General features: G+C 69.4%; 85 protein-coding genes. 44 read left to right on the top strand and 41 right to left on the bottom strand.

Annotation, left to right across the window (positions count from 1 at the left end):
* Positions 1-144 precede the first annotated feature (144 nt).
* Positions 145-1,476, bottom strand: coding sequence for a glycosyltransferase family 2 protein (locus ACFWNN_RS34175; protein ID WP_382444078.1), 1,332 nt, complete (start codon positions 1,474-1,476; stop codon positions 145-147).
* A gap of 342 nt (positions 1,477-1,818) precedes the next feature.
* On the opposite strand from ACFWNN_RS34175, the gene wecB reads away from it, so the two are divergent.
* Genes wecB through ACFWNN_RS34160 form a run of 3 tightly spaced genes read left to right on the top strand, consistent with a single transcriptional unit; the run spans position 1,819 to position 5,427 of the window.
* A complete protein-coding gene (wecB, locus tag ACFWNN_RS34170) occupies positions 1,819-3,075 on the top strand; it encodes a non-hydrolyzing UDP-N-acetylglucosamine 2-epimerase (protein WP_382444077.1) in 1,257 nt (418 codons plus the stop codon).
* Positions 3,072-4,820, top strand: coding sequence for a DUF2334 domain-containing protein (locus ACFWNN_RS34165; protein ID WP_382444076.1), 1,749 nt, complete (start codon positions 3,072-3,074; stop codon positions 4,818-4,820). The genes wecB and ACFWNN_RS34165 overlap by 4 nt, the downstream gene beginning before the upstream one ends.
* Before the next feature lie 7 nt (positions 4,821-4,827).
* Positions 4,828-5,427 (top strand): hypothetical protein, encoded by a 600-nt coding sequence (locus ACFWNN_RS34160; RefSeq protein WP_382444075.1) that lies wholly within the window; start codon positions 4,828-4,830, stop codon positions 5,425-5,427.
* On the opposite strand, the gene ACFWNN_RS34155 is transcribed toward ACFWNN_RS34160, so the two are convergent.
* Both ACFWNN_RS34155 and ACFWNN_RS34150 read right to left on the bottom strand, forming a co-directional pair.
* Positions 5,412-6,929, bottom strand: coding sequence for an alpha/beta hydrolase (locus ACFWNN_RS34155; protein ID WP_382444074.1), 1,518 nt, complete (start codon positions 6,927-6,929; stop codon positions 5,412-5,414). The genes ACFWNN_RS34160 and ACFWNN_RS34155 overlap by 16 nt on opposite strands.
* Positions 6,930-6,934: 5 nt before the next feature.
* Positions 6,935-8,455, bottom strand: coding sequence for an alpha/beta hydrolase (locus tag ACFWNN_RS34150; RefSeq protein ID WP_382444073.1), 1,521 nt, complete (start codon positions 8,453-8,455; stop codon positions 6,935-6,937).
* 162 nt (positions 8,456-8,617) lie between these two features.
* Here ACFWNN_RS34150 and ACFWNN_RS34145 point away from each other — a divergent pair, with 162 nt between their 5' ends.
* A complete protein-coding gene (locus ACFWNN_RS34145) occupies positions 8,618-9,073 on the top strand; it encodes a hypothetical protein (RefSeq protein WP_382444072.1) in 456 nt (151 codons plus the stop codon).
* Positions 9,074-9,086: 13 nt separating this feature from the next.
* Here ACFWNN_RS34145 and ACFWNN_RS34140 read toward each other — a convergent pair whose 3' ends face one another.
* Genes ACFWNN_RS34140 through ACFWNN_RS34120 form a run of 5 tightly spaced genes read right to left on the bottom strand, consistent with a single transcriptional unit; the run spans position 9,087 to position 13,884 of the window.
* Positions 9,087-10,061 (bottom strand): ABC transporter substrate-binding protein, encoded by a 975-nt coding sequence (locus ACFWNN_RS34140; protein WP_382444071.1) that lies wholly within the window; start codon positions 10,059-10,061, stop codon positions 9,087-9,089.
* A gap of 16 nt (positions 10,062-10,077) precedes the next feature.
* A complete protein-coding gene (locus tag ACFWNN_RS34135) occupies positions 10,078-11,112 on the bottom strand; it encodes an ABC transporter permease (protein WP_382444070.1) in 1,035 nt (344 codons plus the stop codon).
* Positions 11,112-11,876 carry an ATP-binding cassette domain-containing protein gene (locus ACFWNN_RS34130; protein WP_382444069.1) on the bottom strand — a complete coding sequence of 255 codons (765 nt, stop codon included), beginning with the start codon at positions 11,874-11,876 and terminating at the stop codon, positions 11,112-11,114. The genes ACFWNN_RS34135 and ACFWNN_RS34130 overlap by 1 nt, the downstream gene beginning before the upstream one ends.
* Positions 11,873-12,871 (bottom strand): class I mannose-6-phosphate isomerase, encoded by a 999-nt coding sequence (locus ACFWNN_RS34125; protein ID WP_382444068.1) that lies wholly within the window; start codon positions 12,869-12,871, stop codon positions 11,873-11,875. The genes ACFWNN_RS34130 and ACFWNN_RS34125 overlap by 4 nt, the downstream gene beginning before the upstream one ends.
* A gap of 29 nt (positions 12,872-12,900) precedes the next feature.
* Entirely contained in the window at positions 12,901-13,884 is a 984-nt protein-coding gene (locus tag ACFWNN_RS34120) for a LacI family DNA-binding transcriptional regulator (protein ID WP_382444067.1), read from the bottom strand.
* 857 nt (positions 13,885-14,741) lie between these two features.
* Between ACFWNN_RS34120 and ACFWNN_RS34115 the strand changes: the two genes are divergently transcribed.
* The 6 genes from ACFWNN_RS34115 to ACFWNN_RS34090 all read left to right on the top strand — a co-directional run bounded on the left by ACFWNN_RS34115 (position 14,742) and on the right by ACFWNN_RS34090 (position 22,626).
* Positions 14,742-17,045 (top strand): GH92 family glycosyl hydrolase, encoded by a 2,304-nt coding sequence (locus tag ACFWNN_RS34115; RefSeq protein ID WP_382444066.1) that lies wholly within the window; start codon positions 14,742-14,744, stop codon positions 17,043-17,045.
* A 28-nt stretch (positions 17,046-17,073) separates the two neighbouring features.
* Complete coding sequence (locus ACFWNN_RS34110) at positions 17,074-19,320, top strand: LuxR C-terminal-related transcriptional regulator (protein WP_382444065.1); 2,247 nt, start codon at positions 17,074-17,076, stop codon at positions 19,318-19,320.
* 107 nt (positions 19,321-19,427) lie between these two features.
* The gene (locus ACFWNN_RS34105; protein ID WP_382444064.1) at positions 19,428-20,222 is read left to right on the top strand and encodes a hypothetical protein; all 795 of its coding nucleotides are present in this window, start codon (positions 19,428-19,430) and stop codon (positions 20,220-20,222) included.
* 78 nt (positions 20,223-20,300) lie between these two features.
* The gene (locus tag ACFWNN_RS34100; protein ID WP_382444063.1) at positions 20,301-21,212 is read left to right on the top strand and encodes an ABC transporter ATP-binding protein; all 912 of its coding nucleotides are present in this window, start codon (positions 20,301-20,303) and stop codon (positions 21,210-21,212) included.
* Complete coding sequence (locus tag ACFWNN_RS34095; RefSeq protein ID WP_382444062.1) at positions 21,209-22,252, top strand: ABC transporter permease; 1,044 nt, start codon at positions 21,209-21,211, stop codon at positions 22,250-22,252. The genes ACFWNN_RS34100 and ACFWNN_RS34095 overlap by 4 nt, the downstream gene beginning before the upstream one ends.
* 50 nt (positions 22,253-22,302) lie before the next feature.
* Positions 22,303-22,626 carry a DUF3817 domain-containing protein gene (locus ACFWNN_RS34090; RefSeq protein WP_382444061.1) on the top strand — a complete coding sequence of 108 codons (324 nt, stop codon included), beginning with the start codon at positions 22,303-22,305 and terminating at the stop codon, positions 22,624-22,626.
* On the opposite strand, the gene ACFWNN_RS34085 is transcribed toward ACFWNN_RS34090, so the two are convergent.
* From ACFWNN_RS34085 to ACFWNN_RS34070, 4 genes are read right to left on the bottom strand one after another with little or no spacing between them, the layout of a single operon-like run.
* Entirely contained in the window at positions 22,598-23,641 is a 1,044-nt protein-coding gene (locus ACFWNN_RS34085; protein WP_382444060.1) for a phosphotransferase, read from the bottom strand. The two genes, ACFWNN_RS34090 and ACFWNN_RS34085, sit on opposite strands and share 29 nt — an antisense overlap.
* A complete protein-coding gene (locus ACFWNN_RS34080) occupies positions 23,638-24,678 on the bottom strand; it encodes a phosphotransferase (RefSeq protein ID WP_382444059.1) in 1,041 nt (346 codons plus the stop codon). The genes ACFWNN_RS34085 and ACFWNN_RS34080 overlap by 4 nt, the downstream gene beginning before the upstream one ends.
* Positions 24,675-25,733: a phosphotransferase gene (locus ACFWNN_RS34075; RefSeq protein WP_382444058.1), complete on the bottom strand. Its 1,059-nt coding sequence runs from the start codon at positions 25,731-25,733 to the stop codon at positions 24,675-24,677. The genes ACFWNN_RS34080 and ACFWNN_RS34075 overlap by 4 nt, the downstream gene beginning before the upstream one ends.
* Positions 25,734-25,774: 41 nt before the next feature.
* Positions 25,775-26,272 (bottom strand): MarR family winged helix-turn-helix transcriptional regulator, encoded by a 498-nt coding sequence (locus ACFWNN_RS34070; RefSeq protein ID WP_093592887.1) that lies wholly within the window; start codon positions 26,270-26,272, stop codon positions 25,775-25,777.
* Between the two features lie 51 nt (positions 26,273-26,323).
* Here ACFWNN_RS34070 and ACFWNN_RS34065 point away from each other — a divergent pair, with 51 nt between their 5' ends.
* From ACFWNN_RS34065 to ACFWNN_RS34050, 4 genes are all read left to right on the top strand, one after another.
* Positions 26,324-26,629 carry an MTH1187 family thiamine-binding protein gene (locus tag ACFWNN_RS34065; RefSeq protein ID WP_382444079.1) on the top strand — a complete coding sequence of 102 codons (306 nt, stop codon included), beginning with the start codon at positions 26,324-26,326 and terminating at the stop codon, positions 26,627-26,629.
* Positions 26,630-26,788: 159 nt separating this feature from the next.
* Positions 26,789-27,613, top strand: a complete 825-nt coding sequence (locus ACFWNN_RS34060; protein WP_382444057.1) for a hypothetical protein — start codon at positions 26,789-26,791, stop codon at positions 27,611-27,613.
* Positions 27,610-28,581, top strand: a complete 972-nt coding sequence (locus tag ACFWNN_RS34055; protein ID WP_382444056.1) for a tetratricopeptide repeat protein — start codon at positions 27,610-27,612, stop codon at positions 28,579-28,581. Before ACFWNN_RS34060 ends, ACFWNN_RS34055 begins: the two co-directional genes overlap by 4 nt.
* Positions 28,582-28,741: 160 nt before the next feature.
* A complete protein-coding gene (locus ACFWNN_RS34050) occupies positions 28,742-29,320 on the top strand; it encodes a hypothetical protein (RefSeq protein WP_382444055.1) in 579 nt (192 codons plus the stop codon).
* Positions 29,321-29,327: 7 nt separating this feature from the next.
* Here ACFWNN_RS34050 and ACFWNN_RS34045 read toward each other — a convergent pair whose 3' ends face one another.
* A complete protein-coding gene (locus tag ACFWNN_RS34045) occupies positions 29,328-30,122 on the bottom strand; it encodes a helix-turn-helix domain-containing GNAT family N-acetyltransferase (protein ID WP_382444054.1) in 795 nt (264 codons plus the stop codon).
* A gap of 32 nt (positions 30,123-30,154) precedes the next feature.
* Positions 30,155-31,597 carry a neutral zinc metallopeptidase gene (locus ACFWNN_RS34040; RefSeq protein ID WP_382444053.1) on the bottom strand — a complete coding sequence of 481 codons (1,443 nt, stop codon included), beginning with the start codon at positions 31,595-31,597 and terminating at the stop codon, positions 30,155-30,157.
* A gap of 181 nt (positions 31,598-31,778) precedes the next feature.
* Here ACFWNN_RS34040 and ACFWNN_RS34035 point away from each other — a divergent pair, with 181 nt between their 5' ends.
* Genes ACFWNN_RS34035 through ACFWNN_RS34025 form a run of 3 tightly spaced genes read left to right on the top strand, consistent with a single transcriptional unit; the run spans position 31,779 to position 33,516 of the window.
* Positions 31,779-32,369 (top strand): DUF6230 family protein, encoded by a 591-nt coding sequence (locus ACFWNN_RS34035; protein ID WP_382444052.1) that lies wholly within the window; start codon positions 31,779-31,781, stop codon positions 32,367-32,369.
* Entirely contained in the window at positions 32,360-32,812 is a 453-nt protein-coding gene (locus ACFWNN_RS34030) for a DUF6114 domain-containing protein (protein WP_382444051.1), read from the top strand. The genes ACFWNN_RS34035 and ACFWNN_RS34030 overlap by 10 nt, the downstream gene beginning before the upstream one ends.
* Positions 32,809-33,516, top strand: a complete 708-nt coding sequence (locus ACFWNN_RS34025) for a hypothetical protein (RefSeq protein ID WP_382444050.1) — start codon at positions 32,809-32,811, stop codon at positions 33,514-33,516. Before ACFWNN_RS34030 ends, ACFWNN_RS34025 begins: the two co-directional genes overlap by 4 nt.
* Before the next feature lie 64 nt (positions 33,517-33,580).
* Here ACFWNN_RS34025 and ACFWNN_RS34020 read toward each other — a convergent pair whose 3' ends face one another.
* The 5 genes from ACFWNN_RS34020 to ACFWNN_RS34000 all read right to left on the bottom strand — a co-directional run bounded on the left by ACFWNN_RS34020 (position 33,581) and on the right by ACFWNN_RS34000 (position 42,422).
* Positions 33,581-34,951: a neutral zinc metallopeptidase gene (locus tag ACFWNN_RS34020; protein ID WP_382444049.1), complete on the bottom strand. Its 1,371-nt coding sequence runs from the start codon at positions 34,949-34,951 to the stop codon at positions 33,581-33,583.
* Positions 34,952-35,090: 139 nt separating this feature from the next.
* Complete coding sequence (gene glgB, locus ACFWNN_RS34015) at positions 35,091-37,268, bottom strand: 1,4-alpha-glucan branching protein GlgB (protein ID WP_382444048.1); 2,178 nt, start codon at positions 37,266-37,268, stop codon at positions 35,091-35,093.
* Positions 37,269-37,271: 3 nt separating this feature from the next.
* Positions 37,272-38,582: an aminoglycoside phosphotransferase gene (locus ACFWNN_RS34010; protein ID WP_382444047.1), complete on the bottom strand. Its 1,311-nt coding sequence runs from the start codon at positions 38,580-38,582 to the stop codon at positions 37,272-37,274.
* A 4-nt stretch (positions 38,583-38,586) separates the two neighbouring features.
* Positions 38,587-40,395 (bottom strand): maltose alpha-D-glucosyltransferase, encoded by a 1,809-nt coding sequence (treS, locus tag ACFWNN_RS34005; protein ID WP_382444046.1) that lies wholly within the window; start codon positions 40,393-40,395, stop codon positions 38,587-38,589.
* A gap of 50 nt (positions 40,396-40,445) precedes the next feature.
* Complete coding sequence (locus ACFWNN_RS34000; protein ID WP_382444045.1) at positions 40,446-42,422, bottom strand: maltotransferase domain-containing protein; 1,977 nt, start codon at positions 42,420-42,422, stop codon at positions 40,446-40,448.
* 242 nt (positions 42,423-42,664) lie between these two features.
* On the opposite strand from ACFWNN_RS34000, the gene ACFWNN_RS33995 reads away from it, so the two are divergent.
* From ACFWNN_RS33995 to ACFWNN_RS33980, 4 genes are all read left to right on the top strand, one after another.
* Entirely contained in the window at positions 42,665-44,227 is a 1,563-nt protein-coding gene (locus tag ACFWNN_RS33995; RefSeq protein WP_382444044.1) for a protein kinase, read from the top strand.
* A 949-nt stretch (positions 44,228-45,176) separates the two neighbouring features.
* Positions 45,177-47,768, top strand: a complete 2,592-nt coding sequence (gene glgP / locus ACFWNN_RS33990; RefSeq protein ID WP_382444043.1) for an alpha-glucan family phosphorylase — start codon at positions 45,177-45,179, stop codon at positions 47,766-47,768.
* A gap of 301 nt (positions 47,769-48,069) precedes the next feature.
* Positions 48,070-48,615 (top strand): hypothetical protein, encoded by a 546-nt coding sequence (locus tag ACFWNN_RS33985; RefSeq protein WP_382444042.1) that lies wholly within the window; start codon positions 48,070-48,072, stop codon positions 48,613-48,615.
* 241 nt (positions 48,616-48,856) lie between these two features.
* Complete coding sequence (locus ACFWNN_RS33980; protein ID WP_285646903.1) at positions 48,857-49,180, top strand: hypothetical protein; 324 nt, start codon at positions 48,857-48,859, stop codon at positions 49,178-49,180.
* Positions 49,181-49,247: 67 nt separating this feature from the next.
* On the opposite strand, the gene ACFWNN_RS33975 is transcribed toward ACFWNN_RS33980, so the two are convergent.
* From ACFWNN_RS33975 to glgX, 4 genes are all read right to left on the bottom strand, one after another.
* Positions 49,248-50,369: a hypothetical protein gene (locus ACFWNN_RS33975; protein ID WP_382444041.1), complete on the bottom strand. Its 1,122-nt coding sequence runs from the start codon at positions 50,367-50,369 to the stop codon at positions 49,248-49,250.
* Positions 50,370-50,407: 38 nt separating this feature from the next.
* Complete coding sequence (locus tag ACFWNN_RS33970; RefSeq protein ID WP_382444040.1) at positions 50,408-50,797, bottom strand: rhodanese-like domain-containing protein; 390 nt, start codon at positions 50,795-50,797, stop codon at positions 50,408-50,410.
* Positions 50,794-51,393 (bottom strand): cysteine dioxygenase, encoded by a 600-nt coding sequence (locus tag ACFWNN_RS33965; RefSeq protein WP_382444039.1) that lies wholly within the window; start codon positions 51,391-51,393, stop codon positions 50,794-50,796. The genes ACFWNN_RS33970 and ACFWNN_RS33965 overlap by 4 nt, the downstream gene beginning before the upstream one ends.
* Positions 51,394-51,638: 245 nt before the next feature.
* A complete protein-coding gene (gene glgX, locus ACFWNN_RS33960; protein WP_382444038.1) occupies positions 51,639-53,753 on the bottom strand; it encodes a glycogen debranching protein GlgX in 2,115 nt (704 codons plus the stop codon).
* A 78-nt stretch (positions 53,754-53,831) separates the two neighbouring features.
* On the opposite strand from glgX, the gene ACFWNN_RS33955 reads away from it, so the two are divergent.
* The 4 genes from ACFWNN_RS33955 to ACFWNN_RS33940 are packed head-to-tail and all read left to right on the top strand — an operon-like array spanning position 53,832 to position 57,617.
* The gene (locus ACFWNN_RS33955; protein WP_382444037.1) at positions 53,832-54,674 is read left to right on the top strand and encodes an ABC transporter ATP-binding protein; all 843 of its coding nucleotides are present in this window, start codon (positions 53,832-53,834) and stop codon (positions 54,672-54,674) included.
* Between the two features lie 55 nt (positions 54,675-54,729).
* Positions 54,730-55,509 carry an enoyl-CoA hydratase/isomerase family protein gene (locus tag ACFWNN_RS33950; RefSeq protein ID WP_285646908.1) on the top strand — a complete coding sequence of 260 codons (780 nt, stop codon included), beginning with the start codon at positions 54,730-54,732 and terminating at the stop codon, positions 55,507-55,509.
* A complete protein-coding gene (locus ACFWNN_RS33945; RefSeq protein ID WP_382444036.1) occupies positions 55,499-56,455 on the top strand; it encodes a class I SAM-dependent methyltransferase in 957 nt (318 codons plus the stop codon). The genes ACFWNN_RS33950 and ACFWNN_RS33945 overlap by 11 nt, the downstream gene beginning before the upstream one ends.
* Position 56,456: 1 nt before the next feature.
* Entirely contained in the window at positions 56,457-57,617 is a 1,161-nt protein-coding gene (locus ACFWNN_RS33940; RefSeq protein ID WP_382444035.1) for a class I SAM-dependent methyltransferase, read from the top strand.
* Here ACFWNN_RS33940 and ACFWNN_RS33935 read toward each other — a convergent pair.
* Positions 57,576-58,163, bottom strand: a complete 588-nt coding sequence (locus tag ACFWNN_RS33935; RefSeq protein WP_382444034.1) for a TetR/AcrR family transcriptional regulator — start codon at positions 58,161-58,163, stop codon at positions 57,576-57,578. The two genes, ACFWNN_RS33940 and ACFWNN_RS33935, sit on opposite strands and share 42 nt — an antisense overlap.
* 92 nt (positions 58,164-58,255) lie before the next feature.
* On the opposite strand from ACFWNN_RS33935, the gene ACFWNN_RS33930 reads away from it, so the two are divergent.
* Positions 58,256-58,645: a DUF4267 domain-containing protein gene (locus ACFWNN_RS33930; protein WP_382444033.1), complete on the top strand. Its 390-nt coding sequence runs from the start codon at positions 58,256-58,258 to the stop codon at positions 58,643-58,645.
* On the opposite strand, the gene ACFWNN_RS33925 is transcribed toward ACFWNN_RS33930, so the two are convergent.
* The 4 genes from ACFWNN_RS33925 to ACFWNN_RS33910 form a co-directional block, all read right to left on the bottom strand.
* Positions 58,581-59,306: a nucleotidyltransferase domain-containing protein gene (locus ACFWNN_RS33925; protein ID WP_382444032.1), complete on the bottom strand. Its 726-nt coding sequence runs from the start codon at positions 59,304-59,306 to the stop codon at positions 58,581-58,583. The genes ACFWNN_RS33930 and ACFWNN_RS33925 overlap by 65 nt on opposite strands.
* Positions 59,307-59,330: 24 nt before the next feature.
* On the bottom strand, positions 59,331-61,076 hold the full coding sequence (locus ACFWNN_RS33920; protein ID WP_382444031.1) for a hypothetical protein: 1,746 nt from the start codon (positions 61,074-61,076) through the stop codon (positions 59,331-59,333).
* Positions 61,077-61,137: 61 nt separating this feature from the next.
* Positions 61,138-64,395 (bottom strand): GH92 family glycosyl hydrolase, encoded by a 3,258-nt coding sequence (locus ACFWNN_RS33915; protein ID WP_382444030.1) that lies wholly within the window; start codon positions 64,393-64,395, stop codon positions 61,138-61,140.
* 58 nt (positions 64,396-64,453) lie between these two features.
* Positions 64,454-65,308: a nucleoside hydrolase gene (locus ACFWNN_RS33910; RefSeq protein WP_382444029.1), complete on the bottom strand. Its 855-nt coding sequence runs from the start codon at positions 65,306-65,308 to the stop codon at positions 64,454-64,456.
* A gap of 51 nt (positions 65,309-65,359) precedes the next feature.
* Between ACFWNN_RS33910 and ACFWNN_RS33905 the strand changes: the two genes are divergently transcribed.
* Positions 65,360-66,112, top strand: a complete 753-nt coding sequence (locus ACFWNN_RS33905; protein ID WP_382444028.1) for an acyltransferase — start codon at positions 65,360-65,362, stop codon at positions 66,110-66,112.
* On the opposite strand, the gene ACFWNN_RS33900 is transcribed toward ACFWNN_RS33905, so the two are convergent.
* Genes ACFWNN_RS33900 through ACFWNN_RS33880 form a run of 5 tightly spaced genes read right to left on the bottom strand, consistent with a single transcriptional unit; the run spans position 66,109 to position 70,747 of the window.
* On the bottom strand, positions 66,109-66,882 hold the full coding sequence (locus ACFWNN_RS33900) for an SGNH/GDSL hydrolase family protein (RefSeq protein WP_382444027.1): 774 nt from the start codon (positions 66,880-66,882) through the stop codon (positions 66,109-66,111). The two genes, ACFWNN_RS33905 and ACFWNN_RS33900, sit on opposite strands and share 4 nt — an antisense overlap.
* A 48-nt stretch (positions 66,883-66,930) precedes the next feature.
* Positions 66,931-68,172: a glycosyltransferase family 4 protein gene (locus tag ACFWNN_RS33895; protein ID WP_382444026.1), complete on the bottom strand. Its 1,242-nt coding sequence runs from the start codon at positions 68,170-68,172 to the stop codon at positions 66,931-66,933.
* Positions 68,173-68,176: 4 nt separating this feature from the next.
* Positions 68,177-69,640: a 1,4-alpha-glucan branching protein domain-containing protein gene (locus ACFWNN_RS33890; protein ID WP_382444025.1), complete on the bottom strand. Its 1,464-nt coding sequence runs from the start codon at positions 69,638-69,640 to the stop codon at positions 68,177-68,179.
* Positions 69,637-70,365, bottom strand: a complete 729-nt coding sequence (locus ACFWNN_RS33885; protein WP_382444024.1) for a class I SAM-dependent methyltransferase — start codon at positions 70,363-70,365, stop codon at positions 69,637-69,639. The genes ACFWNN_RS33890 and ACFWNN_RS33885 overlap by 4 nt, the downstream gene beginning before the upstream one ends.
* Before the next feature lie 10 nt (positions 70,366-70,375).
* A complete protein-coding gene (locus tag ACFWNN_RS33880) occupies positions 70,376-70,747 on the bottom strand; it encodes a hypothetical protein (RefSeq protein ID WP_382444023.1) in 372 nt (123 codons plus the stop codon).
* Positions 70,748-71,023: 276 nt separating this feature from the next.
* On the opposite strand from ACFWNN_RS33880, the gene ACFWNN_RS33875 reads away from it, so the two are divergent.
* Complete coding sequence (locus ACFWNN_RS33875) at positions 71,024-71,614, top strand: TetR/AcrR family transcriptional regulator (protein ID WP_382444022.1); 591 nt, start codon at positions 71,024-71,026, stop codon at positions 71,612-71,614.
* 84 nt (positions 71,615-71,698) lie between these two features.
* Here ACFWNN_RS33875 and ACFWNN_RS33870 read toward each other — a convergent pair whose 3' ends face one another.
* On the bottom strand, positions 71,699-72,541 hold the full coding sequence (locus ACFWNN_RS33870; RefSeq protein WP_382444021.1) for a DegV family protein: 843 nt from the start codon (positions 72,539-72,541) through the stop codon (positions 71,699-71,701).
* 495 nt (positions 72,542-73,036) lie between these two features.
* Here ACFWNN_RS33870 and ACFWNN_RS33865 point away from each other — a divergent pair, with 495 nt between their 5' ends.
* From ACFWNN_RS33865 to ACFWNN_RS33850, 4 genes are all read left to right on the top strand, one after another.
* Complete coding sequence (locus tag ACFWNN_RS33865; RefSeq protein ID WP_382444020.1) at positions 73,037-73,840, top strand: hypothetical protein; 804 nt, start codon at positions 73,037-73,039, stop codon at positions 73,838-73,840.
* Entirely contained in the window at positions 73,837-74,400 is a 564-nt protein-coding gene (locus ACFWNN_RS33860) for a hypothetical protein (RefSeq protein ID WP_382444019.1), read from the top strand. Before ACFWNN_RS33865 ends, ACFWNN_RS33860 begins: the two co-directional genes overlap by 4 nt.
* A gap of 11 nt (positions 74,401-74,411) precedes the next feature.
* Positions 74,412-75,008, top strand: a complete 597-nt coding sequence (locus tag ACFWNN_RS33855) for a hypothetical protein (RefSeq protein WP_382444018.1) — start codon at positions 74,412-74,414, stop codon at positions 75,006-75,008.
* Positions 75,009-75,621: 613 nt separating this feature from the next.
* Entirely contained in the window at positions 75,622-76,428 is an 807-nt protein-coding gene (locus ACFWNN_RS33850) for an isocitrate lyase/phosphoenolpyruvate mutase family protein (protein WP_382444017.1), read from the top strand.
* Here ACFWNN_RS33850 and ACFWNN_RS33845 read toward each other — a convergent pair.
* Both ACFWNN_RS33845 and ACFWNN_RS33840 read right to left on the bottom strand, forming a co-directional pair.
* Positions 76,425-76,574: a hypothetical protein gene (locus ACFWNN_RS33845; protein ID WP_170176162.1), complete on the bottom strand. Its 150-nt coding sequence runs from the start codon at positions 76,572-76,574 to the stop codon at positions 76,425-76,427. The two genes, ACFWNN_RS33850 and ACFWNN_RS33845, sit on opposite strands and share 4 nt — an antisense overlap.
* Positions 76,575-76,638: 64 nt before the next feature.
* A complete protein-coding gene (locus ACFWNN_RS33840; RefSeq protein ID WP_382444016.1) occupies positions 76,639-77,481 on the bottom strand; it encodes a DegV family protein in 843 nt (280 codons plus the stop codon).
* 212 nt (positions 77,482-77,693) lie between these two features.
* Here ACFWNN_RS33840 and ACFWNN_RS33835 point away from each other — a divergent pair, with 212 nt between their 5' ends.
* From ACFWNN_RS33835 to mnmA, 7 genes are all read left to right on the top strand, one after another.
* A complete protein-coding gene (locus tag ACFWNN_RS33835; protein WP_382444015.1) occupies positions 77,694-78,476 on the top strand; it encodes an electron transfer flavoprotein subunit beta/FixA family protein in 783 nt (260 codons plus the stop codon).
* A 13-nt stretch (positions 78,477-78,489) separates the two neighbouring features.
* The gene (locus ACFWNN_RS33830) at positions 78,490-79,443 is read left to right on the top strand and encodes an electron transfer flavoprotein subunit alpha/FixB family protein (protein ID WP_382444014.1); all 954 of its coding nucleotides are present in this window, start codon (positions 78,490-78,492) and stop codon (positions 79,441-79,443) included.
* Positions 79,444-79,923: 480 nt separating this feature from the next.
* The gene (locus ACFWNN_RS33825) at positions 79,924-80,697 is read left to right on the top strand and encodes a GNAT family N-acetyltransferase (RefSeq protein ID WP_382444013.1); all 774 of its coding nucleotides are present in this window, start codon (positions 79,924-79,926) and stop codon (positions 80,695-80,697) included.
* On the top strand, positions 80,694-81,566 hold the full coding sequence (locus tag ACFWNN_RS33820; protein WP_382444012.1) for a lysophospholipid acyltransferase family protein: 873 nt from the start codon (positions 80,694-80,696) through the stop codon (positions 81,564-81,566). Before ACFWNN_RS33825 ends, ACFWNN_RS33820 begins: the two co-directional genes overlap by 4 nt.
* A complete protein-coding gene (locus tag ACFWNN_RS33815) occupies positions 81,523-82,866 on the top strand; it encodes an MFS transporter (RefSeq protein ID WP_382444011.1) in 1,344 nt (447 codons plus the stop codon). Before ACFWNN_RS33820 ends, ACFWNN_RS33815 begins: the two co-directional genes overlap by 44 nt.
* Complete coding sequence (locus tag ACFWNN_RS33810) at positions 82,866-84,035, top strand: cysteine desulfurase family protein (RefSeq protein ID WP_382444010.1); 1,170 nt, start codon at positions 82,866-82,868, stop codon at positions 84,033-84,035. The genes ACFWNN_RS33815 and ACFWNN_RS33810 overlap by 1 nt, the downstream gene beginning before the upstream one ends.
* Positions 84,032-85,114: a tRNA 2-thiouridine(34) synthase MnmA gene (mnmA, locus tag ACFWNN_RS33805; RefSeq protein ID WP_382444009.1), complete on the top strand. Its 1,083-nt coding sequence runs from the start codon at positions 84,032-84,034 to the stop codon at positions 85,112-85,114. Before ACFWNN_RS33810 ends, mnmA begins: the two co-directional genes overlap by 4 nt.
* Positions 85,115-85,327: 213 nt before the next feature.
* Here mnmA and ACFWNN_RS33800 read toward each other — a convergent pair whose 3' ends face one another.
* The gene (locus ACFWNN_RS33800; protein WP_382444008.1) at positions 85,328-86,179 is read right to left on the bottom strand and encodes a serine/threonine dehydratase; all 852 of its coding nucleotides are present in this window, start codon (positions 86,177-86,179) and stop codon (positions 85,328-85,330) included.
* Positions 86,176-86,679 (bottom strand): DUF6584 family protein, encoded by a 504-nt coding sequence (locus tag ACFWNN_RS33795; RefSeq protein WP_382444007.1) that lies wholly within the window; start codon positions 86,677-86,679, stop codon positions 86,176-86,178. The genes ACFWNN_RS33800 and ACFWNN_RS33795 overlap by 4 nt, the downstream gene beginning before the upstream one ends.
* A 36-nt stretch (positions 86,680-86,715) precedes the next feature.
* Here ACFWNN_RS33795 and ACFWNN_RS33790 point away from each other — a divergent pair, with 36 nt between their 5' ends.
* Together ACFWNN_RS33790 and ACFWNN_RS33785 are read left to right on the top strand one after the other, a co-directional pair.
* Positions 86,716-87,858, top strand: coding sequence for a hypothetical protein (locus tag ACFWNN_RS33790; protein ID WP_382444006.1), 1,143 nt, complete (start codon positions 86,716-86,718; stop codon positions 87,856-87,858).
* A 38-nt stretch (positions 87,859-87,896) separates the two neighbouring features.
* Positions 87,897-88,310: a hypothetical protein gene (locus ACFWNN_RS33785; RefSeq protein WP_382444005.1), complete on the top strand. Its 414-nt coding sequence runs from the start codon at positions 87,897-87,899 to the stop codon at positions 88,308-88,310.
* On the opposite strand, the gene paaI is transcribed toward ACFWNN_RS33785, so the two are convergent.
* From paaI to ACFWNN_RS33770, 3 genes are all read right to left on the bottom strand, one after another.
* Entirely contained in the window at positions 88,234-88,635 is a 402-nt protein-coding gene (paaI, locus tag ACFWNN_RS33780; RefSeq protein WP_382444004.1) for a hydroxyphenylacetyl-CoA thioesterase PaaI, read from the bottom strand. The genes ACFWNN_RS33785 and paaI overlap by 77 nt on opposite strands.
* Before the next feature lie 225 nt (positions 88,636-88,860).
* Positions 88,861-89,346 (bottom strand): SRPBCC family protein, encoded by a 486-nt coding sequence (locus tag ACFWNN_RS33775; protein ID WP_382444003.1) that lies wholly within the window; start codon positions 89,344-89,346, stop codon positions 88,861-88,863.
* Positions 89,347-89,377: 31 nt separating this feature from the next.
* A complete protein-coding gene (locus tag ACFWNN_RS33770; RefSeq protein ID WP_382444002.1) occupies positions 89,378-90,718 on the bottom strand; it encodes a cellulose binding domain-containing protein in 1,341 nt (446 codons plus the stop codon).
* 140 nt (positions 90,719-90,858) lie between these two features.
* Here ACFWNN_RS33770 and ACFWNN_RS33765 point away from each other — a divergent pair, with 140 nt between their 5' ends.
* The 3 genes from ACFWNN_RS33765 to ACFWNN_RS33755 form a co-directional block, all read left to right on the top strand.
* Positions 90,859-91,908, top strand: coding sequence for a methionine synthase (locus ACFWNN_RS33765; RefSeq protein ID WP_382444001.1), 1,050 nt, complete (start codon positions 90,859-90,861; stop codon positions 91,906-91,908).
* Between the two features lie 93 nt (positions 91,909-92,001).
* A complete protein-coding gene (locus ACFWNN_RS33760) occupies positions 92,002-93,858 on the top strand; it encodes a glycoside hydrolase family 9 protein (protein WP_382444000.1) in 1,857 nt (618 codons plus the stop codon).
* A 38-nt stretch (positions 93,859-93,896) separates the two neighbouring features.
* Positions 93,897-94,080, top strand: a 184-nt coding sequence (locus ACFWNN_RS33755; RefSeq protein ID WP_382443999.1) for a hypothetical protein, incomplete at its 3' end; no start/stop codon positions are given.

The raw sequence follows: 94,080 nt of genomic DNA, 5'->3' as shown, positions 1-94,080 counted from the left end.
TCGCAAGGGCCCCGAAGTCAAGCCCCAATCGCACACCCCAGGTCTTTCGTCGAGACCCGCGCAACCAACTCTCGCAACCGCAGCCCAACCAACAAAACGCAACCCACCCCGCTGGAACGCGACAGCCCACCCACGGAACCGGAACTAAGCGATCTTCGGCACCGGAGCAGCCGGCGCAGCCGCCACGCCAGGAACGTCCTTCTCCGCCAACCGTTCCGTCTTCGCCCAAGTGTTCCGCCCGGCGACATGCCGGTACAACGCCCGCAACGTGGACACGGACCCCAAAACCAAGAACCCCGGATAGACGAGCCCGACCAGCAGACACCGCCACAACGGTTCGTCGCCGTGCCGCACCCGGTGCACCACTCCCCAGATCAACCCGGGCAGCACCAGCGCGAGAAACCAGATCCCCAACGCCGGCAAGGCGTTCGAGCCACCGGCCGCGAACCCGCCGACCGAGTGCCCGCTGACCTGAGCGTAGAAGTTGACCCCCACCAACCCGGTCACCAGCAACGTCATCGGCGCGACCAACCAGGGCGTCAGCAGGTACTGCAGGAACTCCAGCAACGCCACCGATCCGACGTGCCGAGCCCGGACCAGCTTCGGCACGTACCCCAGGCACTGCAGGTTGCCCTGCCCCCACCGGGTTCGCTGCCGCAGCAACCGAGAAACGTCGACCAACCCTTGCTGCGTGATCGTCGCGCGCGTGGCGTACCGGATGCGCTGACCGGCCAGGTGCACGCGCAGCCCGAGCTCAAGGTCCTCGACCAGACAACTGGACCAAGGCGCCGATCCCAGGTCCATCAACGTCTTCAGGCGCACGAACTGCCCGTTGCCGCCCAGCCCGACGGTGCCGACGACGTCGCGCAACGACTGCGAGGCGTCGACGACGCAGCTGAACTCCAGGTCCTGCAGGAACGCCAGCAGGTTGGTGCGGTTGTGGATGCGCACCCGGCACTGCACGGCGCCGACGGACCGCTGGCCGAAGTACGCGCCGATCTCGGTCAGCATGCCCGGTTCGCCGCGGCCGTCGCCGTCGATGACGCCGACGATCGTGCGGTGCACGGTGCCGGCCTCCTCGGCGAGGTCGCGGATGTAGCGGAAGGCGTGGTTCAGCGCCTCGCCCTTGCCCTGGCGGGCGTCGGGGAGGGTGCGTCTCAACACGTGCAGGCGGTGGTCGTCGATCTGGGCCAGCACGTGCGGGGTGCGGTCGTCGGAACCGTCGTCGACCACGACGACCTGAACAGGGGTGCGGGCGCCGTCCAGGGCGAGTGCGGCGCGCACGGTGTTGGCTACGACACGTTCTTCGTTCAACGCCGGAATGACGATCCAGTACTCCAGCGGATGCCGGGACAGAACGTCCGATCCGCCCGGTTTCGGGCGCCACCAGACGAACGCCGCGAGCACCAGGTTGTAGCCGGGCCAAAACACCAGCAAAACCAGCATGAACGTCGCGAAATGTGTGGTGTCTGTCATAAGACAAACCTGTCTACAAAAGCTCCCGCGAGGGCAACGGCAGGGAGTACGAGGTGAGGTTGACGCATTTCATACCTGTGAAAAGCTACGGAGAGTGGGTTCGATATCCCAGACGGCAGGGCCGTGAGCTGGTCTTCGAGGCGAGACTAGAGCCAGCCGGGCGGGGCGTCAACCGGCCATATCGGGGACGAATAGACCTTAGTTGCACATTGCCCGCATTGTGATCACCGTTATGGCGGTACCTCTTCGAGGCGAGTACCAATTGATTGTCAGCGGAGATCGATCGCGACGGTGTCGGCGCATGTTCGCCGCGCGTGCCTGAAGAGTGCAAGAGGTAAAAAGATGGGACCAAGTGCCCTGGTGCCCGGCCCTCGGCAGTTCTGCTCGGAGGAGGTTCCGGAGGTTTTCCTGGTCGCGGGAACGCGTCCGGAAGCGGTGAAGATGGCCCCGGTGGCCGCCGCGATGTTCGCGGGCGGCCGCATTCGGCCGGTGCTGGTGAACTCGGGTCAGCACCCCGAGATGGTCGACCAGGCGCTGGAGTCGTTCGGCTTCGCGGCCGACGTCAGGCTCAAGCTCAACCGCGTCTCCGGCGGGCAGGCCGAGCTGACCAGCCAGCTGCTCGAGGAGTTCGACCGGCTGCTCACCGAACGCGCGCCCGGCGCGGTGCTCGTCCAGGGCGACACGACGACGACGCTCGCGGGCGCGCTCGCCGCGTTCTGGCAGCAGATCCCGGTCGTGCACCTGGAGGCGGGGCTGCGCTCGCACGACCTCACCTCGCCGTTCCCCGAGGAGGGCAACCGCAAGGTGGTCGGTCAGCTCGCGTCGCTGCACCTCGCCCCGACCGCGGACTCGGCCGCGCACCTCGCCGCGGAGTCGTTGCGGGGCAACAACGTCCTGACGATCGGCAACACCGTGGTGGACGCCGTGCTCGACGTCGCCGCCCGCCGCGCGCCCTACGGCGACGCGAAGCTCCAGGAGATCGAGAACCAGGTCCATCGTGGACAGTCGCGGCTGGTGCTCGTCACCACGCACCGGCGCGAGTCGTGGGGTGAGCCGCTCGACCGCGTGCTGCACGCCGTCGCGGACATCGTCGCCGCCCGTCCGGACGTCGAGGTGGTGCTGCCCGCGCACCCGAATCCCGCCGTGCGCCGCCAGGTTCTCGACGTGCTCGGGGGCGTCCCGCGCGTCACGATCACCGACCCGCTGCCGTACGCGCAGCTCGCCCGGCTGCTCGCGCAGTGCACGCTGGTGCTCTCCGACTCGGGAGGCATCCAGGAGGAGGCGCCGTCGTTCGGCGTCCCGGCGCTGGTGCTGCGGGACGTGACCGAACGCATGGAGGCCGTGAACTCGGGCTGTGCCGTCCTCGTCGGCACCGATCGCGAGCGCATCACGTCGCTCACCCTCCAGCTCCTCGACAGCCCCGCCGCGCGCGACGCCATGACCGCCGACGGCAACCCGTTCGGCGACGGCCTCGCCTCCGTGCGCACCGAACAGGCGCTGGCCTGGCTGCTGGGCCTGCAACAGCAGCGACCCGCCGAGTTCGCCCCCTACGCGGGCAGCGCCACCGTGCGCGCGCCCGGAGAAATGGACGTCGCATGAGCAGTCGACTCCGCACGGCCGCGGTGGGCGTGGCGCTCGCCGCCGCGCTGATCCCGGCGCCCGCCCTCGCGGCGCCGGCCCCGGGCCCGGCCGGCGAGCTCGTCGAGAACGCGTTACCCGCGCCGCCGAAGCCGCCGGCCAAGCCGGCGACGACCAGCCCGCGCATCGCCAAGCGCACGACGCAGCCCACCGCGGTGTCGTCGGCGGTCGGCACGCAGGCGGCCGGGACGAACGGCGGTGCCGCACCCGGTGCGAAGGCGACGCAGAAGACGTTGGTGCTCTACGACAACACCGGCTCGTGGGCCTGGCTCGGCGAGGCGTACGCGGTGCAGACGGGCAACCTCGTCTCGCACGGCAGCGCGTACGTCATGCACCCAGTCGGGTCCTACACCGCCGGTGAGATGTCGGCCTACACCGGCGTGATCTACCTCGGGTCGACCTACGACGAACCGCTGCCGGTCGCGTTCCTCGACGACGTGCTCACGAACACCAAACCGGTGCTGTGGATGGGGCACAACATCTGGCAGCTCACCGCCCGCGCGCCCAGCTTCGCCACCACCTACGGCTGGAACTGGGTCCAGTACGACTTCGGCGCCGCGACCACGGTCCGGTACGAGAACACCGACCTCGGCCGCAGCCCGCTCGCCACGCCGTCGGGGCTGATGGTCACCTCGATCACCGACCCGGCGATCGCGTCGGCACCCGCCGTCGCCACGGGCTCGCCCGCCGGCCCGATCAACTGGGCCACCAAGGCGAAGAACCTGACCTACGTCGGCGAGATCCCGTTCAGCTACGTCGACCACGGCGACCGCTACCTGGCCGCGGCGGACCTGATCAGCAAGATCTCGAACCCGGCGATGGCAGACCGCAAGCGCGCGCTCGTGCGCATCGAGGACGTCGGCCCCGACGCCGACCCGGCCGAGCTGCGGGCCGTCGCGGACTACCTGTACGCGCAGAAGGTGCCGTTCACCATCGCGGTCTACCCGCGTTACGAGAACCCGCTGGGCGCCGACAACAACGGCGTGCCGGAGGCGGCGAACCTCGCGCAACGCCCGGAGGTCGTGAGTGCGTTGCGGTACATGACCCAGCGCGGCGGCACGATCCTGATGCACGGCTACACGCACCAGTTCGGCGCGGTCGCCAACCCGTACGACGGCCGCAGCGGCAACGACTTCGAGTTCTACAAGGCCCACGTCGACGCGAACGACAGCGTGATCTACGACGGCCCGGTCGACGGCGACTCGGCGGCGTGGACGCAGGGCCGGATCAACTCGGCGACGACCCAGTTCGCACTGGCGGGCTTCCCGAAGCCGGCCATCTTCGAACCGCCGCACTACGCCGCGTCCGCCGCCGACTACCAGGTCATCCAGCAGAACTTCGGCAAGCGCTACGACCGCGGCCTGTACTTCGGCGGGTACTGCCCCGGCGGCGCGTGCGGCACCGGCGTCCCGCAGTACGACCGGGTCTACGGCCAGTACTTCCCGTACCTGGTCCGCGACGTCTACGGCTCCGTCGTGGCGCCGGAGGCGGTGGGCAACGTCGAGCCCGAGCCGTTCAACAACCACCCGGCCCGGCTGCCGGAAGACCTGGTGGAGACGGCGAACCAGCTCAAGGTGGTCGACGACGGTGTCGCGAGCTTCTTCTACCACCCGTACCTCGGCACGACCTACCTCCAGCAGACCGTCTCCGGGCTGAAGAACGCCGGCTTCACGTTCGTGTCCGTCGGCACCGTGATGGCGGGCTGACACCGGGATGAGGCGCTGGGCGTTCGCCGTGCTGGTCGTCGTGCTCGCCGGGTGTTCGGCGCCGGAGACCGACGAGGGCTGGGAGGTCACCGTCTACTACACGGCCGTCGAGTCGTTCCACAGTGGACCCTCGGCGCCGGTGCGCGGGTGCCCGGTCATCGAGTGCGAGAACGGCGACGACGTGCTCGGCACCTTCCCGGAGTCGTTCGCGAAGGCGGTGAAGGACGAAGGTACCGGCCGCACGGCGGACGGCCGGTACCTCAACTGGTCCCACGACAAGGGCTACTGGCTCGACACCGAGCCCCGCGACGCGTTCGGCAAGCCGCTCAGGCCGTTCGTCTCCGCGGCGGCGGACGGGATGCCGGCCGGGTCGCGGATCAGGCTCGTCTCGTGTGGACGGACGCCCGAGGGCGGGACCGTGGACGGCGCCGTGTGCCAGAAGCTCGCGGCCTCGTCCTGGGAGATCGCGGACGAGTTCACGCCGGGGCTCGGCGGGGAGAGGCACGTCGACCTCTACCTCGGTGAGGAGACCGGGCCGAAGTTCACCGAGAGCCCCTGGTACACGACGTTCTCACAGGCGGTGCTGGAGGTTCACCAGCCGAGCTGAACCGCCAGCTCGTGCGCCTTGGTGAGCGGGTTGCCCGTGCTCTGCCCCGGTTCCGGCAACGGGATGCCGGGGCAGCTCAGGTCCTTGCGCGGCACCACGCCGTCGACGAGGTACCGCTCGACGACGTCGTTCACGCAGGCGTTGGCGAGTCCGTAGATGCCGTGGTCACCCTCGTCCCGCACGGTCAGCAGGCGGGAGTTCGCGAACTTCGCGTGCGCTCGTTGCGCACCGGCGAGCGGCGTCGCCGGGTCGCGCACCGACTGCACCATCAACGCCGAGTCGACGCCCTTGCCGGTGGGGCGCTTGAGGTTCACGTCCGGCCGGTCCCACCACGCGCACGGCCCGGTGATCTGGTAGCCGCCGACGAGCGAGTTCTTCCTGACGCTCGCGTTGCCCTCGCGCTCCAACGACCTCCGGTCGCCGTGGTACGGGGTATCGTTGCAGATGATCGCCATCTGCGTGCCCATCACGCGGTCCGGGTACTGCTTCGGCGCCGCCAACGCCTGCACGCCGGGGTTCGCGATCATGCCGAACAGCTGGGCCGTCGGCTCGAACGCGTCCTTGCTGTAGAGGCCCGTGAAGATCAGGGCGTCCAGGACGACGGACGTGACGACGGTGCCGTCCGGCAGCGTGAAGGGCTGCTCGGCGAGCCTGGCGCGCGTGGACTCGTAGGTCTGGCGCACCTCCTCCGCGGTCTTGCCGAGGTGGAACACGCCGTCGTACTTCGCCACCCACGGCAGGAAGTCCGCGCGGAACCGGAGCTCGGCGCCGGGCGGGAGGTTGTCGAAGACCTTCTGCCACGACTCGGTGAACTCGGTGTTGGAGTCGAGCACGACCTTGTCGAGGGTCTTCGGGAAGTACGTGGCGTAGTAGGCGCCCATCCAGCTGCCGCCGGAGTAGCCGAGCCAGCTCACCTTCTTGCGGCCGATGACCTGCCGCAGCAGATCCAGGTCGCGCACGGTCTGCTCGGTCGTGATGTACCGGCCGAGCTCGCCCGACTTGGTCTGGCAGAACTTCGCCTGCAGCTCCATGCCGCCGTAGATCAGGTCGAGGTTCGCCCTGCTGCGGTCGCGCCAGTCCGCGGAGAGCCGGTGCTGATACTCGCCGCAGGTGACGTTGTCGCTCGCGCCCGTTCCGCGCACGTCGATGCCGTAGACCTCGGCGTTCTCGCTCAGCTTCGGCCGGTCCAGGAACACCATCGGCATCGTGCGGCCCTCACCGCCCGGCCCGCCGGGGTTGGTGAAGACGGCGCTCTTCGCCTTGCCGGACAACGGGACCGTGCGGCTGACCGCGATCGTGATGGTCTTGCCGTTGCGCGGGTTCTGCCAGTCCATCGGCGCGGTGAAGCTGCCGCACTGCAGTCGTTCGAAACCCGGCTCGTCGGTGCACTGCTGCCAGGTGATCCGCTGGTCGGCGAACGGCGTGCTCGCCGAAGCCTGCGGGACCACGATCAACGACGTGGCCACGGTCGCGGCGGCCACTGCCGCCAGGTGCTTCCTCATCGCGTTCACCACCCCAACTGAGTCGCGAGCTTGCGGGCCTGCTCCAGCGGACCGGCCGCCTGCTGACCCGGTTCGGGCAGCGGGACGCCGGGGCAGGACAGGTCACCGGACGGCGTCACGCGGTCGACGAGGTAGCGCTCGACGACGTCGTTGACGCAGGAGTTGCCGAAGCCGTAGATGCCGTGGTCGCCCTCGTCCTTCACGGTCAGCATCCGCGAGCCGGCGAACCCGGCGTGCGCCTTGCGGGCACCCTCGATCGGCGTCGGCGCGTCACGCTCGGACTGCACCATCAACGTCGGTGCGACCCCGATTCCGTTGGGGTGCTTGAGGTTCACGTTCGGCCGGTCCCAGAACGCGCACGGCCCCATGATCTGGTAGTAGCCGAGCAGCGGCCACTTGGCGCCGTCCGCGGCCGCGTCCCGTTCCAGGAACTTGCGGTCACCCCGGAACTTCGTGTCGTTGCAGACGATGCTGTTCAGGGTGGCGTTCTGCGCGTCCGGGTAGTTCGCCTGCGCGGTCAGCGGCGCCGGCAGCGTGCCGGCCAGTTCGGCGAGCTTGCGCGCGGTGCTGTCGAACGAGTACTTGCTGTACTGGCCCTGGACGAGCACCAGGTCCAGCGTGACCGGGTAGTACGTGCCCTCGGGCAGGGTGACGGGCTGCTCCGCGAGCTTCGCGCGCGTCCGTTCGTAGGCCTGCCGCACCTCTTCGCCGGTCTTGCCGAGGTGGTAGACGTCGTCGTACTTGGCGACCCACGGTGCGAAGTCGACGCGAAACCGGCGCTCGAAGCCCATGCCGAAGTCGCCGAACACCGTCTGCCACGGCGCGGTGAACTCGGCGTTGGAGTCGAGCACGATCTTGTCGAGCGTCTTGGGGAAGTAGGTCGCGTAGTAGGCGCCCATCCAGCTGCCGCCGGAGTACCCGACCCAGTCGACCTTCTTGCGGCCGATGACCTGGCGCAGCAGGTCGAGGTCCTTGACGGTCTGGTCGGTCGTGACGTACCTGCCGAACTCGCCGGACTTGGTCTGGCAGAACTTCGCCTGCAGCTCCATGCCGCCGTAGATCAGGTCGAGGTTGGCCTTGCTGCGGTCACGCGGATCGGTCGAGCCGAGCGTGTCGTAGCCGCCGCAGGTGACGTTGCTGCTGGCCCCCGTGCCGCGCACGTCGATGCCGTAGATCTCGGCGTTCTCGCTGAGCTTCGGGCGGCTCAGGTAGACCAGCGGCAACGTGCGCCCCTCGCCGCCGGGACCGCCGGGGTTGGTGAAGACGGCGGTCTTCGCGGTGCCGGACTTCGGTCTGGTCCGGCTGACCGCGATGGTGATCGTCTTGCCGTTGCGCGGGTTGTTCCAGTCCATCGGCGCGGTGAAGCTGCCGCACTCCAGCCGTTCGCCACCCGGCGGAAGTCCCGGCGTCCCCGGTTCGAAGCACTGCTGCCACTGGATCTGCTGTGTTGCCGACGCCTGTGGTGCGATGAGCAGAGATGCCGCTGTCGCGACGGCGAGTGCCGCCGCGATCGTCCTTCGTTGCATTCGAGCCCCCTCCAATGTGCTTCTAGCTCATCGGTTTCGGGGAACCTGAACATCGGCTGAAGGATGACGGGTTCGTACAACTTGGGTCTTAGCCCAACGCGGCCAAACGGCCATGACATGCGTAACGGACCCGTAGGTGGAACCCGGTGGCATCATCGGGGTATGGGGAGATCGGAAGTCGTCAACGTGACCGGCGTGGCCGGGGAAGAACGCATCGAGTTCGTGCTGGAGGTGGCCATCCACCCGTTCTTCATCAAGGTGGTGGAACCGGAGCACCTGGCGGCGACGATCGACGGTCAAAACGTGAAGGGACCGTTCGACGAGTTGCGGAAGCAGTTGCAGGACCGCGGGATCCTGTTGTGCTGCATGGGCGCGCGGCCCGACGTGTGGGCATCCGGGATGCTGGCTTCGTTCTCCGACGGCAGGGAGGCGTACCTGCACAGGGAAGGACGGCAGGCCACCAATGACGACGTGGTGGACATCTTCGCGCCCACCGACGCCTCGGCCGTGGTGACGCTGGAGGTGCAACGGGAGGCCTGGCTCGACGCGCACCCGCAGATCAAGGCCCGCCTGATCGCGAAAGGGGCCGTCCCCGCGCCGGGAACGGCCCCCTCCTAGTCAGTCCGGGACGTCAGCAGGACTGCTTGTAGAAGTACTTCGAGTTGGCGTCCGCGTCGTCCTTCGTGATGGCGACGAGGTCGGTCTCGATGTTGCGCTTGTTCTCCTTGCCGTCGATCGCCGCCACGGCCTGCTCGACGCCCTGCTTGCCGATCGTGGCCGGGTCCTGCGCGATCAGGGCCTGCACGGTGCCCGCCTTCAGGTCCTCGACCTGCTTCGGCGACGCGTCGAAGCCGACCAGGTTCACCGTGCCGGTCTTGCCTGCGTTCCGCAGGCCCGTCGCGGCACCCTCACCGGTGTTGAGGTTGGTCGCGAACACGCCGATCAGGTCCGGGTTCGCGGCCAGCGTCGCGGTCACCTTCGAGGCCGCGGTGGCGGGCTCGTTGTCGGTGTACTGCTGGCCGATGTACTTGAGGTTCGGGAACGCCTTGATGGCGTCCTCGAAGCCCTTGGCGCGCGCGTCGGTGGTGGACGTGCCGGCCTTGGTGTTGAGCACCAGCACCGAGCCGGACTTGCCGGCCGCGAGCTTGTTCAGCGTCTCGGCGGCGAGCTTGCCGCCCTGCTCGTTGTTCGAGGAGATCGACGAGACGCCGATCGAGGTGTCCTGGAGCTTGGTGTCGACCTCGACGACCTTGATGCCCGCGTCCTTGAGCTGCTTCATCGGGCCGGCCATCGCCTTGTCGTCGGTCGGCGCGATCAGCACCGCCGCCGGCTTCGACGCGAGGATGCCCGTGACGATCGGGGTCTGCTGGGCCGCGTCGAACTTCGCGGGGGCCTGCGTGTCGAACTCGTAGCCCGCGGCCTTCGCCGCCTCCTCGAAACCGCACTGCATCGAGATGTAGAACGGTTCCGCGGTGATGCCGGGGATGAGCACCATCTTCTTGTTGGCAGCGGCGCTGCCCGAGTTCGAGTCACCGATCTGCCCACCTCCACCACAGGCGGCGAGCAGGAAAACGGCTGAAACAGCCACTGCGGAGCGGATCTTCATTGGTCCAGCACCTTTCCTAACGTTGGTTGCGCGCCCGACGCCGTGTCTGGTCCAGCCACACGGCGGCCACCAGCACGATCGCCACGGCGATCGGCTGCCAGAACTCCCTGACCCCGATGATGACGAGGCCCTTCTCCAACACCGCCGGGATGAACACGCCGAAGACCGTGCCCAGCACCGAGCCCATGCCGCCGAAGATGCTGGTCCCGCCCAGCACGACGGCGGCGATCGCGTTCAGGTTGTCCGTCTCGTGGCCGGTGACGACCGCGACGCGGAAGAACGCGTTGCCCATGAAGCCCGCGAGGCCCGCGAGGGTGCCGGCGAGCAGGTACACCTTCGTCAGGTGGCCGCGCACGGAGATGCCGACGCGGCGCGCCGCCTCCTCGTTCGACCCGACCGCGTAGGTGTAGCGGCCGAATCGCGTGGTGGACAACAACAACGCGCCGAGTGCCGTGACGACGGCGGCCACGATCACGATGTTCGGGATGCCGAGGTACGTGCCGGAACCGAACGTGCGGTTCAGCTTGTCCGGGATGCCGGACACGTTGGACCCGTTGTTCAGCAACAGGGCCGCGCCCTGCGCCGCACCGAACGAGCCCAGCGTGACGATCAGCGGCGGGATCTTCGCCCGCGAGATCAGCAGGCCGTTCAGCAGGCCCCACACCGCGCCGCTGACGAGTGCGACGACCAGGCCGAACCCGATCACGCCCCAGCCCGCGTTGGTCGCGTCCCCGCCCGACACGGCGTTCATGGCGAGCGCTGACGACACGCTCGCGAACACGAGCACCGAGCCGACGGACAGGTCGATGCCGGACGTGATGATCACGAACGTCATGCCGACCGACAGCACCAGCAGCACCGCGGTCTCCGCGAGGAGGAACTGCAGCGTGGTCACCTGGAAGATCGCGTCCGGGCGGATCGCGCCGAACGTGGCGACCAGGACCAGCAGCACCAGGCCGATCCAGAGCGTGTTCGCGCCGGTCAGCCGCTTGAGCAACGGCGTGCGCCGCTCGTCCGGCAGAGATGACAACGTTGTCTTCTCATCAGTCATCAGGCTGCGTCCTCCTGGGTCAGCGCGCCGGTCATCGCGCCGACGAGTTCCTCGACGCTGGTGTCGGAGGCCTTGAAGCGGGCCACCCGCCGGCCGAGGCGCAGCACCTCGACGCGGTCGGAGACCGAGAGCACCTCGGGCATGTTGTGCGAGATCAGCACCACGGCGATGCCCTCGTCGCGCACGCGCTTGATCACGTCCAGCACGCGTTCCCGTTGCACCACGCCGAGAGCAGCGGTCGGCTCGTCCATGAACACGAGCTTCGACGCCCATGCCACCGACCGCGCGACCGCGACGGACTGGCGCTGACCACCGGACAGCGCCGCGATCGGCACGTCGATGCTCTGCAGCGTCGCGCCGAACCGGGTGAAGTGCTCGGAGGCCTGGTGCCGCATGGCCTTCTTGTCGAGCACGCCCAGGAAACCGAGGATGCCGGGCTTGAGGATCTCCCTGCCCAGGAACATGTTCGCGGCCGGGTCGAGGTCCGGCGCGACCGCGAGGTCCTGGAACACCGTCTCGATGCCCAGGTCGCGGGCGTCGTTGGGGGAGCTCAGGGTGAGCGGTTCGCCGTCGAACGTCAGCGTGCCGCTGGTCGGCTGCTCCACCCCGGACAGGCACTTCACCAGGGTGGACTTGCCCGCGCCGTTGTCGCCGATCAGCGACACGACCTCACCGGGGTAGGCGGTGAACGAGGCACCGCGGAGAGCCTCCACGGTGCCGTAGTTCTTCGTCAGATCACGAGCCTCCAGCAGCGGCCGGCTCATGGCGTCACATCCTCCACTTCGGACAGAACAGGCGGTCGGCAGCGGATCGCCACCAGGTCACCGGACAGTCCCAGTTCGCCTGCCGCGTGCGGCACGACCACCGTGCTGCCCTTGTGCACGTCCAGCCCGCCGAGCTGGCCCGAACCCTCCAGCACGACCAGCACGGCGAACGACGGCTCCAGCGCGAACGAGCCCTCGACGTGCAGGCGGTCGGCCTGGAAGAACGGGTTGGCGTCGGCGCCGAGCAGGTCGACCGACGGCGCCCACTTCTCGGACGTCTGGCGCACCAGCTCGTCGAGCTTGCCGCTCCACCCCTGGTAGTCGACGCAGTCCAGGGCGAGGTCGTAGCCGAGACCGAGGTGGCCGATGTCGCCGTTGGCGAGGAAGCCCTCCCACTCCAGCGTCACCGAGAAGTCGGTGGGCTGCTGGAGCTCGACGATGAACACGCCCTCGCCGATCGCGTGCGGCACCCCGGCGGGCACGAACACCGTGTCGCCCGGCCGGACACACACCGGGTTCAGCGCGTCGAGCATCGCCTTCGTGTCCTGCTTCGCGACCCACTCGGCCACCGTGGCCGTGGGCACGTCGTCGCGGAATCCGATGTAGACGGTCGGGTCCGGTCCCGTCGTGCCGACGACGATCCACGCCTCCGTCTTGCCGTGGCGGCAGTTCAGGTGCGACGTCGCGAAGGCGTTCGACGGGTGGCAGTGCACCGGCAGGCGCTGCCCGGCGTCGAGCAGCTTCACGAGCAACGCCGTGTCGCCGCCGAACTTGGCCGCGTGCTCCGCGCCGAGCCATCCGGTCGGGTCCGCCTTGACCGCGTCGCGCAGCAGCACGCCGTCTGGCAACGTTGTCAGTCCGGCATCGCTGCGCCCGTAGAGCGTGGTCGTCGACGCCACCCAGTCCTCGGGTCCGAAGTCGCCACTCGTCCCGCCGCGCAGCGCGGCGATCGCCTCGCCGCCGCGGTAGAACTGCTTCGGCTGGTTGGCGGGCAAGCTGACAGGCTGGTGGAGAACACCAGAACTCACGCGTGGACCTCCCCGGATCCTCGTGGCACCAAGCGCACCGGCAGCACGACGCGGCGCGGTGGTGAGTTGTCGCCGTCCAGTCGGGCGAACAACAAATCGGTGGCCGCCTTGCCGAGCGCGCTCGCGTCGTGCGCGATCACGGTCACCGGCGGCGACAGCAGGTCAGCCAGTTCGAAGTCGTCGAAGCCCACCAGCGCGGGCCGTTCCGCGACGCCCGCGAGCGACCGCAGGATGTGCACGGTGATGCGGTTGTTGCCGGCCACGATCGCCGTGGCGGGCTCACGCATGCTTTGCAGTCTTTGCAGCGTGGTCGCGACGCTGCTCTCGTCGTGCGGCCCCATCGCCACGAGCTCCTCGTGGTACCCGATCCCGGCGCGCACACACCCCTCGCGATACCCGCGAAGCCGCTCGTTGGCGGTGAAGATGTCCGGCGCGTCCCCGAGAAACGCGATCCGCCGATGCCCGTGCGCCGCCAGATGAGTGACCGCCTCGACGGTCCCGCCGATGTTGTCCACCAGCACCGTGTCGGCGACGACGTCACCGGCGGGCCGGTCCAGGAACACCACCGGCGTCCCGGCCCGCATCTCGGGCACCAGGTAGCTGTGCTGCAACCCGGCGGGCACGATCAACAACCCGTCGACCCGGCGGCTGCAGAACTCCAGCGCGAGCTCCCGCTCCCGCCCGGGATCCTCGTCAGAGGACCCGGAGATCACCTGTCTGCCCCTCAGTCGGGCGATTTCCTCGACAGCACGCGTCACACCGGAGTAGAACGGGTTGCCGACGTCCTCCAGCACCAGCCCGATCGTGCCGGTGGACGACCCCCGGCGCAGGTTGCGGGCACTCAGGTTCCGCCGGAACCCGAGCTGGTCGATGGCCGCGAGCACGCGCTCGGCGGTGGACGGGTGCACACCCGGCTCGTCGTTGACCACGCGCGAGACGGTCTTGATGCTCACGCCCGCGAGCCGCGCGACGTCGTTCATCGTCGCGCGACGTACCTTGCGCTGACCGGCTACGGGCCCGCTGGGGGACAACGTTGTCATAGTGGCCGTATCTCACCCCGGCTTTACGCCGATGTCAACAGTTCCTCACCGGTAAAGACCCCGGCCATTCCGTTGCGCTATGTCCAGAACAGGACAAGAGCCCCCGCCGGTCTTGACCTTGCCCGTGTGCGCTCCGCAGTCTCTTGGTGACGGACAGCGTTGTCGGAACCGCTGCCCGTCCCGAAGGCCCCCGGGCCGGGGTGCGCATGCGGCGGCGGTTGCACCCCGGCCCGGTCCCTTCCCCTCCACGGCAGGCTGACGCAGGCGTCCCCTCGCGCGCAGGACCCCCCGCGACCCAACGTACTCAGCAGGTCTGACACCCCGGCGGGTTGAGCGCAGTGGTCCGAGCGAGGTTGCCAGCCGCAGTGGCTGCTGCGAGGTTGCCGTGCGCAGTGGGCGGGGCCGAGGTTGCCGTGCGCAGTGGTCGGGGCCTGGTGGCTGGGCTCGTGGTGAGCCAAGACGGGTGGGCCTTACCGGGTACCAATGGCTTTAGGACATGCGAAGCCGAAGGCGAGCCCGTCCGAGCGCGCGAACGCGATGGCGCAGCCGAGCTTCCCTGCCTCAACGCAATGCCGAAGGCGAGGCGTCCTTCCTGGGCGCACCACGGCAACCGGTAATGACGTGACGTACCGGCTCAACGTGCCCACGCTGCAAAGAGATTGGGGCTTGACTTTGGGTGCGAGGTGCTAGCTTCTCGAGCTCGGCCGGGCGCTTTTCAGCCCGGCCTTTTCCGGCCGACCAGCGCCTCGCAAGGGCCCCGAAGTCAAGCCCCAATCTCTATCGACGCGCCAGCGGCGATGACTCGACCACGCTCGTCAAAGTTCTCTAGAACCCGCGCGCAACCACCCAACCGGACCACCCCTCATCCGACAGGCCCAACTAGGGTGAACAACGTGGACGCACTGGATCCCATTGAGTCGGTCAACACCTTCATCGGCACAAAGGACGAGGGCAACACGTTCCCCGGCGCGTCCCTGCCTTTCGGCAAGGCCCACAGCAGCCCCATCGGCTCCCACTACGCCGGCTACCGCTACGACGACCAGCAGATCCGCGGCTTCGGCCACTTCTTCCTCTCCGGCGCGGGCTGCTGGGAACAGGGCGGTCTGGTCTCCATCCTCCCGGTCACGGCCCTCCCGCAGTCCTTCGACCACAAGCGGTATGCCACCACGTACACCCACGACGGTGAGGTCGGCAAACCCGGCTACTACAAGGTGAAACTGGACCGCGACATCACGGTCGAGTGCACCGCCACCACCCGAACGGGTGTGGAGCGCTACACGTTCCCCAGCACGGCAAAGCCGACCCTGCTCATCAACGTGGGCCAGGCCAACGACAAAGAGCCGGTCTCAGCGAGCTCCATCAAAATCATCGACGACCGCACCATCACCGGAACCGTGGAAACACAGGCGTTCTGCGGCGGCCGCCCCTACATCACCTACTTCGCAACGAGGTTCGACCGCCCCTTCACCCAGTTCGGCACCTGGGGCCCGACGGGCCCGAAACCGGACCAACGAGAATCCCAGGGCGGCGCCGGCCTCAGGGGCGCCTGGGCGACGTTCGACCCGGGCCAGGTGACGGCGACCACCGCACTCTCCCAAGTGGACGAACAGGGCGCGCTGAACAACCTCGAACAAGAAACGAGCGCCAAAACCTTCGACGACCTCCGCAACGAGGCGCAGCAACAGTGGCGCGAAGAGCTGAGCTGCATCGAGATCGAGACGGACGACTGGGACGAGCGCGCGGTCTTCTACACCGCGCTCTACCACGTGCTGCTCCAGCCGCTCACCGGCAGCGACGTCGACGGCAGGTACCGGGGTTTCGACAACAAGATCCACCAAGCCGACGGCTGGACCTACTACGAGTACTACTCGCTGTGGGACACCTACCGCGCCCACAACCAGCTCCTCGCGCTGCTCCGCACGCAACGCAGCAAGGACATCGCGCGCAGCGTCCTCGCCATCCACGAGCAGGGCGGGTGGCTGCTGCGCTGGGCCTACGCCAACCAGGAGACCAACTGCATGACCGGCGACCCGGTCACGCCGTTCCTGGTCGACCTCTGGCGGTTCGGGCACCTCAAGGGCTTCGAAGAGCAGGCCTATCAAGCGCTGAAGCAGAACGCGGACGGCATCCCGCCGGAGGCGAGCCGGTTCCAGGGCCGGTCCGGCAACCCGACGTACCTCACCAAGGGCTTCGTCCAGTACGACAAGCGCTTCCCCAAGAAGGGGCAGGACACCGACCCGCACCACGGCGCGTCGGCGACGCTGGAGTACGCGCTCGCGGACGGCACGCTGGCGATCATGGCCAGAGCGCTGGGCCACACCGAAGACGCGGAACGGTACGAAAAACGAGGGCTCAACCACCGCGCCCTCTGGGACAACAGCGTCACCGACCGCGGCTTCACCGGGTTCCCCCGGCCCAAGCTGCAGAACGGCGCCTGGCTCACCCCGTTCACGCCGCAGGGCCCGGAAGGCTTCCACGAGGGCACGGCCTGGCAGTACCAGTGGCTCTGCCAGCACGACGTCGAAGGCCTCATCACGGCCGTCGGTGGCAGGGCCCAGGCCGAGGCGCGGCTGGACGACTTCTTCGCCTATCAAGACCTGCTGGTAGACCCCAAGCGCACCGTCAGGGAAAAGTGGGTCGTCGGGCCGTACGACTACTACAACCAGTTCCGATACAACCCCAACAACGAACCGGACCTGCACGCGCCGTGGATGTACGCGCTCATCGGCAAGCCGGAGAAGACCTCGGTGGTGGTGCGGGCGGCGCAGACGTTGTTCGTCAACGGACCGGCGGGCGTCACGGGCAACGACGACCTCGGCACGATGTCCGCCTGGTACGTGTTCAGCGCGCTCGGGATGTATCCGGCGGTGCCCGGCACCGGTGAGTTCGTGCCGCACGCGCCGCGGTTCACGAAAGCCGTCATCCACCTGGAGAACGGCAAGGACATCGTGATCAAGGCGGAGCAGGCCGACGTCACGAGGACCCAGGTGGTGCAGCGGATCAGCAGCGGCTGGCGCAACAAAGGCAAGGATCGGATCGAGCTGGCGGAGTTGCAGTCGGGCACTACGCTCGAGGTTGATCTCCACACACTTTCCAATTAAGACGCTGGAACGGTCGTACGCTGTACTGATGGGTATTTGCGCGAGCTGTGGCACGGGTTTCGCGCCGCTGCCGTCGCGCGCCCGTTACTGCTCGAACGCATGCCGTCAGCGCGCCTACCGTCAGCGTTCGGCCGGTACGTCCACTGTGGTCGCCGAGCTGCCGTCGTACGGCGACGCGTTCGTCGGCCGGGAACGGGAACTGGGCGAGCTGCTTTCGTTGCTGCGCAAGCACAGGCTGCTCACGCTCGTCGGGTCGGCGGGCGTGGGGAAGACGCGGCTCGCCACCGAGCTGGCCGGACGCGCCAGACGGGCCGAGGTGCGCACGGTCGAACTGGGCCGGTTGAGCAGGCCCGAGCAGGTCGTCGAGGCCTTCGCGGAAGCCGTTGGGGCGTATCAACACGCGGGTGTCTCGCTCAGCACGACGTTGTTCCAGGAGTTGGCGCACCGGCGGGTCCTGCTGCTCGTCGACAACTGCGAGCACCTCGTCGAGGCGTGCTGCGAGGTCGTGGACGAGGTGCTGGCCCGGTGTTCCGGCGTGCAGATCCTCGCGACCAGCAGGGAAGCGCTCAGGGCCGTCGGCGAGGTCGTGTACCCGCTGCACGGCATGGCGGCGGACGCGCCGGCGTTGTTCGCCGAACGCGCCGGCGAACGAGGTGACGAAGACGCGATCGCGGCCGTCTGCGCACGTCTGGACGGCGTCCCGCTGGCCGTCGAACTGGCCGCGCGCCTGTCCAGGGAGGTGCCGATCGGCGAGCTCGCGGACCGCCTCGACCAGCGGCTCGACCTGCTCAGCGACGCGGAGACCACCCAACGGCACCGGAGCCTGCGCGCCGCCATCGCCTGGAGCCACGACCTGCTGACCACTGGTGAGCAGGAGCTGTTCCGAAGACTCGCGCTGCTCCCCGGCGGGTTCGGGCTGGACATCGCCCAGGTCGTGTACGGCGCCCCGGTGATCGGGCTGCTCACGGCGTTGCAGGCGAAGTCGCTGGTGGTCCGCGAGCAGGACGGCCGGTTCCGGATGCTCGAGTCCGTCCGCCTCTACGCCGAGGAACGGCTCAAAGAACACGGCGAGCACCACACCACCGCCGAACGCATCCTCACGTGGCTCTGCGAGAAGGGCGAACCCGGCGTCACGTCGTCGATCCTGCGGCCGGAGCAGGTGAAGGCACAGCACCAGGAATACGACAACGTGGGGTACGCGTTCGCCCATCTGGTCGCACCGGACGACGGCCGGCGCCTGATGCTCGCCACGATGCTGCTCAGGGTGTGCCTGGACCGCGGCTACTTCGCACAGGCCGGCGCGGTGCTCAGGCAGGTGCTGGACTCCACCCCCGCCGACGCGCGGTACCGCATCCTCGCGCTGGAGTACGCGTCCTGGCTCGCGGGGTACGAGGAGCAGCACGAGGAAGCGCTCAGGCTCGCCCGTGAAGCCGTCGCGGCGGCGGTGGCCGGCGGGCAGGACGTCATCATGTGCCGCCTGTACCGGACGTTGGCGAACGCTTACGACGGCGTGGAGGATCTGCCGAACGCGGCAGCCGCGCTGCGCCAGTCGATCGAGCACGGCGTACGCAACGGCAACACGGTCAGCGTCGCCGTCTCCAGCCAGAACCTGGCCTGGCAGCTGCTCATCCAGGGTGACGCCGAGGGAGCCGCGGAGCTGGCCGACCGCGCGTTGCCCGTGATCAGAGCCCATGCCAGGCCGGACGTGGTCGCACGTGTGGTGCACACGGCCGGTGCCATCGCCCTCGAACGCGGCGACCTCGCGACGGCGGGCGCGCGGTTCGCCGAGGGCGCGCGCATGACGGCCGACTCGCCGAGGGCGTTGCTGGACTCGATCGAGGGACGCGGCCTGGTCGCGATGGCGTCGGGACGGCACGAGCTCGGCGTACGACTGCTGGCCGCCTGCCGGCAGATGCGGGCGGCGTGGGTCGTCTCGCCGGAACCCTGGTGGCGGCGGAAGATGGCCGCCGCGATGGACCTCGCACGGGAAACCCTGTCGCCCGCCGCGTTTGGACGAGCGTTCAACTCGGGTGCGGCGATGGACGTGAGGCACGCTCTGGAAACCGCGCTGGACAAGGAGATCGTGCAGGACCCGGTGCTGAGCGACCGGCAGCGCACGGTGGTCGAGCTCGTGGCCCTGGGAATGACGAACGCGCAGGTCGCGGCCAAGCTCGGCATTTCACACCGCACGGTGGAATCCCACGTGCACAACGTGAAAACCGTCTTGAACCTTTCGACTCGCGCGCAGCTCAAAGCATGGGCCCAAACGCACTGAGGCGCACGCCACGTCCAACTGAGACGTAACGCTGCGGTTCATCCGGATGACTTCCGGCCCCCTGCCGTTCATGGTGAGTACAACACCGGACAAGGGGAGGGGGCGACGTGGAACCGTTCCGCCTGCTGCACCCCGACCTCGTGCCCCAGCGGCGCGAGTCGCTGCAGCACGCCGCGTCCATGCTCGTCCAGATGGGCCTGGACGACACGGTGCTCTCGGCCTCGCCCGTGCACCAGCGTCTCGCGCGCGTCGTGCTCGCGAACAGCGGCGTCATCGAGTGGACGCCCGGCTACCGCGTCCAGGAAAGCGACCTCGACCAGCGCTTCGGCGTCGTGCGGGTCGGCGGCGACCGCGGCGGGATCTTCCTCTCCGGCGTCCTGATCGCCTACCTCGACGTGCTCGAGAACGCCGCCCGGATGCGCACCTCGATCACCGAGGACTCCTGGCGCACCCTGCTCTGGGCCCCGACCGCCCTCTTCGACCACGTGCTGCGCAGGCCGCAGGTCGGCATGACCGTCATGCCGCCCGGCTGCGGCACCGAGAGCCTGCCGTTCGAACGCACCCAGGCGGGCCAGCGCCTCTACTTCGCGCTCATGCAGGCCGTCCGGTTCGCCGTCAGCGGTGTCGTGCGCGCCGAGGACGACCGCACGCTCGTCGAGGACTGCGTGACGCTCGCGACCGCGTGCCTGCGGGCCGCCGCGGTGGCGCTCGCGTTCGCCGCGGACGTGCCCGAGGGCTCGCCGCTGCCGGTCGTCGAGAACGACGAGCACCGCTACCTGTGGCAGGTGATCAGCGACGTGCGGGCGGCCGTCCCGCGCGCCCGCTTCGAGCAGTTCTCCGCCGCGCTGCGGAGGTTGAACGACGTCTACACCGCTTGCCCGTTGCTGGTGGCCGGCGGCTGATCTCGTTCGTCGCGACTTCGCAGCGACTTTGGTCGTTCCACCACGCGAAGTGCCAGGTGCTCACCTAGCGTTTCGCCCATGACGGAGGAACGGTCCGCGGTCGTCGTCCGGGACGTCCGCAAGAGCTACGGCGAGCTGCAAGCGGTGGACGGCGTCTCGTTCACCGTGGCCGAGGGGGAGTTCTTCGGCATCCTGGGGCCGAACGGCGCCGGGAAGACCACCACGCTGGAGATCGTCGAGGGACTGCGCAAGCCCGACAGCGGCGAGGTCCGGCTGCTGGGCGAGAGTCCCTGGCCGCGCAACGTGAAGTTGTTGCCGCGCATCGGTGTTCAGCTCCAGGCGTCCTCGTTCTTCGAGAAGCTCACCGCGAAGGAACAGCTCCAGACGTTCGGCGCGCTCTACGGCGTGAGCGCCGGCACGGCCGCGGACATGCTGGAGCTCGTCGGCCTCGCGGACAAGGCGAACGAGCAGGAGAACAAGCTCTCCGGCGGGCAGCGCCAACGGCTTTCCATCGCGTGCGCGCTGGTGCACGACCCGGACATCGTGTTCCTCGACGAACCGACCGCGGCGCTCGACCCGCAGGCCCGCCGCAACCTCTGGGACGTGCTGCGCGCGATCCAGGAACGCGGCAAGACCATCGTCTACACCACGCACTACCTCGACGAGGCCGAGATCCTCTGCGACCGGGTGGCCATCATGGACACCGGCAGGATCCTCGCGCTCGACCCGCCCGCCGTGCTGGTGCGCGGGCTCGACGCGCCGACGCACGTGACGTTGCAGAAGGGCGTGCTGTCCGTTGTGGACGCTGCCGCGCTGGACGGCGTCGAGGACGCCCACGAGGACGAGGTGTCGCTGACGATCTCCACGCGCCGCCCCGCGCCCGTGCTGTCGGCGCTGGCCGAACGCGGCGCGCTCGACGGCCTGCAGGTGCGCACGGCCACCCTCGAAGACGTTTTCCTCAACCTGACCGGTCGGGAGTACCGCGCATGACCGCGTTCAAGACGCTCTCGGTGGCGATGCTCAAGGGCTTCGTCCGGGACAAGGTGACGCTGTTCTTCACGTTCCTGTTCCCGCTGATGTTCCTGGTGATCTTCGGCCTGATCCTGCGCGACGTCGGCGCGGACAAGACCAAGATCGCGCTCGTGGGTGACGGCCCGATCGTGGCCGCGTTGCGCGACAGCGGTGCGCTGGAGCTGGAGTCGTACGACGACGAGGCCGCCGCTGTGCAGAAGGTGAAGGACGGCGACCTGCCCGCCGCGTTGATCATCCGCGGTCAGCAGCTGGACGTGCGGTTCGCGCAGAGCGACCAGGTCAAGTCCGCCACCGTCGTCGGGATCGTCAACGGCTTCGTGGACAAGGCGAACCTCGCCGCGACCGGTCAGCCGCCGACCTTCACGTTCGTCGCGGAGAAGGTCGAGGACGCCTCGCTGAAGCCGATCCAGTACCTGACTCCGGGCATCCTGTCGTGGGGTGTGGCGGTGTCGGCCGTGTTCGGTTCGGCGCTGACCCTGGTGTCGTGGCGCCGCAAGCAGGTCTTGCGCCGCATCCGGCTCGCACCGGTGTCGGCCACCTCCGTGCTGTCGTCCCGGGTTCTGGTCAGCGCGGGCGTCGCGCTCGTGCAGGGCGCGACCTTCATCGGCATCGCGTCGCTGCCGGTGTTCGGGTTGCGGCTGTCCGGGCAGTGGTGGCTCGCGATTCCGTTGCTGCTGCTGGGAACCATCGCGTTCTTCGCGCTCGGCATGCTGGTCGGCGCGTTCGCGAAGACCGAGGAGGCGGCGTCGGCGGCGGCGAACATCGTGGTGCTGCCGATGGCGTTCCTGTCCGGCACGTTCTTTCCCGTCGACCAGGCGCCCGCGTGGCTGCAGACCGTCTCGAAGATCTTCCCGTTGCGGCACATGAACGACGGCATGCTCGACGTGCTGGTGCGCGGCAAGGGGATCGAGGCCCTGGCGTTCCCGGCGGCCGTGCTGATCGGCTTCACGCTGGTGGTCGGCTTCATCGCCTCCCGCGTCTTCAAATGGGAGGAATAGGACAGGCCCGGTCGTCGTGTGCTCCCCGTCACGGTTCATGATGGGGAGCCATGACGTTCTCCAGCGTGGTCGGACGGTTCCGCATCCTCGCCCTGGCCGAGGCCCTCTCCTGGGCCGGGCTGCTGCTCGGGATGTTCTTCAAGTACGTCGTCGTGCAGAACGAGATCGGCGTGAAGGTCTTCGGCCCGATCCACGGCATCATCTTCGTGGGCTACGTGCTGGTGACGCTGATGGCCGTCGCGCCGCTCAAGTGGGACGCGCGCACGACGATCCTCGCGCTGCTCGCGAGCATCCCGCCGTTCGGCACGATCCTCTTCGAGCGCTGGGCGTCGAAGACGGGCCGCCTCACCGAGCCGGCCGCAGAACAGCTCTGAGCTCCCCTTCCGCGTCGCCCGCGTGGTAGATCCGCTCGGACTCCTCGACGTTGTCCAGGAACTGCTGGTACTTCACCGCGTTGTGCAGGTGTGAGGCCCGGCGGGCGACGTCGAGGGCTTCGAGCGGGCGGCTGTGCGGCCGGTGCGCGAGCCACGCCTCGCTCCACACGTGCCGGAGCAGGTCGTGGACTTCCGGACGGCTGAACTCCAGCACCCGGCACGCGTCGAGCGCGGGATGGCCCCAGACGGCGTCGGACCAGTCGATGATCCGGCCCGTCCGGCGCCAGTTGCCGGGGTGGAAGTCGCCGTGCGTGAGCGTGTCCGGCAGGCCGAAGTCCGGCATCGGGACGGCCGTCGAACGGATCCGCGGCGGGCCGGCCAGCGCGTGCTGCGCGGCCACCCAGCGCGGCACGATCGTCCTGATGTCCTCCGGCGTGACGTGCCAGCAGTCGTCGCCCGGTTCGTCGCTCAGCAGGACCCGCTGCGGTGCCCTGGCGATCACCTGCGGGACCAGGCCGGGGTCGTGCGCCGCCACCATCTCGATCACCGCGCCCTCGTCGGCGAAGAACGGCGGGACGGCCTTCAGCCACACCGGTCCGTTCGCGGTCGGCAGCCGGTGCACGGTCGAGAGGTTCCAGGTGCGGACCTGGACGGCCGGGCCGGTGCGTTCCACGTGCTCGTCGGCCCAGGCGACCAGTTCCGACGGGCCGCCGAGCTTCGCGTACGGGAGCCTGCGTTCGGCGTCGTGCTCGGGTTCCTCCGCCGGGTGCAGGTGGGTGCGGTCGGGTTCGCCGAGGGCCTCCACGTGGTACGTCACCAGGCCGCCGCACGGGGTGTCGCCGCCCACCGCGGTGATCAGCCGCAGCACGTGCGTCGGGACGCCCAGCAACGCTTCGAGGGCCTCGTTGACCGGCTCCACGTGGTACCAGTCGAGCGTAGGCGCCGGCAGGACCCCGGTGCGTCCCGCGAACCCCGACGGCGCGCTGACCAGGGCGATGAACGTCCGGTCCGTCATGGCGTGACCAGCGCGAACGCCTTGCGCAGCTCGCGCTGCGGGTCGCCCTCGTGGTAGATCCGCTCCGACTCCTCGATGTTGTCGAGGAACTGCTGGTACTGCACCGCGAGCAGCAGGTGCGCGGCGCGGCGGGCGCTGTCGAGCGCGTCGAGCGGACGGCTGTCCGGCCGGAGCGCGAGCCACGCCTCGCTCCACACGGCCTTGATCAGGTCTCCCAGTTCGGGGCGGCAGAACTCGATCAGCCTGCCCGCGTCCAGGGCGGGGTGGCCCCACACGACGTCGGACCAGTCGATGACGACGCCGCTGTCGAACCAGTTGCCGGGGTGGAAGTCGCCGTGCACCAGCGTGTCCGGCAGGCCGAAGTCCGGCATGGGCACCGGGCACGGCCGCACTCGCGGCCCACCGGCGAGAGCGTGCTGCACGGCGACCCAGCGGGGCACGATCTCCTTGATGTGCTCGGGTTTCGTGTCCCAACAGGCTTCGCCGTCCGCCTGGCCGAGCAGGACGCGCAACGGCGCCGCGGCGAGCACCTCGGGCACCAGGCCGGGGTCGTGGGCGGCGACCATCTCGATCACCTCGCCCTCGTTCGCGAAGAACGGCGGCACGGCCTTGAGCCACGCGTCGCCGTGCGCGGTGGGCAGGCGGTGCACGCTGGACAGGTTCCACGTCTTCACCTGCACGGGCGGGCCGGTCCGTTGGACGTGCGCGTCGGCCCAGCTCAGCAGCTCGGCCGGACCACCGCGGTAGGCCCACGGCAGCCGGTGCACGGCGTCCGCGGCGGGTTCTTCCGCCGGGTGCAGGTGGGTGCGGTCCGGCTCGTCCCGGGTCTCGACGTGATAGGTGACCAGGCCGCCGCCCGGAGCCTCGCCGCCCTCGACGCCGACCAGCCTGAGCACGTCGGTCCGCACGCCGAGCAGGCGTTCCAGCGCGGCGTTGACGGGTGCGGCGTCGGCCCACCAGCGCGTCCCGACCTCGATCGGGTCCGTGCGGCCGGCGAACCCGGACGGCGTGCTGACCAGGGCGATGAACGACCTCACCGCGTCACCAGCCTCAGCGCCTCGCGCAGCTCCACCTGCGGGTCCCCCTCGTGGTAGATCCGTTCGGACTCCTCGATGTTGTCGAGGAACTGCTGGTACCTCACGGCGTTGTGCAGCCGGGACGCGCGGGGCGCGATCTCCAGCGCTTTGCGGGGGTCGCTGTCGGGGCGGTACTTCAACCACGCCTCGCTCCACACGCGACGGATCAGATCGTGCAGTTCGGGCGCGGCGACCTCCATGAGCCGGCACACGTCGAACGACGGATGGCCCCAGACGGCGTCGGACCAGTCGATGACCACGCCGCTGCTGAGCCAGTTGCCGGGGTGGAAGTCGCCGTGCACCAGCGTGTCCGGCAGACCGAAGTCCGGCATCGTCGACGCGGACGGCGTGAGCCGGGGTTCGCCCGCCAGCGCGTGCTGCACCGCCACCCAGCGCGGCAGGACCAGCTCGACCTGCTCCGCCGTCACCTGCCGGCAGTTCTCGCCCTCGACGTGGCTCAGCAGCACCCGGTTCGGCCCGCTCGCCAGCACCTCGGGCACGAGCGTCGGGTCGTGCGCGGCGACCATCCTGATCACCTCACCCTCGTCCGCGAAGAACGACGGCACGGCCTTGAGCCACACCGGCCCGTGCGCGGTTGGCAGCTGGTGCACGCTCGACAGGTTCCAGGTCCGCACCTGCGTCGCAGGCCCGGTGCGGGTGATCACGCCGTCGGCCCACGCCACCAGCTCGCGCGGCCCGCCGGGCCGTGCCCACGGCGCCCGGTGCTCAGCGTCGGGGTCGGGTGCGCCTGCGGGTTCGAGGTGGTCGTGGCCGGGCTCTTCGTGCGCCTCGACGTGATAGGTGACGACCCCGCCGAACGGCACGTTGCCGCCCTCGGCGTGCAGCAGCCGCAACACGCTCGTCTCGACGCCCAGCATGGCTCGGAGGGCGGAGTTGACCGGCTCGACGTGGTTCCAGTTGGGCGTCTCGACCGGGAACGCTCTCGTGCGCCCGGTGAACCCGCTCGGGGTGCTGACGAGCGCTACTGCCGAACGGTCCGGTCGATCGGAGATCATGGGCCCATCAGGCCACAGACCGGCCTGACCGCCCAACCGATTTAATCCTCGAAGTCGCCGCTCGCCCGGCGCACCTTCGCGAGCAGGTCCGTGAGCTGCTCGGTCTGCCGGTCCGTGAGCCCCTTGAGCCCGAGGTTCACGTCCACCACCGCGGCGGTCGCGCTCTCACGCCGCTGCAACCCGGCGTCGGTGATCTCGACCAGCGTCGTCCGCCGGTCCGTCGGGTGCGGCGTCCGGCGCACGAGCCCGTCGCTCTCCAGCCGGTCGACGATGTTGGTCACGCTCGTCGGGTGCAACTGCAGCCGCTCGCCCATCACCCGCATCGGCAGCGCGCCCTTGCGCGAGAAGTACAGCAACACCAACGCCTCGTAGCGCGCGAACGTGAGTCCGTGCGGCTTGAGGGCTGCGTCCACGGCGGACTGGATGATTTGCTGGACCCGCATGACGCTCGTGACGGCGGCCATCGACGTCGACGAACCCACCCGGTCGTCCCACAGTTCGGCCGCGCGGGCGATCGGATCGAACGGCAGCGGTGTCATGGGCACCGAAGCTACCAGTCAGTACCACCCGTGGATCAGCAGGAGGTGCACGTGCTCGTCGCGTTCAGTGTTGCTCCGTCCGGTTCGGACGAATCCGGCAGCGTCGCCAAGGCCGTGTCCGAGGCGATCCGGATCGTGCGCGAGTCCGGCCTGCCCAACGAGACCAACGCGATGTTCACCCTGGTGGAGGGCGAGTGGGACGAGGTGATGGACGTGGTCAAGCGGGCAACGGAGGCCGTGCAGGCCAGTGCGTCGCGCGTGTCGCTCGTGCTCAAGGCGGACATCCGGCCGGGCTACACCGGGCAGCTCAAGGCCAAGGTCGAGCGGATCGAGGAACACCTCTCCGACACCCCCTGACCGCGGGTGATTTCAAGATCACCCCGAGCGTTGCCGAACTGTCCAGGATGTGGGACGACGGCGGGTCGCGGACGTGTCGTCCACGGATGGCGGAACCGCTCTACGCCGCCCCGGTGAGCGGACCCGTGCGGCGCTCTTCGCTGGGTTAGCGTGTCTGGCGTGGACGCGAGACAGCTGTGGTTGAGGTTCGAGCCCTACCACGACGTCACGTACTTCACGCCCGAGTCCCGGGCGGCGACCGACGCGCTGGGGTGCAAGGGCGGGTGGATGGGCTACTTCGGCATGCGGGCCGCCCCGCTCGGCGCCGCGTCGCCGGAACTGGTGGAGGCGGTCTTCTACAACTTCGCGCCGCGCATGGTCCGCCGTGCGCTGCCGGACGCGTGGGAGGTCGCCTCGCCCGCGGAGTTCCTGCGGGTGCGGCTGGAAGGAGTGGACGGGGCGCTGCGGCGGCTGATCGGCGAGGTGGACGCACCGGAGATCGCCGAGGCGGCCGGACTGGCCAGGGAGGCGGCTGTGAACGCTCCTCTGGGCGGTCGCCCGCTGGCCGCCGCCAACCGGGCGCTGGACTGGCCGGAGCAGCCTCACCTGGCACTGTGGCACGCCTGCACGATCTTGCGCGAGGCTCGCGGTGACGGTCACGTGGCCGCACTGGTGGCCGCGGGCATCGGACCGTGCCAAGCGCTTGCGCTCTACGCGCGTGAGCATTCCCTCGACCCGGCATACATGCGCGCCGCGCGTGGTTGGACGGTGGAGGAGTGGGAAGAGGTGGCGGACCTGCCCGGCGACCTCCCCTCGGTGGAAGAAGCGACCGACAGGGCCGCTGCGGCACCGTGGGAAGCGCTGGGTGAGACCGGCACGACGCGGTTCGTCGAACTGATGACACCGCTCGCTCTACGCATCGCCGCGGCCAACGAGGCGATGCGCGTCAACCCGATGGCCCTGGACCCGGTCCGGGAACTAGCCGTGCCAGGATGGAACACGTGACAAGGCCTGATCCTCGCAAGACCGCCGCACTGTCCGCCGCCCTCTCGGGCGCCGTCGACCTGGGCGCCCTGAAGGCACGGGCCGACGCGGCCCGCACCGCCGCCGCGGCCCCCGCCACCGCCTCCGCCGCCCCGGCCGCTGACAACGGGTCCGCGCCGTGGATCGTGGACGTCACCGAGGCCTCCTTCCAGGCCGTGGTCGAGCAGTCCCTGCAGGTGCCCGTCGTGGTGCTGCTGGGGGCCTCCTACAGCCCGGAGTCGCAAGCGCTGGCCGCGTCACTCACCCGCTACGCGCAGGCGTCCGGCGGCGCGTGGATCCTCGCGCGCGTCGACCTGGAGTCCGCGCCGCGCATCGGCCAGGCGTTCGGGGTGCAGTCCGTGCCCACGACCGTCGCCGTCGCCGCAGGTCAGCCCATCGACGCGTTCGCGGGTCCGATCGCGGACGCCGAGCTGTCGCAGTGGATCGCCCGCCTGCTGGACGCCCTGCGCGACCGCCTGCCCGGCATCCGCGCCGGCGAGGCCCGCGCCGGAGGCCCCGTCGAGCCGGAGGAGATCCCGGAGGACCCGCGCATCGTCGCGGCCGAGGAGGCCTTCGAGCAGGGCGACTACGTTGCCGCGCAAGGCTTCTACTCGGAGATCCTGGCCTCCGAGCCGGGCAACGAGCTCGCCAAGGAAGGCCTCGCGCAGGCCAAGTTCGCCGAACGGGCCGAGAGCGTCGACCCGGCCGTGATCGCCAAGGCCGACGGCGCGCCCGAGGACATCGACGCCCAGCTGGCCGCCGCCGACGCCCAGGTCGCCGGGCAGATGGTGGAGGAGGCGTTCAAGCGCCTCGTCGACACCGTCCGCCGCGTGTACGGGGACGACCGCGATCGCGTCCGGCAGCACCTGGTCGGGCTGTTCGAGCTGTTCCCGGCCGACGACCCGCGCGTCGCCGCCGCCCGCCGGAACCTGGCTTCCGCGCTGTACTGAGTCCTGTCGGACCCCCTGAGTACGGTGAGACGCAGGGGTCCCGAGAGCGGGGGGACGCCTGCGTGAGCGTGCGTTCCCCGGCGTCTCGAAGGCCGGCGTGTCCGCCCGCGATCGTTTCAGCGTTGTTCGCTTGTGACAGCCCTGTCGCTATCCTGCGACGGTGCCGGTGACCGCTGACGATCTCGACGCCGCCGTCGCCTGCCTGGCCGACGCGCTCGGCCCCGCGACCACCCAGGACTGGGCGGTCAAGCCCGGCACGGGGGAGTGGAACTGCCGGACCACCGCCGAACACGTCGGTGACTGCCTGCTGTCCTACGCGGCGCAGCTGGTCGCCCAGCCGGAGCACCGGTACGTGCGTTTCCTCGCCGCCGCGGACGAGGACGCGAGCCCTGCCGAGCTGCTCGAGTTCGCCGTGACCGGTGGCGGGATCCTCGCCTCGGTGGTGCGGACGGCGGCGCCGTCCGCACGCGCCTACCACCCCACCGGCCTGGCCGGTCCCGCGCACTTCGCCGGCATGGGTTGCGTCGAAGTGCTGGTGCACGGCGAGGACATCGCCCGCGGCCTCGGTCTGAGGTTCGACCCGCCCCGTGACGTCTGCGCTCGCGTGCTCGCGGCGATGTTCCACCACGACGACCTCGACGTGGATCCCTGGACCGGCCTGCTCTGGGCGACCGACCGCGTCAGCCTGCCCGGCCGTGAGCGGCAGACCGGCTGGCGCTGGCGCGGCGCGCCCGCATGAGCGCGTACTAGCCGTTGCGCCGTTCCAGGAGGACGGTGTCACGCCACTCGCCGTGGTGCTGCGCGATCCGCTCACGCAGACCCACGGTGCGGAAGCCCGCCTTGTGGTGCAACGCGATGCTGGCCCGGTTCTCCGGGAAGATGACGGCCTGCAACGTCCACAACCCGTCCGCGTCCGCCGCCGAGACCTGGTGGTGCAGCAGGGTTTTGCCGACGCCACGGCCCTGCGAGGCGTCCGCCACGTAGATCGACGTCTCCGCCACGCCCGAGTAGCACTCCCGCGGCGACACCGGGGTCGCGGCCGCCCACCCGGCGATCGACCCGTCCACCACGGCGATCCAGCGGTGGTCCGGCAGCCACTTCGACTCCAGCGTCCGCCGCGACGGGACCTCGGTCTCGAACGTCGCGTTGCCCGACGCGATGCCCTCGCCGTAGATGCGGCGGACCTCGGGCCAGTCGGCGGCGGTCATGGGACGGATCGCCACGCCGGGCACCGGCCGCACCGTGCCCGACGCCAGCGCGCCCATCACGGCGTCCGCCGCGTGCGGCAGACCCGTGCAGCAGGCCGGGTTCACCGTCACCAAGGTCGTGGTGCCCTCGCGCTGGACGTGCAGGAAGCCGACCTCGGCCAGCTTGCGGACGTGGTGCGAGCAGGTGGACTGGCTCACGCCCAGCAGGGTGGTCAGTTCGCCGACGGTGACCGGGACCGGCGACGAGGCCACGTGGTGCAGCAGGCGCACCCTCGTCGCGTCGGACAGCGTCGAGAACCACGAGGCGTACGTCGCGGCTTCATCGGTTAGCACCGATCAAGTATCGATCCGGGTCGATGGAAGAATCAAACCGAATACTTCTTGACGCAGAACGACAGGCCGCGGAAGAAGCCGTCGCCGAACGCCTCCACCCGCGCGAAGCCCGACGGCACGGCCTTGCCGTTCACGTCCGCCGCGATGAGGCTGTCGTCGGCCAGCAGCTCCGCCACGGCCTCGTCCAGGTCGCCGGGGGACAGCCGCAGGCCCGCGGCGGCGTCCGGGCGGTTCGTGAGGCCCGCCCACGCCCCGGTCAGGCAGGCCGTGCGCTGGCCCGCCGCGTCGTCGTCGAGCTTGAAGCCCGTGGCGTGCTGGATCGACAGCGAGAAGCGGGAGGCGATGACCGCGAACGCCGCGAAGTCGCCGATGCCGCCCTTCGACCCCTTCTTCGGGGGCGTGCCGATCTTCACCAGCGCCGGCAGGTCGAGCTGGAGCTGGTTCACGGCGGGGCAGTAGGTGGCGGGCGACGTCGTCTGGGCGTCCGGGCAGGGCTTCACGCCCGACCTGTCGATGGCGGGGAAGGCGGCGCCGCTCGACTTGTAGGCGTCCCGCAGCGACTCCTCCAGCGCCCGCTGGTACTTGTCCTCGTCGATCTTGGCGTTGCCGCGGCCCTGGCCCTGGTCCTTGTCGGAGATGTCGAACGGGCGCTCGGTGATGCGCTTGGCGATCTCGGCCTCGTTGATCTCCGCGCACCGGGCGGCGCCGCGGGTGAAGCCGAACTGGAACGCGGACACCCGGTCGAACGCGCTGCCGTGCGCGCCCTGCTTCTCGAACGACGTGCCGGCGCTGTCGCGGATGAAGAACATCGTCTGCATGATCTGGTTCAGGCCCTCGCCGGTGGAGAGCTCGAAGTGCTTCGACTTGTTCTCCGCCACCCAGCGCATGAAGACGCCGGTGTAGCAGTCGGCCTGCTGCTCCTTGACGATCGACGGCGTGTTGGCGCCGATGCCGGACATCGGGCCCAGCTTGTACTGGACCGCGTGGCCCATCTCGTGCGCCAGGACCGTCACCACGGCCATCGGGCCGAACGAGTCCTTCAGCATCGGCAGCAGCTCGCCGCGGTCCCACGTGATGCTGTCGTCGAGCGCGCAGTAGAACGCGTTCGCGATGCCCGTGGTGTCGAGCTTGCAGACCTCGACGCCCTTGCCGTTCGAGTCGTACGACAGCAGGCGCTTCACCGGCTCGAACGTCTTGCCGCCGAACGAGCGCGGCAGCTCGTCCTTCCAGAACTCCTGCACGTCGGCGAGGGTGTTGATGGCCAGCCGGTCCATCTCGCCGCCGTCGCCGTTCTCCACGCTCAGGTCGGCGTCGGGCACGCCCTGCTTCGGGCCGGACGGGCCGTTGGAGATCTCCAGGCCCGCGACCTTCGTGGGGTCGGGGCGTTCGCCCTTCGGTTCGCCCTCGACCACGGTCGCGCACGCGGTGAGGGCTGCGGTCACGGCCAGCGCGACGGCGATTCGTCCGAATCCCATGAGGTCAGACCCTACTCAGCGGCTTCCGGGGTCGTTCGGCAAGTACCTGCGGCCAAACGTGAAACTGTCTCACCCTCAGGGGTGATTTCAAGACTGCACGGGCTCGTTTTCGTTGTCCTGCCGATGTTTCGACGAGCACAGTCCGTTCCGCAAGCCTTCAGTGTGGAAGGAGTTCGGCGGTATGGGTAGAACGCGCTGGGCACGGTTCGTCGGAGTGCTCGGCATCGGCGTCGTCGGCGCCGGTGCCCTCCTCTTCGGCATGTCCCAGGGAGCGCTGGCCGCCTCGTTCGCGGTGTCCGGCACCAACTTCAAGGTGTCCGCCGACAACTTGACGGGCCAGGGATTCGTCCAGTTCGGCGGGGTCGACGCGGGTGCGGGCAAGGTGCACGTCGTCGCGGTCAGCGGTTTCAAGACGGCGAGGCTCGACAAGTTCTGCCAGTCGGTGTTCGTGCCCGGCATGCCGATCGTCGGTGACGTGACGATGCGCATCACCGCGGACAGCGTGGGGGGCATGTCGGCCGACAACCTGGTCGTCAACCTCACGGATCTCAACGGTGACCTGGTCCTCGGCAACCCCGAGATCGGCATCGACGCCAGCAAGGTGACCAAGGGCCCGGAGAACCTCAAGGGCCTTCCGGGGTCGTTCGGCCTGCAGGCCGACACGGCCAACATCACCTCGCTGCAGCAGACCGCCTGGGCCACCACGGCCCAGACCATCAGGTTCAAGGGCATGAGCCTGACCATCCGCCAGGGGAAGCAAGAGTGCTTCTGAGGGCCTGGCGCGGCTTCACCGCGTGGCGACGTGGCCGGCCCTTCTGGGCCGGTCTCTTCGTGGCGGGCGGAGCGCTGATCATCCTGTTCCCGCCGTTCGTGGGCGTGAAGCTCGGCGACATGGTCATCTCGATCCAGACGCTCGGCGGTGTGTCGGCGCTGCTGATCGGCTCGTTGCTGGCGATCTGCGCGGCCACCCTGTGGCTGCAACCCAAGTTCCGCCTCGCGGCGGGCATCGTGACGGTCCTGCTGTCCCTGGTCGCGCTGGTCGTGACCAACCTGGGCGGCTTCCTGGCCGGCACGATCCTGTCCCTGCTGGGCGGCGCACTGGCCGTGGCCTGGACCGACGAGCCCAAGAAGCCGAAGGAGGCGAAGGGGTCGAAGCAGGCACAGGACGAGAACCAGCACGAGCCGGAAACGACCCAAAGGGTTCACCCCACATGATGCGAACACAGCCGCTGGCCGCCGTGGCGATGGTCGCGGTACTGGCGCTGCAACCGCCGTCGAGCACAGAGCCACCACCCAGCTCGGAAACCAGCTCACCGGCCCCGACGACCACCGCACCTCCGTCGTCGTCGGAGCCGCCCCCGGCCTCCAGCAGCACCCCACCGCCGGCGTCGTCGTCCGCGCAGTCCACACCGCCCACCGCGGAGCCGCCCTCGACACCGGCACCCCCGCCACCGGCCCCTGCCCCGGTGGCGGCGGGAGGCAGGGAGTGGACCCTGACGGCGTCCCGCCTGGACCTGGGCGGCCTCAACTTCGTGGGAGTGGTCGACGCCCTGGTGAACGGCCAGGTCCTCAAGGTCCTGAAGTTCACCGCCGGGGACATGAAGATCAAGGACCTGGTCCAGACGGCCGAGATCTCACCGGGCGTCAAACTCGTCACGGCGGCCCGCCCCGGCAGCACCTCGACGGTCTCACCGGGCCGGATCGAGCTCTACACGGTCCAGCTCAAGGGCAACCTGGACCTCCTGGGCATCAAGATCCCGGTGGACTACACGGCGGCCCACCCACCCCCGCTGAACGTGCCGTTCGTGACGTTCACCGAGGTCACCGTGCGCAACACGGACCTGATCGGCGGCACGCTGAAGATCCCGGGCGCGAGGATCTCCGTGGTCTCGGACCAGGCACCGGTGGCAAGACGCTGAAGCCCGCACCAGGCCAGAGCCGGTGCGGGCTTCCGCTCACTTCTCGTCGGTCAGCGCTCGAGCGTCAGAGCCCGCACTTCTTGGGCCCCTCGAACACGCCCTCGCGGAACCGGGCCACCCGAGCGAACCCGGGGTCGACGGGGTCCCGCCCCTTGGAGTCCCGAGCCGCGTAGTCGTACTTCAACAGCACGGTCACGGCCTCGTCGAAGTCACCGGGCGACAACCCGAACCCGTCCTGCCGCTGGAACACCGCCCCGGTGTAGGCACCGGCCAGGCACAACGCGGCAGCCGAAGCCGACTCGCCTTCGGTGGGCTTCCCCTGCACGGCCAGCTCGGCCATCGCGTACCGGGTGGCGATCAACGTGCCGGTCGCGTAGTCGCCCAGATCCTTGTGCAGGCCTGGCAACTCGTCCTTGGTGTCGATCTGGATCGACTTGGCATCCGGGCAGTAGGCGACGGGCCCCTGGTCCCCCGAGCAGGTCGGCTCGGACTGAGCGGCCTCGGCCTTCACCGTCGGCCACTGCTTGCCGGCCGCCGTGGCCAGCCCCTTGAAGTACCCGTCCAGGTCGGGGGTCACGTTCTCCAGCATGTCCGAGAACGGCAGGTTGCCGCCGTTGGCCCGGTCCTTGACGCTGGTGAACGCCCGCTGCGTGAACTGCCGGTTCTGCACCGTCATCGCCCCGCAGAACTTCGTGCCCTGCTCGTACCCGTCCTGGAACGCGGCGACGCGGTCGAAGGCCGACCCGTGCGCCTGCTCGTCCTCGGGCGAGGTGCCCACCGGGTCGCGGAACGTGATCAACGCGCCCAGGGCCTTGTCCAGTGCGTCGGCGTTGATGTCCAGCCGGGGCGACTTGCCGTCGCCCACGTACCGGACGAACGACCCGGCGAAGCAGTCGGCCTGCGCCTCGGTCAGGATCGTCGGGTACTTCTCGGGCTCGCGGCGTTCCGCCTCGGGCGTGATGCCCATGCGGTTCTGCACGGCGTGCCCGATCTCGTGCGCCAGCACCACGACCACGGCCGCGTCGCCGAACCTGTCCTGCAGGACGGGCAGCAGCGAGGCGCGGTCCCAGGCGATCGCGTCGGCGGCCGGGCAGTAGAAGGCGTTGCCCTCCACGTCGGCGGCCTTCTGGGTGCACGGCGGCGGCTTGGCGGTGGCGTCGGCGGTGTCGACGGAGAAGTAGCCGCCGCTCAGGGGCTTCCACGGCTTGTTGAACGTCGACTGGAAGGAGTCCGTCCAGAACTCCTCGATGTCCGTCAGCGCGGTGGCGGCCAGCTTGTCGATGGGACCGTTGTCCGAGCCGCGCACCTGGATGGTGGCGCTCGACGCGTCCTTCTTCACCACCTTGGCGGCACGTGGGCGCCCTGGGATCTCGGCGGTGCAACCCACCGCGAGCAGGGCGGTGGCGACGATCAGCGCGATGCTCCGGTGCCGCATGAACCCATTGTGCCTGCCGTCCGGGCGCGCGGGCGTGCTACTCGTCCAACTCAGGCGCATACAAAGCTCAACGTGTCGCGGCCTGATCGGGTTCACCGGGCTGGAACCACGCGGTCTCCGGCCCGGTGAACCCGGCAGGTCAGTCTTCGGCGCCCAGCACCCCGGGCTCGTCGGGAACGAGCCACAGCACCCCGGACGGCGGCAGCTGCAGGAGCGCCGAGTAGGGCCTCCCGTGCCACGGCCTGGCCTCGGCCTCGACGCCGCCGAGGTTGCCCACACCGGACCCGCCGTAGTGCGCGGCGTCGGTGTTCACGAGCTCCTTCCACCGGCCGGACGAAGGCAGCCCGACCCGGTAGTCGTGGTGTGGCGACCCGGAGAAGTTCGCCACGCACGTCAGCACGGACCCGTCCTCACCGATCCGCAGGAACGACAGCACGTTGCCGCCCGAGTCGTTCGCGTCGATCCACTGGAACCCCTCCGGCGTCACGTCGTGCGAGAACAACGCCGCCGCACCGCGATAAACCGAGTTCAGGTCCCGCATCAACGACTGGATGCCCTGGTGCAGCGGCTCCTGCTCGACCAGGTGCCAGTCGAGCGACCGCGACTCCGACCACTCCTGCCGCTGCCCGAACTCACCACCCATGAACAGCAGCTGCTTGCCCGGATGCGCCCACATGAACGCCAGCAACGACCGCACGCCCGCGGCCTTGTTCCAGTCGTCACCCGGCATCCGCTCCCACAGCGAGCCCTTGCCGTGCACCACCTCGTCGTGCGACAGCGGCAGCACGAAGTTCTCGCTCCACGCGTACACCAGCGAGAACGTCATCTCGTTGTGGTGGAACGACCGGTGCACCGGCTCACGCGACAGGTAGTGCAGCGTGTCGTGCATCCAGCCCATGTTCCACTTGAAGCCGAACCCGAGCCCGCCCAGGTGCGTCGGCCGCGTCACGCCCGGCCACGCCGTCGACTCCTCGGCGATCATCACCACGCCGGGGTGCCGCCGGTACACGGTCGCGTTCAGCTCCTGCAGGAACCGCACCGCGTCGAGGTTCTCGCGCCCGCCGAACTCGTTCGGCAGCCACTGGCCCTCCGGCCGCGAGTAGTCGAGGTAGAGCATCGACGCGACGGCGTCCACGCGCAGCCCGTCGAGGTGGAACTCCTCGATCCAGTACAGCGCGTTGGCCACGAGGAAGTTGCGGACCTCGTTGCGCCCGAAGTCGAAGACGTACGTGCCCCAGTCGAGCTGCTCGCCGCGGCGCGGGTCGGCGTGCTCGTACAACGGCGTGCCGTCGAACTTCGCGAGCGCCCAGGCGTCCTTCGGGAAGTGCGCCGGCACCCAGTCGACCAGCACGCCGATGCCGCGCTGGTGCAGCGTGTCCACGAAGTACCGGAAGTCGTCCGGCGACCCGAACCGCGAGGTCGGCGCGTAGTACGAGGTGACCTGGTAGCCCCACGACCCGCCGAACGGGTGCTCGGCCACCGGCAGCATCTCGATGTGCGTGAAGCCCATGTCCTCGCAGTAGCCCGCGAGCTCGACCGCCAGCTCCCGGTAGCCGAGACCGGGCTTCCACGAGCCGAGGTGCACCTCGTAGGTCGACATCGGCGCGTTCGCCCAGTTCGTGGCCTCGCGCCGGGCCTCCCACTCCGCGTCCTGCCACTGGTACTCGGACCGCGTGACGACCGAGGCCGTCTGCGGCGGCACCTCGGTGGCGAACGCCATCGGGTCGGCCTTCTCGTGCCAGTTCCCGTCCTGGCCGAGGATGCGGAACTTGTACCGCGACCCCACCACGACGTTCGGCAGGAACACTTCCCACACGCCGCTGGAACCCATGGAGCGCAACGGGTTCGCGCGCCCGTCCCAGCCGTCGAAGTCACCCGTCACGCGCACGCCCTGCGCGTTCGGCGCCCACACCGCGAACGAGACACCGGTGACGTCACCGGAAGCCGTTTCGTACGAACGGACGTGGGCGCCGAGCACGTCCCACAGCCGTTCGTGCCGGCCCTCGCCGATCAGGTGCAGGTCCAGCTCGCCCACGGTCGGCAGCCAGCGGTACGGGTCGTCGACCTCCACCGCGGGCCCGCCGTTGTACTTGACCAGCAGCCGGTAGTCGCCGGGCACCTCGGGCAGCTCGCCCTCGAACAGGGCGTCGGCGATGCGCGGCAGCTCGACCTGCTTGTCACCCCACGCCACCGCGACCGACGTGGCACCCGGACGCAGGGCCCGCGCGATCACCTGGTCGCCGACGGAGTGCACACCCAGCACCGAGTGCGGGTCGTGGTGCGCACCTGACAGGAGTCGGTCCAGGTCGGCCTTCACGGCTCAGTTCCCTCCAGAAGTCATCCGGGCGATCGACGACAGCGGAACCGTCAACCACTCCGGCCTGTTGGCGTGCTCGTAAGCGACCTCGTAGACCGCCTTGTCCAGCTCGAACGCGCGCAGCAGCACGGCGTTGTCCCGCGGGTCGGCCGCCACCTCGGCGTAGCCGTCGCAGAACGCCGCTCGGTTGCGCTTCGTCCACTCCATCGCGCGGTAGGCGAGCTGGTCGTCGTCGGGCTGGCCGACGAGCAGCTGCCGGGCCGCGTAGTCGAACGACCTCAGCATCCCCGCCACGTCCCGCAACGGCGACCGCAGCGCCAGCCGGTCCTCGACCTTCGCCGCCGGCTCGCCCTCGAAGTCGATCAGCAGCCACCCGTGCACGGTCCGCAGCACCTGACCGAGGTGCAGGTCGCCGTGGATGTGCTGGATCGGCAACGCGCCGACGTGCGCGCGGGCGTCCTCGAACGCCACCCGCAGCGGTTCCTCGTACCTGCCGAGCTCCGGCACGGCCTCCAGCACGACGCCGAGACGCCGTTGCATGCCCGCGATGGCCCGGGAGATCGCGTCGTCGTCGGCGATCCGCGTGCCCAGCGCCTCCGCCAGGTCCGCGTGCACCTTCGCCACGGCGTGGCCGAGTCGCTGCGCCTCGCCGGCGAAGTCGCCGCCCACCTCGGACGCGTGCAGGTCGGCCTCGGCCATCAGGTCGCGCACCGAGGTCGTGGCCATCGCCCAGCCCTCGACCGCGTCCGGCATGAACTCCTGCAGCATCGCCAGGGTCACCGTCTGACCGTCCACGACCGTCGAGATCGCGCCGAGCGGCTGCGCGATGTGCTCGCAGCCGACCGAGCGCAACGCGCGGTGCATCGTCAGGTCCCGGTTCTCGCCGTGCGCGAGCTTGCGGAAGATCTTGAGGATGTACTGCTGGCCGTAGATCAGCGACGTGTTGGACTGCTCGACGCCGATCGGCCGTCCGCGCAGGCCCGAGCGCAGTTCCGTGCCCGGCTCGTGCGCGAACGTGATGCCGTCGACCTCGTGCCCGGACGCGATCCGGTCGAGCAGGACGCCGTTGTGCTCGGGGTCGAGCAGGACGTCCCACGCGCCGGTGCTCAGGCTCAGTGCGCCCTGGTAGCTCTCGGTGCGCCCCGGTTGCTCCACCTCGAAGATCACGTGCACCAGGTCGCCGTCCACCACGGTCGTCCGAAGTGGACGGACGGCCGTGATGGGCTTGTCCTTGCCGCCGAACCACCTCGCGGCCGGGAGCAGATCGGGCAGTGAGGCGACCAGCTTCTCGACCAACTCGTGTGGGTCAGTCACGCTTTCACCTCATCTCGCTGTCGTCGCCCGCCTCTACCAGCTGGAACCAGTAGAAACCGTGACCCGGGAGGGTCAACAGGTACGGGAGTTCCCCGATCGCGGGGAATTTGACACCTCCGGTGAGTTCCAGCGGCGTGTGGTCGCGGTGCTCGGAGAGGTCCAGCTCGACGGGTTGCGGGAAGCGGGACAGGTTGTTCACGCAGAGCACGATGTCCTCGCGGCCGTCCGGGCGCTTCCACTGCCTCTTGAAGGCGAGCACGCTCGGGTTCGAGCCGCCGAGCTCGGTGAAGTCGCCCTCGGCGAACGCGTGGTGCTGCTTGCGCACCTCGATCATGTGCCGGGTCCAGTTGAGCAGCGACGACGAGTTGTTCAGCTGCGCCTCGACGTTCAGGCCCTGGTAGCCGTAGACCGGGTCCATGATCACCGGCAGGTAGATCCGGCCGGGGTCGCAGCTCGAGAAGCCCGCGTTGCGGTCCGGGGTCCACTGCATCGGCGTGCGCACCGCGTCGCGGTCCTGCAGCCAGATGTTGTCGCCCATGCCGATCTCGTCGCCGTAGTAGAGAACGGGTGAGCCCGGCAGCGACAGCAGCATCGCGGTGAACAGCTCGTGCTGGTTGCGGTCGTTCTCCAGCAGCGGGGCGAGCCGTCGGCGGATGCCGATGTTCGCCTTCATCCGCGGGTCCTTGGCGTACTCCGAGTACATGTAGTCACGTTCTTCGTCCGTGACCATCTCCAGCGTGAGCTCGTCGTGGTTGCGCAGGAAGATGCCCCACTGCGCGTTCTCCGGGATCGCCGGCGTCTGCGCCAGGATCTCCGAGATCGGGAACCGCGACTCCCGCCGCACCGCCATGAAGATGCGCGGCATCAACGGGAAGTGGAACGCCATGTGGCACTCGTCGCCGCCGACCGCCGCGTCACCGAAGTACTCGACCACGTCCGACGGCCACTGGTTCGCCTCGGCGAGCAGCACGCGGCCGGGGAACTCGTCGTCGACGACCTTGCGGCACTTCTTGAGGAACTCGTGCGTGCGCGGCAGGTTCTCGCAGTTCGTGCCCTCCTCTTCGAAGAGGTACGGCACGGCGTCGAGGCGGAACCCGTCGATGCCGAGGTCGAGCCAGAACCGCAGGGTGTCGAGCATCGCCTCCTGCACGTCCGGGTTCTCGAAGTTGAGGTCCGGCTGGTGGCTGAAGAAGCGGTGCCAGTAGAACTGCCCGCGCACCGGGTCGTAGGTCCAGTTCGACGACTCGGTGTCGACGAAGATGATCCGCGCGTCGGAGTACGCCGAATCGTCGTCGCTCCAGACGTAGTAGTCGCCGTACGGGCCCTTCGGGTCCTGCCGCGACTGCTGGAACCACGGGTGCGCGTCGGAGGTGTGGTTGAGCACCAGGTCGGTGATCACCCGGATGCCGCGCCGGTGCGCCTCCTCCAGCAGGTACACGAAGTCCTCGACGGTGCCGAACTCCGGCAGCACCGCGCGGAAGTCGCTGATGTCGTACCCGCCGTCGCGCAGCGGCGAGGCGTAGAACGGCGGCAGCCAGAGGCAGTCGACGCCCAGCCACTCCAGGTAGTCGAGGCGCGAGGCGAGACCGCGGAGGTCGCCCGTGCCGTCGCCGTTCGAGTCGCTGAAGGCGCGGACGAGGACCTCGTAGAAGACGGCGCCCTTGAACCAGCTCGGGTTCTCCGAGGCCGGTTTCGCGGACTTGAAGTCCTCTGCCTGCGGTTCGACGAGGAAGCCGTCGTCGTCGATGGCTTCGCCGGTGTGCGGTGTTCCTTCCAGCCCGAGCACTGCGTCGGGACGGGTGTCGTCGGCCATGGTTCCCACCTCGTCGGGGGTTGAGCGGTTGAGCGGGCGGACGCGGTGCCCTAGGAGAAACGTCGTTGGAGGCTGACGACGTGCGCGGTGGCACGCCAGGGCTCCAGCCGGATGTAGTTGGCCTGACCCCAGTCCCAGGTCTCGCCGGTGACCTCGTCGTGCGCGATCACGCGTTCGTGCCAGTCGAACCCGAGCTCGGGCAGGTCGAGGTACAGCGTCCCCTCCTGGCCGTGGTGCGGGTCGAGGCTGACGACGACCACGACCGTGTCCCCGGTCTCCGGGTCGCGCTTGGAGAACGCGACGATCGCGTCGTTGTCGACGGTCTGGAACTGCAGCGTCCGCATCTGCTGGAGCGCCGGGTGGGCTTTGCGGATGTGGTTCAGCTTGCGCAGCCACGGTTCGAGACTGCGCCCGTCCGCCAGTGCACGGGCGTAGTCGCGCGGCCGCAGCTGGTACTTCTCGGAGTTCAGGTACTCCTCGCTGCCCGGCTTCACCGCCTCGTGCTCGAACAGCTCGTAGCCGCTGTACACGCCCCACGTGGGGGAGAGCGTGGCCGCGAGCGCCGCGCGCAGACCGAACATCGCCGGGCCGCCGTGCTGCAGCGACTCGTGCAGGATGTCCGGCGTGTTCACGAACAGGTTCGGGCGTGCCTCGTCCCAGTGGTCGCGGACGTCCTCGCCGAACTCGATCAGCTCCTGCTTGCCCGTCCGCCACGTGAAGTACGTGTAGGACTGGGTGAACCCGAGCTTCGCGAGGCCGTAGAGGCGCGCGGGCCTGGTGAAGGCCTCCGCCAGGAACAGCGTGTCCGGGTAGGCCTCCTTGACCTTCCAGATCAGCCACTGCCAGAAGTCCGGCGGCTTGGTGTGCGGGTTGTCGACCCGGAAGATCCGCACCCCGTGCTCGGCCCAGAAGAGCACGACCCTGAGCACCTCGTGGTAGAGGCCCTGCGGGTCGAGGTCGAAGTTGATCGGGTAGATGTCCTGGTACTTCTTGGGCGGGTTCTCCGCGTACGCGATCGTGCCGTCCGGCAGCTGCGTGAACCACTCCGGGTGCTTGAGCACCCACGGGTGATCGGGCGCGCACTGGAGCGCGAAGTCGAGCGCGACCTCCAGGCCGAGCTCGTTCGCGCGTTCGACCAGGGCGTCGAAGTCCTCGATCGTGCCGAGCTGCGGGTGCAGCGCGTCGTGCCCGCCCTCGTCCGCGCCGATCGCCCACGGTGATCCCGTGTCCTCGGGCGTGGCGACGAGCGTGTTGTTGGGGCCCTTGCGGTTGACCCGGCCGATGGGGTGGATCGGCGGGAAGTAGACGACGTCGAAGCCCATCGCCGCGACCCGGTCGAGCTCCTTGGTCGCCGTGGCGAACGTGCCGTGCACGGCCTGGCCGGTCTCGTCGATCCCGCCGGTGCTGCGCGGGAAGAACTCGTACCAGGAGCCGAACGCGGCCTTCTTGCGGTCGCACCAGATCTTGTGCGTCTTGCCCTTGGTGATCAGCTCGCGCACGGGGTGCTCGAACATGATCTTCTGGACGTCGGCGGCGAACGACGGCGCGACCCGTTCGGCGAGCGGCCGGTCCTCGTCCCGCAGCGCTTCCGCGGCGGACATGAGAAGTGCTCGCTCTTGTCGCCTATCGGGTCGCTTTCCCACCCGATCGAGTAGCCGGGCACCGATTTCAAGATCGTTTGCGAGATCACCGGGGCCTTGACCGGCCGCGATCTTCACCTCAACGGCGTGGTTCCAGGTGCCCCAGGGGTCACTCCACGCATCGATCCGGAACGTCCAGGCGCCTTCTTGGTCCGGAACGACCGTCGCGCCCCATCTGTCGAGCCCGATTCCGACCTCGTGCATGCGGGTCTGGCGAGCGACTCGGTCGTTCGGCCCGCGCCAGCTGACCGTCGCCGCGAGTTTGTCGTGACCCTCGCGCCAGACCGTGGCGTGAACCGGAATGTGTTCTCCCACAACGGCTTTGGCTGGATACCTACCAGCCGACACCACCGGGGATACGTCATCGATACCGAGCCGTCCGCTCATCGGCAGCGCCCTTCCGCCGTGTCGCTTCGCGTTGATGCTTCAAATCCTGCCTTGCTCGATCAAGCCGTGTGACAGCGGGTTACCCCATCTAGATCCGTACCCCGACACTCTCGATCGCACACCTCGAACGCAGATCGTGTCCAGGGGCCTTCGTCCACCTTCCCGCCATTTGGTGTCCGCATCATTGGACTCTTCGCGCACAACTCACCGTGTTAAGAGGGCGCTACAGGTACCGTGCGCGCGTGAACAAGCTTGGAGGTCGCTACGTCCTGCTCGACCAGCTCGGCGCCGGAGCCATGGGCGTCGTGTGGCGAGCGCGCGACGAGTTCCTGCACCGTGATGTAGCGGTCAAGCAGCTGCTTCTCAACGACGTGGAGTCGAACGAGTTCCACGAGGCCGTGCAGCGCGCCATGCGCGAGGGCCGGATCGCGGCACGGTTGCAGCACCCGAACGCGATCGCCGTCTACGACGTGGTCGAGGACGACGGCAAGCCCTGTCTTGTCATGGAGTATTTGCCGTCCCGCAACCTGTCCTCGATCCTGGAGCGCGGCCCGATGCCTCCCCAGGAGGCCGCGCGCATCGGTTCGCTGGCCGCGGGCGCCCTGGCCGCCGCCCACGCCGCAGGCATCGTGCACCGCGACATCAAGCCGGGCAACGTCCTCATTGGACGCGACGGCACCGTGAAGATCACCGACTTCGGCATCTCGCGCGCTTTGGGCGACGTGGCCGTGACGAAGACCGGCATGCTCGCCGGCACGCCGGCCTACCTGGCGCCGGAGCTGGCCCGCGGCGCCGAGCCCGCGCCGCCGTCCGACGTGTTCTCCCTGGGCGCGACGATCTACGCGATGACCGAGGGCGAACCGCCGTTCGGCAAGAGCACGAACGACCTGGGCCTGCTCTACAAGGTGGCGCGCGGCGAGACCCGCCCCCCGAACCGCTCGGGCCCGCTCACCGGCCTGCTGGTCCGCCTGCTGGCCAACGAGCCGTCCCAGCGCCCGACCGCCGCCCAGGCCGCCGAGGAGCTGAAGGCGATCGCCGCGGGCCAGCCGGTCCCGACGACCCGCGTGATCCCGCCGCGCCCGATGACCCCGCCCACCGGCACCGCCGTGATGGGAGCGGCAGGCCCTGGCACTCAACGGCCGATGCCGCGCCCGCAGCCCACCCGCCCACCGGCCCCGCTGCCCGCGACCTACGACGACTACGACGACCGCTACGAGCCCGAGCCCGAACCGCGCAAGAACCGGGGCCTGGCGATCGCGGCGGCCGTCCTCGGCGTCCTGCTGATCTCCGGCATCGCCTACGCGATCATCAACTCGGGCGGCGACGACAAGACCGCCACCGGCCCCGGCACCACCTCGAACACCGCGTACGAGACCGCCGTGACCACCACCGAGAAGCCGGCCGCCCAGCCCCCGGCCCAGACCACCGAGAAGCAGACCCCGTCCCAGACCAAGCCGAGCCAGCCCTCCTCCACGAAGCCGCCGGTCAAGTTCACCCCGGCCCAGGTCGCCACCTTCGTGAAGCAGCACTACGCCAAGCTCCCGGCCAACGTGGAGGCGGCCCGCAACGACTGGGCCCCCGACCAGGCCCCGGACCTGGGCCGCGAACGCGAGTTCTGGGGCAAGTACAGCAAGCTGGCCCTGGCCGGCGACCCCCTGGTGGAAGCCGACGACGACGGCAACTTCTCGGTCACCACCGCCCTCCAGCTCACCGAGAAGGACGGCGACAAGACGACCACCGTCGAACACCGCCTGGCGATCTCGGGCAAGAACGACAAACTCCGCATCATCGCCGAGGACCGCTGACCCTCGCGTCAACGACCGCGGGTGGACCGTTCACACCGTCGTGAACGGTCCACCCGCAGCACATGAGTTCCGGGTGGGCCGTTCACACCTCGCGACCAGCGCCCCAGCCCCGCGGCCCCGCCCCACCCCTGCATCCGGCCGCTCCGCACAACGGCCGCCACCGCGCCTTGCCTCCGCGCGTTGCCTCGTGCCCAGCACCACTCCTGCGGGGCAGCCCGTTCCGCCGCCCCAGGTCCGCGCCGCCGCTCGGTCCCGCGCCCACTGCCGCGCTTGCCCCGCTCGCCGCAGGTTCGCCTCGCACCCGCTTGCCGGACTGCGCCGCGGCCACGCCGCTCTGCCTCGCCCGACGCGCCGCGGCCACCCTGCTCCGCCTCGCCCGCTCGCAGCGCCCCGTGGCTCTGCAGGTCGCCCCGCCTCCCGCGCCCCGCCCACTCCCGCATGCCAGCCGGCAGCGCGTCCCGCCTCTCTTCCTTGCGCCTCGGCTCTGCCACACCCACCCGGCGCACCCCACTTCTGCGAGCAAGCCCCGCCGCCCCGCCTCGCCCCCGCCGCTCGGTCTCGCCAGCCGCCGCGCCCTGCTCCCGCATGCCAGCCCGTCCCCGCCTCTCCTTACCCACCAGCCGCCGCGCCTCGGCCCTTCCCGCACCCGCCCCACCCCACCCGCTCCGTCCCGCGGGCCCGTCCTTCCATCCCGTCCCGCTTCTCCCCACACCACCCGCACCCACCCCCGAGCCCGGCCCACGTGTCCCGACCGGACCGTCCACACCCGCCCCCACACCCCCGAACCGCCGTCACCGGACCGGGTGCCAACCGGACGCCCGGAAACCCCCGCCCCGCGCGTCTGACCTGCTCACACCCGGTGCCCCGGCTGAACCGGTTCTGCAAGTCGTTGCAGGTGTGACCGGGAACGTTGTCAGGCACTCAGGGGTGGCAGGTAAGTTGCCTCGTCATGCGAGCACTTCGCCGGTTCACCGTCCGAGCCAGCCTGCCGGAGCCCCTGTCCGCACTCAGCACGCTCGCCACCAACCTGCGCTGGACGTGGCACCCGCCCACGCAGGAGTTGTTCTCCTCGATCGACCCCCGCGTGTGGTCCGAGGTCGGTGGCGACCCGTTGCGCCTGCTCTCCGTCGTCGACGCGGGGAAGCTGGAGTCCCTGGCGAGAGACGAGCAGTTCCTGCTCAAGGTCCACGCGCTCGCCACAGACCTGGAGCGGTACGTCGGAGGGCCGCGCTGGTACCAGCGCCGGCAGGACGAGATCGTCCAGCGGCGCGAGCACGGCAGCACCAAGGACACGCCGCTGCCGACCAGCGTCGCGTACTTCAGCATGGAGTTCGGCGTGCACGAGGCGCTGCCGAACTACTCGGGCGGTCTGGGCATCCTCGCCGGTGACCACCTCAAGGCGGCCAGCGACCTCGGCGTGCCCCTCATCGCGGTCGGGCTGCTCTACCGGTCCGGGTACTTCCGGCAGTCGCTGTCGCTCGACGGCTGGCAGATCGAGCACTACCCGGTGCTCGACCCGCGCGGGCTGCCGCTGGAGCTGCTGACCGAGCCGTCCGGCCTGCCGATCCTGGTCCACGTGGCGATGCCCGGTGACCGGATGTTGCGCGCCAAGATCTGGAAGGCACAGGTCGGCCGCATCCCGCTGCTGCTGCTCGACTCCGACGTGGAGCAGAACGACGAGGACCTGCGCGGCGTCACGGACCGGCTCTACGGCGGCGACCAGAACCACCGGATCCGCCAGGAGATCCTCGCCGGCATCGGCGGGGTGCGGGCGGTGCGCACGTTCTGCGAGCTCACCGGGCACGCGCAGCCCGAGGTGTTCCACACCAACGAGGGCCACGCCGGGTTCCTCGGCCTCGAGCGGATCCGCGAGTACATCACCAACGACGGGCTCGACTTCGACCAGGCGCTCACGGCCGCGCGCGCCGGTGCGGTCTTCACGACGCACACGCCTGTGCCCGCCGGCATCGACCGGTTCCCGGTGGACCTCGTGCAGCACTACTTCGGTGCCGAGAACCTCGTGCCCGGCGTGAACACCCAGCGCATCCTCGCGCTCGGCGCCGAGGACAACCCCGGCATGTTCAACATGGCCCACATGGGCCTGCGGCTCGCCCAGCGCGCCAACGGTGTGTCCAAACTGCACGGTGAGGTCAGCCGCGACATGTTCCGCGGGCTCTGGCCGGGCTTCGACGCCACCGAGGTGCCGATCGGGTCGGTCACCAACGGCGTGCACGGGCCGACGTGGGCCGCGACCGAGATGAGCAAGCTGCTCGGAGCGTCCGAAGCGGACAGCCACACCGGCAACGGCCTGGGCATCGGCGCGTTCGAGCCGGTCACCGACGCCGGTCTGTGGGAGATCCGGTCGACCCTGCGCGGCCGCCTGGTCGACGAGGTCCGCAGGCGCTTGAGGGAGTCCTGGTTGCAGCGCGGCGCGTCGGCGCTGGAACTGGGCTGGACCGACGGCGTGTTCGACCCCAACGTGCTGACCGTGGGCTTCGCACGGCGCGTGCCCACGTACAAGCGCCTCACGCTCATGTTGCGTGACCCCGAACGGCTGCGGAACCTCCTCCTGCACCCCGAACGGCCCGTGCAGCTCGTCGTCGCGGGCAAGTCGCACCCGGCCGACGACGGTGGCAAGGCGCTCATCCAGCAGATCGTGCGCTACGCCGACGAGGCCGGCGTGCGGCACCGGATCGTGTTCCTGCCGGACTACGACATGTCCATGGCCCGGTACCTGTACTGGGGTTGCGACGTGTGGCTGAACAACCCGATGCGCCCCCTCGAAGCGTGCGGCACGTCCGGCATGAAGAGCGCCCTGAACGGCGGCCTCAACCTGTCCATCCGCGACGGCTGGTGGGACGAGCTGTACGACGGCTCGAACGGCTGGGCCATCCCGACCGCGGACGGCATCACCGACCCGGTCCGCCGCGACGACCTGGAGGCCAACGCCCTCTACGAGCTGCTCGGTCAGCAGGTCGCGCCGCTGTTCTACGACCGCGGCGAGGACGGCGTGCCGACCCGCTGGATGTCGATGGTCCGGCACACGCTGGCCTCGCTCGGGCCGGTCGTGCAGGCCTCGCGCATGGTCCGCGAGTACGTCGAGACGTACTACGCGCCGGCCGCCGCGTCCGCGCAGACCGTCGTCGGCGAGGGCTACCGGGGCGCCAAGGAGCTCTCCGCCTACCGGCACCGGCTGCGCGCCTCGTGGACGCGGGTGCGGGTGCTCGACAGCGACCTGGTGCTCGGCGGCTCGTCGGTGCCGGTGCTCGGGTCGCCGGTCATCGTGCGGGCACGGGTCGAGCTGGCCGGGCTGGAACCGTCCGAAGTGGACGTCCAGGTCGTGCTCGGCAAGGTGTCGCACGACTCCGACGAGCTGAAGGACATCGTGTCCGCGCCGATGAACTACGCGGGCAACGGCAACTACGAGGCCGAGGTGCCCCTGCCGCACGCCGGAGCGCTCGGCTACACCGTCCGCGTGCTGCCCCGGCACGGCCTCCTGGCCACGTCGGCGGAACTCGGCAGGGTCGTACTGGCTAGTTGACCCTTTTACTAGATCAACACAGGGCATCCGGTTCGCCGAGCAACGGCGGGCTGGATGCCCTGATCTGTTCGTCTTCCTTGTTGCCTGTTCACTGCTCGTAACGAGCTTCCCGCGTGCGCCTCGTGGCCCCCGTAACTCAAACGAATGACCTCTTTTCAAGCGGGTGAATTCGTGATTTCCGCTGGTAGGGGCTGAGAAGCGGGCTTACGCTCGACGGCATGGAATGAACCGCTTCGGAATTCGCTGAAGGCATTTCCAGGGGCGGCTCCAAGTGAATTGCGCATTGAGGAAGAAGGTAGCCGTGAAGAAAACGATTACCGCACTCTCGCTCGTCGCAGCACTGTTCACCGCCTCTACCGTCCCGGCTGCCAGTGCGGCACCAGCCGCGCCAGAACTGCCGGCGGCGTGCGCCGGTCTCGTCACGGACCTCGCCGGAAAGCTCACGAAAACCGTCAGCAGCCTGCTGCCTCTGCCCAACGTGGGCGCCGTCACACCGCTCGTCGGAGACCTGCTCGGTCTGGTGACAGCGATGCAGAGCTCCGGCTGTCTGCCGACACCTCCGGTCAGCGTGCCGGGCGTGCCGATCCCGAAGGCGGCCGTCGAATACGCCGGCCCGGTCGACCAGTGCCTGCCGGTCGTGCTGAACCTGATCGCCAGCATCGCCGGGCTGGGCGGCACGGTGCTGGGCGCCGCCGGTGGCGCACTGCCTGACGTCGGCAAACTCACCGGCTTGCTGACCACGTTGCTCAAGACCGTCACCGACCTGCTGAGCAAGTGCGGCCTCCCGGCGCCTCCCGGCGGCCTGCCCGCGCTGCCCGGCCTGCCACTGCCGATCCAGAACAGCTAGCTCTCCACGCGGGGTGGAAAAGGGCCCGTCACCGGTCTCGGTGACGGGCCCTTTGCCGTGCACGGAGAGTAGTATTCCGTTTGGACCGGAATAACCTGGACGAGCTGCGACGTCACCCATTTGTCGCAGTTCAAGGGTTTTCGGGTAAAGCACACAATGGTGCGACTGATTCGTAATCGGCGCGGAGATGTGGTTAACCTGAATTTGCTCGATCCGCTGCTCGAAGAACGGAAAACTGCAGATGATCAAGAAAGCAATCGTCCTCGGTGCCGCTATCGCAGGCATGGGACTCTTCGCGTCGACCGCGCACGCCGCTCCCACCCAGAGCCGTGACGTGCTGGACACGCAGCTGGTTGGTCCCATCTCCATCACCGCGCTGTCGCACAACCCGTGGACTCCCGGCAACGGCAACGTGACCGGATCGGGCAACATCGGAGGCAACGGAAACAACGTCGGGAACAACAACAACGGCGGTAACGGCAACAGCAACGGCGGCGGTGGCAACAACGTCGGTGCCGGCAACTCGGGTGGGAACGGCAACAATTCGCCCGGTTTCCCCGGCTGATCCGGACCGGAGGATTCGTCTGGCGCTCAGCTGATGTCCGGCCGATGCACCGGCCGGCTTCCCCAGGTCAGCTGATCTCCAGACGGGCGCGGGTCGCCGCCACCCGCGGACTCCAGCCCGCGAGCTCGTGCGCTTCGGCCACGAGCTCGCGGGCTTTCGCGTTGTCGCCGTCCGCCATCCACGCCCGCGCGATCGTGATCAGGTCGTCGGCCCGCCCCACGGCGTTCTCGCTGGCCTCCGCCGAGTACCCGGCGAGCTGCCGGGCCGTGGCCGTGTCGCCCTCGACCAGCGCCATGATCGCGAGCGTCCCGTGAGCACGGTGCTTCGGGTACCCGGCCTGGTAGGCGTTGCCGAACATGCTGCGGGCGGTCTCCAGCCCCACCTCGGCGGGGAACTGCCCGGCCTCGACCGCGAGCACCGCGACCCCGGCCGTCGTGGCCATGACGAACGCCAGGTCACGCGTGCTCAGGTCCTCGCGAGCGGTCAGCCCGATGACCGTCTGCATCGCGTCGAGGTACTTCCCGCGGGCGCACGACGTGACGACCTTGAGCCCCACGACCGTGAGCAGGTCGGGGTGCTCCCGCACCAGCTCGGCGTGGATCCGCTCGGCCTCGTCGACGTCCCCGCGCTGGTAGGCGTCCATGCCGGCGACCACGCGCGGCCGTGCCTCCAGCTCGCCGAGCGGCCGCCCGGTCATCCGGGGCAGCGTGAACACGTACCAGCCGAGACTCGTGTGGCCGGGCTTCTCGAACGGCGCGAGCTGCAGCAGGAAGCAGGCCGTCGCCGCGAGCGCCATGCCCTTGCCGAACGACGACCCGGCGGCGAGCCACGTCAGCCCGGCGACCACCGCGCAGAACGCGATCGCGAACGCTCCGGTGAGGACGGTCCGCCGCCGCACCCCGGGCTTGAGCCCGCTGATCCCCACCGTCGCGAGGACCGGGATCTTGCGCAGCACCACCCGCTGGTGGGTCCACGTCCACGACCTGAGCTCGCCACCCAGCCCGATGATCACGTGCGTGATCCGGAGTCCGAAGAGGACGGCGCCGAGCGCCAGGCCCGCCTGCGCGGCCATCAGCTCGACGAGCAGGCCGGCCAGCGCTCCGGCGAGCCCGAGGTAGAACTCCGAGAGGGTCCAGGCGATCGTTCCGGCCACCACCAGGGCCGTGACGACCCAACGCACAACAGTCACGGTCAGCAGACGCTACCGGCGCGACGGTGGTTCCGAGCTCAGACCACCGGCTGAGAGCCGCCCTCGCGGACCGGCAGCCCCGCCGCCCGCCAGCCGCGGAACCCGCCGACCAGGTCCGTCGCGTTCGGCAGGCCCACGCGCTGCAGGTCCCGGGCCGCGAGCGACGACGAGTAGCCCTCGTTGCAGACCACGACGACGGTGGTGTCCGCGGTGAACCCCGGCAGCCGCCAGTCGCCCTCCGGGTCGAGCCGCCACTCCAGCACGATCCGCTCGACCACGACCGAGTTCTCGATCTCGCCCTCGGCCAGCCGGTTGTGCGCGGGCCGGATGTCCACGACCAGCACGTCCTCCAGCGCCAGCACCTCGTGCGGTTCGAGCCGCTTCAGGTGCGACCGGGCCTCGCCGAGGATGGTGTCGAGCTTGCTCACGGGCCCTCCAGGTCGGCCAGCTGACGCAGTTCGGCCAGCGGCAGGCGTTGCGCGGGCAGTGGCGGGATCGAGTCGGGGATGTCGAGCAACGAGGCGTACTCGCGCGTCGGCACCAGCGGCGGCGAGTAGGCGTGCACGGTCGCGGCCGGCGCGTCGAACGGGTTCAGCACCTGGTGCGCCCGCCCGGACCCGAAGCCCAGCGCGTCCCCGGTGTCGCGCACGGCCGACCGGATCGGCCCGGCGGGGTAGCGGTAGTCCTCCTGCAGCTTGCCCTTGAGCACCGTGAACGAGCCGGCGGACCCACCGTGGTCGTGCGGCTCGGTGCCCTGACCGGGCAGCCACGACAGCAACCACAGCTCGACGCCCTCGGTCAGCCCGAGACGCGCCCACCAGCGGCGTTCGGTCGAGTAGTCGAGGATCTGGAGCAGCCCGGTGGTGAGCTCGCTCGCCACGAACGACGTCAGGTCGCGCAGCTCGCGGGGCGTCCACAGGTCGCGCGACGGGTGGATCACGTCGCGCAGCAGCCTGCTGTCCAGCGCGGGGTGGAGGTCGAACTGTTCTTGTCCGGGAAGGTTTTCGGCATACGTCGAAGTCACGCACTCGCTCCTGAAGGCCGCGTCGTTTGGGGTAGCGACTCAGACGCGACGCAGGGCGCTTTTGTCAGCGCGAGCGTCGCGTCGGCCTACACGCGCACGACGCCACGAGTACGAAGTCGATCGTGCGGTCGGTCCAGCAGTAGACGACCACGTCCGTGATGGTGCCAGACGCACTCTGAGTGTGGCTAGAGCGTCCATTTGGCGGAAGAACGTCGGACACAGAGTCAAGTGACCGCAAGGAGTTCTCAGCGCGGGATGCGGAGCAGCAACAACGAGCGCGCCGGGACGCTCACCGTCGCACGTGGAGCGAGGGAACCGGGATTCGCCGGCGACCCGTCCACCGTCGTCGTGTCGAGGAACGGTTCGTACGACGGCCCGTAGCGCTCGTGCGGAAGCGTCACGCTGATGGCCTCCGCACCGGCGTGCATCAGCATCAGCCACGAGTCGTCGGACACGAGTTCGCCGTCCCGCGTGCGCGACAGGCAGTTCGAGCCGTCGATGAACATGCCGAGCGTGCGGCGGCCCTCGTCGAACCAGTCCGTCTCGGCCATCTCGTGGCCGTCCGGCCGGAACCACACCAGGTCGGGGTTGCCGCTCGGCGTCGTGCGGCCCTCGAAGAACTCGGGCTGCCGCAACGCGGGGGAGGACGCGCGCAGGTCGATCAGCCGCTGGGTGAACCCGAGCAACGCCTCGCCGGCCTCGCTGGTGGTCCAGTCGACCCACGAGACCTCGTTGTCGAGGCAGTACGGGTTGTTGTTGCCGCCCTGGGTGCGCCACATCTCGTCGCCCGCCGTCATCATCGGCGTGCCGGTCGACAGCAGCAGCGTCGAGAGCAGGTTGCGCGCCTGCTTCGCCCGCAGCGCGAGGACCTCCCGGTCGGTCGTCTCGCCCTCGGCGCCGCAGTTCCACGACCTGTTGTCGTTGGTGCCGTCGCGGTTCTGCTCACCGTTCTCGTCGTTGTGCTTGTCGTTGTAGGACACCAGGTCCCGCAACGTGAAGCCGTCGTGCGCGGTGATGAAGTTGATCGACTGCCACGGCCGGCGCAGGTCGTCCGCGTAGAGGTCGGAAGACCCCGACAGCCGGTACGCGAGGTCGCGCACGGACGTGTGGCCGCGCCAGAAGTCCCTGACCGTGTCGCGATAACGGCCGTTCCACTCCGCCCACTGCACGCCGAAGTCGCCGACGCGGTAGCCGTCGCCCGTCGCGTCCCACGGCTCGGCGATCAGCTTCGACCGGCACAGCACCGGGTCCGTCGTGATCGCGGTCAGCAACGCCGAGTCGCGGTCGAAGAACCCGCCGCCCGGCCGGCCCATGGTCGAGGCGAGGTCGAACCGGAACCCGTCGACGCCCATCTCGTCCGCCCAGTACCGCAGCGAGTCCGTCACCAGTCTGACGACCTGCGGCGACCCGGCGTCCAGCGTGTTGCCGCAGCCCGTGATGTCGACCGTGCTGCCGCCGCCCGCGTGCAGGTAGTAGCCCGGCGCGTCGTAGCCGCGGAAGCAGATCGTCGGGCCGTCCGGACCGCCCTCGCAGGTGTGGTTGTAGACGACGTCGATCAGCACCTCGATGTTCGCCGCGTGCATCGCCGCGACCATCGTGCGGAACTCCTGGATCTCGTTGCCCGGCTCGCTCGCGTACGCGGCGTGCGGCGCGCAGTAGCCCAACGGCGAGTAGCCCCAGTAGTTGCTCGCGCCGCGGCTGATGAGCGACGGCTCGTCCTGGAACGCCTGCACCGGCAGCAGTTCGACGGACGTGACGCCCAGCCGCGCGAGGTGCTCGATCGCGGCCGGGTGCGCGAGACCGAGATACGTGCCGCGCAGCTTCTCCGGGATCTCCGGGTGGTTCTTCGTGAACCCCTTGACGTGCATCTCGTAGATCACGGCCTCTTCGAACGGCACCTCGGGCTTCACGCCCGTGTCCGCGCCGCCCGGCGAGCTCACGACCGACAACGGCACGGAGCCGAGCGAGTCGATCGCCGACGGCGGGCCGTGCATCGGGTCGCCGACGTACCCGAGCGAGGCCTCGAGGTTCGTGATCCGCCCCTCGATCTGCCGCGCGTACGGGTCGACCAGCAGCTTGGCCGGGTTGCAGCGCAGCCCGCGGCCCGCGTCGTACGGCCCGTGCACCCGGAACCCGTACCGCTGGCCGGGCGTGACGCCGGGCACCAGCCCGTGCCAGACGCCGAACGTCCGTTCGGTCAGCTCGACCCGTTTCTCGGTGCCGTCGTCGTCGACGAGGCAGACCTCGACCGCGTCGGCGACGTGGGACGTCACCGCGAACCGGACACCGCCTGCCTCGGCGTGTGCCCCCAGGGGGAACGGTCGGCCTGCCAGCACCTCGGACTCGGGTCGCGTAGCCATGCCTCCGATCTTGGCATCCGGAACCGACAAAAAACTTGAGACTTCACACAGGCGGCGCAGTGCCCGAGGGACACCCCGATGAGTGGTCGGTCGGGGGCCGTTCGGAAGAATGGGGGCGTGGCGGACGTCGACGTGACAGATCTGGTCGTGCACATGGCGGGCGTGTCGGTCCGCCGAGGCAAGAACACGCTGGTCGGAAACATCGACTGGAGCGTGGAACTGGACGAGCGCTGGGTGGTGCTGGGCCCGAACGGGGCCGGCAAGACGACCCTGCTAAGGCTCTCCAGCGCCGACCTGCACCCGACCAAGGGCAAGGTCCATCTTCTGGGTGAACGCCTGGGCAAAACGGACGTGCAGGAGCTGAAGCCCCGAATCGGCCTCTGCTCGGCCGCGCTGAACGGCCGCGTCCCGGCCGACGAGACCGTCGTGGACCTCGTCGTGTCCGCGGGCTACGCGGTGCTCGGCCGCTGGCGCGAGCAGTACGGCAAGGAAGACACCGACCGCGCCCGCGAGTTGCTCGGCACGCTCGGCATGGAACACCTCGCCGACCGCCTCTACGGCACGCTCAGCGAGGGCGAGCGCAAGCGCACGCTGATCGCCCGCGCGTTGATGACCGACCCCGAGATGCTGCTGCTGGACGAGCCCGCCGCGGGCCTCGACCTGGGCGGCCGCGAGGACCTGGTCGCGAAGCTCTCCGAGCTCGCCCTGGACCCGGACGCGCCCGCGATGGTGCTGGTCACGCACCACGTCGAGGAGATCCCGCCGGGCTTCACGCACGCGCTGCTGCTGCGCGAGGGCTCGATCGTCGCCCAGGGTCTGCTGGACGACGTGCTGACCGAGGAGAACCTCTCCAAGACGTTCGGGCAGGACCTGGAGCTGCAGAAGGCCGGGGACCGCTTCTTCGCCCGCCGCAAGGTCTGACAAGCTACTGCCGGGTAACGTGACACCGTCGTCGCGACAACTGATGGAGGGCCGCGTGGCTGAGTTCGTGAGGCTGGAAGTCGAGGACGGGATCGGCACGATCCGCCTGGAGCGGCCGCCGATGAACGCCCTGAACCGGCAGGTGCAGACCGAGCTCCAGGCCGCCGCGAAGGAGGCCTCCGAGCGTTCGGACGTCTACGCGGTGATCGTGTACGGCGGCGAGAAGGTCTTCGCGGCCGGCGCGGACGTCAAGGAGTTCGCGCAGATCTCCCACGCCGAGATGACGTTGCGGGCCAAGGGCCTGTCGGACGCGCTCGGCGCGCTGGCCTCGGTGCCGAAGCCGACGGTCGCCGCGATCACGGGCTACGCGCTCGGCGGCGGGTTCGAGGTCGCCCTGGGCTGCGACCGCCGGATCGCCGGTGACAACGCGAAGGTCGGCCAGCCCGAGATCCTGCTGGGCCTGATCCCCGGTGGTGGCGGCACGCAGCGCCTCGCCCGGCTGATCGGCCCGGCCAAGACCAAGGACCTGCTCTACACCGGCCGGTTCGTCGGCGCCCAGGAGGCGCTAGAGCTCGGCATGGTCGACGAGGTCGTCGCGCCGGACGACGTGTACGCGGCGGCCCGGCGCTGGGCGGGGCAGTTCGTGAACGGCCCGGTGCTGGCGCTGGCCGCGACGAAGGCCGCCGTCGACGGCGGCCTCGACACCGACCTGGAGTCGGGTCTCAAGCTCGAGAGCCACCTCTTCGCGGCGCTGTTCGCGACGGAGGACAAGAAGGCGGGCGTGGAGTCGTTCATCGAGAACGGTCCCGGAAAGGCGAAGTTCAGTGGCAACTGACCCGGCACCCAACCCGCACGCGACCGCGGAAGAGGTCGAGGCGGCGTACAAGGACACCAAGCTCGCCCAGGTGCTCTACCACGACTGGGAAGCGGGCACGTACGACGAGAAGTGGTCGATCTCCTACGACGACCGCTGCATCACCTACGCGACGGACCGGTTCCGTGCCGCCGCGGGTGACGTCGGCCCGTACGAGCACGCGCTGGAACTGGGCTGCGGCACGGGTTTCTTCCTGCTGAACCTGATGCAGGGCGATGTGATCAAGAAGGGCTCGGTCACCGACCTGTCGCCCGGCATGGTCGAAGTGGCTCTGCGGAACGCCTCGCACCTCGGGCTCGACGTGGACGGCCGGGTCGCCGACGCCGAGCGCATCCCGTACGACGACAACACGTTCGACCTCGTCGTCGGGCACGCGGTGCTGCACCACATCCCGGACGTCGAGTCGGCGATGCGCGAGGTGCTGCGGGTGTTGAAGCCCGGCGGCAAGTTCGTGTTCGCGGGTGACCCGACGAACATCGGCAACTTCTACGCGCGCAAGCTCGGCGCGGCGACCTGGTGGCTGACGACCAACGTCACCAAGGCCCTGCCGGCGCTGGGGTCGTGGCGGCGTCCGCAGGAGGAGCTCGACGAGTCGTCCCGTGCCGCCGCGCTGGAGGCCGTGGTCGACCTGCACACGTTCGACCCGGACCAGCTGGAGGCGACCGCTCGTCGCGCCGGCGCGGTCGGGGTGCACGCCGTGACGGACGAGCTGTCGGCCGCGTTGTTCGGCTGGCCGGTGCGGACGTTCGAGGCCGCGGTGCCGCGCGAGAAGCTGGGCTTCGGGTGGGCGATGTTCGCCTACCGCACCTGGCAGAACCTCTCGTGGGTGGACCAGAACGTGCTCTCGAAGGTGCTGCCGCGCGAGGTGTTCTACAACGTGTCGATCACCGGTAGGAAGTCTTCGTAAGTTGGGGTATGCGTTCACCGCGGACGACGTGGCGTTTCTGCGCTCTTCCGCAGGAGTCGCCGCGTTGGCCGCGGTGGACGGGTATCCGTTGACCGACGCCTCGCGGTTGCGCGACGTCGAGAGGGCCCGCGCGTTGCTGGGGCCGTCGTTCGCCCCGGTCGTGGAAACCGTGCTGCTGCGGCGTCGTGCGGTGTCCAAACTGGACTCGGCCGGGTCGTGGCTGTTCACCGACGACGCTCTGCAGCAGGCGACGGCTTCGGCCGTGGCACGGCATCGCGCTGAGCGGTTCGCCGGTCGGTCGGTGCACGACGTGACGTGTTCCGTCGGTGCGGATCTCTTCGCTTTGAGCTCGGTGGCTTCGTGGTGTGTCGGGTCGGACCTCGATCCGGTGCGGGTCGCCATGGCGCGCCACAACGTTCCTGGAGTGCCGGTCGTGATCGCGGACGCGTTGCGGCCGGTCTCTCGTGCTTCCGCCGTGACGGCCGATCCGGCTCGTCGTGACTCCTCCGGCCGTCGCAAGTGGAATCCCTCGGACTTCGTGCCGCCGCTGGACGAGCTGGCCGAGGTGTACGCGGGGGTCGACCTCGCGGTGAAGTGTGCGCCGGGCATCGACTTCGCCGTCGCGCCGTGGGCCGACGAGATCGAGGTCGTGTCGCTGGACGGTGCCGTGCGCGAGGCGTGTCTGTGGACGCGAGGCCTTGCCACGCCTGGGGTTTCCCGGCGCGCGTCGGTGTTGCGCGGGTCGTCGTCGTGGACGCTGACCGACGCCGAGCCCGACGACTGCCCGGTGTCTGCGCCGGGCGCGTGGCTGATCGACCCGGACGGCGCGGTCGTGCGGGCCGGGCTCGTGCGGCATTACGCGGCGCGGCACGGGTTGTGGCAGCTCGACGAACGCATCGCGTACCTGAGCGGGGACACGCCTCCGCCGGGCATCCGGGCGTTCCGCGTGCTCGAACACGGGCACTACACGGAGAAGTCGCTCAAGTCGTTGCTGAAGACGCGGGGGATCGGTGCGCTGGAGATCCTGGTGCGCGGGCTGGACGTCGACCCGAACACCCTGCGGAAACGGCTGAAGCTCTCCGGGTCGGCGTCGGCCGCGGTCGTGCTGACGCGGATCGGCTCAAAGCCCGTTTTCGTGTTGTGCGAGGCTGAGCGCACCTAGCAGCAGTTCGAGGCGGGTGTCGTCGTACGCCGGCCGCAGCCTGTCACCCTGCTTGAGGGTCGCGATGCCGTGCAGCGAGGTCCAGAAGACCTCGGTCAACGCCTCCAGGTGCCGTTCGCCCCGGATCGGCTCGACCGCGGCGACGAGCTCGCCGAACGCGTCGAGCAGCTCCTGCGGCACCTCGTCCGTGCCCCACGGGATGTCGGACTGCTGCACGAACATCGCGTCGTAGAGCGCGGGCCGTTCTTTCGCGAACTTCAGGTAAGCCTCCGCCGCCGCCCGCAGCCGTGACTCGCCTCGGGAGGGTCGGGCCTTCCTGAGCTCCCGCGCCAGGTCGCCGCAGCCCTGGATCGCCACCGCGCGCACGATCGCGTCCTTGCCCTTGAAGTGGCTGTACAGCACCGGCTGGCTGTACTCGACCTTCTCGGCGAGCCTGCGCGTCGTGACCGCGTCCCAGCCCTCCGCCTCGGCCAGGTCCCGCGCCGCGTCGATGATCAGCTGGTGCCGCTCGGCCCGCTCGCGCTCCCGCCGGTTCTGAATGCTCACGCTCGAAAATCTAGCACTGCTAGACAAGCGAGCGGTCGACTGTTAGCGTCGCTCGTGTCGCTAGCAGTGCTAGATTTCAATGGAGGATCGAGATGCGCTTCAACACGGTGATGGCTGCCCTGGTGGTCGTGGCGGGCTTCTGGTTCGGCCTGGGCTACCTGCTGAACGGCGACGGCGCGGCGGCGGGCTTCGGCATCGTCGACCCGGCCGGCTACTACGTCGTGAAGGGCGTGCGCGACCTCGCGTACGCGTTGACAGCTCTGATCCTGCTGCTCATGGGCCATCGCCGGGCGTTGGGCTGGGTGATCCTCGCCGACGCGATCATCCCGATCGGGGACTGCCTGGCCGTGATCACCCACGGCGGCACGGTCGGTTACGCGTTGATGGTGCACGGCTCCGCGGCCGTGCTGGTCGTGCTCACGGCCGGCCTGCTCCTGCGTGAGACAGCGCCTGCACGGCTTCCCGCAGCTCAGGCTCACTGATCTCGGCCACCAGCAACCCGGTCAGGACCTGAAAGGCCCGCCGCAGCTCGGCGGGATGCGTGGACAACACCAACGTGCCGTCGAACGCCTGAGTGTCGCGCAGGTCGTCCAGCCCGCGCCCCTGCACCGCGTTCACGCCCTCGCGCAGACACCACAACGCCATCACGTTGTCCCGCATCCCGTTGAGCATGTGCACGACCTGCCACACCCGCCCGCGCGCGAGCGACGACCGCACGTGCAACGCGTACAACCAGGCCATGCCGACAAGCCAGTCCCGATCAGGCTGCCGCGCCCGCGGAATCTCGTTGGCCTCACCGAACAACAGCTTGAACGCCGGCCCGATGGCCCCGAACTCCCCGGACGGCCAGAACGCCACGTCGACCTGCAACGTGGACCGCATCAGGAACACCCGGAACAACACGGTCCCGCGCCGCACGTCGAGGTGACTGACAGCCCCGCACGCGTACATCAGCGCGGTCCAGTCGTCCACCACGGCATCAAGATCACGCTCGACCGACAGCGCGAAGTCGATGTCCGACCACCGGTCCTCTTCCCCCACCGAGGCCGACCCGGTCAACGCGGCCCCGATCACCCGCGGATCAGTGTCGGCGGCGTTGACGAGGTCACGACGCAACTGATCGCGCTCCGAAACGGTGAACACCGCACAACCCTATAAGCCCGAACTTCAGCCCGGCTTGCGAACGAGGTTCGTGTACCCGGCCAGCGCCAGCGTCGCCAGCCCCCACACCGCCAGCTGCACCACCCAGATGGCGGCCGTGAACGCCTGCCCCTTCCGCGAAGCGGTGTCCAGATCGCACCGGGCCCGCATCCCGGTCATCGCCAACGGCAACCCGCGATCCAGCCCGAGCCCCACCAGTTCGACCGTCGAACAAGGAGTCCCGGCCCCGACAGGCGCCGTGGCAACCCGTTCCGCCACAAGATGTCCAGGCCGCGTGGAAACCTGCCCGGCCACCCACCCCAATGCCCCGGCCGCCACCAGCACCAGCATCAACGCCGCCGCCGTCCTGCGCGCCCGGTACCCGTACCCGGCGAGCACACCCCACAACCAGTGGAACCACCTCGTGAGCGGTCCACCCAACGACTCCGGACTGCGCCGCCGCAGATCCGTCTGCTGAGCCATGAGGATCTGCCGGACGGTCCCGTCGTGCCCAGCGGCCCGCTCCACCGCAGCCAGCCGTTGGTAGGCGGAAGCGTGATAGGCGGGCGTGTGACAGCGGATGACGTGCAGCCACTCTTCCCAATGCCACGTCGGCGAGAGAGAGGAGTAGCTGAAGTCGTCGAGCCGCACACGGCCCGTGTGGTCACATGTGCTGCCTCGTCGCTTGTCGGGACACAGGCTGGAGTGCGGCAATCGCACCGCGCCCGCCACCATGTGCCGCAGGTTCAGCGATTCCGACCTCGCCGCCAGTTCGATCGACTCCTCGCAGAGGAACCAGTCACCGGCCCGGACGTTGCTCAGGCTGACGGCGCCGCTGTCACCGCCCGCGGAGAGCCGGGTGCCGCCGGTCAAGGAGATGCCGCCGCCGACGTGCGCGTGGTCCAGGGTCACCGCGGCACCAGCGCCGTTCGAGATCTTCGTGTCGGCGATGAGGAAGGATCCGCCGACCTCGACGTCGGTCGCGTCCAGCCCCGGTCCGCCGGCGCTGGTGATGTCCGTGCCGGCCAGGGTCACGCGCCCCGACACGTGCGTGCCGACGAGCAGGAGTGCTCCCGCCGCACCGCCCGACGTGAGCCGGACGCCATCCTCCAGGCGGATGGGACCGCCGATGTCGGCGGCCCAGATCCCCAGCGCCGGTCCGGTGTCGTTGCTGATCTCGGTGGACGTCACGACCAGGTTCGAGGCGAGCCGGGCGCCGTTGAGCGACACCGCCGGGCGCTCGCCGTGCCCGGCGAAACGGGCTCCCTGCACCAGCATCTGGCCCCGGACCGTGAGTTTGTCCGCGTTCAGGGCGGGACCGGCGGCGTTGGTGATCCGCACGTCGCTGAACTCGGCGTCGCCGCCGACCTGGCCGCCGATGAGCTTGATCGCGCCGCGCTCGTCGTCGCGCTCGACGCGCACCCCGTCGCGCAGGAACAGATCCCCGTCGATCTGGAGGCCGTCCGCGTAGATCCCCGCACAGCGGCCACCGGAGAACAGGAGGTCGGGCAGGGTCGCGTAGCGGGCCTCGATCGGTTCTTCGATCGTGCAGTCGACGAAGGCCAGCCCGACCGCGGCCTTCACCCTGTCCAGGTCGAGGACGCCGCGGATCCGGGCGCTGTCGAGCCGCACGCCGACGGGGTCGAGGTCTCCGTGACGACCCAGCAGCAGGTCTCTGATGAGGTCGGCCGGTACCGGGGCGTCCTTCTTCGCGCACTCCAGCCACTCGCCGGCGCGGGCCGCGTTGACGAGCCGCTGCTCGATGTCGGTCACCCTCGGATCATTCCTGCAAGAGGCGGCTCCGTCAGCGAAACGGAGCCGCCCCAAGCAAGAACTACCCGAGTGCCACAGCGAAGACGTGCATGTTCACGTCATCCGGCAGCACGACGCTCGCCAGCGTCTTGCCCTCCGGAGCCACGTACGTCTTCGTCGCGAAGATGTGCGTGGCGACCTTCTCGTTGCCGCCGCCCAACTGGTTGCGGTACGGCGTGTTGGCGACGATCACGTTGCCGAAGCTCGGTGCCGCCCCGCCGCCGCCCAGCGTCCAGTCGCTGAACCCGACCTCGACCTGCGCGGTGGTGCCGTCCGTGAACGTCACCGTGGCCGCCTTGGCCCGGGCACCGTTGGCCGCCGACCCCACGAACGCCAACCGGGTACCCGACAGGGCAAGGGTTTGCTTCTGCGCCGTCGCGTTGTCGGGACGGCCAGGAGGCGAGGACGGCCAGGTGAACGTGAGGCCGTCGACGGTGGCGGTGCCGCCCGGCGGGAGTCCGGCCGTGGCCAGGGCTTCGCGCGAGTAGCTGTAGCCGCCGCCGTCGAAGTCGCCCTCACCGTCGGCGTCGGCGGAGGCACCGACGTTGTTGACCGCGGCGAGCATGCTGCCCGCCGGCGCCACCTTCACGATCTGCGGCAGCACGACCGGTTTCGCGGCGCCCTCGACGGTCACCGTCACGGTGATGTCGTAGAACCCTTGTGCGGTACCGGCGTCGGCCGCGACCGTGAAGTCCGCGGGCACCGTGCCGCTGGCGGGCGTGAAGGTGAGTCCCGGAGGTCCGGTGATCGTGTAGGTGGCCTTCGGCGAGCCGTCGTACAGCTTGACGGAGTTCACCTTCGCGGGCACCGACTTGCCGGGCTCCACGACGAGCTGACGCGGTTCGACGGTCAGGAAGTACGGCTGGTCGTGCTTGATCGGCTTCTCGCCGTCGCGGAACGACGGCGGGGCGTCCGAGGCGCCCGTACCCCACGACGAAGCCGTCTTGCCCAGCACGAAGTCGAGCTTGCCGCCGCGTTCCACGAACGACTCGGGCAGCCAGGTCTTGGTGGCAGCGCGACCGTTGACCTTCAGCGACTGCACGTACTTCGTCGCGGTGTTGGCCTGCGGGGCCGTGATCGTGATGTCCTTGCCACCGCCGCGGTTGATCTTCACCGAGGTGAACAGCGGCGCGCTCAGCACGAGCTCGGCGCGCGACGGCACCTGCGGGTAGATGCCCATCGCGGTGAACACGAACCACGACGACATGGCGCCGAGGTCGTCGTTGCCGGGGATGCCGCCGGGAGCGTTCTTCCACAGCGTGGTGATGGTCTCGCGCAGCGTCTCCTGCGCCTTGGCCGGTGCGCCCGTGTAGTTGTAGAGCCACGGGACGTTCACGGACGGTTCGTTGTCCAGTTCGGACTTCGCGCCGCCCTTGCCCGTCAACGCCCAGCTGCCGTCGGCGTTGTGGAAGAAGTCGTCGAGTCGCTTGTTGGCGCGTTCCTTGCCGCCGAGCGAGTCCACGAGCCCGGCCACGTTGTGCGTGACCATCCACGTGTACTGCGCGCTGCTGCCCTCGACGAACCCGTTGCCGGTGTCGGGCGTGAAGTCCTTGACCCACGTGCCGTCGGCGTTGCGGTTGCGGATGTAGCCGCCGGTGGAGTCCGCGACCGGGTCGAAGTTGTTCTGCCACCACTGGGCGCGCTCGGCGAACGTCTTCGCGGTCTTCTTGTCGCCGCTGCGTTCGGCGAGCTGGCTGATCGCGAAGTCCGCCGCGGAGATCTCCAGGGTCTCCGCCGCGCCACCCCACGCGTTCGACACGGCCGGCATGTACTTGTTCTGCAGGTACTTGTCGAGCGACGGGCGCTGGCCGACCGACATCACGGCCCAGCCGTCCTTGCTCAGGTCGAGCGCCGTGGGCACGGTCGCGGCCTTCACCAACGACTTCAGGGACGACTTGAGGTCGTACTTGTCGCCACCGAACGCCGAGATGGCGGCCAGTGCGATCGGCGCGGGGTCGCCGTTCATGACGTGCGTGCCGCCGCCGTTGTGGGTCCAGCGGTCCCACACGCCGTTGTTCTGGTCGCTCTGGTTGAGCAGCGACTGCGCGATGTCCGACCCGACCTGCGGTTCGAGCATGGTGAGCAGCTGCAGCTGCGAGCGGTAGATGTCCCAGCCGGAGAACGTGCCGTACTGGGCCTTCTGCCTGCGTTTGTCGATCTTGTGGGTCTTGCCGTCGAACCCGGCGTACTCGCCGTTGACATCGCTGAAGAGGTTGGGGTGCAACAGCGAGTGGTACAGCGCGGTGTAGAACTTCGTCCGCTCGTCATCGGAGCCGCCGCCGACCTCGATGCGCTTGAGCTGCTTCTGCCACGCGATGTACGCGTTGTCCCTCATGTCCTCAATGGACTGACCCTTGTTCTCGGCCTTGAGGTTCTCCCGCGCGTTGTCCAGGCTCACGTAGGAGATGCCGACCTTCATGCCGACCTGCGAGCCGGGCGCGAAGCCGAGGTAGGCGCCGGAACCCTTGCCCAGCACCGGCCAGCCGTTCGTCCCGTACGTCGTGCCGCCCTGCGACGACGTGCCACCGGGCGTGACAACGTTGTCCTGGTACGTGCCGACCTCGGTGAACGCCTGGTCGAACTCCGCCACGAAGTGCAGCGTGTAGTAGCTGCGGCGGCCGACCTGGTTGATGTAGCCGCAGAAGTTGCCGGACGTCACGGAGCCGGTGATCGTCCGCTTGTCCTTGTCGATCACGGTCTGCGCGTCGGAGCTGCCGACCTGCGACTTGGACGTGTTGACCAGCACCGTCGCCGGCTTGTCGGCGGGGAAGCTGAACCGCGCGGCACCGGTGCGTTCGGTGGCGGACAGCTCGGCCTTGGCGCCGGACTTGAGCGTCACGTCGTAGCGGCCGGGCTTGGCCACCTCGTCGGTGTGCGCGAAGTCGCTGGCGTAGACGGCGTCCGTCGCGTCGGTCGTCGGGCTGGTCGTGACGGTCCCGACGTGCGGGAAGATCGGGATGTCACCGCTGCCGCCCGCGCAGCCCGTGCCGGACATGTGCGTGAGGCTGAAGCCGCGGATCTTCGTGGCGTCGTACCGGTAACCGCCGGGAGCCGCGGCGCGCAGGGTGTTGCCGCGACTGGCCTCCGGGCTGAAGGAGAACATGCCGAACGGCACGACCGCGCCGGGAAAGGTGTTCCCGAGGTTGGTCGTGCCGATGAACGGGTTCACGTGTGCTGCCGGATCCGGCACCACCATGATCTGGGGCTGAGCGGAGGCAGGGACCACTCCGAACGTCATGGCCGCCACTACCGCAGCTGTCGTGAGGACTCTTCGCTGCATGGTCGCGGACCCTACTTTCCGTGCCCGCGTAACCCCAGAGAGCGACGTGAAGTTGTCGTCAAACGGACAAGCGCTGCTCCATGAAGGCCCTCAACGCGGGCCAATCGCAGTCTTCCGCGACCTCTACCTGGTGCTTTCCCTCGACGAGCGCACCCTCGTCGTCGATGTCGAGCCCGTGCGTGCGCAGCTGCAGCGTCCCCGGCACGATCGCCTCCGCCACCGCCACGGCGTCGTGGACGAGGATGCCCTCGGGCCGGTCCGAGTGGTTCTGGTCGGGGTTCGCCGCCAGGTACTCGCGGTAGGTCCCCGTGAGGTTGCTGAGCACGGGGTCGACGTTCGCGAGGAACGCGGTGTCCGCGATGCACCGCTGCGTGAGGTTGAGCGGTACCACGATCGGGTTGCCCTTGCGGATCACCGTCCGCGCCGCTTCGGCGTCCGCCCAGAAGTTGAACTCGGCCCTGAGCGTCATGTTCCCGATCCCGAGCCCACCGCCCATGACGACGAGCCGCGGGAACATGATCCCGGCGTCCAGCGCCTTCGCGATGTTCGTGAGCGGCCCGATCGCCGCCACCACCGTGTCGGGCGTGAGGTGGTCCGCGAAGAACTGGACGACGTCCTCGCTTTTCACGCTTTCGGGGTTCTCCGGCAACGTGTGCGCCTGCCCGCCGAGCCCGTCCTCCCCGTGCACGTCGGCGGCCCCTCCCGGCCCTGGGGACCCCTTCACCACGGGCACGTCGGTGCGCTTGAGGTGCGCGAGCAACCGCAGCGCGTTCGCCGTCGTGAGCTCCAGCCCGACGTTGCCGAACACCGTGGTCAACGCCCTGAGGTCGACCTCGGGACTGCGAGCGGCGAGCGCGATAGCGAACGCGTCGTCGACGCCGGGATCGGTGTCGATGATGAGAGGAGTGGCCATGCCACCAGCTTGCCCGAGACGGCCCCGGCACCCGAAGTTAAAGTGCCCGTCATGACTTCGATGTGGGGAGCACCCGTCTGGACGCGCTGGCGCAGGTCGCGCCGGGACCCGATGCAGGCGCGGTTCCTCACGATGGCCTCCCTGCGCTGGGTCCTGCGCCACCGCGCCTACACCCCGTGGTACCTCGTCCGGTACTGGCGGCTGCTCAAGTTCCGCCTGCTCAACCCGCACGTCGTGCTGCGCGGCATGGTGTTCTTCGGCAAGCGCGTCGAGGTCATGGCCCGCCCCGGCTTCGGCCGCCTCGAGATCGGCCGCTGGGTCCACATCGGCGACGGCAACGCCATCCGCTGCCACGAGGGGTCGCTGCGCATCGGCGACAAGGTGGTGTTCGGCAAGGACAACACCGTCAACTGCTACCTCGACATCGAGATCGGCGCGTCGTCGCTCGTCGCCGACTGGGTGTACATCTGCGACTTCGACCACAAGGTCGAGGACATCACCCTGCCGATCAAGGACCAGGGCATCGTGAAGACGCCGGTGCGCATCGGGCCGGACTGCTGGCTCGGCGCCAAGGTGACGGTGCTGCGCGGCACCCGCGTGGGGCGCGGGTGCGTGCTCGGGGCGCACGCGATCGTGCGCGGGGACATCCCGGACTTCAAGATCGCGGTCGGCATGCCGGCCCGGGTGGTGCGGGACCGGCGGGCGGACTACGAGGCGGACGCGCAGCGGCGTGCGGACATCGCGGACATGGCCCGCAAGGCCAAGGACGCCCTGGCCAAGCGGGTGGAGGACGCGTCCGCCTAGTGCGCCGGCTGCCGTGAGGTGAGCGGCGCGAGCTGCGGGCGCTTGGGCACGAAACCGTCGCCCGGCTGGCGGCCGATGAGCTTGTTGCGGGTTCGCGTGTAGGCGACGGGCAGCACCTGGTCGCGCAGCCACCGCCAGTGGTCCAGCACGGAGGCGGACGCGGCCTTGCCCTCCAGCGGCGTCAGCCAGGCCGGGTCGAACGGGATGTCGAGCGCCGACAGCACGTGGCCCGCCAACCGTCTGTGCCCCAACGACGACAGGTGCAGCCGGTCCGGGCCGAAGTAGCGCGAGTCGTGCACGCACTCGTCGGCCTCGACGTCGACCAGGATCGCGCCGTAACGCGAAGCTGCGGTGCGCACGGCCGTGTTCAGGGCATCGATGCGTGGCCGCATGCGCCAGCCGAACGGCATGCGGTGCGAGATGTCGCTCAACGTGAAGACGGCGACGGTCGGCGCGAACGACGTCACGGCGTGCACCATCGCGTCTGCGCGCGCTGCGATCTGTTCCAGGGTCGCGTTGGACATGACGTCGTTGCCACCGCCGAACAGCACCACCAGGTCAGGTTCCAACGCGCGCGCGGACGGGACCTGCTCCACCAGCATCTGGTCGAGGCGACGGCCGCGCACGCCGAGGTTGGCATAACGGAAGCCCGGCGCGTCCAGGGCGGACGCGACCCGGTCCGCCCAGCCCCGGTAGCGGCCGTCGGGAAGCAGGTCGTCCAGGCCCTCGGTGCAGCTGTCCCCGAGCGCCACGAAGCGTTGGTATTTCATTCAGTCCTCGGTCACCTGTTGTTAACGGGACCGGCGACTGTAGCCGACCTAGGTGAACAGATTGCCCGTCGCGATCTTGGGGCGGCCGAGCACGCGTGGTTCGCGCACAACCGCTGCGCCGTAAACGGAAGCCGTGTCGGAGGCGATCGTGGCCCAGTTGAAGTCCGTGGTGAGCCGTGCCTTCGCAGCGCGCGCACGTGCCGCCGCGGACGTGGGATCGGACAGCACGTCACGCACGGCGCGCGTGAGTCCGTCCACGTCACCGGGGGCGAACGAGAGTCCCGTGACGCCGTCCAGCACGACCTCGCCGAGCCCACCGGCCGTGGACGCGACCAGGGGCGTTCCGGCCGCAGCGGCCTCCAGGGCGACGATGCCGAACGGTTCGTAGCGCGACGGCAGCACCACCGCGTCGGCCGCGGTGAGCAACGCCGCCAAGGACCTGTCGGACAGGTGGCCGACGAACTCCACGGCCCGCAGCACGCGGTGCTTGCGCGCCTGGTCCCGCAGCCACTCGGTCTGCGAGCCACCGCCGGCCACGACCACGCGCGTGCCGCGGTGGAAGCGGCGGATGCGGGGGAGCGCGGCGACCAGGTCCTGGATGCCCTTCTCCCACTCGATGCGGCCGAAGAAGAGCAGCAGCGGATCACCGTGCGGCGAGTACGTCCGGCGGGCCGCGCCCACGTCCTTCGCGCGCACCTTCCAGCCGCCCGGCTCGATGCCGTTGTGCAGCACGGAAACGTCGGCGGTGTCCACTTCGAACAGATGCCCGACCTCGCCGCGCATCGCCGACGAGCACGTGATCAGCGCGTCGGCGCGGTTCGCGAGCCACCACTCGACGGAGTGCACCTGCTGGTTCAGCGGGTGCGACAGCCAGCCCGAGTGCCGCCCGGCCTCGGTCGCGTGGATCGTCGCGACCAGCGGCACGCCGAACGCCTCCGCCAGCGCCACGGCGGGGTGCGCGACGAGCCAGTCGTGCGCGTGCACGACGTCCGGCCGCCACGATCCCAGCCCGGCGCGCGTCATCGCGTGCCCCATCGCGAGCGTCCAGGCCAGCAGGTCCTTCTCGAACACGAAGTGCGCCGGGTCCTCGGCGACCCGGATCAGCCGCACGCCCTCGCTCACCAGGTCGGACGTCGGGTGCGTGATCGCGTCGGTGCCGGACGGCTGCCGGCACAGCACGACGACCTCGTGCCCCTGCGCGGCCAGTTGTGTCGCGAGCGCGTGGACGTGCCTGCCCAGCCCGCCGACGACCACCGGCGGGTACTCCCACGACAACATCAGCACGCGCATCCCGTTACCCCATTCCTCGCGCGTCCAGATGCCCGAAGGGGCCGTCCGCCGCGCGGAGCTCCGTTGCTCTGCCCAGTCCGCGACCGCTCCGCGTCAACGCCGCGAGCTCGCTGAAGCGATCGCTGTGAATCTTCGCGCGGTAGCGGGCGTAGTCGGCGGCCGAGTCCTTCGTGACCATGAAGGCCCAGTCGCTCGACAACGCCAGCAACGCCTCGCGCACCGCCTGGTCCAGCACCGGGTTCCTCGTCGGCGACGAGAAGTCCAGTCCCAGCAACTCCTTCTGCACGGACTCGTTCAACGACACGATGTCCGCCACCTGCGCGCCGTCCCACACGCGCCAGTCCTTGCCACTGCCCCACGACGACGCCGGCAGCTCCACCGGCGCGCCCACGTGCCCCGCCTCGACGGCCCCGCGCAACGTCGTCACGCGCACGCCCGCCTCCGGCAACGCCCGCAGCACGGCCTCCAGCCACAACGGACCCTCGTGCCACCAATGCCCGTACAGCTCGGTGTCGTAGGCCGCGACGACGAGTCCGCCGTCGATCGCCCTGAGCCGCCGCACGACCGTGTCGACGAAATCCGCGACGTGCCGGTCGAGAGCTTCCTTCGCCAGCAACGGGTCGTACGGCCGTTTGTCCTCCGGCGCCACGTTCTTGCCCGTCACCCGCGACGGCTTGAGGCCCGTCGGGTGATCGTAAGTGTGAAAATCCCGGTAGGCCGCGTCACCCGGATAGCCGACCTTGGGCGACCACACGCGGTACGAGACTTCGAGATCCCGCCCGAACGCCAGCACGTCCGACGATCCGACGGGGTGCGCTGCCGAGGTGTCGCCGTGCAGCGCGGGCCCGTCGACCATGAACCTCCTGACGCCGGCGGTCGCGTACCCGGCCTCCATGCCGGGGGAGTAGCCGCACTCCGGCGCCCAGATCCCTTCCGGCGCACGACCGAGGCGCAGCGCGGTGTCGTCGAGGCCGGCCTTGAGCGCGAACGCCCTGACCTTCGGGTCGAGCAACGGCTGGAACGGGTGCGTGGCGGGCCCGCCGAGCAGCTCGATCGTGCTGGAGTCCACAAGGGACCGCAGCAGCGGTGAGAACCCGTGCCGCCACTGGGTTTCGAACCTGTCCAGCGCCCACTGCGACGCCCGGTGCTCGTACGCCGACAGCTCCTTCAGCCGTTCGCCGGCGAAGTGCGAGCGCAGGTGCCAGTTGCCGAGCCAGTCGTGCATGCCGCGCAGGCAGTAGGGGTCGTCGAGCTGGGCGGCCAGGACGGGGGTGACGCCGAGCGTCAGGACGTCCTCGCGGCCCTCGTCGGCGAACCTCTTCAGCATGTCGACGACGGGCAGGTACGAGTGCGCCCACGCCTGGTAGAGCCACTCCTCGCCGACCGGCCACGCGCCGTGGTGCGCGAGCCAGGGCAGGTGGCTGTGCAGGACGAGGCAGAACGTGCCCTCGGACGTCCGCTGGGTCACGCGCGCACCGCCACGGCCACGAGGTCCAGGCAGGCGTCCATGTCGTCGGGCGTGATGTCGAAGTCCTCCACCGTCACCGACTCCACAGCCTCCTTGAGCTCCGCCGGCCAGGGCGCGCCGGACAGGGCGACTTCGACCTGTGCGTTGATGATCTGTCCGTTCAGGAGCGTGTCAAGCCTCGGTCCGTGACGCAGGCCCGTCAGTTCGTCAACGCGGAAACCAGCCTCGCGCAGCATCTCGTCCAGTTCGGACGGTGCGAGTTCCCTGGTGTGGAACGGGTTCAGCGGGGTGTCCTGGCCGGGCGAGAACGTGAGCCGGTTCGGCGTCGTGACGATGAGCCGGCCGCCGGGCCTGAGCACCCTGAGGCACTCCGCGAGGAACCCCTCCTGGTCCCACAGGTGCTCGATGACCTGCAGGTTCGCCACGACGTCGACGCTGCCGTCCTGGAGCGGGAGGGTCGCGAGGTTGCCGCGGAGCACGTTCAGCTGCGGGTACCGGCGCGCCACGTGCTGCGACGTCAGCTCGTCGTAGTCGAGCGCGACCACGCGGCGCGCGACCGTTCTGATCAGCTGCGCGCCGTAGCCCTCGCCGCAGCCCGCCTCCAGCACGACGGCGTCCGCGCAGTGGCCGATGAGATGTAGATAGGCCGCCTCGTGGCGCCTGAACCAGTAATTCTCCTCGGCGATACCGGGCACCGTGCGTTCGCCGGTCAGGGGGAGGGTCACGCCCGCCAGGTTACTTGCCAGTAGACCTCATGCGAACTACCTGGTGCGCGATCGCCGTCGCGACGCCCGCCGCCGCGAGAACCGCCGTCGTCGTGGTGTCCATGTACTTGGACAGGCTGGGTGCGTCACTCGGTCCGGTGAGCCACGTCGTCAACGGCACCGCGTACGCCAGCGTCAGCGCTCCCGACCACCACCGCAGGGCCTTCGAACGGCCGCTGCGCAGGCTCGCGACGAGCACGACGGCGATGGGAATGCCGGACAGCAGTCCGAACTTGCCGATCACCATCACGGGTGCCGCCCAGGCCGCGACCAGCGTCGACGTCTTCGGGTAGGCGGCCTTGCGGGCGACGTTCCCAGTCTTGCCAGAGGTGTTCGCGTTCATGACAGGCTCCTGCTTTCGTTAGTAGTTGTCGCTTGAGTTAGAGGGTCTAACTGTTGTGACATGCAGAAGCTAAGCTTTCGCAAGCGTGAGTGTCAATAACGAATGTGAGAGGGTCTAACTATGGCGACAGAGTCTCAGGCCGGCCCGGCGTCCAGCGCTGAGGCCGACGCGGTGTCCGGCGCTGTGTCTGGTCCCGGGTCTGATCCTGGGGTCGACTCCGGGTCCGACCCTGGGTCCGGTTCTAGGCGGAACCCTCGTGCGCGCTACCGGACCCAGGTGCGCGACGAGGTCAAGCGGCACGCGTGGCAGCAGATCGCGACAAACGGCGTGACAGCGTTGTCATTGAACGCGATCGCCAAGGAGATGGGAATGAGCGGGCCCGCGCTGTACCGGTACTTCGCCGGTCGCGACGAGCTGATCACCGAGCTCATCCGCGACGCCTACCGCAGCCTCGCCGACACCGTCCGCGCGGCGCACGCGAAGGGCGTCACGGTCGCGGGGCTCGCCTCGGTCATCCGGCGGTGGGCGCTCGCCGACCCGCAGCGGTACCTGCTGATCTACGGCACGCCCGTGCCCGGCTACCACGCGCCCGACGACATCACCGCGATCTCGAACGAGATCCTGGCGGTGGTGCTGGAGGTGTGCGGTGGCGGGTCGCCGGACCCGAAAACCCCGTTCGAGGCCTTCCTGCGGATGAGGAACGGGTGGGCGGGCGCGCTGCCGGCGCCGTCGCCGACGGTGCACCGCGCGCTGTCGTTCTGGACGCGCACGCAGGGTGTGCTCTCGCTAGAGCTCGCCGGCCACTTCGCCCCGATGGGGATCGACGTCGAGCTGCTGCTCGTAGAAGAGGTGGCGGACCTGGGCTAGGCGCTGTCCTGCAAGTTCATCGGGCGACAGTGGCGGCCGGTCTCTCGCCCGCGCCTCTCACCTGACGAACCGGCCGGACGGCACCTAGAACGGCGAGATCGTCACGGCCAGCGCGCCCGGTCCGACGTTCGCGCCGATCGCCGCGCTGACCTGGGTGAGGACGACGTCGCGGGCGTGCGGGATGCGCTTCTGGAGCATCTGCAGCAGCTCGTGGCCCTCCTTCTCGGCCGCGAAGTGCTCGACGGCGAGGTCGACGTCGCGTCCGTAGGCGAGTGCCACCGCCTTGTCGACGAGCTTCGTCAGCGCCCGGTCGCGGCCGACGACCTTGTCGAACGGCTCCACCTCGCCGTTCACGACGGTGAGCAGCGGCTTGACCGACAGCGCGTCGCCGAAGAGCTTCGCCGCCGCGCTGACCCGGCCCGCCTGGCGCAGGTAGTGCAGCGTGTCGACGTAGATGAGCACGTTGGCGTTGCGTCCGCGCTGCTCGGCGACGCTGCGCGCGTTCTGGACGTTGCCGCCGCTCTGCACGATCCGCGCGGCCGCGAGCGCCGCGAAGCCGAGCGTCATGCCCGACGAGTGCGAGTCCACGATGAACACCGGCACGCGCGACTTGGCCGCGGCCGCCTTCGCCGCGTCCGTCGCCGGAGAGAGCTTCGGCGTCACGTGCACCGACACGATCGTCTCGGCGCCCTTCGCCCACGCGTCCTGGTAGGCCCAGAAGAACGCGTCGGGGGCGGGCGGCTGCGTCGTGATCGGGATCTGTGCCTCCATCGCCTGCAGCAGCCGCTCGGTCGGCACGTACGCCTCGTCGATCAGTTCCGACCCGATCTTGAGTTGCATCGGGACCGTGATGATGTTGAAGCGGTCCGCCAGGCGGGCGGGGAGCGACGCGGTCGAGTCGGTGACGACGGCTACTCGTGAGGACACGAACGAGAAGGTTAACGAAGGGTGATCGAAGTAGCCACGACCGATGGAAGGCAATTCGTGTGATCTCGACCTGGGCGGTTGCTTTCCGTACACGGCGAACGCACGGAGTGAACACCCTGGAAAGGCGTCCTACTTGACACAATCGGGTGACTGGACACTTGGCGGTGTTGATCTAGAGGGGCCTTGTTTGTGCAGGAGAGGACCGCTATTCCACGTGTTACATCATGTCGATTCGTCCACTTTGGACGCTGGTTGTGACCATCGGTCGTGGGTAAGCTCGCACAATCTTCAGCCCGGTTGAGTGAGTAGGTGACCATGGGTGCAAAAGAGCCCGAACTAGTTCCGCTGCACGCCGGTTTTGACGTTGTCTACCGAGGTTTTCACCGACGTCAGGTCATCGAGCACATCGAGAATCTCGAGGAGCAGCTCCGCTTCACGAGTCTCGACAGGGTCGAAGCGCTGGCGCAGGCGGCCGATTTGCGCAAGCTCCTGGAAATGACGCGCCAGGACCTCGACGAGGCGCGCTCCAGGATCGAACGCCTGGAGAGCACCTCTGGCTCGCACGCGAGCGCCACCGAGCGCATGCACCGCATGCTCCGCCTCGCCGAGGACGAGACGGCGGAGATGCGCCTCCAGACCGGACGCGAGTGCGCGGAACTGCGCGACCGCGCCGACGTGGAGATCGCCGAACTCCGCGAGCGCACCGACACCGAGGTGACGGCGTTGCGCGTCAACGCCCAGCGCGAAGCCGCCGCGATGCGCGCCGACGCCGAGTCCGAGCTCTACGCCGTGCGCCAGGACTGCGCCACCCGCGTCACCGCGATGGAGCGTCGCGAGCTCGAGATGGAACGCCGCAACGGCGACCTGGAGGCCCAGCACCGCCAGCGCGCCGACGAGGTGGAACGCGAGTGCGCCGAGGCCGTCGAGCAGGCCCAGACCGACGCGGACCGCCTCCTGCGCGAGACCGCGCTGCAGTGCAACGCCCTCGAAGCCGACTCGGAACGCAAGCGCGAGAAGGCCCAGCAGTTCTTCGAGCTCAGCATGACCCGCCGCCGCAACGAGGTCGCCCAGCACCTCCAGGAACAGGAGGCGCTGGCCCGCGCCAGGTCCGAGTTCGTGGTGAAGATGGCGTCCCGCGAAGCCGCCCGCCGCCTGGCCGAGGTGGCCGACCGCACCGAGGAACTGCACGAGCTCAAGCGAGTCGTCCACTCCCAGCTGACCGCGGCCCGCGCCGCCCTGTCCGCGGCGGCGGACCGCGTCGCGCCCGTGCACATCCCAGAACAGGTGGCGGCGTCATGAAGCGTTGGGTTCCGCTCGTAGTAGGCGCCCTGATGGTGCCGGCCTCCGTGACGGCGTTCGGCTTCTCCGTCTACGGCGACGAACTGGAGACGGCCCTGTCGTCGTCGCCCGCCGTCCCCGCCGTCCCCGCCGCACTCGCCGGCCCGGTGCCGGTGGCGGACTTCGTCGGACCGCTGCGCATGGAACCCGCCGCACCGGTCCTGCTGTCCGCCTCGTTGGCACAGGAGGCGGTGCGCAGCCTGTTCTCCTCACACGCCGTCAAGGGCATCACGTTCGCGCCGGGCACCGCCTCGTTGGTGGGCCGCGGCGAGGACGTGCGGCGAAGCCTGGCCAGCCTGCTGCGCAACTCCTCGGGCACGGTCACGTTGGTGGCGCACGCGTGGAACGGCGAGACGGCCTCGCACCGCTGCGACGTCCTCGCGATGGAACGGGCCGGGCTGCTGCGGCAGTACCTGGCCGAACAAGGTGTGGACAAGTCCTTCACGACACGGGTGATCGTGGACCCGGTGTGGGGGCCTCCCTCGGACTTCGGACCGCAGATCGACGTCCTCGTCAGCTAGGAGCCTTCGCAATGGCAGGGGCAGTCGGGATCGTCTTCGGGCTGTGCGTGCTGTCCTTCACGTTGGGGGCGGCCCTGATGTACGTGCTGGTGCGGCGTCGGGAGGACGCCGCGTCGGTGGCGGCTGAAGTGGTGCCCGAGGTGGTGCCTGAGGTGGCGGCGGACTCGCGGAGCTGGGTGAAGAAGCCCGCCGTCGTGGAGCCGGTGGACGGCGACTACGACTCCCGGCCGATCTACCGCAGCCCCGTGGTGGGGTTGCCTCAGTTGGAGCCGGCGTTGGCCGTGTTCGCTGAGCCGGTGGTCGCCGAGCCTGTGGTCGCCGAGCCTGTGGTCGCCGAGCCGGTGGTCGAGGCTGTGGCCGAGCCTGTGGTTGAGGTGGCCGAGCCTGAGGTTGATGCCTTGGCTGTGGAGCCGGAACCTGAGCCCGAGACCGAGCCTGAGTTGGTTGCGGAGCCTGAGCCTGAGCCGGAAGTTGTTGTGGGGACTGCGCTTCCGCCGCCTGCTCGGCCTCAGGCTGTTGAGCAGACGACCTGGGTTGAGCGGGAAGACTTCCGGCAGCGGTATTTGAGGACGTTCGACGAGGTTCGGCGGAAGGCCGGTAGCAACTGACCTGCGGGTGCCGGTTGCGTGCTTCGCCTTGCGTTCCAGCGGGGTTGGTCGCGTTTTGTTGGTTGGGCTGCGGTTGCGAGGGTTGGTTGCGCGGGTCTAGACGAAAGACCTGGGGTGTGCGATTGGGGCTTGACTTCGGGGCCCTTGCGAGGCGCTGGTCGGCCGGAAAGGCCGGGCTGAAAAGCGCCCGGCCGAGCTCGAGAAGCTAGCACCTCGCACCCAAAGTCAAGCCCCAATCGCCTTGAGCGGTGGAACCGGCTCTGTGGCGGGCATCAGCCCGTTCGGGCTCGCCTTCGGCTTCGCTTGCCAGGCTTCGTAGGTGGTTGGCGTGCGTTGACGGCTGTCCGGTGGGTGCGCGCGCCTGGCCTGCGTGGGTGGTCGTTTTGCGTTGACGACTGCGGTTGAGTGCGCTCTGAAGCCTTGCCGCCGTGCGCCGCCGCTTGTCGGCCGATCCTCGGTGTCAGACCCTCTCGGTACGTTGGGGCGCGGGGGAGTCAACATCGAGGGGGACCCCTGCGTCAGCCTGTCGTCGGGTCGGGCCATGTCGGAAAGTCGTTGGTTCCTGTCCGATTCTCGCCGGACTTCCCGGCCTGCCTGCTGATATCAATCGATCATGACTTCCGCCACGGATCGAACTGAGCTCTTTCACGCCCTCCACCAGCCCGGGCCGTTGGCCCTCGCCAACGCTTGGGACGTCGCCTCCGCGCTGGTGGTCGAGGCGGCCGGGGCCAAGGCCGTTGCCACTACCAGTGCCGGTGTCGCCTGGAGTCTCGGTGCTCCTGACGGTGACGCGTTGCAGCGGGATCGGGCGGTCGATCTCGTGGCCAGGGTTGTTGCCGCGGTGCGGGTTCCGGTCAGCGCCGACATCGAGACCGGGTTCGGCGAGACGGCTGCCGAGGTCGGCGAGACCGTGCGGGCCGTCGGTGCGGCTGGCGCGTCCGGGGTCAACATCGAGGACGGACTTGGTGCTGGGCAACGGGATGTCGCGGAGCAGGCGGAGCGGTACGCGGCCGCTCGGGAGGCTGCGCCTGGGATTTTCATCAACGCGCGCATCGACACGTTCCTGCGGCAGGTCGGGGATCCGGCTGACCGGCTCGAGCGCACGCTGGAGAGGGCTGCGCGGTTCGTCGCGGCTGGGGCCAGCGGGATTTTTGTGCCTGGCGTGAGCGACATCGAGACGATCGCGGAGCTGGCCAAGGGGATCGCTGCGCCGCTCAACGTGTTGGTGGGGCCTGGCTCGCCCGCCGTCGACGAGTTGGCGAAGGCGGGCGTGGCGCGGGTCAGCCTCGGGTCTGCGGTGGCCGAGGCGGCCTATGCCGTTGCCAGGCGGGCAGCGGAGGAGATGCTGACCAAGGGCACGTACAGCAGCGTTGAGAACGCCATTGCCTATGGAGAGCTCAACGCGCTGTTCGGGCGTTAGTGCTTCTTGCCGCGGAACTTGCGCAGCAGTTGTTCGGCCTGCGCTCGCTTGCGCGGGTCCTGCGCCATCTGCCGTGCCTTCGCTTGCAGCTTGTGGCCCTGCGGGCTGCGCAGGAACCTGGTGATCTTGTCCATGAAGCCGGCCATCGGTCCTCCAGGTGTCCGTTACGTCCATTTCAACGGACGAAACCGCCTCAGGAGTTCCCGAAGGTCACACCGGCGAAACTGTGATGCCCAGCGCGCCGGGGCCCACGTGGGCTCCGATGGCCGAGCTGACCTGGGTCAGCATGAACTGGCGGACGTTGGGGACCTTGCGGCGCAACGTGCGGAGCAGGCGCGAGGCCTTCTCCTCGGCGTCGAAGTGCTCCACGGCCACGTCGACGGTGTCGGTGCCCGCGCGCTTGATCGCGATGTCGATCATGCGGTTGAGCGCGCGGTCGGCGCCGATCACCTTGTCCAGCGGGGTGATCTGGCCGTCGGCCATGGTCAGCAGCGGCTTCATGGACAGCATGCCGCCGACCATCGCGGCCGCCGCGCCGATGCGGCCGCCCCGGCGCAGGTACTCCAGGGTGTCCACGTAGATCAGCTCGGTGGACCTGTCGAAACGGGCCTGGGCGGTCGCGAGCACCTTCTCCACGCTCTGGCCCGCCTCGGCCACCTTCGCTGCGGCCTGGACGGCGTAGCCGATGCTCATCCCGCACGTGTGCGTGTCGATCACGTGCACGGGCACGCGGACCTTGGCAGCGGCCTCGCGGGCCGCCTCCACCGTCGCGGACTGGCGGCTCGACACGTGCACGGACACGATCGAGCGAACGCCCTGCGCCGCAAGTTCGTTGTACGTCCAGAAGAACGCGTTCGGATCCGGGGGGATCGTCGCCACGGGCACGTTCGAGCGCATGGCCGAGACCAGGTCGGGGACCGGGATGCGGGACTCGTCGTCGGTGTGGTCGCCGATCCGCACCTGGATCTGCACCACTTCGATGCCGAGACGGTCAGTCAGCTGAGCCGGGAGACAAGCCGTGGAGTCTGTCACGATCGCTACTCGCCGGTACATGTCAGCGCAGCCTAGTCCCTCGAATGGGTTAAGTCTCAGTTGGTGGCGTTAACGGGTGATAACTGTCACGCTAGCCGGGTGCTTGCTCCTGTTTGCAGGGGTGCTACTGGCGGGTAACATCCGGGTGATGGCAGGGTCCTGAACACCCGGCGACGCAGTTCTAGAGTCCTCTGTGCAAGCGTCGCCCGTCTGCTGGAGGTCGAAGAGGACCTATGAACATTGTTGTCCTGGTCAAGCAGGTGCCTGACACCTGGTCCGAGCGCAAGCTCACCGACGCCGACCACACCCTTGACCGCGAGTCCGCGGATGCCGTGCTCGACGAGATCAACGAGCGCGCCGTCGAAGAGGCCCTGCAACTGCAGGAAGCCCACGGCGGCGAGGTGACCGTGATCGCGATGGGTCCCGACCGCGCCACCGACGCCATCCGCAAGGCGCTGTCGATGGGTGCCGACAAGGCGATCCACGTCAACGACGAGGCGTTGCACGGTTCGGACGTGCTGGCGACGGCGAAGGTCCTCGCGAAGGCGATCGGCACGGTCGAGAACGTCGACCTGGTCATCGCGGGCAACGAGGCGACCGACGGCCGCGCGGGCGCTGTCCCGGCCATCCTCGCCGAGCTGCTCGGCCTGCCGCAGGTCACCCAGCTGCGCAAGGTCACCGTCGAGGGCACGACGATCAAGGGCGAGCGCGAGACCGACGAGGGCGTCGCGTTCCTCGAGGCCTCGCTCCCGGCCGTCGTCTCCGTGACGGAGAAGATCAACGAGCCGCGGTACCCGTCCTTCAAGGGCATCATGGCCGCGAAGAAGAAGCCCGTCTCCACGATCACTGTGGCGGACCTGGGCATCGACGCCTCCGAGGTCGGCCTGTCCGGCGCGTGGACCCAGGTGCTGGAGGCGGCCCCGAAGCCGCCGCGCGGCGCCGGCGAACGCGTCGAGGACGGTGGCGACGGCGGTACCAAGATCGCCGAGTTCCTCGTCGGCCAGAAGCTCATCTGAGGGAGGGGAAGACATGTCTGAGGTACTGGTTCTCGTCGACCACGTCGACGGCGAGGTCAAGAAGGTCAGCTACGAGCTGCTGACGGCCGCGCGTCGCCTGGGCACCCCGTCCGCAGTGGTCGTGGGTGCCGCCGGCACCGCGGCGAAGATCCGTGAGTCGCTCGGCAAGTACGGCGCCGCGAAGGTCTACGCAATCGAGTCCGACGACGCCGCCAACTTCCTGGTGACGCCGAAGGTCGACGCTCTCGCCGCCCTCGCCCCGAACGCGTCCGCGGTGCTCGTCTCCGCGACGATCGAGGGCAAGGAGGTCGCGGGCCGTCTCGCCGTGCGCCTCGGCGCCGGTCTGCTCGTGGACGTCGTCGACATCGAGGCGGACGGCACCGGCGTGCAGTCCATCTTCGGTGGCGCGTTCGTCGTCAAGGCCAAGGTGGGCACCGGCACCCCGGTCATCACCGTGCGCCCCGGCGGCGTCGAGGCCGAGGAGTCGGCCGCGGACGCCGCGCTGGACGAGTCGGTCTCCATCTCCGTGGACGCCGCCAAGTCCGCCCGCGTCACCTCCCGCGAGGCCGTCGTCGGTGGCGACCGCCCGGAGCTGACCGAGGCCTCGGTCGTCGTCTCGGGTGGCCGCGGCGTCGGCTCGGCCGAGAAGTTCTCGACCGTGGAGGAGCTCGCGGACTCGCTGGGTGCCGCCGTCGGTGCCTCGCGCGCCGCCGTCGACTCCGGCTACTACCCGCACCAGTTCCAGGTGGGCCAGACCGGCAAGACGGTCTCGCCGCAGCTGTACGTGGCGCTGGGCATCTCCGGTGCGATCCAGCACCGCGCGGGCATGCAGACCTCGAAGACGATCGTCGCGGTCAACAAGGACCCCGAGGCCCCGATCTTCGAGATCGCCGACTTCGGCGTGGTGGGCGACCTGTTCAACGTCGCACCGCAGCTGACCGAAGAGGTCAAGAAGCGCAAGGGCTGAGCACCTCTCAGCTCACGGACCGAACGGCCGTCCCACCTCGATGGGGGCGGCCGTTCGCCGTTAAGCTCGGTGGCATGACCGAAGAGCGCTACTGGCTCCAGTACCAGTGAAGGAAAGTCCAGCGGCTGCACGTCTCGCCTGACGGCGAACCGAGCGGCTGCTCCGGAGAGATCCGCGAGTACCTGCGCCGCTACCGGTTCCACTCTCCCGAGTCCCCGTCCTACGAGCGGACGTTCCTGCTCCGGTGGTGCTCGGCCTGCCGCACGTTCGGCACCTGCACCGAGCTCGACCGCCGCTTCAGGCGGCGCGCATGATGTGCTGGAACAGGCCGGAGCGCGGCTGTCGTGACCGTCTCGCAACCGGAATCGCCCCACATCACCCGGCAGGTGGCGCGGACTACCAGGGGTTAACCCACCTGCCACTGACCGGTCATCGTTCTGACCTGCTGTCATTCGCCAACCCGGCTTCACCCTGGTTCGCATGACGCAGCCGGAACTGCTTGTCAGCACCCCTGTCCAGCAGGACGGGGACGCCCCTCGCTACTCCCTCCTCGTCGCCCGTGACGGCGCGGAAGTCGTCGCCGCGCAGAGACTGCGCTACGAGGTGTTCGCCGGTGAGATGGGGGCGACGCTGCACACCAGCGTGCCCGGCCACGACGTCGACGAGTTCGACGCGCACTGCGACCACCTGGTGGTCCGCGACGACCGCACGGGCGAGATCGTCGGCGGCTACCGGATGCTGCCGCCGGAGCGCGCCAGGGAGGCCGGGCGCCTCTACAGCGACGGCGAGTTCGACCTCACCAATCTGAACGACATCCGCAGCTCCACGGTCGAGACCGGCCGCTCCTGCGTGCACCCCGACCACCGCAACGGCGCCGTCGTCAGCCTCGTGTGGGCCGGCATCGCCCGCTACATGCTGCTGAGCGGCCACAAGTGGCTCGTCGGGTGCGCCTCGATCCCGTTGCAGGACGGTGGCAGCTTCGCCGCCGGTGTGTGGGACACGGTGCACGCCAAGCACTACGCGCCCGAGCAGTACCGCGTCACGCCGCACAACCCGTGGGACGTCGACGCCGTTGCACGGCCGGCGAAGACCGTCGTGCCGCCGCTGCTCAAGGGCTACCTGCGGCTCGGCGCCAAGATCTGCGGACGGCCCGCGCTCGACGCGGACTTCGGCGTCGCCGACCTCTTCATCCTGCTCGGCATGGACCACGTGGACCAGCGCTATCTGAAGTTCTTCCTGGGGGAGACGTCATGAGCCACGCCTGGATGCCCAAGTCGCCGTGTGGTGACGGGTGTGTCGGCCACGCGCCGGGGGAGGTCGGGAAGTTCCGGCAGACCTGGCGCGCGGTCACGGCGGTCACCGCGATCCTGTGCGGCGCGTGGATCGCGCTTGCGTTGCTGTTGCCCAGCAAGCAGCGGGAAAGCGTTGTGCGCCTGTGGTTCCACGCCGTGCTGCGGGCGTTCGGCGTGAGGCTCGAGGTGCACGGCGCGCGGAGGTTCCAGGCGGTGCCGAAGCGCGGGGTGCTGGTCGCGAGCAACCACGTGTCGTGGCTCGACGAGCTCGCGATCGACTCGGTGCAGCCCATCAAGCTCGTCGCCAAGAAGGACATCAAGAGCTGGCCCGTGCTCGGCCCGATCATCACCGCGGCGGGCACGGTCTACCTCGACCGCGAGAAGCTGCGCGAGCTGCCGCGGACGGTCGACGAGCTCGCGGAGACGTTGCGCGGCGGCAGTGCCGTCGGCATCCACGCCGAGGGCACCACGTGGTGCGGGCTCGCGTCCGGCCACTACAAGCCGGCGCTGTTCCAGGCCGCGCTGGACGCCGGCGTGCCGGTGCGGCCGATCGTGCTGCGCTACCGGATCGGCGACCACCTGACGACGCAGCCCGCGTTCATCGGCGGCGACACCCTGGTCGACTCGATCCGCCGGGTGCTGAAGGTCCGCGATCTGGTCGTCGAGGTCCACGTGCTGGACGAGATCGCTCCCGGCCGGGCCGCCACGCGGCGCGAGCTGGCGAAACTTGCCGAAGAGCAATCAAACCGCTTGACCTCGACCGAACTGGAGATTGCACCATCTACAGGTGACTCTCACCGCGCCCGCCTCATCACGCCTCTGGTCGCCTGAACGCCGCTGGCCCACGACGGGCATCCTGCTGCTGGTCACCCTTCTCGCCTTCGAGGCGATGGGGGTCGGCACGGCGATGCCCACCATGGTCCGCGAGCTGCACGGCGAGGCGCTGTACGCGTGGCCGTTCCTCGCGAACCTCGCGGCGAGCGTCATGGCGACGGTCTTCTCCGGACGGCTCTCTGACCGGCACGGACCCAAGCCCGCGGTCCTGATCGGCGTGGTGCTGTTCCTCATCGGGCTCGTGGTCGCGGGCATCGCCGAGACCATGACCGTGCTGCTCGCGGGCCGCGTGTTGCAGGGCTTCGGCGCCGGGTTCCTGATCGTCGCGATCTACGTCGTGATCGCGGTCGCCTACCCCGAGGACACCCGGCCGGCCGTGTTCGGCGCGCTGTCCGCGGCGTGGGTCGTGCCGTCACTGGTGGGGCCGGCGGTCGCGGGCTGGGCGACGGAACACCTCACGTGGCGGCTGGTGTTCCTCGCCATCGTGCCGTTGGTGCTCATCGGCAGCGTGCTGCTCGTTCCGGTGCTCAGGTCGTTGCCTCCGCACGCCGAGACGCCGCCTACGCGCAAGTACCTGCCTCTCGCCGCCGTGGCCGTCGGTCTGGGCGTGGCGGGCCTGAGCTGGTCGTTGCAGCACCGCACGTGGTGGATGCTCGCGGCGTCGTTGCTGCTGCTGGCGCCCGCACTGCGCATCCTGCTGCCGAAGGGCACGCTCATCGCGCGGCGCGGCCTGCCCGTCACGATCCTCGCGCGCGGCCTGCTCGCGGGCACGTTCTTCGCCGTCGAGGGCTTCATCCCGCTGACGCTGACCGTCGTGCACGGCTACTCGCCGCTGGAGGCGGGCGTCCCGCTCACGCTGAGCGCGCTCGGCTGGGCGGGCGCGTCGATGTGGGCGTCCCGGCACCCCGAGATCGAGCGCTACACGCTCGTCCGGGTCGGTTTCCTCTTCACGGCGACGGGCATCGCGGCCGTGACGCTCATCGCACCCACTTGGGGGCCAGCCTTCCTCACACCGGTGCTGTGGGCCGTCGCGGGAGCGGGCATGGGCATGGCGACGTCCAGCGTCGGCGTGCTGATGATGGCCGCATCGCCCGAGGCCGACCGGGGTTTCAACTCCGCGGCGCTGCAGATCTCGGACATGCTCTTCTCGGCGACCATGATCGGACTCGGCGGCGTGCTCGTCCTGGCGACGGCGCCGACCGCGGGCGTGGTGGTGCTCAACCTGGCGATGGCGGCGTTGGCGGTGGTGGGAGCGATTCTGACCGGGCCCCGCATGCGGGCTACCCTTGAGCCCTGATGGCTTATCTCGACCACGCGGCCACGACCCCCATGCACCCGCAGGCGGTCGCGGCCATGACCGAGGCGTTGTCCACCACGGGCAACGCCTCGTCGCTGCACACCTCCGGCAGGCGGGCCCGCCGGGCGGTCGAGGAGGCCCGCGAGAACATCGCCGACGCCCTGGGCGCCCGGCCGTCCGAGGTGCTCTTCACCGGCGGCGGCACGGAGAGCGACAACCTCGCCGTCAAGGGGATCTACTGGGCGAGCGGCCGCCGGCGCGTGCTGGCCTCCGCCGTCGAGCACCACGCCGTGCTGGACGCCGTCGAGTGGCTGGAGCAGCAGGGCGCCGAGGTCACCTGGCTGCCCACCGACCACTTCGGCCGCGTGTCCGCCGCGTCGGTCGAGGAAGCCCTGGACGACGACGTCGCCCTCGTCACCACGATGTGGGCGAACAACGAGGTCGGCACCATCAACCCCGTGCACGACATCGCCGCCGTGTGCGCCGAGCGCGGCGTGCCGTTCCACACGGACGCGGTACAGGCCGTGGGCGCGGTACCCGTGTCCTTCGCCGAGTCGGGCGCTTCGGCGTTGACGATGACGGGCCACAAGGTCGGCGGCCCCTACGGCGTGGGTGTGCTGCTGCTGGCGCGGGACGTGAAGGCCACACCGTTGATGCACGGCGGCGGCCAGGAACGTGACGTGCGCTCCGGCACGCTGGACGTCCCGTCGATCGTGGGTCTGGCGCGCGCGGTGCGGATCTCCGTGGAGGAGCAGGCTTCCCGCGCGGTGGAGATCGCCGCCCTGCGCGACGAGCTGATCGCGTCCGTGCGCGCGGTCGTGCCGGACGTGATCGTGAACGGCGACCCGGTGCACCGCCTGCCCGGCAACGCGCACCTGACGTTCCCGGGCTGCGAGGGCGACAGCCTCCTGATGCTGCTGGACGCGCGCGGCGTCGAGTGCTCGACCGGCTCCGCCTGCACGGCCGGAGTCGCGCAACCGTCGCACGTGCTGCTGGCGATGGGCGTCGAACCGTCACTGGCCCGAGGCTCGCTGAGGTTCTCGCTCGGGCATACGTCGACGCGTGCGGACGTTGACAAGCTGGTGTCGGTCATCGGACCGGTGGTGGAGAGGGCCCGCACGGCGGGTCTGGCAGGTATGAGGCGTTCCCGGAAGGTGGTCAAGCAGTGAAGGTCCTCGCGGCGATGAGCGGTGGTGTCGATTCCGCGGTGGCGGCGGCGCGCGCCGTCGAAGCGGGACACGACGTCACGGGCGTGCACCTCGCGTTGTCGGCCAAGCCCGGCACCCTGCGCACGGGCGCCCGTGGCTGCTGCACGATCGAAGACGCCCACGACGCCCGCCGGGCCGCCGACCTGATGGGCATCCCGTTCTACGTCTGGGACTTCGCCGAGCGCTTCACCGAAGAGGTCGTCGAGGACTTCGTCGCCGAGTACGCGGCGGGCCGCACCCCGAACCCGTGCCTGCGCTGCAACGAGCGCATCAAGTTCGAGGCGTTGCTGGACAAGGCGATCGCGCTCGGTTTCGACGCCGTCTGCACCGGCCACTACGCGCGGCTGGAGATCCTCGACGGCCGTCCCGAGCTGCGTCGGTCCGCCGACCTGGGCAAGGACCAGTCGTACGTGCTGGCGTCGCTGACGGCCGAGCAGCTCTCGCACGCGATGTTCCCGCTGGGCGACACGACGAAGGACGACGTGCGCGTCGAGGCCTCGTCGCGCGGCCTGTCCGTGGCCAAGAAGCCGGACAGCCACGACATCTGCTTCATCCCGGACGGCGACACGCAGAAGTTCCTGGCCGGTCGCATGGAGACCAAGCCGGGCCTGCTGATCGACGACGCCACCGGTGCGGTGCTGGGCCGGCACGCGGGCGTGCACGAGTTCACCGTGGGACAGCGCAAGGGCCTGGGCATCGACGGCCCGGCGCCCGACGGCCGCCCGCGGTACGTGCTGTCGCTGGAGCCGGTGTCCGGCAACGTCCGGGTCGGCGCGGTCGAAAAGCTCGCGGTGACGGGGATTTCCGCTTCCTCGCCGGTCGCTCACGTGGCGATCGAGGGCCCTGTCGAGTGCGTCGCCCAGGTGCGCGCGCACGGCGGCACGGCCCCGGCCGTCGCCGAGCTGGTCGACGGGGTGTTGCAGGTGCAGCTGCGGGAGCCGTTGAAGGGCGTGGCGCCCGGTCAGGCCGTCGCGATCTACCGCGAGGACGCGGCGGGCGACATCGTGCTGGCCAGCGCGACGATCGACGCGACCAGCTAATTCGGTTGTAGGACACCGAAAGCGGATCTAGCGTTCGCTGCGTGACGTTCATTGACACGGAGTTCGACCTCGCCGCGCGGGCTCGCACCGCGTTTCGGTGCTTCGTCAGCCCTGCCGACCGGCGGAAGCTGAACGGTCAGGCCCGTCGCGACGAGATGCCGGTGTGGGTGGTGTCGCCGTTGCGCAGGCTCGGCGCGCGCCGGTTCCGCCGCTCTAGCTGGGACGCCACTCCGAGTTCGCTCCGCACAGGAGCACGCAGGGCAGCTCAGTCGTCACGTCGCCCCTGAGGAACGACGCGAACGCCGCCGCGCCCGCCGGTTCGACCGCGATCCGGAACTCCTCCCAGAGACGGTCGCGGGCGGCGAGGATCTCCTCGTCGGTGACCAGCTTCGAGGAAACGTTGTTGCGCTGGAGGATTTCCAGCGACAACGAGCCCGCGCGGGTGGCGCCCAGGGCGTCGGCGGCGATCGAGTTCACGACGGAGTCCACGGGCTCGCCGGCCGCCAGCGCGTTGTACATGGCGCAGCAGTTCTCGGGTTCCACGGCGACGATGTGCCGGCCGCCGGATGCCAGCGCCGCGCCCGCCACGAGACCGCCTCCGCCCACGGCCACGAAGATCGTGTCGACGTCCGGGGCGTCCTCGACGATCTCCTGCGTGACCGTGGCCTGGCCCTCGATGACGGGCAGGGCGTTGTAGGCCTCGATGTAGGGCAGGTCGAGCTCGCGGGCGGCCGTCGCGGCCTCGGCGTAGGTGGCGCCGTGCCGGATCAGCTTGGCGCCCAACGCTTCGATGCGCCGCGTCTTCGTCTCGGGGGCCGTCACCGGGACGAAGACGGTGGCGTGCGCGCCCAGCAGCTGGGCGGCCTGGGCCACCGCGATGCCGTGGTTGCCGCCGGACGCCGTGACGACCTCGGAGGCGTTCAGCGACAGCAGGGTGTTGACGGCGCCGCGGAGCTTGAAGGAGCCGGTGAGCTGCAGGTGCTCCAGCTTGAGCACGAGCGGGCGGCCGTCCACTGCGACGCGCATGATCGGGGTGCGGCGGACGTACTGCGACAACGTTCTCATGACACCAGCTTCCACAAGAACTGGACGAGAGTCACGATGCCCAGCAGGAAACACACCAGGAAGAACGTGCCGCCCGCCATCACGATCAGGCAGGCGCCCCAGGACGTCTCCTCGTTCGGGGTGGTGTCGAGCTCGTGCTGGATCTCCAGCCGCGCCTCGGAGTAGAGGGCAGCGAGGCGCGTGCGGGCCGTCTCGGTCGGGGCCTCGTCGACGCGGCCCTGCCAGGAGAGCGCGACCAGGCGGGCCTCGGCACGGCGGTAGGCGCGTTCGAACGCCTCCAGCTCGGCCGGGTCGCGGTCCTCCGCGAGGTACGTCCACCGGCCGGCCTGCGCGGGCTGGCCGAGGACCCGGTAGACCTCGCCCAGGCGTTCGCGGAGGTCGAGCCGCCGCGGGTAGGTGCCGACGAGCCCGGCGATGCGTTGACGTGCGCGAAGCACGCTGGCGAGGTCGCCTCGTCGCATCTCCTCGGCCGCTTTGTGGAGCGTCAGCTCTACCGGCATGAAGATTAGTTTTGCAGGTAGGGCTAGCGTTGACCCGTGTTCGGCCTATCGCTGCTGGTCTCCGGCCTCGCCTGGTGGCTGGGTCTGTACCTGCTCGCCCGCGACCCCCGCAAGCCGCTGCTGTGGTGGGCCGGCGCGGGCATGATCGGCTATTCGGCCGCCGTCGTCGTGCCACATCCCGTGGTCATCGGGGTGCCGGCGCTCGCCTGGACGGGTGCGATCGTGTTGCTCGCCCGCCCCGAGTTGATCAGGTGGTGGCTCGCGGCGGTCCTGCCGTTCTTCGCCGCCTCGTTCTTCGTCCCATGGGTCGTATTGCTTCCTTTGGCCACAGTCACGGTCCTAGCCATAAGAAAACGTGCTTACTTTTCACTCGTTGGGGTGATGTTCGGGCTGTCGGCGGGCGCCTTCCTGCTGGGTCTGCTGCCCGACGCCATCACGCTGCCGTCGCTCGGCATCGATGTCGTGGTGTTCGGCGTGCTGGTCGCCGTCACCGACGCCGTGGAGGAGGGCGAGGCGATCCGCGCGGACATGCTGCGTTCGCTGGTGATCGCGGGCTTCACGGCGGTGCTGTTCGGGTCGCAGGTGATCTTCTTCGGCGGTCCGGACCTGCTCGTGTTCACGACCGTGGCGGCCGCGATCGCCGTCCAGGTGCTCGCGAACCCGCTGGCGTCGGTGGTCGACCGCCTCGCCGTGCCGGCCGTCGCCGCCGAACGTGCCTCGTTGCGCGAGGCCGCCGAGTCGTTGCCCAAGCGGCTGCCGCTGGTCACCGAGGACGAGGCGGAGTTCGCCAAGCTCACCCGCAAGGCGTTGAGCCATTACGGCGATCTCGGAAAGCTCGTCGCGAGCCCGTTGATCGCGTTGACCGACGACGGACCGCCGTTGGACCGGGCCGCGCAACTCAAAAGCATGCTGCTCGCGAGCATTCAACGCCTCAAGCCCGTCGACGGCGATTTCGGCACCAGCGACGAATGGCGTTACTACAACGCCGTGTACTTCTACTACGTCAAGGGAATCAGGCCGTACTCGGTCCGGACCAAGCGCGAGGACCTCGACGCCGAGGATCGCCGCGCCCTGCAGTGGTTCGTGACGCAGGTGCCCGAGCGCACCCTCCACAACTGGCAGAACGCCGCCGCACGCCTGGTCGCGGCGGACCTGATGGCAGGAGTTGGCAGCGCATAGCGTGGCTTTGGCAGCGTTCGGGCGGCCACTGTCGGGCCATGTTGAAATTCGCCTTGAAACTCGACGGTGTCGCTTCCTTCGCCCTCGGCCTGTTGACGCTCCTGATCCGCCCGGAAGTCGGAATGCCGGTGGGCTGGCAGATCGGACTCGGCACTTTCTGCGTGGTCTACGGAATCGGCGTGTTCGCGTTGGGAACCCGCGCTGTTCCGGACCGCCGGATCGTTCTCCTGGTCATCATCGGAAACGCGGTGTGGGCGCTCGACAGCGTTCTCACCGCCGAGCTGAAGTGGTTCCCGCTCACCGACGTGGGCGTCGCGCTGGTGCTCGCCCAGGGCCTCGCGGTCCTCGGGTTCGCCGTGCTCCAGTTCGTCGGCCTCAGGCGCGCTGCGTCTGATCCTTCAGGGTCCGCGAACGCCCCCGGAACTCAGCCACGATCTCGGTCCCACGCCTGACCGTGATGTCGTAGATGCCGCTGCGGCCGAACCGGGTCCGTTCCACCGCCTCCGCCACCAGCTCGTCGCCCTCGTGCACGGGCCGGATGAAGTCGATCTCGGCCGTGGCGGCGACGGTGACGGACCCGGCCCTGTTGCAGGCGCAGGCGAACGCCGTGTCCGCGAGCAGGAAGAGGTACCCGCCGTGCGCGATGCCGTGGCCGTTGATCATGTTCTCCGCGACCGTCATCCGCAGCAGCGCGTAGCCGTCGCGCAGCTCGATCGGAGCTATGCCGAGCCCGGTCGAGGCCTTGTCCGCGGCCAACATCTCAGCAGGACCATTCATTCGTGGCAGCGTAATCACCCTGGCGGTGGTGTCACGCAGCGTTCGGGTCGCCTTACTGTCCGAATGCATGATCGTTCAACATCGGAGGTGGTCACGATGGGTGGTTGTTCTTGCTGCGGCGGGTGCACGGGTCCGGGCTGCGGATGCTGCAGCTCCTGCTGAGCGCCTTGATGAAGTGAAGAAGGCCGTTGCGGGGACCTCGGTTCCCGCAACGGCCTTCGTTCGCTAGGCGTCCCGGACGTCCGTTCCGTGCTCCGCGAACGCCTTGAAGTCCTGCATGTGCACCAACGACTGCTTGCGGAACGAGCCGGGCATCAACGCCCCGACCAGCCGCATCATCAGCCCGCTGAACCGGTACTCGCTCTCCTGCTCCCAGTGCGTCGTCTCCGGCCCGGCCTCGGTGAACCGGTCGCGCGTGGCGCTCCACATGCCCTTGCCGACGATCTCGCGCTCGAAGTGCACGACGGTGCCCGCGGGGATGTCGTGCAGGTCCTGCGGGTCGCGCCGGGTGATGGTCTCGGTGGCCTCGAACTCCTGGCCGCCCATGTTCAGCACGACCCGTGACACGGTGCCGACCTCGCCGTGCACACCGCTCGTCGGTTCGTGCACGACCAGACCCCGCAACCACTGGGGCATGGTCGCGGGGTCGGCGATGAGCTGGACGACCTTCTCGCGCGGCAGGGCGATCTCGATCGAGACGGTGTACTTCATGGCCGGACAGACTACTTCGCGTCGTGCCTGATCAGCCGGTGTACGTCTTGAAGAGGTTCGTGAACTCCCAGTTGGCCTGCGAGATCCCGCTGCAGGTCGGCGACACGCCGCCGCCGGGGCAGCCCTTGTCCCTGCCCGCGGACCAGAACGCGACACGACCGACGTGGTTGGCCTTCGCGTAGGCGAGGACCTTGCGTGCGTCGTCCTGCGTCGTCGTCGGGCCCGTGTCGTTGCGTCCGATCATCGGCGTGAGACCCAGCAGCGCCTTCAACTGCGCGTCGGTCTTCGTCGGCCAGATGGCGCGCATCTGCCCGAGGGTGGCGTTGGAGGCGGCGACCATCGCGTCGCCCCAGTTGCCCGTGTAGCCGAAGTTCATCAGCATCGGGTTCACCAGGACGGTGACGCCCTTCGCGGCCGCGTCCTTCAGCACGTCGACCGAGTACGGGTCCATGCCGTAGTCCTGGCCCTGGATGCGCATCGTGTAGCTGACGGTGGTCTTGCGGACGTCCTGGAGCCTCTTCAGCGCCGCGTTGACCGTGGCCTGGGGGATCGTGGCCTCTACGTCCACGTCGATGCTGTTGGAGCCCACGGCGTCGAGCACCTTCACGTAGGCGTTGTACAGCGCGTCGACGGACGTGCAGACGTGTTCGAGGTACGGGCCCATGGCGCCGCCCGTCGCGACGATGACGCTGCCGCCTGCGGCCTTCAACGCCCGTGCGTCGTTCACGATGCGGCTGTCGTTCAACGGCACGGTGCCGCCCCACGCCGGGTCGCAGCCTGCGGAGGAGCCCAGCGCGAACGCGAGCGTGAAGTGCTTCTGGCCGGTCGCGTTGGCCACGTCCATCAGGGACGGCGACGGCATCGTGATGTCGATGTACGGGGCGACGAGCGCGCTACCGGGCGTCGGCGGCACATCGGAACCCGTGGTGGTGGTCGGGCCGCCCGTCGTGGTCGTCGTCGTGGTGGTGGTCGTCGTGGTGCCACCGCCACCGCCGCACGGAACGCCGTTGAGCTTGCAGTTCGTGGGCAACGCGGAGCCGCTCACCAGGAAACCGAAGCTGGTCGACGCGCCCGCGCCGACGTTGCCGTTGTACTCGCGGTTCGTGAACGTGTGGTGGTTGCCGCTGCTGGTCGCCGTGGCGTCCCAGAACGAGCCGAGCGTCGCGCCGACGAGGTCGAACTCCAGCTTCCAGCCGGTCAGCGCGGTCGACCCGGCGCTGATCGTGAACTTGCCCTGGTAGCCGGAGCCCCAGGAGGAGTCCTGGCTGAACGCGGCGGACTCGCCGGCGGCCGAGGCGGTGGGAGCGATGGCGACGAGTCCGGCCACCAGTGCGGTGGCGGCCCCGGCGGCGAAAACGGCAAAGCGAGCCATCAGAAGGTGTCCTTCCGGCAGGGGAGGAAGGGAGTGGTGCAGGACCACGGGGCGCGTCGCGGTCCTGCACCACGTACAGGGAGGCGCCCGCACGTTCAGCGCCTGCTCAATCACGGTAAGTGGCCTAGACCATAGCGTCAATGGGTCTAGACCTCTCTTGTCCGCTGGACAGTGGAACAATTCAGCGGGTGCGTGGAGCAACTGGAATCGGATCGCTGCCCGGAACCGACATCGACGAGGCGGCGCGCGTCGTCGTCGGCGAGCTGCCGGAGCTGCCGCACGTGCCGGAGCTGCCTGGCCGGGGCGTCGGCGCGGACATGATCGGCCGCACCGCCGGCCTGCTCGTCGACCTCGCGATCGAGGTCATCACCTCCGGTTATCGCGTGAACCCGCGCGCCGGCCGTGACCACCGGCGTGCCGTCGACCTGCTGCGCGGCGACCTCGACGCGTTCGACGAGGCGTTGGAACGTGCGGGCGCGCAGCCGGACACGGTCAAGGTGCAGGCCGTCGGGCCGTGGACGCTCATGTCGAACATCGAACTGATGCGCGGCCATCGGGTGCTCACGGACCGCGGGGCCGTCAAGGAGTTCTCCGAGTCGCTCGCCGAGGGCCTGAAGCAGCATGCTGCCGAGGTCGCCAAGCGCACCAGGGCGAAGGTCGTCGTGCAGCTCGACGAACCGGGCCTGCCCGCCGTGCTCCAGGGCCTCCTGCCGACGCCGTCGAAGCTCGGCACCGTGCCTGCGGTGCCGGGGCCGGACGCCCGTGCGGTCCTTGCGACGGTCATCGAGGCGTTGGCCGACCACGAGGTGATGGTGCATTGCTGCGCGCCGCACCCGCCGTTGACGTTGCTGCGCGAGGCGGGCGCGACGGCGATCGCGTTCGACGCGACGTTGATCAAGGGTGCAGAGGCCCTGGACGAGATCGGCGAGACCTGGGAGGCGGGCACGACGCTCGCGCTCGGCCTGGTCCCGAGCCTCGACCCCGGCACGCCGGTGACGTTGAAGGACGTTGGGCAGCGGGCGTTCACCCTGGTCGACCGCCTCGGCTTCCCGCGCTCGATCCTCGCCGAGAAGGCGCTGCCCACTCCGACGTGCGGTCTAGCGGGTGCGACGTCCACTTGGGTCAAACGCGCCCTGTCGCTGACCCGTGACCTCTCCTCGTCGTTTTTGGAGCCGCCCGAGGGCTGGTGATGTCCGGTTTGGGCGGCTAGTCTGCTGCGAACTATTAGGAAACTTTCTTAACCGAAGGCCCATCGCCGGGGCCTGGATCGGGAGTTCCTCACCATGCGCATCAGACGTGCGGCCCTCGTGGCCGCAGTGCTCACCGGCGTGATCGTCACGCCCGCACAGGCCGAAACGGCAGCCGGGCACATCCGGCTGGACCAGATCGGGTTCGGCAACTCCGAGCAGAAGCACGCCTACGTGCTCGGCGGCGCCGCGAACACGAAGTTCTCCGTCGTGGACAGCCGCGGCCGGACCGTGCTCACCGGCAAGACCGGTGCCTCCACGGGGTCGTGGAGCGACAAGTACACCTCGGTGCACCCGATCGACTTCTCCGCGCTGAAGAAGTCGGGCACGTACCGGATCAAGGTCGGGTCCGCGACGTCGACGGAGTTCAAGGTCGACTCGCTGAAGAAGCTGTTCTCGCCGGTCGCGCACAACACCGTCGAGTTCTTCCAGGCGCAGCGCGACGGCGCCGACGTCATCCCGGGCCGCCTCGGCCGCAAGCCCGCGCACCTCACCGACCGCGAGGCCCTGGTCTACGAGGCGCCGGTGTTCGCGGGCGAGGGCGGCGACCAGATCGCGGCGCCGCTGAAGCCCACCGGTGCGAAGGTCGACCTCGAAGGCGGCTGGTTCGACGCCGGTGACTTCGTGAAGTTCACGCACGCCTCGTCGTACTCGACCGCGTCGATGCTGCTGGCGTTGCGCAACAAGCACGACGACGCGCTGTACGACGAGGCCCGGTTCGGCCTCAAGTGGCTCGACAAGGCGTTCGACGAGAAGACCGGCACGCTGTACGCGCAGGTCGGCATCGGCACCGGCTCCGAGGAGTTCGGCTTCGTCGGCGACCACGACGTGTGGCGCCTGCCGGAGGCCGACGACAAGCTGAACGTGAAGCCGGGCGACAGCGAGTACTACATCAAGCACCGCCCGGTGTTCCGCGCGAACGTCGCCGGCGAGAAGATCAGCCCGAACCTGGTCGGCCGCGTGTCGGGCTCGTTCGCGCTGGCCGCGCAGATCGAAGCGCGCAAGAACCCGCGGCTCGCCAAGGCGTACCTGGACAAGGCGGCGCAGCTGTTCGCGCTGGCCAAGACCGAGAACGTCGGCGAGCTCGTGACAGCGTTCCCGCACGCGTACTACCCGGAAGAGTCGTGGACCGACGACCTGGAGTTCGGTGCCACGCAGCTCGCGCTGGCCGCGAAGGCGTTGAACGACAAGCGTTACGGCCAGTTCGCCCGTGCCGCGACGCACTGGGCCAAGGAGTTCCTGGCGACGGCTGACCCCGACACCCTGAACGTCTACAACATCTCCGCACTGGGCCACGCCGACCTCGCGCCGTTGCTGAAGAAGGGCATCCCGGGCGCCGAGGTGACCGAGAAGCAGATCGTCGGTGACATCCAGCGGCAGCTGAAGAAGGGCGCGGACGCCGCCCAGACGTCCCCGTTCCGCACCGCGGCCAACGTCGAGACCTGGGACGTCGGCTCGCGCACGTTCGGGTACATCACCACCGCGGCGCTGTACCAGAAGCTCACCGGCTCGAAGGAGTACCAGACCTTCGGCACGCAGCAGCGCGGCTTCGCCCTCGGCACCAACGCGTGGGGCACGTCCCTGATCGTCGGCGTCGGCGCGAAGTTCCCGGAGTGCCCGCACCACCAGGCCGCGAACCTGTCGGGCTCCCCGAACGGCGGCAAGAAGGTGCTGGTCGGCGCCGTCATCAACGGCCCGAACGACGCCTCGCTGTTCGGCGACCTCGGCGAGATGCCGCCGGGTTCCGTCGACTGCACCAAGCCCTACACGCTGGAGTTCAACTCCGCGAAGTCCGTGTTCGCCGACGACCTGCGCTCGTGGCCGAGCTCCGAACCGGCCATCGACTTCACGGCCACCGGCGTCCTCGGCTTCTCGCTGATCGCCACCTCCTGAGTGGCGCCGGCGCGAGCCCGGGTGTCCAATTCGGACTTGTGCTCAGGCTCGCGCTGGTTCTCGTCCTGCTCATGTCCGGCACGGCGCATGCCTTGCCGTCGAACGTGCTCTGCCGCGTACCCGGCGTGGGGGCCATTCAGCAACCGGCCGAAGGCGCATTCCGACAGGCCAGTGTCACGTGCAAGGGCCGCTTGGCCGCGCTTGCCGAAGTCAAGGGCGTAG

The sequence above is a fragment of the Lentzea sp. NPDC058450 genome (assembly GCF_042721395.1).
GTDB lineage: Bacteria > Actinomycetota > Actinomycetes > Mycobacteriales > Pseudonocardiaceae > Lentzea.
The sequence above is the reverse complement of the archived record's forward strand: the minus strand, read 5'-3'. Positions and strand labels throughout refer to the sequence as shown.

Bases quoted from the DNA above. Each gene is read 5' to 3' on its own strand.
- ACFWNN_RS33770 (WP_382444002.1), bottom strand. From the start codon at position 90,718: ATGGCTCGCTTTGCCGTTTTCGCCGCCGGGGCCGCCACCGCACTGGTG.
- glgX (WP_382444038.1), bottom strand. From the start codon at position 53,753: ATGGCTACGCGACCCGAGTCCGAGGTGCTGGCAGGCCGACCGTTCCCC.
- wecB (WP_382444077.1), top strand. From the start codon at position 1,819: ATGGGACCAAGTGCCCTGGTGCCCGGCCCTCGGCAGTTCTGCTCGGAG.
- ACFWNN_RS33900 (WP_382444027.1), bottom strand. From the start codon at position 66,882: ATGAAATACCAACGCTTCGTGGCGCTCGGGGACAGCTGCACCGAGGGC.
- ACFWNN_RS33880 (WP_382444023.1), bottom strand. From the start codon at position 70,747: ATGAACGCGAACACCTCTGGCAAGACTGGGAACGTCGCCCGCAAGGCC.
- ACFWNN_RS33810 (WP_382444010.1), top strand. From the start codon at position 82,866: ATGGCTTATCTCGACCACGCGGCCACGACCCCCATGCACCCGCAGGCG.
- ACFWNN_RS34040 (WP_382444053.1), bottom strand. From the start codon at position 31,597: ATGGGATTCGGACGAATCGCCGTCGCGCTGGCCGTGACCGCAGCCCTC.
- ACFWNN_RS34085 (WP_382444060.1), bottom strand. From the start codon at position 23,641: ATGACGGACCGGACGTTCATCGCCCTGGTCAGCGCGCCGTCGGGGTTC.
- glgP (WP_382444043.1), top strand. From the start codon at position 45,177: ATGCGAGCACTTCGCCGGTTCACCGTCCGAGCCAGCCTGCCGGAGCCC.
- ACFWNN_RS33830 (WP_382444014.1), top strand. From the start codon at position 78,490: ATGTCTGAGGTACTGGTTCTCGTCGACCACGTCGACGGCGAGGTCAAG.
- treS (WP_382444046.1), bottom strand. From the start codon at position 40,395: ATGGCCGACGACACCCGTCCCGACGCAGTGCTCGGGCTGGAAGGAACA.
- ACFWNN_RS33855 (WP_382444018.1), top strand. From the start codon at position 74,412: ATGGCAGGGGCAGTCGGGATCGTCTTCGGGCTGTGCGTGCTGTCCTTC.
- ACFWNN_RS33820 (WP_382444012.1), top strand. From the start codon at position 80,694: ATGAGCCACGCCTGGATGCCCAAGTCGCCGTGTGGTGACGGGTGTGTC.
- ACFWNN_RS33930 (WP_382444033.1), top strand. From the start codon at position 58,256: ATGCGCTTCAACACGGTGATGGCTGCCCTGGTGGTCGTGGCGGGCTTC.
- ACFWNN_RS33760 (WP_382444000.1), top strand. From the start codon at position 92,002: ATGCGCATCAGACGTGCGGCCCTCGTGGCCGCAGTGCTCACCGGCGTG.
- ACFWNN_RS34035 (WP_382444052.1), top strand. From the start codon at position 31,779: ATGGGTAGAACGCGCTGGGCACGGTTCGTCGGAGTGCTCGGCATCGGC.
- ACFWNN_RS34075 (WP_382444058.1), bottom strand. From the start codon at position 25,733: ATGATCTCCGATCGACCGGACCGTTCGGCAGTAGCGCTCGTCAGCACC.
- ACFWNN_RS34130 (WP_382444069.1), bottom strand. From the start codon at position 11,876: ATGAGCCGGCCGCTGCTGGAGGCTCGTGATCTGACGAAGAACTACGGC.
- ACFWNN_RS34115 (WP_382444066.1), top strand. From the start codon at position 14,742: ATGACTCGACCACGCTCGTCAAAGTTCTCTAGAACCCGCGCGCAACCA.
- ACFWNN_RS34070 (WP_093592887.1), bottom strand. From the start codon at position 26,272: ATGACACCGCTGCCGTTCGATCCGATCGCCCGCGCGGCCGAACTGTGG.
- ACFWNN_RS34110 (WP_382444065.1), top strand. From the start codon at position 17,074: ATGGGTATTTGCGCGAGCTGTGGCACGGGTTTCGCGCCGCTGCCGTCG.
- ACFWNN_RS33825 (WP_382444013.1), top strand. From the start codon at position 79,924: ATGACGCAGCCGGAACTGCTTGTCAGCACCCCTGTCCAGCAGGACGGG.
- ACFWNN_RS34145 (WP_382444072.1), top strand. From the start codon at position 8,618: ATGGGGAGATCGGAAGTCGTCAACGTGACCGGCGTGGCCGGGGAAGAA.
- ACFWNN_RS33850 (WP_382444017.1), top strand. From the start codon at position 75,622: ATGACTTCCGCCACGGATCGAACTGAGCTCTTTCACGCCCTCCACCAG.
- ACFWNN_RS34135 (WP_382444070.1), bottom strand. From the start codon at position 11,112: ATGACTGATGAGAAGACAACGTTGTCATCTCTGCCGGACGAGCGGCGC.
- ACFWNN_RS34160 (WP_382444075.1), top strand. From the start codon at position 4,828: ATGAGGCGCTGGGCGTTCGCCGTGCTGGTCGTCGTGCTCGCCGGGTGT.
- ACFWNN_RS33865 (WP_382444020.1), top strand. From the start codon at position 73,037: ATGACGCGCCAGGACCTCGACGAGGCGCGCTCCAGGATCGAACGCCTG.
- ACFWNN_RS33980 (WP_285646903.1), top strand. From the start codon at position 48,857: ATGATCAAGAAAGCAATCGTCCTCGGTGCCGCTATCGCAGGCATGGGA.
- ACFWNN_RS34090 (WP_382444061.1), top strand. From the start codon at position 22,303: ATGACGTTCTCCAGCGTGGTCGGACGGTTCCGCATCCTCGCCCTGGCC.
- ACFWNN_RS33840 (WP_382444016.1), bottom strand. From the start codon at position 77,481: ATGTACCGGCGAGTAGCGATCGTGACAGACTCCACGGCTTGTCTCCCG.
- ACFWNN_RS33910 (WP_382444029.1), bottom strand. From the start codon at position 65,308: ATGGCCACTCCTCTCATCATCGACACCGATCCCGGCGTCGACGACGCG.
- ACFWNN_RS33905 (WP_382444028.1), top strand. From the start codon at position 65,360: ATGACTTCGATGTGGGGAGCACCCGTCTGGACGCGCTGGCGCAGGTCG.
- paaI (WP_382444004.1), bottom strand. From the start codon at position 88,635: ATGAATGGTCCTGCTGAGATGTTGGCCGCGGACAAGGCCTCGACCGGG.
- ACFWNN_RS34150 (WP_382444073.1), bottom strand. From the start codon at position 8,455: ATGCAACGAAGGACGATCGCGGCGGCACTCGCCGTCGCGACAGCGGCA.
- ACFWNN_RS33955 (WP_382444037.1), top strand. From the start codon at position 53,832: ATGAGTGGTCGGTCGGGGGCCGTTCGGAAGAATGGGGGCGTGGCGGAC.
- ACFWNN_RS33785 (WP_382444005.1), top strand. From the start codon at position 87,897: ATGTTGAAATTCGCCTTGAAACTCGACGGTGTCGCTTCCTTCGCCCTC.
- ACFWNN_RS33845 (WP_170176162.1), bottom strand. From the start codon at position 76,574: ATGGCCGGCTTCATGGACAAGATCACCAGGTTCCTGCGCAGCCCGCAG.
- ACFWNN_RS33860 (WP_382444019.1), top strand. From the start codon at position 73,837: ATGAAGCGTTGGGTTCCGCTCGTAGTAGGCGCCCTGATGGTGCCGGCC.
- ACFWNN_RS33915 (WP_382444030.1), bottom strand. From the start codon at position 64,395: ATGCAGCGAAGAGTCCTCACGACAGCTGCGGTAGTGGCGGCCATGACG.
- ACFWNN_RS33800 (WP_382444008.1), bottom strand. From the start codon at position 86,179: ATGAGAACGTTGTCGCAGTACGTCCGCCGCACCCCGATCATGCGCGTC.
- ACFWNN_RS33765 (WP_382444001.1), top strand. From the start codon at position 90,859: ATGGGTCTAGACCTCTCTTGTCCGCTGGACAGTGGAACAATTCAGCGG.
- ACFWNN_RS33835 (WP_382444015.1), top strand. From the start codon at position 77,694: ATGAACATTGTTGTCCTGGTCAAGCAGGTGCCTGACACCTGGTCCGAG.
- ACFWNN_RS33775 (WP_382444003.1), bottom strand. From the start codon at position 89,346: ATGAAGTACACCGTCTCGATCGAGATCGCCCTGCCGCGCGAGAAGGTC.
- ACFWNN_RS34155 (WP_382444074.1), bottom strand. From the start codon at position 6,929: ATGAGGAAGCACCTGGCGGCAGTGGCCGCCGCGACCGTGGCCACGTCG.
- ACFWNN_RS34120 (WP_382444067.1), bottom strand. From the start codon at position 13,884: ATGAACGACGTCGCGCGGCTCGCGGGCGTGAGCATCAAGACCGTCTCG.
- ACFWNN_RS34025 (WP_382444050.1), top strand. From the start codon at position 32,809: ATGATGCGAACACAGCCGCTGGCCGCCGTGGCGATGGTCGCGGTACTG.
- ACFWNN_RS34165 (WP_382444076.1), top strand. From the start codon at position 3,072: ATGAGCAGTCGACTCCGCACGGCCGCGGTGGGCGTGGCGCTCGCCGCC.
- ACFWNN_RS33795 (WP_382444007.1), bottom strand. From the start codon at position 86,679: ATGCCGGTAGAGCTGACGCTCCACAAAGCGGCCGAGGAGATGCGACGA.
- ACFWNN_RS34095 (WP_382444062.1), top strand. From the start codon at position 21,209: ATGACCGCGTTCAAGACGCTCTCGGTGGCGATGCTCAAGGGCTTCGTC.
- ACFWNN_RS34020 (WP_382444049.1), bottom strand. From the start codon at position 34,951: ATGCGGCACCGGAGCATCGCGCTGATCGTCGCCACCGCCCTGCTCGCG.
- ACFWNN_RS34140 (WP_382444071.1), bottom strand. From the start codon at position 10,061: ATGAAGATCCGCTCCGCAGTGGCTGTTTCAGCCGTTTTCCTGCTCGCC.
- ACFWNN_RS33895 (WP_382444026.1), bottom strand. From the start codon at position 68,172: ATGCGCGTGCTGATGTTGTCGTGGGAGTACCCGCCGGTGGTCGTCGGC.
- ACFWNN_RS34175 (WP_382444078.1), bottom strand. From the start codon at position 1,476: ATGACAGACACCACACATTTCGCGACGTTCATGCTGGTTTTGCTGGTG.
- ACFWNN_RS34000 (WP_382444045.1), bottom strand. From the start codon at position 42,422: ATGAGCGGACGGCTCGGTATCGATGACGTATCCCCGGTGGTGTCGGCT.
- ACFWNN_RS34100 (WP_382444063.1), top strand. From the start codon at position 20,301: ATGACGGAGGAACGGTCCGCGGTCGTCGTCCGGGACGTCCGCAAGAGC.